The organism is Microbacterium sp. Z6_144 (assembly GCF_057197625.1).
The window spans coordinates 569,197-682,562 of the sequence record NZ_JBXVPT010000002.1; the positions used below are offsets into that span (position 1 = coordinate 569,197).

At 71.3% G+C, this 113,366-nt stretch carries 105 protein-coding genes, 1 tRNA gene, 1 pseudogene and 1 riboswitch (2 of these 108 only partly in view); of the genes and pseudogenes, 65 read left to right on the plus strand and 42 right to left on the minus strand.

Annotated elements, in window-relative coordinates:
- The 4 genes in view from AC2DGY_RS14740 to AC2DGY_RS14755 are tightly spaced (at most 9 nt apart) and all read right to left on the minus strand, a layout consistent with a single transcriptional unit that may run on beyond the window.
- Positions 1-200: the start of an ABC transporter ATP-binding protein gene (locus AC2DGY_RS14740; protein WP_484510505.1), read on the minus strand. 523 nt of this gene lie to the left of the window's left edge; only the first 200 of its 723 coding nucleotides appear in the window; its start codon is at positions 198-200; the stop codon falls past the left edge of the window.
- Entirely contained in the window at positions 197-1,195 is a 999-nt protein-coding gene (locus tag AC2DGY_RS14745; protein WP_484510506.1) for an ABC transporter ATP-binding protein, read from the minus strand. The genes AC2DGY_RS14740 and AC2DGY_RS14745 overlap by 4 nt, the downstream gene beginning before the upstream one ends.
- Positions 1,185-2,165 (minus strand): branched-chain amino acid ABC transporter permease, encoded by a 981-nt coding sequence (locus AC2DGY_RS14750; RefSeq protein WP_484510507.1) that lies wholly within the window; start codon positions 2,163-2,165, stop codon positions 1,185-1,187. Before AC2DGY_RS14750 ends, AC2DGY_RS14745 begins: the two co-directional genes overlap by 11 nt.
- Positions 2,166-2,174: 9 nt before the next feature.
- Positions 2,175-3,407 carry a branched-chain amino acid ABC transporter permease gene (locus tag AC2DGY_RS14755; protein ID WP_484510620.1) on the minus strand — a complete coding sequence of 411 codons (1,233 nt, stop codon included), beginning with the start codon at positions 3,405-3,407 and terminating at the stop codon, positions 2,175-2,177.
- 340 nt (positions 3,408-3,747) lie between these two features.
- Between AC2DGY_RS14755 and guaB the strand changes: the two genes are divergently transcribed.
- From guaB to AC2DGY_RS14785, 6 genes are all read left to right on the plus strand, one after another.
- Positions 3,748-5,250, plus strand: coding sequence for an IMP dehydrogenase (gene guaB, locus AC2DGY_RS14760; RefSeq protein WP_484510508.1), 1,503 nt, complete (start codon positions 3,748-3,750; stop codon positions 5,248-5,250).
- A 155-nt stretch (positions 5,251-5,405) separates the two neighbouring features.
- On the plus strand, positions 5,406-6,521 hold the full coding sequence (locus tag AC2DGY_RS14765; protein ID WP_484510621.1) for a GuaB3 family IMP dehydrogenase-related protein: 1,116 nt from the start codon (positions 5,406-5,408) through the stop codon (positions 6,519-6,521).
- Positions 6,522-6,691: 170 nt separating this feature from the next.
- On the plus strand, positions 6,692-7,483 hold the full coding sequence (locus AC2DGY_RS14770; RefSeq protein ID WP_484510622.1) for an SURF1 family cytochrome oxidase biogenesis protein: 792 nt from the start codon (positions 6,692-6,694) through the stop codon (positions 7,481-7,483).
- A gap of 9 nt (positions 7,484-7,492) precedes the next feature.
- Positions 7,493-8,032 (plus strand): DUF3817 domain-containing protein, encoded by a 540-nt coding sequence (locus AC2DGY_RS14775; RefSeq protein ID WP_484510509.1) that lies wholly within the window; start codon positions 7,493-7,495, stop codon positions 8,030-8,032.
- Positions 8,029-9,609, plus strand: a complete 1,581-nt coding sequence (gene guaA / locus AC2DGY_RS14780; protein ID WP_484510510.1) for a glutamine-hydrolyzing GMP synthase — start codon at positions 8,029-8,031, stop codon at positions 9,607-9,609. The genes AC2DGY_RS14775 and guaA overlap by 4 nt, the downstream gene beginning before the upstream one ends.
- 355 nt (positions 9,610-9,964) lie before the next feature.
- Positions 9,965-11,356 carry a glycosyltransferase gene (locus tag AC2DGY_RS14785; protein ID WP_484510511.1) on the plus strand — a complete coding sequence of 464 codons (1,392 nt, stop codon included), beginning with the start codon at positions 9,965-9,967 and terminating at the stop codon, positions 11,354-11,356.
- 190 nt (positions 11,357-11,546) lie between these two features.
- On the opposite strand, the gene AC2DGY_RS14790 is transcribed toward AC2DGY_RS14785, so the two are convergent.
- Positions 11,547-12,269, minus strand: a complete 723-nt coding sequence (locus tag AC2DGY_RS14790; protein WP_484510512.1) for an MBL fold metallo-hydrolase — start codon at positions 12,267-12,269, stop codon at positions 11,547-11,549.
- A gap of 78 nt (positions 12,270-12,347) precedes the next feature.
- Between AC2DGY_RS14790 and AC2DGY_RS14795 the strand changes: the two genes are divergently transcribed.
- On the plus strand, positions 12,348-12,866 hold the full coding sequence (locus AC2DGY_RS14795) for a TetR/AcrR family transcriptional regulator (RefSeq protein ID WP_484510513.1): 519 nt from the start codon (positions 12,348-12,350) through the stop codon (positions 12,864-12,866).
- Here the strand turns inward: AC2DGY_RS14795 and ligD (AC2DGY_RS14800) are convergent.
- Both ligD (AC2DGY_RS14800) and AC2DGY_RS14805 read right to left on the minus strand, forming a co-directional pair.
- Positions 12,863-14,077 carry a non-homologous end-joining DNA ligase gene (ligD, locus tag AC2DGY_RS14800; RefSeq protein ID WP_484510514.1) on the minus strand — a complete coding sequence of 405 codons (1,215 nt, stop codon included), beginning with the start codon at positions 14,075-14,077 and terminating at the stop codon, positions 12,863-12,865. The genes AC2DGY_RS14795 and ligD (AC2DGY_RS14800) overlap by 4 nt on opposite strands.
- Before the next feature lie 259 nt (positions 14,078-14,336).
- Positions 14,337-15,215 (minus strand): Bax inhibitor-1/YccA family protein, encoded by an 879-nt coding sequence (locus AC2DGY_RS14805; RefSeq protein WP_484510515.1) that lies wholly within the window; start codon positions 15,213-15,215, stop codon positions 14,337-14,339.
- Positions 15,216-15,370: 155 nt separating this feature from the next.
- Here AC2DGY_RS14805 and AC2DGY_RS14810 point away from each other — a divergent pair, with 155 nt between their 5' ends.
- From AC2DGY_RS14810 to AC2DGY_RS14820, 3 genes are read left to right on the plus strand one after another with little or no spacing between them, the layout of a single operon-like run.
- Entirely contained in the window at positions 15,371-16,381 is a 1,011-nt protein-coding gene (locus tag AC2DGY_RS14810) for a glycerophosphodiester phosphodiesterase family protein (protein ID WP_484510516.1), read from the plus strand.
- 45 nt (positions 16,382-16,426) lie between these two features.
- The gene (locus tag AC2DGY_RS14815) at positions 16,427-17,401 is read left to right on the plus strand and encodes an ABC transporter ATP-binding protein (protein ID WP_484510517.1); all 975 of its coding nucleotides are present in this window, start codon (positions 16,427-16,429) and stop codon (positions 17,399-17,401) included.
- Positions 17,398-18,486: an ABC transporter permease gene (locus AC2DGY_RS14820; RefSeq protein WP_484510518.1), complete on the plus strand. Its 1,089-nt coding sequence runs from the start codon at positions 17,398-17,400 to the stop codon at positions 18,484-18,486. Before AC2DGY_RS14815 ends, AC2DGY_RS14820 begins: the two co-directional genes overlap by 4 nt.
- Before the next feature lie 12 nt (positions 18,487-18,498).
- Here the strand turns inward: AC2DGY_RS14820 and AC2DGY_RS14825 are convergent, their stop codons facing one another.
- From AC2DGY_RS14825 to AC2DGY_RS14855, 7 genes are all read right to left on the minus strand, one after another.
- Positions 18,499-18,810, minus strand: coding sequence for a hypothetical protein (locus AC2DGY_RS14825; protein ID WP_484510519.1), 312 nt, complete (start codon positions 18,808-18,810; stop codon positions 18,499-18,501).
- A gap of 78 nt (positions 18,811-18,888) precedes the next feature.
- Positions 18,889-19,839 carry a carbohydrate ABC transporter permease gene (locus tag AC2DGY_RS14830; protein ID WP_484510520.1) on the minus strand — a complete coding sequence of 317 codons (951 nt, stop codon included), beginning with the start codon at positions 19,837-19,839 and terminating at the stop codon, positions 18,889-18,891.
- Entirely contained in the window at positions 19,836-20,789 is a 954-nt protein-coding gene (locus AC2DGY_RS14835) for a carbohydrate ABC transporter permease (RefSeq protein WP_484510521.1), read from the minus strand. Before AC2DGY_RS14835 ends, AC2DGY_RS14830 begins: the two co-directional genes overlap by 4 nt.
- Before the next feature lies 1 nt (position 20,790).
- Positions 20,791-22,176 (minus strand): ABC transporter substrate-binding protein, encoded by a 1,386-nt coding sequence (locus AC2DGY_RS14840; RefSeq protein ID WP_484510522.1) that lies wholly within the window; start codon positions 22,174-22,176, stop codon positions 20,791-20,793.
- Between the two features lie 142 nt (positions 22,177-22,318).
- A complete protein-coding gene (locus AC2DGY_RS14845) occupies positions 22,319-23,770 on the minus strand; it encodes a phytoene desaturase family protein (protein ID WP_484510523.1) in 1,452 nt (483 codons plus the stop codon).
- The gene (locus AC2DGY_RS14850; protein WP_484510524.1) at positions 23,767-24,267 is read right to left on the minus strand and encodes an SRPBCC family protein; all 501 of its coding nucleotides are present in this window, start codon (positions 24,265-24,267) and stop codon (positions 23,767-23,769) included. Before AC2DGY_RS14850 ends, AC2DGY_RS14845 begins: the two co-directional genes overlap by 4 nt.
- Positions 24,268-24,347: 80 nt before the next feature.
- Entirely contained in the window at positions 24,348-24,668 is a 321-nt protein-coding gene (locus AC2DGY_RS14855) for a DUF7882 family protein (RefSeq protein ID WP_484510525.1), read from the minus strand.
- 101 nt (positions 24,669-24,769) lie between these two features.
- Between AC2DGY_RS14855 and AC2DGY_RS14860 the strand changes: the two genes are divergently transcribed.
- The 5 genes and pseudogenes from AC2DGY_RS14860 (at position 24,770) to AC2DGY_RS14880 (ending at position 27,791) form a co-directional block, all read left to right on the plus strand.
- Positions 24,770-25,243, plus strand: a complete 474-nt coding sequence (locus AC2DGY_RS14860) for a MarR family transcriptional regulator (protein ID WP_484510526.1) — start codon at positions 24,770-24,772, stop codon at positions 25,241-25,243.
- Positions 25,244-25,389: 146 nt separating this feature from the next.
- Complete coding sequence (locus AC2DGY_RS14865) at positions 25,390-25,524, plus strand: hypothetical protein (RefSeq protein ID WP_484510527.1); 135 nt, start codon at positions 25,390-25,392, stop codon at positions 25,522-25,524.
- Positions 25,525-25,554: 30 nt separating this feature from the next.
- Positions 25,555-26,704, plus strand: a pseudogene (locus tag AC2DGY_RS14870) (zinc-dependent alcohol dehydrogenase).
- Positions 26,705-26,721: 17 nt separating this feature from the next.
- Positions 26,722-27,288, plus strand: coding sequence for a hypothetical protein (locus AC2DGY_RS14875; protein WP_484510528.1), 567 nt, complete (start codon positions 26,722-26,724; stop codon positions 27,286-27,288).
- Positions 27,289-27,443: 155 nt separating this feature from the next.
- Positions 27,444-27,791, plus strand: coding sequence for a hypothetical protein (locus AC2DGY_RS14880; protein WP_484510529.1), 348 nt, complete (start codon positions 27,444-27,446; stop codon positions 27,789-27,791).
- Positions 27,792-27,816: 25 nt separating this feature from the next.
- On the opposite strand, the gene AC2DGY_RS14885 is transcribed toward AC2DGY_RS14880, so the two are convergent.
- From AC2DGY_RS14885 to AC2DGY_RS14895, 3 genes are all read right to left on the minus strand, one after another.
- On the minus strand, positions 27,817-29,169 hold the full coding sequence (locus AC2DGY_RS14885; RefSeq protein ID WP_484510530.1) for a MalT transcriptional regulator family protein: 1,353 nt from the start codon (positions 29,167-29,169) through the stop codon (positions 27,817-27,819).
- An 81-nt stretch (positions 29,170-29,250) separates the two neighbouring features.
- Entirely contained in the window at positions 29,251-29,931 is a 681-nt protein-coding gene (locus tag AC2DGY_RS14890; RefSeq protein WP_484510531.1) for an esterase/lipase family protein, read from the minus strand.
- A complete protein-coding gene (locus AC2DGY_RS14895) occupies positions 29,928-30,722 on the minus strand; it encodes an alpha/beta fold hydrolase (protein ID WP_484510532.1) in 795 nt (264 codons plus the stop codon). Before AC2DGY_RS14895 ends, AC2DGY_RS14890 begins: the two co-directional genes overlap by 4 nt.
- 195 nt (positions 30,723-30,917) lie before the next feature.
- On the opposite strand from AC2DGY_RS14895, the gene AC2DGY_RS14900 reads away from it, so the two are divergent.
- From AC2DGY_RS14900 to AC2DGY_RS14945, 10 genes are all read left to right on the plus strand, one after another.
- Complete coding sequence (locus AC2DGY_RS14900; RefSeq protein ID WP_484510533.1) at positions 30,918-31,967, plus strand: LacI family DNA-binding transcriptional regulator; 1,050 nt, start codon at positions 30,918-30,920, stop codon at positions 31,965-31,967.
- The gene (locus AC2DGY_RS14905) at positions 31,964-32,908 is read left to right on the plus strand and encodes a carbohydrate ABC transporter permease (RefSeq protein ID WP_484510534.1); all 945 of its coding nucleotides are present in this window, start codon (positions 31,964-31,966) and stop codon (positions 32,906-32,908) included. The genes AC2DGY_RS14900 and AC2DGY_RS14905 overlap by 4 nt, the downstream gene beginning before the upstream one ends.
- Positions 32,905-33,744 (plus strand): carbohydrate ABC transporter permease, encoded by an 840-nt coding sequence (locus AC2DGY_RS14910; RefSeq protein WP_484510535.1) that lies wholly within the window; start codon positions 32,905-32,907, stop codon positions 33,742-33,744. The genes AC2DGY_RS14905 and AC2DGY_RS14910 overlap by 4 nt, the downstream gene beginning before the upstream one ends.
- 44 nt (positions 33,745-33,788) lie before the next feature.
- Positions 33,789-35,081, plus strand: coding sequence for an ABC transporter substrate-binding protein (locus tag AC2DGY_RS14915; protein ID WP_484510536.1), 1,293 nt, complete (start codon positions 33,789-33,791; stop codon positions 35,079-35,081).
- 70 nt (positions 35,082-35,151) lie between these two features.
- On the plus strand, positions 35,152-36,321 hold the full coding sequence (locus AC2DGY_RS14920; RefSeq protein ID WP_484510537.1) for an ADP-ribosylglycohydrolase family protein: 1,170 nt from the start codon (positions 35,152-35,154) through the stop codon (positions 36,319-36,321).
- On the plus strand, positions 36,318-37,685 hold the full coding sequence (locus tag AC2DGY_RS14925; RefSeq protein ID WP_484510538.1) for an ADP-ribosylglycohydrolase family protein: 1,368 nt from the start codon (positions 36,318-36,320) through the stop codon (positions 37,683-37,685). The genes AC2DGY_RS14920 and AC2DGY_RS14925 overlap by 4 nt, the downstream gene beginning before the upstream one ends.
- Positions 37,682-38,614, plus strand: a complete 933-nt coding sequence (locus AC2DGY_RS14930; RefSeq protein WP_484510539.1) for a ribokinase — start codon at positions 37,682-37,684, stop codon at positions 38,612-38,614. Before AC2DGY_RS14925 ends, AC2DGY_RS14930 begins: the two co-directional genes overlap by 4 nt.
- Complete coding sequence (locus AC2DGY_RS14935) at positions 38,611-40,551, plus strand: SUMF1/EgtB/PvdO family nonheme iron enzyme (RefSeq protein WP_484510540.1); 1,941 nt, start codon at positions 38,611-38,613, stop codon at positions 40,549-40,551. Before AC2DGY_RS14930 ends, AC2DGY_RS14935 begins: the two co-directional genes overlap by 4 nt.
- Entirely contained in the window at positions 40,548-41,735 is a 1,188-nt protein-coding gene (locus tag AC2DGY_RS14940; RefSeq protein ID WP_484510541.1) for a CaiB/BaiF CoA transferase family protein, read from the plus strand. Before AC2DGY_RS14935 ends, AC2DGY_RS14940 begins: the two co-directional genes overlap by 4 nt.
- Positions 41,732-42,586, plus strand: a complete 855-nt coding sequence (locus AC2DGY_RS14945) for an HpcH/HpaI aldolase/citrate lyase family protein (RefSeq protein WP_484510542.1) — start codon at positions 41,732-41,734, stop codon at positions 42,584-42,586. The genes AC2DGY_RS14940 and AC2DGY_RS14945 overlap by 4 nt, the downstream gene beginning before the upstream one ends.
- Before the next feature lie 158 nt (positions 42,587-42,744).
- Here the strand turns inward: AC2DGY_RS14945 and AC2DGY_RS14950 are convergent.
- Positions 42,745-42,817: transfer RNA gene (locus AC2DGY_RS14950), tRNA-Met, on the minus strand.
- Between the two features lie 52 nt (positions 42,818-42,869).
- On the opposite strand from AC2DGY_RS14950, the gene AC2DGY_RS14955 reads away from it, so the two are divergent.
- The 6 genes from AC2DGY_RS14955 (at position 42,870) to ligD (AC2DGY_RS14980) (ending at position 49,500) form a co-directional block, all read left to right on the plus strand.
- On the plus strand, positions 42,870-43,094 hold the full coding sequence (locus AC2DGY_RS14955) for a hypothetical protein (RefSeq protein ID WP_484510543.1): 225 nt from the start codon (positions 42,870-42,872) through the stop codon (positions 43,092-43,094).
- Positions 43,095-43,133: 39 nt separating this feature from the next.
- Positions 43,134-44,066 carry a hypothetical protein gene (locus AC2DGY_RS14960; protein ID WP_484510544.1) on the plus strand — a complete coding sequence of 311 codons (933 nt, stop codon included), beginning with the start codon at positions 43,134-43,136 and terminating at the stop codon, positions 44,064-44,066.
- A 77-nt stretch (positions 44,067-44,143) separates the two neighbouring features.
- Positions 44,144-44,698: a general stress protein gene (locus AC2DGY_RS14965; protein WP_484510545.1), complete on the plus strand. Its 555-nt coding sequence runs from the start codon at positions 44,144-44,146 to the stop codon at positions 44,696-44,698.
- Between the two features lie 59 nt (positions 44,699-44,757).
- Positions 44,758-47,292, plus strand: coding sequence for an ATP-dependent helicase (locus tag AC2DGY_RS14970; RefSeq protein WP_484510546.1), 2,535 nt, complete (start codon positions 44,758-44,760; stop codon positions 47,290-47,292).
- Positions 47,293-47,325: 33 nt separating this feature from the next.
- Positions 47,326-48,432, plus strand: coding sequence for an SseB family protein (locus AC2DGY_RS14975; protein ID WP_484510547.1), 1,107 nt, complete (start codon positions 47,326-47,328; stop codon positions 48,430-48,432).
- A 39-nt stretch (positions 48,433-48,471) separates the two neighbouring features.
- Positions 48,472-49,500, plus strand: coding sequence for a non-homologous end-joining DNA ligase (gene ligD / locus AC2DGY_RS14980; protein WP_484510548.1), 1,029 nt, complete (start codon positions 48,472-48,474; stop codon positions 49,498-49,500).
- An 85-nt stretch (positions 49,501-49,585) separates the two neighbouring features.
- Here the strand turns inward: ligD (AC2DGY_RS14980) and AC2DGY_RS14985 are convergent, their stop codons facing one another.
- From AC2DGY_RS14985 to AC2DGY_RS15005, 5 genes are all read right to left on the minus strand, one after another.
- Positions 49,586-50,629 carry an ATP-dependent DNA ligase gene (locus tag AC2DGY_RS14985; protein WP_484510549.1) on the minus strand — a complete coding sequence of 348 codons (1,044 nt, stop codon included), beginning with the start codon at positions 50,627-50,629 and terminating at the stop codon, positions 49,586-49,588.
- Positions 50,630-50,786: 157 nt separating this feature from the next.
- Positions 50,787-51,938, minus strand: a complete 1,152-nt coding sequence (locus tag AC2DGY_RS14990; protein ID WP_484510550.1) for an AI-2E family transporter — start codon at positions 51,936-51,938, stop codon at positions 50,787-50,789.
- 94 nt (positions 51,939-52,032) lie between these two features.
- Positions 52,033-53,313: an acyl-CoA dehydrogenase family protein gene (locus tag AC2DGY_RS14995; protein ID WP_484510551.1), complete on the minus strand. Its 1,281-nt coding sequence runs from the start codon at positions 53,311-53,313 to the stop codon at positions 52,033-52,035.
- Between the two features lie 49 nt (positions 53,314-53,362).
- Positions 53,363-54,496: a carboxylate-amine ligase gene (locus tag AC2DGY_RS15000; RefSeq protein ID WP_484510552.1), complete on the minus strand. Its 1,134-nt coding sequence runs from the start codon at positions 54,494-54,496 to the stop codon at positions 53,363-53,365.
- A gap of 83 nt (positions 54,497-54,579) precedes the next feature.
- Positions 54,580-55,248: a TetR family transcriptional regulator gene (locus AC2DGY_RS15005; RefSeq protein WP_484510553.1), complete on the minus strand. Its 669-nt coding sequence runs from the start codon at positions 55,246-55,248 to the stop codon at positions 54,580-54,582.
- 90 nt (positions 55,249-55,338) lie between these two features.
- On the opposite strand from AC2DGY_RS15005, the gene AC2DGY_RS15010 reads away from it, so the two are divergent.
- Positions 55,339-56,847 (plus strand): FAD-dependent oxidoreductase, encoded by a 1,509-nt coding sequence (locus AC2DGY_RS15010; RefSeq protein WP_484510554.1) that lies wholly within the window; start codon positions 55,339-55,341, stop codon positions 56,845-56,847.
- Positions 56,848-56,907: 60 nt separating this feature from the next.
- On the opposite strand, the gene AC2DGY_RS15015 is transcribed toward AC2DGY_RS15010, so the two are convergent.
- On the minus strand, positions 56,908-57,408 hold the full coding sequence (locus AC2DGY_RS15015; RefSeq protein WP_484510555.1) for a small multidrug efflux protein: 501 nt from the start codon (positions 57,406-57,408) through the stop codon (positions 56,908-56,910).
- A gap of 149 nt (positions 57,409-57,557) precedes the next feature.
- Here AC2DGY_RS15015 and AC2DGY_RS15020 point away from each other — a divergent pair, with 149 nt between their 5' ends.
- From AC2DGY_RS15020 to sucD, 4 genes are all read left to right on the plus strand, one after another.
- A complete protein-coding gene (locus AC2DGY_RS15020; protein ID WP_484510556.1) occupies positions 57,558-58,790 on the plus strand; it encodes a sensor histidine kinase in 1,233 nt (410 codons plus the stop codon).
- Entirely contained in the window at positions 58,787-59,389 is a 603-nt protein-coding gene (locus AC2DGY_RS15025; protein WP_484510557.1) for a response regulator transcription factor, read from the plus strand. The genes AC2DGY_RS15020 and AC2DGY_RS15025 overlap by 4 nt, the downstream gene beginning before the upstream one ends.
- 112 nt (positions 59,390-59,501) lie before the next feature.
- Positions 59,502-60,665 (plus strand): ADP-forming succinate--CoA ligase subunit beta, encoded by a 1,164-nt coding sequence (gene sucC, locus AC2DGY_RS15030; RefSeq protein WP_484510558.1) that lies wholly within the window; start codon positions 59,502-59,504, stop codon positions 60,663-60,665.
- A gap of 25 nt (positions 60,666-60,690) precedes the next feature.
- Positions 60,691-61,593, plus strand: a complete 903-nt coding sequence (gene sucD, locus AC2DGY_RS15035; RefSeq protein WP_484510559.1) for a succinate--CoA ligase subunit alpha — start codon at positions 60,691-60,693, stop codon at positions 61,591-61,593.
- 199 nt (positions 61,594-61,792) lie between these two features.
- On the opposite strand, the gene AC2DGY_RS15040 is transcribed toward sucD, so the two are convergent.
- A complete protein-coding gene (locus tag AC2DGY_RS15040) occupies positions 61,793-63,247 on the minus strand; it encodes an NCS2 family permease (RefSeq protein WP_484510560.1) in 1,455 nt (484 codons plus the stop codon).
- A gap of 57 nt (positions 63,248-63,304) precedes the next feature.
- On the opposite strand from AC2DGY_RS15040, the gene AC2DGY_RS15045 reads away from it, so the two are divergent.
- The 5 genes from AC2DGY_RS15045 (at position 63,305) to AC2DGY_RS15065 (ending at position 67,800) form a co-directional block, all read left to right on the plus strand.
- Positions 63,305-63,742 carry a nitroreductase family deazaflavin-dependent oxidoreductase gene (locus tag AC2DGY_RS15045; protein ID WP_484510561.1) on the plus strand — a complete coding sequence of 146 codons (438 nt, stop codon included), beginning with the start codon at positions 63,305-63,307 and terminating at the stop codon, positions 63,740-63,742.
- A gap of 85 nt (positions 63,743-63,827) precedes the next feature.
- Positions 63,828-65,183 carry a cell division protein PerM gene (locus tag AC2DGY_RS15050; protein WP_484510562.1) on the plus strand — a complete coding sequence of 452 codons (1,356 nt, stop codon included), beginning with the start codon at positions 63,828-63,830 and terminating at the stop codon, positions 65,181-65,183.
- A 4-nt stretch (positions 65,184-65,187) separates the two neighbouring features.
- Positions 65,188-65,805, plus strand: coding sequence for a phosphoribosylglycinamide formyltransferase (gene purN, locus AC2DGY_RS15055; RefSeq protein ID WP_484510563.1), 618 nt, complete (start codon positions 65,188-65,190; stop codon positions 65,803-65,805).
- 29 nt (positions 65,806-65,834) lie between these two features.
- Positions 65,835-67,439, plus strand: coding sequence for a bifunctional phosphoribosylaminoimidazolecarboxamide formyltransferase/IMP cyclohydrolase (purH, locus tag AC2DGY_RS15060; protein WP_484510564.1), 1,605 nt, complete (start codon positions 65,835-65,837; stop codon positions 67,437-67,439).
- Between the two features lie 28 nt (positions 67,440-67,467).
- Positions 67,468-67,800, plus strand: a complete 333-nt coding sequence (locus AC2DGY_RS15065; RefSeq protein WP_484510565.1) for a hypothetical protein — start codon at positions 67,468-67,470, stop codon at positions 67,798-67,800.
- 42 nt (positions 67,801-67,842) lie between these two features.
- Here the strand turns inward: AC2DGY_RS15065 and AC2DGY_RS15070 are convergent, their stop codons facing one another.
- The gene (locus tag AC2DGY_RS15070; protein ID WP_484510566.1) at positions 67,843-68,541 is read right to left on the minus strand and encodes a hypothetical protein; all 699 of its coding nucleotides are present in this window, start codon (positions 68,539-68,541) and stop codon (positions 67,843-67,845) included.
- Positions 68,534-69,298: a hypothetical protein gene (locus tag AC2DGY_RS15075; RefSeq protein ID WP_484510567.1), complete on the minus strand. Its 765-nt coding sequence runs from the start codon at positions 69,296-69,298 to the stop codon at positions 68,534-68,536. The genes AC2DGY_RS15070 and AC2DGY_RS15075 overlap by 8 nt, the downstream gene beginning before the upstream one ends.
- 78 nt (positions 69,299-69,376) lie before the next feature.
- On the opposite strand from AC2DGY_RS15075, the gene AC2DGY_RS15080 reads away from it, so the two are divergent.
- The 11 genes from AC2DGY_RS15080 to AC2DGY_RS15130 all read left to right on the plus strand — a co-directional run bounded on the left by AC2DGY_RS15080 (position 69,377) and on the right by AC2DGY_RS15130 (position 81,263).
- Positions 69,377-70,384 carry a hypothetical protein gene (locus AC2DGY_RS15080; RefSeq protein WP_484510568.1) on the plus strand — a complete coding sequence of 336 codons (1,008 nt, stop codon included), beginning with the start codon at positions 69,377-69,379 and terminating at the stop codon, positions 70,382-70,384.
- Positions 70,381-74,721, plus strand: coding sequence for a type VII secretion EssC family protein (locus AC2DGY_RS15085; RefSeq protein ID WP_484510569.1), 4,341 nt, complete (start codon positions 70,381-70,383; stop codon positions 74,719-74,721). The genes AC2DGY_RS15080 and AC2DGY_RS15085 overlap by 4 nt, the downstream gene beginning before the upstream one ends.
- A 90-nt stretch (positions 74,722-74,811) precedes the next feature.
- The gene (locus tag AC2DGY_RS15090; protein WP_484510570.1) at positions 74,812-75,423 is read left to right on the plus strand and encodes an FHA domain-containing protein; all 612 of its coding nucleotides are present in this window, start codon (positions 74,812-74,814) and stop codon (positions 75,421-75,423) included.
- Between the two features lie 10 nt (positions 75,424-75,433).
- The gene (locus AC2DGY_RS15095) at positions 75,434-76,162 is read left to right on the plus strand and encodes a hypothetical protein (protein ID WP_484510571.1); all 729 of its coding nucleotides are present in this window, start codon (positions 75,434-75,436) and stop codon (positions 76,160-76,162) included.
- Positions 76,163-76,287: 125 nt separating this feature from the next.
- Positions 76,288-76,581 carry a WXG100 family type VII secretion target gene (locus tag AC2DGY_RS15100; protein WP_135063853.1) on the plus strand — a complete coding sequence of 98 codons (294 nt, stop codon included), beginning with the start codon at positions 76,288-76,290 and terminating at the stop codon, positions 76,579-76,581.
- Positions 76,582-76,662: 81 nt separating this feature from the next.
- On the plus strand, positions 76,663-76,995 hold the full coding sequence (locus AC2DGY_RS15105; RefSeq protein WP_484510572.1) for a WXG100 family type VII secretion target: 333 nt from the start codon (positions 76,663-76,665) through the stop codon (positions 76,993-76,995).
- Positions 76,992-77,285, plus strand: coding sequence for a hypothetical protein (locus AC2DGY_RS15110; RefSeq protein WP_484510573.1), 294 nt, complete (start codon positions 76,992-76,994; stop codon positions 77,283-77,285). Before AC2DGY_RS15105 ends, AC2DGY_RS15110 begins: the two co-directional genes overlap by 4 nt.
- Complete coding sequence (locus AC2DGY_RS15115; RefSeq protein WP_484510574.1) at positions 77,282-80,185, plus strand: TNT domain-containing protein; 2,904 nt, start codon at positions 77,282-77,284, stop codon at positions 80,183-80,185. The genes AC2DGY_RS15110 and AC2DGY_RS15115 overlap by 4 nt, the downstream gene beginning before the upstream one ends.
- A gap of 1 nt (position 80,186) precedes the next feature.
- On the plus strand, positions 80,187-80,453 hold the full coding sequence (locus AC2DGY_RS15120) for a hypothetical protein (RefSeq protein WP_484510575.1): 267 nt from the start codon (positions 80,187-80,189) through the stop codon (positions 80,451-80,453).
- Between the two features lie 23 nt (positions 80,454-80,476).
- On the plus strand, positions 80,477-80,758 hold the full coding sequence (locus AC2DGY_RS15125; RefSeq protein ID WP_484510576.1) for a hypothetical protein: 282 nt from the start codon (positions 80,477-80,479) through the stop codon (positions 80,756-80,758).
- 13 nt (positions 80,759-80,771) lie between these two features.
- Entirely contained in the window at positions 80,772-81,263 is a 492-nt protein-coding gene (locus tag AC2DGY_RS15130; RefSeq protein ID WP_484510577.1) for a hypothetical protein, read from the plus strand.
- 25 nt (positions 81,264-81,288) lie between these two features.
- Here AC2DGY_RS15130 and AC2DGY_RS15135 read toward each other — a convergent pair whose 3' ends face one another.
- Entirely contained in the window at positions 81,289-82,722 is a 1,434-nt protein-coding gene (locus AC2DGY_RS15135) for a dihydrolipoyl dehydrogenase family protein (RefSeq protein ID WP_484510578.1), read from the minus strand.
- A 159-nt stretch (positions 82,723-82,881) separates the two neighbouring features.
- Here AC2DGY_RS15135 and AC2DGY_RS15140 point away from each other — a divergent pair, with 159 nt between their 5' ends.
- The 4 genes from AC2DGY_RS15140 to AC2DGY_RS15155 all read left to right on the plus strand — a co-directional run bounded on the left by AC2DGY_RS15140 (position 82,882) and on the right by AC2DGY_RS15155 (position 88,995).
- On the plus strand, positions 82,882-84,474 hold the full coding sequence (locus tag AC2DGY_RS15140; protein ID WP_484510579.1) for a DNA-3-methyladenine glycosylase 2 family protein: 1,593 nt from the start codon (positions 82,882-82,884) through the stop codon (positions 84,472-84,474).
- Entirely contained in the window at positions 84,471-84,971 is a 501-nt protein-coding gene (locus tag AC2DGY_RS15145) for a methylated-DNA--[protein]-cysteine S-methyltransferase (RefSeq protein WP_484510580.1), read from the plus strand. The genes AC2DGY_RS15140 and AC2DGY_RS15145 overlap by 4 nt, the downstream gene beginning before the upstream one ends.
- Before the next feature lie 332 nt (positions 84,972-85,303).
- Positions 85,304-87,181, plus strand: a complete 1,878-nt coding sequence (locus AC2DGY_RS15150) for an ABC transporter ATP-binding protein (protein ID WP_484510581.1) — start codon at positions 85,304-85,306, stop codon at positions 87,179-87,181.
- On the plus strand, positions 87,178-88,995 hold the full coding sequence (locus AC2DGY_RS15155; protein ID WP_484510582.1) for an ABC transporter ATP-binding protein: 1,818 nt from the start codon (positions 87,178-87,180) through the stop codon (positions 88,993-88,995). The genes AC2DGY_RS15150 and AC2DGY_RS15155 overlap by 4 nt, the downstream gene beginning before the upstream one ends.
- Before the next feature lie 262 nt (positions 88,996-89,257).
- On the opposite strand, the gene AC2DGY_RS15160 is transcribed toward AC2DGY_RS15155, so the two are convergent.
- Both AC2DGY_RS15160 and AC2DGY_RS15165 read right to left on the minus strand, forming a co-directional pair.
- A complete protein-coding gene (locus AC2DGY_RS15160; RefSeq protein WP_484510583.1) occupies positions 89,258-90,112 on the minus strand; it encodes an endonuclease domain-containing protein in 855 nt (284 codons plus the stop codon).
- A 278-nt stretch (positions 90,113-90,390) separates the two neighbouring features.
- Positions 90,391-90,843: a GNAT family N-acetyltransferase gene (locus AC2DGY_RS15165; RefSeq protein WP_484510584.1), complete on the minus strand. Its 453-nt coding sequence runs from the start codon at positions 90,841-90,843 to the stop codon at positions 90,391-90,393.
- A gap of 138 nt (positions 90,844-90,981) precedes the next feature.
- Between AC2DGY_RS15165 and AC2DGY_RS15170 the strand changes: the two genes are divergently transcribed.
- Complete coding sequence (locus AC2DGY_RS15170) at positions 90,982-93,201, plus strand: NADP-dependent isocitrate dehydrogenase (protein ID WP_484510585.1); 2,220 nt, start codon at positions 90,982-90,984, stop codon at positions 93,199-93,201.
- A gap of 51 nt (positions 93,202-93,252) precedes the next feature.
- Here the strand turns inward: AC2DGY_RS15170 and AC2DGY_RS15175 are convergent, their stop codons facing one another.
- The 3 genes from AC2DGY_RS15175 to AC2DGY_RS15185 form a co-directional block, all read right to left on the minus strand.
- Entirely contained in the window at positions 93,253-94,221 is a 969-nt protein-coding gene (locus AC2DGY_RS15175) for an acetylxylan esterase (protein ID WP_484510586.1), read from the minus strand.
- Between the two features lie 27 nt (positions 94,222-94,248).
- Positions 94,249-95,694: a L,D-transpeptidase family protein gene (locus AC2DGY_RS15180; RefSeq protein ID WP_484510587.1), complete on the minus strand. Its 1,446-nt coding sequence runs from the start codon at positions 95,692-95,694 to the stop codon at positions 94,249-94,251.
- Between the two features lie 66 nt (positions 95,695-95,760).
- Positions 95,761-96,228, minus strand: a complete 468-nt coding sequence (locus AC2DGY_RS15185; protein WP_484510588.1) for a hypothetical protein — start codon at positions 96,226-96,228, stop codon at positions 95,761-95,763.
- A gap of 187 nt (positions 96,229-96,415) precedes the next feature.
- On the opposite strand from AC2DGY_RS15185, the gene AC2DGY_RS15190 reads away from it, so the two are divergent.
- From AC2DGY_RS15190 to nagB, 6 genes are all read left to right on the plus strand, one after another.
- The gene (locus tag AC2DGY_RS15190; protein WP_484510589.1) at positions 96,416-97,570 is read left to right on the plus strand and encodes an ROK family transcriptional regulator; all 1,155 of its coding nucleotides are present in this window, start codon (positions 96,416-96,418) and stop codon (positions 97,568-97,570) included.
- Between the two features lie 64 nt (positions 97,571-97,634).
- Positions 97,635-98,873 (plus strand): extracellular solute-binding protein, encoded by a 1,239-nt coding sequence (locus AC2DGY_RS15195; RefSeq protein WP_484510590.1) that lies wholly within the window; start codon positions 97,635-97,637, stop codon positions 98,871-98,873.
- 72 nt (positions 98,874-98,945) lie between these two features.
- Positions 98,946-99,938, plus strand: a complete 993-nt coding sequence (locus tag AC2DGY_RS15200) for a carbohydrate ABC transporter permease (protein ID WP_484510591.1) — start codon at positions 98,946-98,948, stop codon at positions 99,936-99,938.
- Positions 99,935-100,786: a carbohydrate ABC transporter permease gene (locus AC2DGY_RS15205; protein ID WP_484510592.1), complete on the plus strand. Its 852-nt coding sequence runs from the start codon at positions 99,935-99,937 to the stop codon at positions 100,784-100,786. The genes AC2DGY_RS15200 and AC2DGY_RS15205 overlap by 4 nt, the downstream gene beginning before the upstream one ends.
- Positions 100,787-100,821: 35 nt before the next feature.
- Entirely contained in the window at positions 100,822-101,742 is a 921-nt protein-coding gene (locus tag AC2DGY_RS15210; protein ID WP_484510623.1) for an ROK family protein, read from the plus strand.
- Positions 101,735-102,514 carry a glucosamine-6-phosphate deaminase gene (gene nagB, locus AC2DGY_RS15215; protein WP_484510593.1) on the plus strand — a complete coding sequence of 260 codons (780 nt, stop codon included), beginning with the start codon at positions 101,735-101,737 and terminating at the stop codon, positions 102,512-102,514. Before AC2DGY_RS15210 ends, nagB begins: the two co-directional genes overlap by 8 nt.
- A gap of 16 nt (positions 102,515-102,530) precedes the next feature.
- On the opposite strand, the gene AC2DGY_RS15220 is transcribed toward nagB, so the two are convergent.
- The 4 genes from AC2DGY_RS15220 to AC2DGY_RS15235 are packed head-to-tail and all read right to left on the minus strand — an operon-like array spanning position 102,531 to position 106,948.
- A complete protein-coding gene (locus tag AC2DGY_RS15220) occupies positions 102,531-103,895 on the minus strand; it encodes an FAD-binding oxidoreductase (RefSeq protein WP_484510594.1) in 1,365 nt (454 codons plus the stop codon).
- Positions 103,892-104,278: a YrdB family protein gene (locus AC2DGY_RS15225; protein WP_484510595.1), complete on the minus strand. Its 387-nt coding sequence runs from the start codon at positions 104,276-104,278 to the stop codon at positions 103,892-103,894. The genes AC2DGY_RS15220 and AC2DGY_RS15225 overlap by 4 nt, the downstream gene beginning before the upstream one ends.
- Positions 104,279-104,303: 25 nt before the next feature.
- A complete protein-coding gene (gene nagA / locus AC2DGY_RS15230) occupies positions 104,304-105,455 on the minus strand; it encodes an N-acetylglucosamine-6-phosphate deacetylase (RefSeq protein ID WP_484510596.1) in 1,152 nt (383 codons plus the stop codon).
- Positions 105,452-106,948, minus strand: a complete 1,497-nt coding sequence (locus AC2DGY_RS15235; RefSeq protein ID WP_484510597.1) for a family 20 glycosylhydrolase — start codon at positions 106,946-106,948, stop codon at positions 105,452-105,454. The genes nagA and AC2DGY_RS15235 overlap by 4 nt, the downstream gene beginning before the upstream one ends.
- A 49-nt stretch (positions 106,949-106,997) precedes the next feature.
- Positions 106,998-107,083: riboswitch (ZMP/ZTP riboswitch) on the plus strand.
- 73 nt (positions 107,084-107,156) lie between these two features.
- Here AC2DGY_RS15235 and glyA point away from each other — a divergent pair.
- Both glyA and AC2DGY_RS15245 read left to right on the plus strand, forming a co-directional pair.
- Positions 107,157-108,431 carry a serine hydroxymethyltransferase gene (glyA, locus tag AC2DGY_RS15240; protein WP_484510598.1) on the plus strand — a complete coding sequence of 425 codons (1,275 nt, stop codon included), beginning with the start codon at positions 107,157-107,159 and terminating at the stop codon, positions 108,429-108,431.
- A gap of 142 nt (positions 108,432-108,573) precedes the next feature.
- Positions 108,574-109,455, plus strand: coding sequence for a bifunctional methylenetetrahydrofolate dehydrogenase/methenyltetrahydrofolate cyclohydrolase (locus AC2DGY_RS15245; RefSeq protein WP_484510599.1), 882 nt, complete (start codon positions 108,574-108,576; stop codon positions 109,453-109,455).
- Between the two features lie 102 nt (positions 109,456-109,557).
- On the opposite strand, the gene AC2DGY_RS15250 is transcribed toward AC2DGY_RS15245, so the two are convergent.
- The 5 genes from AC2DGY_RS15250 to hpaD form a co-directional block, all read right to left on the minus strand.
- The gene (locus AC2DGY_RS15250; protein ID WP_484510600.1) at positions 109,558-110,142 is read right to left on the minus strand and encodes a hypothetical protein; all 585 of its coding nucleotides are present in this window, start codon (positions 110,140-110,142) and stop codon (positions 109,558-109,560) included.
- A 38-nt stretch (positions 110,143-110,180) separates the two neighbouring features.
- Positions 110,181-110,978 carry a transglutaminase-like domain-containing protein gene (locus AC2DGY_RS15255; RefSeq protein ID WP_484510601.1) on the minus strand — a complete coding sequence of 266 codons (798 nt, stop codon included), beginning with the start codon at positions 110,976-110,978 and terminating at the stop codon, positions 110,181-110,183.
- Between the two features lie 62 nt (positions 110,979-111,040).
- Positions 111,041-111,844, minus strand: a complete 804-nt coding sequence (locus tag AC2DGY_RS15260) for an HpcH/HpaI aldolase family protein (protein WP_484510602.1) — start codon at positions 111,842-111,844, stop codon at positions 111,041-111,043.
- On the minus strand, positions 111,829-112,614 hold the full coding sequence (locus AC2DGY_RS15265; protein WP_484510603.1) for a fumarylacetoacetate hydrolase family protein: 786 nt from the start codon (positions 112,612-112,614) through the stop codon (positions 111,829-111,831). The genes AC2DGY_RS15260 and AC2DGY_RS15265 overlap by 16 nt, the downstream gene beginning before the upstream one ends.
- Before the next feature lie 120 nt (positions 112,615-112,734).
- On the minus strand, positions 112,735-113,366 hold the 3' portion of the coding sequence (gene hpaD / locus AC2DGY_RS15270) for a 3,4-dihydroxyphenylacetate 2,3-dioxygenase (protein ID WP_484510604.1). 535 nt of this gene lie beyond the right edge of the window; 632 of the gene's 1,167 nt are visible here — the last part of the coding sequence; the start codon falls outside the window, past its right edge; it ends in the stop codon at positions 112,735-112,737.

A 113,366-nucleotide genomic window follows, 5' to 3' on the forward strand; every position in this document is an offset into this window, starting at 1 on the left:
CCGTTGAGGGTCACCGTGCCCTCGCGCACCTTCACCTGGCCGAAGATGGCCTTGAGCATCGTGGACTTGCCGGCGCCGTTGGGGCCGATGATGCCGATCAGCTCGCCCTTCGCGGCGGTGAGGCTGGCCCCGTTGAGGATGTTGACCCCCGGGATGTAGCCCGCCACGACGGACGTGACCTCGATGACGTTGTCGCTCACTTGCTGTCCTCCGTGCCCGCGGCGCGCTGCGAGTGGCCGTGCGCCTCCGCCTCGATGGCCTGGTCGAGCTCCTGCTTGGTCTCGAGCAGTTCGGCGGCCTCGGCGCTGAGCGTTCCGGCGTGGCGGCCCGTGACGACACCGAGGTCGACGTCCTGATGCGCGCCGAGATAGGCGTCGATCACCGCCGGGTTGTTCATGACGGCGTCCGGCGGACCCTCGGCGACCACCTTGCCCTCCGCCATCACGACCACCCAGTCGGCGATGTGACGCACCATGTGCATGTCGTGCTCGACGAAGACCACCGTCATCCCGAGGTCCTTGAGGTCGAGGATGTGGTCCAGCAGCGACTGCGTCAGCGCGGGGTTCACACCCGCCATCGGCTCGTCGAGCATCACCAGTACCGGGTCGCTCATGAGGGCGCGGGCCATCTCGAGGAGCTTGCGCTGCCCGCCCGACAGGCTCGCCGCGTAGTCCTTCTCCTTGGCGTCGAGCTTGAAGCGCTGCAGGAGCCCGCGGGCCTTCTCTTCGATCTCCGTCTCCTGCTTGCGCCACAGGAACGGCAGGATGCCCGTGAAGATCCGCTCGCCGGCCTGCTTGGGCGCGCCGAGCTTCATGTTCTCCAGCACGGTGAGCAGTCCGAGCGACTTCGTCAGCTGGAACGTGCGCACCTGACCCATGCGCGCGGTCTTGAAGGCGGGAATGCCCGCGAGGTTCTTGCCGTCGAACGACCAGTTGCCCGCGTTGGGCTTGTCGAATCCGGTGAGGAGGTTGAACAGCGTGGTCTTGCCGGCACCGTTGGGCCCGATGAGCGCGGTGATGGCTCCGCGGGGGATCTCCAGGTGCCCGACATCCACGGCGGTGAGGCCGCCGAAGACGCGCGTGACGCCGTCGATGACGATGATCGGGTCGACCTTCTCCACGCCCGGGCGGATCTCGCCCTTATGCAGGCCGGTGCTCTTCGGGCGCGGGGTCGGGGGTACGACGTCAGCGGACAAAGGTCAGCTCCTTCTTGCTTCCGAGGATGCCCTGCGGGCGGAAGATGACGATCAGCATGAGCGCGACGCCGACGAGGACGAAGACCAGCATCTGGCTCTGCTCGGTCGTCAGGAACGGCAGCCACCCGATGTTCACGAGAGCGGGCAGGAGGTTGGACAGGAAGGCGCGCACCACCCAGAACAGCACTGCGCCGAGCACCGGGCCGAAGATCGTGGCCGCGCCGCCCAGAAGCAACGCCGTCCACACGAAGAAGCTCTGCGACGTCACGTAGACGTTCGGGTTGACGTTCGTTCCCATCGCCGTGACGATGCCGCCCGCGGCGATGATCACGCCGCCGACGATGAGCGCCTGCATCTTGAACGCGAAGACGTTCTTACCCAGCGCGCGCACGGCGTCCTCGTCCTCGCGGATGCCGCGGATGACGCGCCCCCAGGGGCTCCGCATCAGCAGCCAGACGAACAGCACGACGACCGCGGTCGTGATCGTCCCGACGAGGATGACCCACCACTGGTCGGACTGGTACGTCCATGGACCGATGCCCCATCGGCCAGGAGGGAGCGGGCTGCTCGCGCGGAAGCCCGCCTGGAAGCCCGACAGCCCGTCGGCCGACCCGGTGTAGGCGCGCCAGGTCGAGGTGAGGAACAGCAGGCGCAGCACCTCGGCGGCCGCGATGGTGACGATCGCGAGGTAGTCGCCGCGCAGTCGCAGGGTCGGGATGCCGAGGATGAGAGCGAACACCACCGCGGCGAGGAGGCCGATGAGCGCGGCCACCGGCCAGGGCAGGCCGAAGCTGAGGATCGAGATCGCGAAGCCGTACGCGCCGATCGCCATGAACCCCGCGACGCCGAAGTTGAGCAGTCCGGCGAAGCCGAAGTGCACGGAGAGCCCGATGGCGGCGAGGACGTAGCCGAGCGTGGCGGGCGCGAGGATCTGCGCCGCGGTGTTCGACAGGATCTGAAGGAAGTTCACGGTGCCCACCTATCCGATTCGCTCGCGTCGCCCGAGGATGCCCTGGGGACGGAACAGGAGGATGACGATCAGGACGACCAAGGCGCCCACGTACTTGAGATCCGACGGGATCCACAGGGTCGAGACCTCGACGAGCATGCCGACGATGAGCGATCCGACGAGTGCCCCGAGGGCGGTGCCGAGTCCTCCGAGTGTCACCGCGGCGAAGATCAGCAGCAGGATGCTGGTACCCATGTCCCACCGGATGCCCGGACGGAAGTAGGCCCACAGCACGCCGGAGAGGCCGGCCAGCGCTGCGGCGATGACCCAGACGATCCGGACGACGCCGTCGACGTCGATTCCGCTGGCCGCGGCGAGGGAGGGGTTGTCGGACACGGCCCGGGTGGCGCGACCGATGCGCGTGCGCATGAGCCACCACGCGAAGGCGGCGATGACCACGACCGACACCGCCATGCTGACAACGTCGGTGATCGAGAGGCGCACCGGCCCGAGCCCCGCGATCGATGAGGTGACGCGACCGGGAAGCTGCACCGTGCCTCCGCCGACGAACATCTGGTAGACGTAGCGCAGCGCCAGCGAGAGACCGATCGAGACGATCATCAACTGGACGGTGCCGAGCCCCTTGCGTCGGAGGGGCCGCCACAGCCCCGCATCCATCCCCAGCCCGAAACCGGCGGAGACGACGACGGCGAGCGGGATGGCGAGCCAGATCGGCATCGAGAAACCCGCGGAGAACAACAGGGCGGCCAGCGCGCCGAAGGTCACCAGCTCGCCGTGGGCGAAGTTGGACAGGCCGGTCGTTCCGAACACCAGCGAGACGCCGATCGCCGCCAGCGCGAGCATGAGGCCGAAGTTCAGGCCGTTGACCGACCGCGACAGCAGCTGGTCCCAGAAGCCCACCGTCACCCGCTCGGCCGCTTCGAGGGTGAAGTTGCGCGTGATCGTATTGGATGCGCCGAACGTCACCTCGACCGTGGTCTCGAACCCTTCGGGCACGTCGGCGCCGGAGGGAAGGCTGTCGGCGTCGAGTTCGACGGTGTAGGTGTCGTCCTTCGTAGGGACACCCACACGCCAGCCGCCGTTCTCGGCGGTTTCCGTCTCGGCCTCGAAGTCCTGACCGGTCACGGTGATGGTGGCGCCCTCGACGGGCTCACCGCCGGTGCGGACGTTGCCCCCGATGGCGAACGGGAACTCCTCTTCGGCGGCCGCGACGGCGGGAGCGGCTCCGGCGAACACGCCCATCAGCGTCAGAAGGAGCGCGAACAGGGCGGGCAGGGTTCTCGCGCGGGTTCGACGCGCCGCAGTGCTCGTGGGACTCACAAATCCTCCAGTCGGCGGCAGCCGCCGAGATCGGTCGCATCGGCGGCGATCAACGACGCTACGAGCGTAATGTGTCGGTCGTGTTTCACCTACCGAACGGCAAGCGCGTGTGACCGGATCGGAATACTACGCACACCGGGCCCGATTGCAAGCATCGCGGGAACAACCCGTGCTCCCGGCGACTTAGAATTGAGTACGGCGTGAGTGTCGCGCCCCGGCCGTCGTCGTCCCTCGAGCAACGCGCGGTGCGCGCAGGAGAACCATGGAGAACCACGACCCCTTCGGCTTCGTCGGCCTTACGTACGACGACGTCCTCCTCCTTCCGGGCCACACGGACGTCATCCCGAGCGAGGCCGATACGTCCTCGCGCGTGACGCGGCGGATCACCGTGGCGACGCCCCTGCTGTCGGCGGCCATGGACACCGTCACCGAGGCGCGTCTGGCGATCGCGATCGCCCGCGAGGGGGGCCTGGGCATCCTGCACCGCAACGCCTCCATCCAGGAGCAGGCCGCGATGGTCGACCGCGTGAAGCGCAGCGAGTCGGGCATGATCACCGATCCGATCACGACGACTCCCGACGCATCCATCGAAGAGGTCGACGGGCTGTGCGCGAAGTACCGCATCTCGGGTCTGCCGGTCATCGACGACGACGGGCGCCTCGTCGGCATCATCACCAACCGCGACATGCGGTTCGTCTCGAGCTTCGAGCGCCAGTCCACCAAGGTGCGCGACGTCATGACCACCGAGGGCCTCATCACGGGCCGCGTCGGCATCGGCGCGAACGAGGTCATCGCGCTGTTCGCGCAGCACCGCGTGGAGAAGCTGCCGCTTCTGGACGACGACGGCAAGCTCGCCGGCCTCATCACCATCAAGGACTTCGACAAGAGCGAGAAGTACCCGCTCGCCACGAAGGACGAGCACGGCCGGCTGCGCGTGGGCGCGGCCATCGGGTTCTTCGGCGACGCGTGGGAGCGGGCCGAGGCCCTCCGCGATGCGGGCGCGGACGTGCTCGTCGTCGACACGGCGAACGGCCAGTCCGCGGGCGTCATCGACATGGTCCGCCGGCTGAAGGCCGATCCGACCTTTGCGCACATCGACGTCATCGGCGGCAATGTCGCCACCCGGGAGGGCGCGCAGGCGCTCATCGACGCCGGGGCGGACGCGGTCAAGGTCGGCGTCGGGCCGGGCTCGATCTGCACCACGCGCATCGTCGCGGGCGTGGGTGTACCGCAGGTGACCGCGATCTGGGAGGCCTACCAGGCGGCTCGGGAGGCCGGCATCCCGGTCATCGCCGACGGGGGCCTGCAGTACTCCGGCGACATCGCCAAGGCGCTCGTGGCCGGGGCCGACACCGTCATGCTGGGGTCGCTCCTGGCCGGCACGGACGAGTCCCCGGGCGAGATCGTGTTCCAGGGCGGCAAGCAGTTCAAGCAGTACCGCGGGATGGGATCCCTCGGTGCCCTGCAGACGCGCGGCAAGAAGACGTCCTACTCCAAGGACCGCTACTTCCAGTCCGACGTCCCCAACGACGACAAGCTCATCCCCGAGGGGATCGAGGGGCAGGTCGCGTACCGCGGTCCGCTCTCGGCGGTGGCGTACCAGCTCGTCGGCGGACTCCGGCAGTCGATGTTCTACGTCGGCGCCCGCACGATCGACGAGCTCAAGGCCAAGGGCAAATTCGTGCGGATCACCTCCGCCGGGCTGAAGGAGTCGCACCCGCACGACGTGCAGATCGTCGTCGAGGCGCCCAACTACAAGAGGTAAGCGGTCGACTCGCCACAAAGCGTCCGATTTCTGCGGGGATTGCGACGTTTGGTGGCGAGTCGACGGCGTTTTGGGGGAGGGACGATGCTGCTCCCCGATAGCGCTCCTTCGCCGCCGGAGCCGCCGGAACCCGCGAGTAGGCTGGAGGGGTGACCATGGAGATCGACCTCGGCCGCGCCAAGCGCGCACGCCGCGCCTATACCTTCGACGACATCGCCGTCGTTCCGTCCCGGCGCACCCGCAACCCCGAGGACGTCTCGACCGGGTGGACCATCGACGCGTTCCCGTTCGCGATCCCGGTCCTGGGCGCCCCGATGGACTCGGTCGTGAGCCCGCGCACGGCCATCATGCTCGGCCAGCTCGGGGGACTCGGCGTCCTCGACCTCGAAGGTCTGTGGACCAGATACGACGACCCGGAGCCGCTGCTCGACGAGATCGCCGGCCTCGAGGACGCGGATGCCACGCGGCGGATGCAGGAGCTGTACTCGGAGCCGATCAAGCCCGAGCTCGTCCGCGACCGCCTCGCGGAGATCCGCGCGGCTGGCGTGACCGTCGCCGGGGCACTGACGCCCCAGCGCACGCAGGAGCTCTACGAGACCGTGGTCGCTGCGGGCGTCGACCTGTTCGTCATCCGTGGAACGACCGTCTCGGCCGAGCACGTGTCCAGCGTCAGCGCGCCGCTGAACCTCAAGAAGTTCATCTACGACCTCGACGTGCCCGTCATCGTGGGTGGCGCCGGCTCGTACACCGCCGCCCTGCACCTCATGCGCACGGGAGCGGCGGGCGTGCTCGTCGGATTCGGCGGGGGAGCAGCATCCACGACGCGTGCGACGCTCGGCATCCACGCGCCGATGGCTACAGCCGTGGCCGATGTCGCCGGCGCCCGCCGCGACTACCTCGACGAATCGGGCGGCCGCTACGTCCACGTGATCGCCGACGGCGGCGTGGGCACGTCGGGTGACATCGTCAAGGCGCTCGCGATGGGAGCGGATGCGGTCATGCTCGGTGTGGCCCTGGCGCGGGCGACGGATGCCCCCGGCCGCGGGTTCCACTGGGGCCCCGAGGCCCACCATCCGCAGCTCCCGCGCGGACGGCGCGTGCGCGTTCCCCAGGTGGGCACGCTCGAGGAGGTCCTCTACGGCCCGGCACCCGTCTCGGACGGCACGGCCAATCTCATCGGTGCGCTCCGGAAGTCTCTGGCCACCACGGGGTACTCCGACCTCAAGGAGTTCCAGCGCGTCGAGGTGGTCGTCGCGCCCTACGGCTCCTGATGCCCGACGTCCCGCCCCGCGACCCCGCATCGGAACCCGCCGACCCGCAGCCGGTCGCGGAGCCTGTCGAAGAGCCGCGCACTGCGCCTGTCGAAGAGCGTCGCACTGAGCCTGTCGAGGAGCGTCGCACTGAGCTTGTCGAAGAGTTCCCCCCGACGCTGCGCGAGGTGATGCTGCGGCCGCAGTGGCTGGCCATGCTGGCGCTGTGCCTCGCGGCGGCAGGGGTGTTCGCGTGGCTCGGCCAGTGGCAGCTGGGAAGCGCCATCGACAGCGACCCGCCCCCGCCGGGGATGACCGAGGAGATCCGGCCGCTGGCGGAGGTCGCCCAACCCGGCGAATACCTGCCCGAGCCGCTGGTGGGTCAGCGCGTGGAGACCCGCGGCACCTGGGTGCCGGGCGACTTCCTCGTCGTGGCCGACCGGTACAACGACGGCGTCGCGGGGTTCTGGGTGACGGGCCAGCTCCGCCTCGCCGACACCGCGCAGCCCACGTCCCTGGCCGTCGCGGTCGGGTGGACCGACGACCGCGCGGAGGCCGAGGCCGCCGCATCCGCACTCTCGGCGGCGGCCGCGGAGAACCCCGGCGAGATCGTCGAGGTGACCGGGCGGATCATCTCCGATGAGGGCCCTGCCCTGCCCCCCGCCGGTGCCCACCCGTACGAGATCACGCGGATGTCGCCCCCGGCGCTCCTCTCCCGCTGGCACGACATCGACGGGCTCGATGTGTACCGGCCGTACCTGACCTCCTGGGAGCCGCTGGGGGGCCTCGACCCGATCTCCTCGCCCGCGCCCGAGGAGGGTGGCACGGTGAACTGGCTGAACCTGTTCTACGCCGCCGAGTGGGCGGTGTTCGCCGGGTTCGCGTTCTACCTCTGGTACCGGCTCTCCCGGGATGCCTGGGAGAAGGAGCTCGAGGATCTCGAGGATGCTGCCGCGGACGGGGCCGGCGAACCGCGCGGGTAGAATGGAGCCATGCCCGCAGCCCCGAAACTCGCCACTTTTCCGGCGATCCGTGGAGCGCTGAAGTTCTACCAGATCTGCTCGATCATCACCGGCATCGGCCTGCTCCTGCTGCTGGCGGAGATGATCCTCAAGTACACCCCGCTGCACCTCGAGCTGTTCGCCGGGGGGTCCGGCGGTGCGCTGTGGCTCGCGACGGTGATCCCCGGCCCCGGGTGCGAGTGGTGGTCGCTGTTCCTCCCGCAGACGAACTCGTGCGAGATGATCTCGGCCGGCGACGGCTTCAACATCTCGCTGTTCATCCTCGTGGCGCACGGCTGGTTCTACGTCGTCTACCTCGTCTCGTGCTTCCGTTTGTGGAGCCTCATGCGCTGGCCGCTGCCGCGTCTGGTGCTCCTCGCCCTCGGTGGCGTCGTGCCGCTGCTGTCCTTCTTCCTCGAAGCGGCCACCGCCACGCAGGTGCGCACCTACCTCGCCGAGCGCGAGGCGGCCGTGGCATCCGCCGCCGTTCCCGCATCCTCCGTGGAATCCGCCCCGAAAGGCACCCGATGACCGAACAGACCGAGACATCCCAGCGTCCCGTCCTCGTCGTCGACTTCGGCGCGCAGTACGCGCAGCTGATCGCCCGCCGCGTGCGCGAGGCGGGGGTGTACAGCGAGATCGTTCCGCACACCGCCACCGCGGCGGAGATCGCCGCCAAGAGCCCGGTCGGCATCATCCTCTCGGGCGGTCCGTCATCGGTGTACGAGGAGGGTGCCCCCTCGGTCGACGTGGGCGTGTTCGACCTCGGCGTCCCCACCCTGGGCATCTGCTACGGCTTCCAGGTCATGGCTCAGGCGCTCGGCGGCGAGGTCGCGCACACGGGCCTTCGTGAATACGGGGCGACGGATGCGACGGTCGTGACCGAGGGCACCCTGCTGCAGGGGCAGCCCCCGGAGCAGAACGTCTGGATGAGCCACGGCGACCAGGTGTCGAGGGCCCCCGAGGGCTTCGACGTGCTCGCCCGCACCGCCGCGACGCCGGTCGCCGCGTTCGGCAATGACGCGCGGCGCATGTACGGGGTGCAATGGCACCCCGAGGTCAAGCACACCGACCACGGCCAGGCCGTGCTGGAGAACTTCCTGCACCGCGCCGCGGGTGTTCCCGCCGACTGGAACAGCGGCAACGTCATCGCTGAGCAGGTGGAGAAGATCCGCGCCCAGGTGGGCGATGCGCGCGTGATCTGCGGCCTATCGGGCGGTGTCGATTCCGCCGTCGCCGCGGCCCTCGTGCACAAAGCCGTCGGCGACCAGCTCGTGTGCGTGTTCGTCGACCACGGGCTCCTCCGAAAGGGCGAGCGGGAGCAGGTCGAGAACGACTACGTCGCCTCCACGGGCGTGCGCCTGGTCACCGTCGACGCGCGCCAGCAGTTCCTCGACGCCCTGGCCGGAGTGAGCGACCCCGAGCAGAAGCGCAAGATCATCGGGCGCGAGTTCATCCGTGTCTTCGAGGCGGCAGAGGCCGACCTCGTCGCCGAGGCGGCTGCCGACGGGGAGCCCATCCGCTTCCTCGTCCAGGGGACGCTGTACCCCGACGTCGTCGAATCCGGGGGCGGCAGCGGAACGGCCAACATCAAGAGCCACCACAACGTCGGCGGGCTCCCCGAAGATCTGCAGTTCGAACTCGTCGAGCCGCTGCGCACGCTGTTCAAGGACGAGGTGCGGGCGATCGGCCGCGAACTGGGGCTTCCCGAGGTGATCGTCGGCCGCCAGCCGTTTCCGGGCCCCGGCCTCGGCATCCGGATCGTCGGTGAGGTCACCGCTGACCGCCTCGAGATTCTGCGTGACGCCGACGCGATCGTCCGCGCCGAGCTGACCAAGGCCGGCCTGGACGCGGCGATCTGGCAGTGCCCCGTCGTGCTCCTCGCCGATGTCCGCTCGGTCGGCGTGCAGGGCGACGGCCGCACCTACGGGCACCCCATCGTGCTGCGCCCGGTCTCCAGCGAAGACGCGATGACCGCGGACTGGACCCGCCTGCCCTACGACGTGCTCTCGCGCATCTCGAACCGCATCACCAACGAGGTGCGCGAGGTGAACCGGGTGGTGCTCGACGTCACGTCCAAGCCCCCGGGGACCATCGAATGGGAGTGAGCCCCAGGTGCGGCGTCGCTCGGTGACGCCCCGCGGTTCGCTCCGGGCTCCGCGATGTGCCCCTCAGGCAAGAGCGGGGACCCCTGCACCCCGATTGTCTGAGGGAGCACATCGCTGCGCCCTGCGCGCCCCTCGCCGCTCCCGGACTGCGTGACATCCCCCTCCGGTCAAGAGCGGGGACCCCTGCGCCCCGATTGACCGGAGGGGGATGTCACTCCGTCCTCGGCGGTACCTGGGATGCGGCTCGGTCATGCCGCCCGCGCGTGGGGAGGGGAAGGCCGTCGTGGCCTGCCCGTCGGGCAGAGGTGCGCGACGAAGGGCAGCATCGGGGGCGGGGCCGGGGGAGGATGGACGCGTGAGCGACTTCCCGGACGCGTGGTACCTCGTGCTGTCGAGCAGGCTCGTGCCCGACCGGGACGGCGGGTACACGATCGCCGCGCTCGCGCGCGCCCGGCAGATGGCCGAGGCCGGCGTGGCGGGCGGGGAGGGGCCGCTCCTCCTCACCGTCGACCCGGGGAGCCCGGCCGACCATGCCGCGCACCGGGCGGAATTCGTCCGGCGGGGAGCAGTCGCCGATCCCGGCCGCATGCGGAACCTCTTCGACGAAGCCGCCGACCCGCACGGCGGCGCGGCGGCGTGGCTGCGGTCAGCCGGGCACCCGGGTGAGCCCGACCCGGCGCTGGCCTACCGCACGATCGACGACGCCCTCGGCAGGCCCGTGGTCGACGTTCCGGTGATCGCCGGTGATCCCGACTGGCACATCAGCACGGCGCCCGTGGTGATCCGCGGGCGCGACGGGTCGGTCGCCGGGATCGTGGACGGGTTCGGGGCGCTGTACCGCGCGTGGCTCGCCGCTGTCGTGGCGGAGCTCCGCGCCGCAGCGGACAAGCCCGTGGTCGTCCTGTGCGAATCGCGTCAGCTCGGCGAGCTCCTGGCCGGGTGGGATGACCCGGACATCCGGCTCGTGCACGCGATCCATACGATCCACCTCGAGCCGCCATACGAGACGGATGCCGCGCTGAACCCGCTGTGGTCGCGGTGGTTCACCCTGGCCGAACGGTTCGATGCCGTGCTGTGGCCCACCGCATCGCAGCGCGCCGACGTGCAGGACCGGTTCGGGGCATCCGACGTGCATGTCCTGGCGCCGCACGGCATCGCCGCGGCCGAGTCGGTGGTGCCGCCGGGCGATCGAGACCCGGGGCGCGTGGTCATGCTCGGCCGGCTCGCGCCCGGGAAGCGCGTGGACGTCGCGATCCGCGCCTTCGCCCGCGTGGTCGAGGCGGTTCCCGCCGCGCGGTTGGACATCTACGGCGAGGGGGCGGAGCGGTCGCGCCTCCAGGCCCTGATCGACGAGCGTGGCCTCGCGGCACACGTGGTGCTGCGCGGGGCGACGGGTGATCCCGGCCGCGTGCTCGATGACGCGTCGGTGTACCTGCAGACCTCGGCGTTCGAGGGGCAGGGGCTCGCCCTCGGCGAGGCCCTCGTGCACGGCTGTCCGGCGGTGGTCTTCGACATCCGTTACGGGCCGCGCGACCTGCTCGCCTCCGGCGGCGGCATCCTCGTGCCCGACGGCGACGAGGAGGCGCTCGTCGCAGCGCTCGCGGAGGTGCTGTCGGATGCGGCCCTCCGCGAGCGGCTCGCGACCGAGGCGGTTGCCGCCTCCCGGGCGGTCGACCCGGCGCGCGCCATGTCGGCGCTGTCGGCCGCCGTGCGCGATGTGCTTGCCCGGCCCTCCCGGCGGATCTGACCCGCCGCCCCCTCCCGATAGGCCCGACCGGGCACCGGCACCCGGTGGGCCCGTGCACGTAATCAGTCTGAACGGACGCCGTAGCGGTGAGAGCCCGCGCAAATTCGGGCGTCGCAACCGGGACGGCGAGTGTTCAGGCTGAGTACGGCTCGCTCAGGCTTTGCTCCGCCCCACGGGTGTTCCGGGAGACTCAGCCGGCGACGGAAGCCGCCGCGCGGACTGCGGCGGCGGCATCCGCGGGCGATCCGCGGTAGGGCGCGCCGTGGCCAGGCACGACCCACGACGCCTCGAGCCCGGCGAGGCGGTCGAGCGAGGCGAGGGCCTGCGCGGGCTCGTCGGTGAAGGGCGCCGGCTGGAGGCCCGTACGTCCGGTGAGCACGTTGCGCGTCGTGAGGGCGTCTCCCACGAAGAGGGCTCCGGCCACCGCGGAGTACACCGCGATGCTGCCGGGGGAGTGCCCGGGCAGCGCGATGACCCGCGGGGCCCCGGGAAGATCCAGCACCTCACCGTCGGCGACCTCGGTGACCTCGGTGAGATGCTGCGGCCGCATCCCGCCCTTGCGCAGGGTGTAGGCGGCGAACCCGAGCGTCGGGCCCAGGCGCATGGCGCCCATCGCCGTCTTCGGCTTGTCGCCGCCGCGGGCGCGGTCCGCGTCCGCGGAGTGGACGAACACGGGGACGCCGTGCTCCCGGCGCAGACGCTCGGCGAAACCGATGTGATCGCTGTCGCCATGGGTCAGCACGACGCCGCGGATGTCGCCCAGCGAGCGTCCGAGCGCGCCGAGCTCGGTCTGCAGGTCGCGCCAGTGGCCGGGGAGGCCCGCGTCGATCACGGTGATCCCCTCGGGGGTGTCGATGAGGTGGGCGGCGACGATGTCGTTCCCGATGCGGGAGAGATGGGGTGCGAGTCGCATGATGCGTGTCCTTGTCTACCAGTGATGGCTATGCTACGTAGCTATGATAGCTTATGTCAATAGCCATGAGGGGATCCGATGCCGACACCGGAACGCACGAGTCTCGACGACATCGTCGGGGCGGCCCGCCACCTGCTCGAGGCGGGGGGCCCCGCTCGCGTGACCATGCAGGCCGTCGCCGAACGCGTGGGCGTGCGCGCGCCGTCGCTGTACAAACGTGTCCGCGACCGCGAGGCGCTCCTCGTCCTCGTCGGTGCCGCCATCGCGGAGGATCTGCAAGTGCGCCTGGAGACCTCCGCCGACAGCATCGAGGGGCTCGCGCGCGCGTACCGCGCCTTCGCGCACGATCAGCCCGAGGGCTTCCGCTTCCTGCTCGCGGGACCGACCGACCCCGAGCTCCTCGCCCGGGCGAGCGCACCGGTGCTGCGGGTCGCCCGCGCCGCCGTGGGAGACGAGCACGCCCTGGATGCGGCGCGGCTCCTCACGGCCTGGGTGGCCGGCTTCCTCACCATGGAACTGGCGGGTGCCTTCCGGCTGGGCGGAGACATCGACGCGGCCTTCGAGTACGGGCTGTCGCGCCTGGGCGCTGCGCTCTAGGCCCAGGGGTCGTACGTCGCGAGCAGTTCGCCCTGCTCCGGTCGCTCGGCCTCGGGAACGTGCTGCAGGTTCACCCGCACGCGGTACCACAGCGAGCTCGACCCGCGCATCCCGTCCACGAGCACGTCGGCCGGATGCAGCATCCCGGAGACCTCCGGATGCTCCGCCTTCCACCGGTCGAGGAGTTCGAGCGCCTCGGGCTTGGTCTTCGTGCGCGCGATCTCGATGAGCGGCATGGTCGATGCGCGCCGGCCCGAGCCGTCGGAGTCGCGGGGCGGCTTCTCGGCCGGTCCGAGCCGCTCCGCCAGTTCGAGCAGACCATCCAGCGAGCCGACCGCCTCGTCGATGCCCCGATGCGGGTCGCCGAGGGCGGCGAAGCGCTCGAGCACCGTCGCGACCGTGAGCTCCTCCGGCCGACGTGTTCGCACCTCGTCCCACGTGAGCGGGGTGGACACCCGCGCATCCGGGAGCGGGCGGATCGAGTACGCCGACGCGACGGTGCGGTCCTTGGCGTTCTGGTTGAAGTCGACGAAGACGCTCTCGCCCCGCTCCTCCTTCCACCACCGCGCGGTGGCGAGCCCCGGGGCGCGGTTCTCCACCTCGCGCGCGAGGGTCTCGGCAGCCAGGCGCACGTGCGTGAAGTCCCACTGGGGCGCGATGCGCACGAGGATGTGCAGCCCGCGCGACCCGCTCGTCTTGGGCCAGCCGACCAGGCCGTAGTCGCTCAGCACGTCGCGGGCGATGAAGGCGACGTCGACGATCTGCGTCCAGTCCACGCCGGGCATGGGGTCCAGGTCCACGCGCAGCTCGTCGGGATGATCGAGGTCCTCGGCACGCACGGGATGCGGGTTGAGGTCGAGGCATCCGAGGTTCGCGATCCAGGCCAGGCCCGCCGCATCCCGCACCACCGTCTCCTCCGCCGACGTTCCGCGGGCGTAGTGCAGCGTCGCCGTGTCGATGAAGTCGGGGTGGTTCTCCGGCACGCGCTTCTGGAAGAACGCCTCTTGGTCGATGCCCTTCACGAAACGCTTGAGCACCATCGGGCGCCCGCCGGCCCCGCGGAGGGCGCCCTCGGCGACGGCCACGTAGTAGCGCACGATGTCGAGCTTCGTGATGCCGGGTGCGGGGAAGACCACCCGGTCGGGGCTCGTGACGCGCACCTCGTGCCCGCCGATGTCGAGGATTTCCGCGGGCGTCTTCGACGGGCTCATGCCGCGAGGTTAGCTGTGCGACGGGCGCGGCGGCGAGGGGTTGCGAGCCGACGCCGTTCAAAACTCAGGAGATTCCGCACTCCGGAGCCCGGTTGGGGGTGGTTCGGCCGCGGATCTCCTGAGTTTTGAACGCAGGCCGGCGTCCGGGTCCGGCGGGCGTGGCAGGTCCGGCGGGCGTGGCGGATACGGCGGTGCGCGGTGCAGCGGGAACGACGAAGGGGGCCGCCCGGATGGGCGACCCCCTTCGGGAAGCGGTGGGTCAGTTGTTGCCGCGCAGGATGGCGAGAATGCGGAGGATCTCGACGTACAGCCACACGACGGTGACCATGATGCCGAAGGCTCCGACCCACGCGTACTTGCGGGGGGCGCCGGCGCGGACGCCGCGCTGGATCTGGTCGAAGTCGAGCACCAGCGAGTAGGCGGCCATGACGACCACGAGGAGGCCGATGATGACGCCCAGCGGGATGCCGAAGATCTCGATCGAACGGAGACCGAAGGCGCCGCCGGCGATCGGGACGTTGAAGAGCATCAGACCGACGTTGATGAGGCTGAAGACGAGGTAGCCCACCATGGCGATGAGGAAGATCTTCGTCGCCTTCGCCGAGGCGCGGATCTTGCCGCTGGCGAACAGCGCGAGGGTCACGCCCACGACCGAGAGGGTCGCGAGGGTCGCCTGGAAGACGATGCCGGGGTAGATGAACTCGAAGAAGGCCGAGATGCCACCGACGAACAGACCCTCGAACGCCGCGTACGCGACGATGAGCGGCACCGACGGCTGCTTCTTGAAGATGTTGACCATCGCCAGCACGAAGCCGCCGATGGCTCCGATGAGCATCGGCGCGACCGACGGGTTGGGATTCTGCGCCGTGACGCCGGCCATCGTCCACATCCAGCCGGCCACGGCGGTGACCACGAGAACGCCGAACAGCGCGAGGGTCTTGTGGACGGTGTCCTCCACCGTCATGCGACCGGTCTCGCGGGCGCCGGCGGGCGGGGCGGCGTACATGCCGTCCAGCTGTGCGGCTTCGGCGGCCGGCGGCGGCGCGTACTGCGTCGCGGCAGGACCGCCCGGGTACGTCGAAGCGGCGCGGGAGTCCTGGAACGCCGGGTTGTTGAAGGCCGGGTTGTTGAGGGCCACTTGCTCTCACACTCCAAAGAATGTCTGGGATCACAGCACTGTGCTGTGCATCAACGATAGCCGACCGCGTGCGCACCCCGGCAGAACGGCGCTGAAGGTTCGCTATGAGCGCTACCCGCCCGATCGGGTGCCGTTCGCGCGGGTAGCGTGGGGCCGTGAGTCGCCCCCATCCGCTCGTCATCGGCCATCGCGGTGCGCCCGGATACCGTCCCGAGCACAGCCGCTCGTCGTACGAGCTGGCGCTGGCCCTCGGCGTGGATGCTGTCGAGCCCGACATCGTCGTCTCCCGGGACGGCGTGCTGGTGGTGCGCCACGAGAACGAGATCGGCTCCACGACCGATGTCGGCCGGCATCCCGGGTTCGCCGACCGGCGCACGACCAAGACGGTCGACGGCGCAGAACTGACCGGCTGGTTCACCGAGGACTTCACGTGGGACGAACTGAGCACCCTCCGCTGTCGCGAGCGACTGCCGAAGATCCGGCCGTCGAGCGCCTCGTTCGACGGCACGCAACCCGTCCTGCGCCTGCGTGACGTCCTGGATCTCGTCCGCGAGGCGTCGCTCGAACAGGGCCGCGAGATCGGCGTGGTGCTCGAGATCAAGCACGCCACCTACTTCGGCGAGCTGGGCTTCGACGTGGCCGCACTCATCGCGGCGGAGCTCCACGCGGCGGGGTGGGCGCGCGGCGAGCTGCCGGTGGTGTTCGAGTCGTTCGAGTCCACCGTCATCGAAGACCTCCGCGCCCGTGGTCTCCCCGGCACCTACATCTACCTGCTGGAGGCGGCGGGGAGTCCGTACGACCTTGTCGCCCGCCACGGATCATCGGCCCCGACCTACGCCGCGACGGCCGCGCCCGCCGGGCTGGACGCACTGGCCGGACGCGTCGACGGGATCAGCGTCGACAAGCGCATGATCCTCGCCCCCGACGGCCGCGGGCGCACCGCGGGGCCGAGTCGTGTGGTCGGCGACGCGCACGACCGCGGCCTGCAGGTCTATACGTGGACCTGCAGGCCCGAGAACACGTTCCTCCTCCCGCAGTTCCGCGGTCGCGGGGGTGCCGGGGCGTTCGGCGACTTCGCCGGCGAGTGGGCGGTGATCCGCGACTCCGGCGTCGACGGGGTGTTCGTCGACCACCCCGACCTCGGGTTGAGCTTCTTCCGGGAGTGAGCACGGCGCTGGTGCCCTCACTCGCACCGCCCCTAGGCTGACCGCATGCCTGCGCCCGGAATCGCCGCCGACGGTGTCCGGCGGTCGTTCGGCCGGGTCGAGGCGGTGCGCGATGTCACCCTCCGGGCCGAGGCGGGACGCGTCACCGGGCTCGTCGGCCCGAACGGCTCCGGAAAGACCACCCTGCTGCTCATGCTGGCGTCGCTGCTGCGACCGGATGCGGGGGAGATCCGACTCAACGGCGTCGACCCGGTGACCGATCCCGCCGCCGTACGGGCGCAGCTCGGCTGGATGCCCGACACGCTCGGCGCCTGGCCGACGCTCACCTCTCGCGAGACGCTCGTGACCACCGGGCGGCTGTACAGCCTGTCGCGGGCCGACGCGGAGTACCGCGCCGACGTCCTGCTGGCGGAGGTGGGGCTCAGCGACCTCGCCGGCTCTCCGGCGCGGGTGCTCTCACGCGGGCAGAAGCAGCGCCTGGCCCTCGCCCGCGCTCTCGTGCACGACCCGCGGATCCTGCTGCTGGACGAGCCCGCGTCGGGCCTCGACCCGCAGGCCCGCATCGACCTGCGGTTGCTGCTGCGCCGCCTCGCGAGCGACGGCCGCACCATCCTGGTGTCCAGCCACGTGCTGAGCGAGCTCGAAGAGCTCGTCGATGACGCCGTGTTCCTCGTCGCCGGCGAGACGGTCCCGCCCGACCGCGTGGCACAGGCGGCGGGGCGCTCGCGGGCGTGGCGCATCCGGGTGCTCGCGGGGGCACCCGGATTCACAGGGTCGGAGACGGATGCCGCGCCCGACGGTCCGCCCGACGCCCTGGCCCGCGTGGCCGCGGCCCTGGGCCGGCGACCCGGCGACCTCTCGGTCGACCGGCGCGACGTGCTCGTGCCCTTCGCCTCCGACGCCGACGCCGCCGACGCCCTCCGCGCGCTCGTGACCGCGGGGGTCGCGGTGGCCGAGTTCGCCCCGGCCACGGGCGACCTGGAGCACACCTTCCTCGACCTGCGGAGGGGCGACGCATGAGCGGGTCGCGGCTGGGCACCGTCATCCGCCTCGAACTGACCCAGCGGCTGCGCTCGGTCGCGTGGTACGTGCTCCTGGGGATCTTCGCCCTCGTGCTGCTGGTCGTCACCGCCCTTGCCATCACCGCGTCCGCACTGAACGACGACAGCGGCGGATGGTTGTTCTCGCTGCTGATCTTCCTCGTGCTGCTGCTCGCCCTCCTGGTCTCCCCGACGCTCAGCGGCAACAGCATCAACGGCGATCGCGACGCCGCGACACTGGCCCCCATGCAGGTGACCCTGGCGACCACCGGAGAGATCCTGCTCGGCAAGTTCCTGGCGGCGTGGATCGCGGGCCTCGCCTTCCTCGTCGTCGCCCTGCCGTTCCTCGTCGTCGCCACCCTCGCCGGCGAGCTGCAGCCGGCCACGATCCTCACGTCCCTGGCGATCCTGGTCGTCGAGGTCGGTGTCGTGGCCGGGATCGGCGTGGGGCTGAGCGCGATCATCGCGCGACCGCTGTTCTCGGTGGCGGCGACGTACCTCGTCGTGGCGGCTCTCGCCGTCGGGACGCTCATCGCCTTCGGCCTGGGAACGGCGACCGCGCGGGTCGAGGTGACCGCGTACGAGCGCAGCTTCGACCAGGAGGGCGTGTACGTGTGTGGGCCGGGGGAGGACCCCGACGACACCGGGTGCGTGGAGGACGTGCCGCCGAGCACGTGTTCACCGTGGCGCGAGTACACGTACGAGTCCACGAGGTCCGACCACGTGTGGTGGCTCCTGGCGGCCAACCCGTTCGTCATCCTCGCCGACGCGACGCCGACGACCTACACGCAGGAGGGCTACCCGGAAGACCTGTTCGGCCAGGTGGCATGGGGGGTGCGGGCCGCGCAGATCCCGCCGGAGACCGAGGTGCGCTACGACTACTGCGACACTGCCACGTGGCAGAACCCCGGACCCGTGCCGCGGGATCAGATCGGCGACACCGCCCCCAGCTGGTTCGTCGGACTGTTCGTGCAGTTGCTGCTGACGGCGGGACTCCTCGTCTGGGGATGGCAGCGCACGCGCACGCCGGCCCGGCGGCTTCCTCCCGGCACGCGTATCGCGTGAGGAGAGCCGCGTTCAGCCGCGCCACCGCCGGGGCCGGGCAGGAGTGGATGCGCTGCCGGTGGCGACAGCCCGGGCGGCAGCATCCACCGCTTCCTGCACGCGCGCGAAGCGCGCCGGGAGCCCCCTGCCTCGCAGCCAGATGACGTCGACGTGATCGGGTCCGCGCGGCCGAACGCACGCGACGAGGCGGCGTGCGTCATCGGCGGGGAACCGGGTGTCGTGGATCAGCCATTCTTCGGTCCCCACCGGCACGAGGACGAGGCGGCTGCCGGGGGCCGACGCGGCGTCCCCGCCACAAGCCGGGATGTTGTCTGCGATCGTCATCGTCGTCCTTTCATCCGCGAACCAGGGGACCGTACGACGGCCCTGTGGCACCTGCTCAGGGGCTTGACTTCGGGCGGATCACCCCTTCAGCCCGGAGGTACTGATCCCCTGGATGATCTGCTTCTGGCCGATGAAGAAGACGATGATCATCGGGACAGTGGCGATGACGCTCGCCGTCACGATCAGCTCCCAGTGCCACTCGCCGCCGAAGCCGAAGGCGTCCACGAGCGACTTCAGGCCGCGGGGGATCGTGAACGTCGACGAGTCGCGCAGGTAGATCAGCGCCCGCATCAGATCGGTCCAGACCGCCTGCACTTCGAAGACCAGTGTCACCGCGAGAGCCGGACGCAGGAGCGGCAGGGCGATGCGCCAGAACACGCCCCACTGCGTCGCCCCGTCCACGCGCGCCGCGTCGAAGAGCTCGCGGGGGAGCCCGAGCATGAACTGCCGGAGCAGGAAGACGTAGAAGGCGCTCGCGAACAGGTTCCCGGCCCACAGCGGAACGAGGGTGCCGACGAAACCGAGCGAGTTCCAGATGAGGAACGTCGGGATCATGGTCACCGCCCCCGGAAGCATCATCGACGCCAGGACGAAACCGAAGAGGACGTTGCGCCCGCGGAAGCGGAAGTGCGCGAAGCCCCATGCGACCATCGCGCTGGAGATGGTGACCGTCACGGCGGCGAGCACGGTCACGAGCACCGTATTGAACAGCCACAGCGCCAGGGGGGCCTCCTGCCACACCTGCACGTAGTTGTCGAGGGTGAACGTCTCGGGGATGAGGCGGTTGTCGAAGACCTCTCCCCGTGGCTTGAACGACGCGGAGACGAGCCAGATGAACGGGTAGGCGAAGGCGACCGTCACGAGCGTCAGCAGCACGATGACGATGGCGCGGGTCAGCGGCACGCGCTTCCTGCGGGCCCGCGGCGTCGGGTCGGAGGCGACCGACAGCGCCGCGGGACCCCGCGGGTGAGCGGGGTTCTGACCGGCGGCCCCCGCCGCGCCCGTTCCGGGGGAGAGGATGCCGGTCATTTCGGGGCCTCGCCCTCGTAGTACACGACCCGTCGCGACACGATCAGCTGCACGGCCGTGACGGCCATGATCAGGAAGAAGAGGATCCACGCCATCGCGGAGGCGTACCCCATGTTCAGGAACTGGAACGCCTGCTGGAAGAGGTAGATGACGTAGAACAGGGCCGCATCGTTGCTGTAGGTCGTGTTGCCGGCGCCGAAGAACGCCGTGTAGGCCTCGTCGAAGGTCTGCAGGCCGGCGATCGTGTTGACCACCACGATGAAGAACAGGGCGGGGCTGATGAGGGGAAGCGTGACGTTGGTGAACTGCCGCCAGCGCCCGGCGCCGTCGATGCGCGCCGACTCGTACAGCTCCTCGGGCACGCTCTGCAGTGCCGCGAGCAGGATGATCACGGTGGACCCCACGGTCCACACGCTCATGATGATCAGCCCCGGCTTCACCCACGACGGATCGGTCGTCCACGCCGGACCGCTGATGCCGACCGAACCCAGCATCGCGTTGATGAGCCCGTTCTGGCCGTTGAACAGCAGCAGGAAGAGGATGCCGATGGCCACCGGCGGCGTCATCTTGGGCAGGAACACCATCGTCCGGAAGAATCCGGACGCGCGGCCCGCGCGGTGCAGGAGCACCGCGAGGGCGAGGGCGACGATCACGTACACCGGCACCTGCACCAGCGTGTAGAAGAACGTGTTCCCCAGGGCCAGGCCGATCTTGGGGTCGTCGAACAGTCGGGTGTAGTTCTCCCACCCGACGAAGGACGGGTCGTTGATGACGTCGTAGTCGGTGAAGGACAGGTAGGCGCTGTACAGCAACGGCCATGCCGTGAAGACGGCGAAGCCGATGAGCCAGGGCGAGAGGAACAGCAATGCCGACCGGGCATTGCGACGGGCCGCGCGGCGCCGAGACCGCTGGCGGGCCGGGTCGACGGTCGCGGCGGAGACGGCGGTCACCTCAGTCCCCGTCGTCGATCTTCGCCCACGCGGCGTCGAGCGCTTCCTGCGCGGTCTCCTGCGCGGAGGCGAGCGCCTCGGCCGCCTCCGCCTGGCCGTTGAGCACGCTGTTGACCGCGTCCTGCATCGCCTGGGTGAACTCCGCGTCGGCGGGATTGGCGGGGAGGGTGAAGCTGGCGTCGTTCGCTTCGTACATCGCCGTCACGGCGGAGTCCCACGGCTCTCCGCCGGCGGTGACCATGCCGCGGAGCAACTCATCCGCCTCGGTGTTGGCAGTGAGTAGGCCGAGGAAGGGCTTCCCCTCCTCCGAGCGGGTTTCCACGCGGGCGGTTCCGGCCGCCTCCCAGGCGTCGACGGAGGTCATCACGCGGGCCCAGCGGCACGCGGCCTCGGGATTCGGGCTTCCGGAGGGGATGGCCCACGCCGAGCCGGAGGCGTACGCCAGCGGTGCGCCGTCGCGTGCGCGCACCGTGTCGAAGGCCATCGGGGCGTCGGGCGACACGTCGCTCAGGACATTGACGTACCACTGCTCCATCGGCATCGCCCCGAGCACGCCGGTGGCGAACTGGTTGTCCTCGCCGAAGAAGTCCGCCGAATCCCGGTACGCCTTCACGGCGCTGAAGCCGCCCTGCTGGTCGTAGATCGACACGGCCCATTCGAGGGCCTCCACGACCGCGGGGTCGTCGAGCTGCGCCGTACGACCGTCCTCCGAGATCAGGTCGGCGCCGTTGGCCTTCGCCCACAGGGGGAGGAATTCGGGCAGCTTGCTGTCGTACCCGATGACGGTGAGCCTCCCGTCCTCGGTCCTGGTGAGAGCGGCGTTCGCGGCGCTCACTGCCTCCCAGCTCGAGCCGTTGACGTCGTCGATCGTGAGGCCGGCGCCGGCGAGGAGGTCGGCGTTGGCCATGGTCATCTGGATCGAGTTGAACTCGGGGATGCCGTACACCGAACCGTCGAAGGTCACCTGCTCCAGCGCCTCCGGTACGTACATCGCGGTGTCGATGCCTTCGCCCTCGATGCATCGGTCCAGTGGCAGGATCGCCCCCCGTGCGGCGAGCGACCCGATCTGGTTGCGGTTGGCGTAGACGACGGCGGGCGGTTCGCCCGACGCGACGGCCGAGAGGAACTGCTGAAGGTCGAGTTCGCCCTCGATGAGGCTCACCTCGACGTCGCCGAGCTCCTCCTCGGCCAGATCCATGCGGGCTGTCGCGATCTCATCGACACCGGAGAATCCCATCACCGACAGGTCGCCGCTGAGCTCGGTGGCCGAGTCGTACTCCGCGTCCGCGTCGTCGGCGCCGCCCGTGCCGACGGCGCATCCGGCCAAGCCCATGCTCGCGATCCCCGCGACTGCTGTTGCGGCCACCCAGCGACGAATCCCGTGCATCTCGCATCCTCCCGTACCACCGCCGCCGGAGAAGTGGGCGGTGGGGAGAACGTAAGAAGTGCTCGCCCGGCGCGCTAGGGGGCTTGACGGGAGAGACGGAACCGTTCTCTTTCCCGCGCCCGTGTTCCGATGCCTCGCGCGGCTAGCGCGGAGACAGATCAGGCATCGCGCGAGTGCCGAACTCGTGCGTCAGAGCGCTCAGCGCGGCGCGCCATCCCGCGAGCCCGTGCACGCCCGGCCCCGGGCTCGTCGACGCAGAGCAGAGGTACACCCCCGGCGCCGGCGTCCGCCATGGGTCGGGGGACAGGGTCGGGCGGCGTACGAGCTGGAGCATGGTGGCCGCTCCGGCTGCGATGTCGCCGCCGGGGTAGTTGGGATTCTCCTCCGCGATTTCCACGGCCGTGCGTGACCGGGACGCGAGGATCGTGTCGCGGAATCCGGGGGCGAACCGCTCGATCTGTGCGGTGATGACCTCTTCCCGGTCGGCGTCGCTCCCGGCGGGCACGTGCGTATAGGTCCACAGCGTGTGCGCTCCTGAGGGGGCGCGGGTCTCGTCGAACACCGACGGCTGAGCTACGAGGACGTAGGGCCGGTCGGGGAGTTCCCCCCGGCCGATGAGGTTCTCGGATGCGGCGATCTCGGCGCGCGTCCCTCCCACGTGCACCGTGCCCGCCTCACGAACACCCGGGTCGGCCCACGGGACGGGTTCGGACAGGGCGAAATCGACCTTCGCGACGCCCGCGCCGTAGCGGAAGGCGGCGAGGGCTGCCCGGTAGCGCGCGGGAAGCGCGTCGCCCGCGATCCGGAGGAGGGCGTCGGGGGTGACATCCAGCAGTACCGCCCGCGCGGACGGCAGCTCCGCCAGCGAGCGCACGTCGGTGTCGAGGACGATCTCGCCCCCGAAGGCGCGGAGGTCATCGGCCATCGCATCCACGATCGCCTGGCTGCCGCCCACCGGGATCGGCCAGCCGAGAGCGTGCGCGTACGTGCCGAGGGCCAGTCCTGCACCGGCCGCGGCAAGGCTCGGTTGCGACAGGATGGTGTGGGCTGCGACGCCGGTGATCAGGGCGGGCGCGGCCTCCTCGGAGAATCGGGCATTCCACGCCGGCGTCCCCTGCTCGAGGGCGCGCAGGCCGAAGGCTATCGCGGTCGCGGGATGCCGCGGGATCCGCAGCAGGGTGTCGCCGGTGAACTCGGCGACGTCGCTCGCGTGCTCGACCAGCGGCCGCATCAGGCGTCGATAAGCGTCGCCATCGGCGCCCAGAGTGTCGGCCGTACGGTCGAGATCCCGGTAGGCGACGGCCGCGGGGCGCCCGTCCAGGGGGTGGGCGTAGGAGGCTTCGGGCACGACGAAGTCCACCCGGCGGGAGAGCCCGAACTCCCGGAAGAAGCGCGACTCGAAGGCCAGCGGATGCACCGCCGAGCACACGTCGTGGCGGAAGCCGGGCAGGGTCAGTTCAGCAGTCCCGGCACCGCCGCCGATGCGTGATGACCGTTCGTAGAGGCGCACGGACAGACCCGCACGCGCGAGGGTCACCGCCGCGGCCAGGCCGTTCGGGCCGGAGCCGACGACGACCGCGTCGAACTCGGTCATCGCGTGTCGTCGGACTCGCGAGTGGACGCGTCCTCGTCTTCGGCGGTGGTGCGCACCGGGACATCGGCCATCCCCTCGGCCAGGTAGGCCAGTCGATGAAGCGTCTCCGTGTTGCGCAGCTGCAGCGGGATGTCGAGGACCGGCGCCGGAATCAGGGCCCCCGGCCCCGCCACCGCCTCCTCCTGGATGCGGACGATCGATCCGTCGGGGTGTGGCTTGACGTGGATGGTGACCCGGGCTTCGCCGATCGGCCAGCCGCGGGCCTTCAGGACGAACCGGCGGGGCGGGTCGTACTCGAGGACCTCGGTGGCGTCATCGATCAGGATCGGCCAGGTGCCGAAGGAGTGATGCAGCTGGCTGCCGGCGCGCGGCCAGTCCTCCCCGACATCCCTCATCCGCGACGCGCCGACGACCCACGAAGGGAAGAGCCAGCCGTTCTCCAGCACCCGGAATACGTCCTCCGGGGTGCACCGCAGCACTCGTGTGTTTCGCGACATCCGTCAGCCTCCTCGTTTCCGCCACGCTAGCGGCGGGAGAGGGTCAGGACCCAAGGGGTTGCGCGACCAGGCCGGCGGTGTCAGCCGCGCGAACGCTCAGGAGCGGTCGAGTCCGACGGGGAAGGGGTGAGATCGACGGACATGCCCGCGGCGGTCGCCGCCTCGTTCGCGAGCTGCTGGAGCAACTCCGGGTCGAGCATCTCGGGTTCGGGGGAGGCGAAGACGAAGCGCAACTCGATCGAGGGGTGCAGCCAGATGGTCGAGCGCCCCTGGTCGCGCCACGACAACGTGAAGCTCTCGCTGCGGCGGAGCTTCGTCGCGATGACCACCTTGAGGTGCGCGAGCAGGCGGTCGGGGATCTCGATGGGATTCGTGGTGCCACCGTAGTACAGATGACCCATGGCGAGCTCCTTCGGTTGACCCCAGCGTTTCAACCTATCAGTTGGTACACATTTTTAGATAAGTATGTGTGACAGCGTGCCCCGCCGGGTACTGTTCCGGGATGGCCGGAGACGAGCAGGGGCACGCGGTGCGACGTTTCTCCCTTGCAGACCCGTCGCCACTGCTTCAGGCGCTGCAGCGCTACGTCGACGCCCGGCAGGCCTCCCTCATCGAGGCGCGCCACAAACTGGGAGTCAACGAACTGGATGCGCGCGCCCTCCTGTTCGTCGCCGCCCACCCGGGTGCCCGGCCGACCTCGCTGCGCGACTACCTGGGGATCACCTCGGCCGGAGTGACGGCGCTGGTCGATCGGCTCGAGCAGCGGGGCGCTGTGCGCCGCGACGTCGACGACGAGGATCGACGGGTCTACCGCCTGGGGGTCACGGTCGACCTCACCGTCGAACCATGGTCGGCCCTCACCCGCTTCGACACCGAGTTCGAGAGTGCGCTGGCCGCCTCCGGCTCCGGCGACGCGGAGCGGCTCGCCGCCACGCTCGACGCGATCACGTCCGCCGTCGTCGACACCCCGCGCTGACACGCGGACGGCGCTGCCGGGAAATCGGTGAGTCATCCTGTGCATTCGGGCGGCTCGGGTCAACCCCCTACGTCGATCACCGCCGACCCGATGAGGTAGAGCCGGAGGACGCCGCACCCGCGGCGCCGCGACGTGAGGAGACCGACATGAGCGATTCCCTTCCCGACAAGCCGAGCCAGGCCGAGGGCGACGTGGGCGACGACGACGTGACCGAGGCGCAGGAGTCCGGCCAGCTCGACGCCGACCCCACCGGCGATAAGAGCTCCGACGACGACGCCTGACCGGCAGCGGCCAGGCGAGGGAGAGAGCCCATGAAGGCGATGGTTTACCGCGGTCCGTACAAGATGCGCGTCGAGGAGAAGCCCGATCCGAAGATCGTGCATCCCAACGACGCCATCGTGCGGGTCGAACTGGCCGCGATCTGCGGCTCGGATCTGCATCTGTACCACGGCATGATGCCCGACACCCGCATCGGCCACACGTTCGGCCACGAGTTCATCGGGCGCGTGGAGCAGGTCGGTCCGTCGGTGCAGAACCTCAAGCGCGGCGACCGCGTGATGGTGCCGTTCAACATCTTCTGCGGCACGTGCTTCTTCTGCGCCCGTGGGCTCTACTCCAACTGTCACAACGTCAACCCCAATGCCACGGCGGGTGGGGGGCATTTACGGCTACTCGCACACCACCGGCGGCTACGACGGCGGGCAGGCGGAGATGGTCCGCGTGCCCTTCGCCGATGTCGGGCCGACCATCATCCCGGAGTGGATGGACGACGACGATGCGCTGATGCTCACCGACGCGTTCACCACCGGATACTTCGGCGCGCAGCTGGGCGACATCGCCGAGGGTGACACGGTCGTCGTGTTCGGCGCCGGTCCCGTGGGTCTGGCAGCGGCGCGCTCGTCGTGGCTCATGGGCGCGGGGCGTGTCATCGTCATCGACCACCTCGACTACCGCCTGGAGAAAGCGCGCGAGTTCGCCTTCGCCGAGACGCACAACTTCACCCACCACCGCGACATCGTGGTGCTGCTGAAGAAGCTCACCGGGTACCTCGGGGCCGACGTCGTGATCGACGCGGTGGGCGCCGAGGCCGACGGCAACCTCACCCAGCACATCACGTCCGTCAAGTTCAAGCTCCAGGGCGGATCCCCGATCGCGCTGAACTGGGCGATCGATGCCGTGCGCAAGGGCGGCAACGTCTCCGTCGTCGGCGCCTACGGACCGCTGTTCAGTGCCGTGAAGTTCGGCGACGCCCTGAACAAGGGACTCACGCTGCGGATGAACCAGGCCCCCGTCAAGCGGCAGTGGCCGCGGCTGTTCGAGCACATCCAGGCGGGCTTCATCAAGCCCGGCGACATGATCAGCCACCGCGTGCCGCTCGAGCACATCGCCGAGGCGTACCACATGTTCTCGTCCAAGCTCGATGACTGCATCAAGCCGGTCATCGTCCCCTCGGCCGCGTAGCCCGCAACGGAGAAGCCATGCCTTACACGCCGAAGAAGCCCGTGACGCCCCCCAGCGCCGACGAGCTGCGCGCCCGCATCCCCGGATGGGGTGCCGACCTCGATCCGGCCGACCGGCCGTCCTTCCCGAAGGAGCGCTTCGATCCGGAGGCGACCGGGGCGCACTGGGAGGTGCCGGACCGACAGCCCGACGACCCCCGGCGCGAGCGCTCCATCGAGCACGCGCACCTCACCGCGGCATACGGAACCGCCCAGCCCCTGCACGGGGTTTCCGGCGCCATCCGCCGCCTCGCGTACGCGCGGTTCAGCGAAGGACGCGCCGCGCACTGGTTGCTGCTGATCCTCGGCGACCGCGTCGACGCGACGGGCGCCCACGTGCGCTCGCTGTTCACGCTGCGGCCGGACAACCCCATCACCGAGACCGGCATTCTCGCCGAGCCGCGCTTGCGGCCGATCGCGTCGCGTCGCGGCCGGGTCGACATCCGCCACGCGTGGATGGATCCGATCATCGTCGCGGGGCCGTGGCTGCTCGGCGGATGGGCCGTGCTGCGGGTCGGGCGCCGTCTGCTCACGCGGCGCAGCTAGCGCCCGGGTGGCCCAGGGTCGCGCGCTCGAATGCGCGGGCTCACGGCGTGGCAGCCCGCCAGCTCTCGGTGTCAGCGGAGGGCGCGGCTGCATGCCAAAATGATTCTTGGGACTCGCCTGACGGGGTAGGCGAGCCGTTGAGAAAGGCACATCTCATGCCGTACCGCACGCAGGCCGTGCTGCAGGACTGGCTGGACGAGTTCCGCAGCGAAGGGCACGAGGTCCGCGGGCATGTGGCCCTTCAGGATGGCAGCGACGGCCGCGACACCGGGTTGGTGATCCTGCGGCTCGTGAATGCGACGACAGAGATGTTCATGCAGCCCGTCGCGCCGGGCGAACAGCACTGGGAGATCACCCTGCAGGCCCGTGCCAACGATCTGGTGATGAGCCCCGAGAAGCTCGAAGACCTCAGTGGCGAGCTTCAGCGGGCCGCCGCTCTGTGCCGGTTCCTGCAGGAGAAATCCGCCCAGCACGACAGGGAAGCCGAAGAGGCGCGCGCCTGACCCGCGCCTCGAGAGGCCTGCCGCTTCAGCCGGATACCCGGTGGGAGGCCGAGCGGATGGCGGCCAGCAGCGCGCGGTCGGCCGGTGGGGCGATGCTGCGCTGGGCGCGGGCACCGTATGCGGCGAGCCCCCGATACGCCGCGGCGCGCAGCGGGTCGGTGCCGCCCGCGGCCCAGAGGATCGCCAGCAGCATGCACGGCAACGGTTGCGTGCGGAGGGTCAGGGGCGACACTGTCCGGAAGAGTTCCCGCACCTCGCCGGCGTTGCGGAACAGGTCATCCCAGTGCGCACGGACGACGTCGCTGACGAGATCACCGTCGCGAGACCGCACGGCCGACTGAAGAGCGGGAAACGCGCGTGCACGGTTGAGGTTCCATCGCGCTACCCGCGCGTCCAGCTCCCGTGTCACGCGACCGGGCACGCGTCGACGAAGGGCTGCGCCGAGGATGGGGCGGAAAACGGGCGCGGGGATGAAGAGCGTGCCCGTGCGATCAGCCGACGGCGGGTAACGCCAGTACCCGAATCCTTCCGCCTCCGCCCGCTCCAGCAGCGTGCCGGGGGAGGGGTCGCCGGTCAGCTGGTGGGCCAGCTCCGCGTCGACCGCCTCGGAGAGCGCGATGCGCTCCAGGAAGGAGCGGAAGCGCTCGTCGCGCGACGAGGAGCGCAGCCGGAACAGCGACGCGACCGCCGCCTCGACCGCATCCTCGGCCGCCTCGGACGGCGTGCACCGGGCGAGTCCGACGATGCGGGCGAGGGCGGGGCTCCCGCCATGCTCGAGCACGTGCATCACGGTGTCGGGAGAAGCGTCGGAGCCGAGAACGTCGACCGCTTCGGTCTCCGTCAGAGCCAGGTCGTCGGGGCCGACGCGCTCGACATCCACGCCGAGCTCGACGCCGGGTTCGGTGAATCGGCTGGGCGTGCCGGTGGCGACACGCAACGACAGGCCGGGGTGCTCCTCGGCGAGGCGGGAAATCGCGGCGATCGTGGCGTCGTCCAGGTGCTCGGCCTCGTCCAGGACGAGCGTGAACGCGCCGGGGATGAGTCGCAGGGCGCGGTGGAGCAGACTCCACGCGTCGCCCCTGGGCGCGAGGCCTTCGTCGGACATGTCCCGCGCGTCCGCCTCATCCAGCAGGCCGGCATCCGCGAACGCGGCCGACACGTCGTGGACGAAGGCGTCGGGTTCGCTCATGCCCTCGCCCACGCGGAACCAGAGTCCCGACCGCGCGGTGCTGGTCGCCCACTGCGTCAGGGCGGTGGTCTTTCCGTAGCCGGAGGGTGCGTGCAGGACCACGACCGCGGCGTCTGCCTCGAGCCGCTGCATGAGACGAGGGCGCGCGGCGAGGCCGCGAGGGAGGCGGGGAACGGCGTGGATGCTCATCGGCGAGGAAGGCGGGGACGGCAGATTCGGATTCTGACCTGTTCCCGCGACTTACACTAGGCCGTCGCCGCGGCAGAGCGCTCACGACGATCTGTCCTCTGATGACATCCGCTCGACCTCGGCGAGCACGCGCGGGTGGGCCAGGATGCGGAAGTGGCCGCCCGTCTCCAGCAGCACGTTGCGCCCCCCGGGCAGGGTGCTGCTTTCGGGGATGTGGGGATCGAACAGGCCGTACACCGATGTGATGCGCCCGTTCACCTCCCGCTGCGCGGCGAGGGCGAGGATCGTTCTGTCGCGCGGCGAGAAGCTGCGGAGCGTCGGTGTGAGCATCATCCGGGCGTACCGCGAGCCGCCGAACGGCGCCGCGACGGCGACCATCCCCCTCACCCTCGTTCCCGCCGGTCCGATCATCACCTGTTTGCCGATGAGCCCGCCCTTGCTGTGAGCGACCAGGATCACATCTCGCAGGTCCTGTGTCTCGAGGTACCCGCTGACATGCGCCGCCATCTCGACGACAGGACGCTGATTGCGGTGCAGCAGGTCGATGACGTGGATCGGGTGACCGCGCGCGTGCAGGTGCTCGATGAGGGGCTGCAGGAATTTCCAGGTCTCGTACACGCCCGGGAGGATGATCAGTGGCACCCCCGGTCCGGTCCGGAACGTCTCCGGGCGTGTGCGGTTCGCAACCGCGCGCACTTGCCACGTCGTCGCGTAGGCGTAATCCGCCACCCACCACGCCGCGACCTGGAGCGCGTTCCTCATGTGCGCTCGTGCGCGGGTGCGGCGGTGGTGGTGGTAGTGGTGTGGAAGACGATGGCGTCCGCCACGGCGCGCGGTGACGAGAACTGGGCGACGTGGTACCGACCGGGAATCGTCACGAGCGTCGCCGCCGGCGCTCGGCCGCGGAGTCGCCGGCACCACTCCACGCCGGCGACGGGATCGCGCTCGCCGCGGATCACGAGAAGCGGCATCCTGAGACCGGCGACGCGATCTTCGATCGGGTAGGCGATCATGTGACGCACCTGGGTGAGGTACCACGGGAGGCCGCAGCGGATGTAGTCGGTGAAGACGATCGCGTTGATCCGAGGGGTCTCGCCGAGGGTGTCTTTCCCCAGCGCGATGGCTTGCGCGACCACGCTGCGGTGCTCATCGTCGGTGACCGGCCCCACGGCGACCACGTGAGCGACGAGGTCCGGACGTTGCGCGGCGACCTCCACCACCCACTGGGCTCCCATCGAGTGCCCGACGAGGATGACGGGGCCGACGTCGAGGGATTCGATCACCTCGCCGAGGGCTTCCGCCATGGCGGCGACGTCCACGTCGAAACCGGGCTTGGGGAGCCCCGCGAATCCCGGAAGGTCGATCGAGAACACGGTGTGGTCTTCGGTGAGCACATCCTGCAGGCGCGACAGGTAGCGGTGCGACATGCCGATGCCGTGCACGAGCACGACCGGGGGCCGACCCGAGTCCTGTTGCGCCGTCGTCGCGAACACCTGGAACGCGAGCGGACCGCGATCGTGCCGCTGCACCGTGCGGGGCGGGGGCGGCGTCATGCGGCGTCGGGGGAGAAGTCGGTCATGGCGCAACGCTAACCCGCCGGGGATGCGGTGCCCCAACCCTGGACGGAAGCGGTGCTTCCCGCTAGATCTCACGCGCCGGCGGAACGGTGGAGTCTTGACAACGGCATCGAAACAGTGAGAACGTTTACACCACCTAGTGGAATCGTTTACACCGCTCGAAGGGGAGTCATGGCTCGCGTCACGATCACGCAGGTCGCCGCCCGCGCGGGTGTCTCCGTCGCGAGCGCGTCACGGGCCTTGAACGGGTTGATCGCGAGCGCCGAGACGGTGTCGAAGGTGCGGGACGCCGCGCGTGAGCTAGGCTACGTCGCCGACGCGACCGCGCAGTCGCTCAAGCGGGGACGCACCCTGCAGCTCGGCTACGCCGTCGCCGACATCGGCAACCCGGTCTACGTCGAGATGATGGCCGCCATCGAACGGGTCGTCTCGACATCCGGCTACCGCCTGCTGCTGTCGTCCACCGGCACCGCGTCCTCGTCGGTCGACGTCGTGCGCGATCTCGGCCGCGGCTACGTCGACGGCCTGATCCTGTCGCCCCTCCGCGTGACCGAGGAACTCCTCGCCGCGCTCGCGGCCGCTCCCATTCCGCTCGTGGTGCTCGGGCGCCTCCCCGACTCCGCCGCATTCGACACCGTGCGTGCCGACTCCCGCACGGCGATGCGCCTGGTCGTCGACCACCTCGTCGCCGAAGGACGGCGCACGATCGCGTTCGTCAACGGCCCGGCCGACACGACGCCCGGTGGGATGCGCCGGGAGGGATTCATCGCGGCGGCGGAGAACCACCGCGGCCTGCGCACCCAGCACATCGACGCATCCGACTTCACCATCGCGGCGGGGTACGAGGCGGCGTTTCCGCTCCTGGACCGCTACGACCGGCCGACGGCGGTGGTCGCCGCGAACGACCTCATCGGCGTCGGCGTCCTGCGCGCCGCCGAAGATCTCGGCCTGAGCGTCCCGACCGACCTCGCCGTGACCGGTGTGGACGACACCGAACTCGCCGAGGTCGTGCGCCCGGGACTCACGAGCGTCGACCTGGGCGCGAAAGAGCGCGGGCGGGCCGCCGCAGAGATGCTCCTGGCGCGCATCGCCGAACCGGCCCGGGCGACGCACACCGTCACCGTGCCCCCCTCGTTGGTCGTCCGCGGCTCGTCGTCGGCGTCCGCACCCTCCGCCCTACGCCGACCTGAGCTCATCGATGAAGAGAAGGCCCACGGATGACCACGCTCGAGAAGACGAAGAAGTCCTCGCCGCCGCCGCGCGTCCGACAGATCGGACCACGCGCCCGCGCCCAGCGCAGAGAGGCCATCGCCCTGGTCGGGCCGGCGCTCCTGCCGATCATCATCTTCTCGGTGGTCCCGCTCATCAGCGGTGTCGCCCTCGGATTCACGGATGCGACGCTCGCGCGCAACGCCGAGATCACGTTCATCGGCCTGGGCAACTTCATCGACCTGGCGGGCAACCGGCGCTTCTGGGAGTCGTTCGGCATCGGCATCGTGTGGGCAGGGTCCGTCGCGCTCTTGACCCTGGTCAGCGCCATGGGGCTCGCCCTGCTGCTCAACAGCGACCTGCGGCTGAAGGGCCTCACCCGGGTGCTCGCCCTGATCCCCTGGGCGATGCCGCCGGTGGTCATCGCGATCGTCTGGCGCATGATCTACAACCCCAACTCCGGCCCCCTCAACGGCACGCTCAGCTGGCTCGGCATCCCCGGGGTCAACTGGCTCGGCGACTTCTCGACCGCACTGCCGGCGGTCATCGTCGTGGGCGTCTGGGCCGGCATCCCGCAGACCACCGTGCTGCTCCTGGCCGGGATGCAATCCATCGCGCCCGAGCAGCACGAAGCGGCCGCCGTCGACGGCGCCGGTGCGGTGCGCCGGTTCTGGCACGTGACCCTGCCGGCCCTGCGGCCCGTGATCATCGCGGTCACGGCGCTCGATTTCATCTGGCAGTTCAATTCGTTCGGCCTCATCTACGTGCTCACCGAGGGTGGTCCGGGAGGCCGCACGATGATCCCGCCGCTGTTCACCTACCTCGAGGCGTTCCGCAACCGCGAGATCGGGTACGCCTCGGCGATGGGCAACGTCCTGGTCGTGGCGATCCTGCTGATCCTCTCGCTGTACCTGATCAATCAGTTCCGGCAGAACAAGGCGGTCAGCAAATGACCACGAAACGGCCCCTCTACGCCACTGTGCTGATGTACCTCGCGCTGGCGGGGTACCTGATCTTCCTCGGCTTCCCGCTGCTGTGGCTGCTGTCGGCATCGTTCAAGTCGACGCAGGAGCTCAACTCCCTCGCGGTGAACCTCATCCCGCAGCAGTGGGACTTCAGCAACTACGCCTCGGCGCTGGAGCGGCAGAACCTGCTCACCGCCGCGGGCAACTCCATCGTCGTCGCGGTCGTGACGATGATCATCTCGGTGCTGCTGTCGATGCCGATGGCCTACGCCCTCGCGCGGCTGAAGGGAAAGCTGCGCGCCGCGGGCACGGTGTGGATCCTCGTCAGCCAGGTGTTCCCGACGATCCTCATCATCATCCCGCTCTTCCTGGTGCTCCGGAGCCTGCAGCTGAACGACACCCTGTTCGGCCTCATCCTCGTCTACGTCACGTTCACGATGCCGTTCACGCTGTGGATGCTGCAGGGCTATGTCGCCGCGATCCCGCCCGACCTCGAGGAAGCCGCCGAGATGGATGGCGCGGGGCGATTCACGATCCTCCGCACCGTCATCCTGCCGCTGCTTGCCCCGGGCCTCGTAGCCACCGCGATGTTCACGTTCGTGTCGGCCTGGAACGAGTTCTTCCTCGCGCTCGTGCTCATCCAGAGCCCGGAGCTGTACACGCTGCCGATCGCGCTGCGCTCGTTCCTCGGCGCCGAGGGGCAGACGCAGCTGGGGCCCCTGGCCGCCGGCGCGATCCTCGCGACGATCCCGTCGCTCATCATCTTCGGGATCCTGCAGAAGAAACTCACCGGCGGCATGCTCGCCGGTGCCGTCAAGGGCTGACCCTCCCGAGACGGAGAACCAAGAGAAAGAGAAAGGCGATCATCATGAGAAGAATCCGGGGCATCGGCGCCGTCGCATTCGCGGGCGTCGCAGCCATCGCGCTGGCGGGCTGCCAGCAGGGCAGCGCCAACAACGACGGCGGGGGAGACGGCGACGCCGTCACGCTGCAGTTCCAGTCGCTGTCGGACCAGCCGGCGACCCAGGCGGCGATCGAGGAGATCGTCGACGCCTGGAACGCCGAGAACGACGACGTTCAGGTCGAGATCGTCCAGGCCGGGTGGGACGGTATCTACGACAAGCTCATCACCCAGTTCACCGGCGGCACGGCCCCCGACATCATCCACTTCGACGCGAGCTCGATCGTCTCGTTCGCGGCGGACGGATACCTGGCGGACCTGACCGACCTCATCGACCCGGAGTTGACGTCCGATGTCTCCGAGAGCATCTGGGATTCCGTGACCCACGACGACCAGATCGTCGCGTACCCCTCGACGCTGCAGTCGTACATGGCGTTCGCGAACACCGACCTGCTCACGGCGGCGGGCGTGGAGGTCCCGACCGGCGACACGATGACGTGGGATGAGCTGCAGGAGATCGCCCAGGCGACCACCACCGGCGACCAGTACGGTCTCGGCTGGGGCCTCGGTTCCCCGACCGCCACGATCATGAGCCTGTCGCTCGGTTTCGACGGCGGGTACTTCGAGGGCGAAGGCGACGAGGCCACGATCGAGGTGGGCGATGATGAGCTCGCGGTGGCCGAACGCATCCACGAGATGGCATACACCGACAAGTCGATAGAGCCCACCTCGCTGACCCAGTCCGGCTCGGACGTGCTGCCGTCGTTCTACGGCGGCAAGGTTGCGATGACCGTGCAGGGTTCCTTCCAGGCGACGAACATCGCCAACGACGCCCCCGAGGGCTTCAACTGGGTCGCCCTGCCGCCGCTGGAGGGCTCGGCCGGTGCGCTCCAGGCCGGACCCCCGCAGACGTATTCGGTGAACGTCGACTCGGAGTACGTGGAGGAGTCGGCAGACTTCCTCAACTACTTCATGAGCGGTGAGAACCTGGGGAAGATCGCCTTCGCCGACGCGCTGATCCCGTCGTCGGGTGCGGCGCGCGCCGAGGTCGAGACGCTCGCCGGTGACGACCAGGCGTGGAAGCAGGTGCTCGCCTCCGGTGAGGGCCTGGTCGGTCCGCCGTTTCTGAAGGTGTCGAAGTACGCCGAATGGAAGGACACGATCGCGACGCCCGCCTTCCAGCAGTACCTGGCCGACCAGATCAGCAGCGAGGAGCTCGCGACGCAGCTCACCGACGGCTGGGCCGACGTCGCCGGCTGATGACATCGCGGGGGGCGGGTCGATCGACCCGCCCCCGTGACACACACGCGTGAACGAAATGAGGGAATGCATGGACGTGTTGCAGGATCGGGTGGCGGCAGTACTGGCGGGTGCCGCCGTGGGCGATGCGCTCGGCGGGGCGACCGAGGGCTGGACGCCCGAACAGATCGAGGAGCGGCACGGCGGACGTGTCGAGGGGATCGTCGGTCCGTTCCTGCCCGACTGGCGTACGGCGCGGCCCATCGCGCCGTACCACAAGGGCGATGGGCACGTGACGGATGACACCCTCATGACGCACGCGCTCATCGAGGTGTACACGAAGCAGCGGCGCCACCTCGACGCCTACGACGTCGCGAGCGACCTCGTCCCCCTCATGATCGGCGAACGCCGCTGGATCCCCGAGCTGGAGGACGAGGCGCTCATCCTGCAGCGCGTCTTCCTGGCCGAGAAGTGGCTCGTCATGAAGCTGCACTACGGCCACGCCGACCCGCGCGAAGCGGGCGTCGGCAACGTCGTGAACTGCGGCGCCACGATGTACATGGCCCCCGTCGGGCTCGTCCACATCGGCGACCCGCGTGGCGCTTACGCCGAGGCGATCGACATCACCGGCGCGCACCAGTGGTCGTACGGTCGCGAGGCGGCCGGCGTGTTCGCCGCCGCGGTCGCCGCGTCCGCCGCCCCCGGCGCCACCGTCGCCGACGTGCGCCGCGCGGTGCTCGATGTCGCCCACGACGGCACTGCCGCCGCCATCCGCGCTGTCTTCGACGCCGTCGACGCTTTCCTCGCAGCCGGCGGGTCGGACGACCCGCGCGAGCTCGGCCGCATCATCCGGCGGGCGGTCGCACCCTTCGACACGGTGGGGGAGCAGTACCGGTCGCCGGCGATGGACGCTCGGCTTCCGTCACGTACGAAGGCGATCGAGGAGCTTCCCGTCGCCCTCGGCTTCGTGGTGGCGCACGACGGCGACTTCCGCGCCGCGGTGCTGGATGCGGTCAACTACGGCCGCGACGCCGACTCGATCGCGACGATGGCCGGCGCCATCTGCGGTGGCCTGCGCGGCAGCGCCGATGTCCCGAGCGAGTGGGTGAGCGGGGTCACCACCGCGAGCCGCCTCGACCTCGACGGCGTCGTGACGGCGATGGTCGAGGTGGTCCGTGACGTCGCACGGGCCGACGCGGAGCGCGCGGCCGCGCGTGCCACGGCACTGTCGACGCTGCTGGCCCCGGAGGCCGTGGAGTGAGACTGACGTGGGCCCAGCCGGAAGACCTCGTCCCCGCCGAGTTCGCGGCGCTGCGGGAACAGGGTGTGGGCGAGGACGAGCTCCTGCCGATCGAACGCCGATGGGCCGAGGCCGGTGGCGCCACGCGGCTGGCACCGTCGGGCGCGAGTGCCACGCCGGCGCCCGCGGCGCTGCGCGCACTGGCGCGGACCATCCTGGACGAACTGGAGGGGCTGCAGCGCCCGAGCGCGGACGAACCCGACGAGTGGGACGCGATCGTTGCGCTCCTGCCGCCCGCGCCGGGCGCGGCCGCCGGCGGTGCCACCTTCGAGCGCGTCCACGGGGCATGGCTCGGGCGGGCGGCGGGGTGCCTGCTCGGCAAACCCGTCGAGAAGATCCCGCGCGAGGGGATCGAGGAGATCGCCCGCGCGACCGGTAACTGGCCGATCCACGGCTACTTCACCGCCCGGGGTCTGCCCGCCGAGGTCGCCGAGCGGTGGCCCTGGAACCGGCGCTCCGCGCCGACCTCCCTCGTCGAGAACATCGCGGGGATGCCCGAGGACGACGACCTGAACTTCCCGATCCTGGCCCTCGACCTGCTCGAGCAGCACGGCGCGGGCCTGCAGACCGACCACGTCGCCGAGGCGTGGCTCGCTGCCCTCCCCGCGGGCCGGGTCTTCACGGCCGAGCGCGCCGCGTACCGCAACATCCTCGACGCGCGCCCCGTGCCCGAGACCGCGACCCACCACAACCCCTTCCGGGAGTGGATCGGCGCGGTCATCCGCGCCGACGTGCACGGGTGGGCCCACCCCGGCGATGTGCGGGCCGCTGCCCGCTCGGCGTGGATCGACGCACGGCTGAGTCACACGCGAAACGGCCTCTACGGCGAGATGTGGGCGGCCGCCCTGTGCGCGGCATCCCTCGTCGAAGACACCGCCGACGCCGTCCTGGATGCCGCGGACGCGGTCGTCCCGCCCGCCTCGCGCCTTGCGCACGCCGTGCGGTTCGGGCGCGAGACCGGTCGTGCGCTCGCCGACGGCCGTCTGAGCACGGCGGATGCGCTCGACGCCCTGCACGCCGAATATGCCGGCTTGCACTGGGTGCACACCCTCAACAACGCCGCCCTCGTCGCGTGCGCGCTGCAGGCCCACGGCCGCGACTTCGGCGCCGCCGTCGCGTTCGCCGTTGCCGGCGGCTGGGACACCGACTCGGGCGGCGCGACCGTCGGCTCGGTCGTCGGCGGCCTCGTCGGCGCGGACGGCATCGGCACCGAGTGGACGTCGCCCCTGCAGGACCGGATCGCCACCTCCCTGCCCGGCGGTGCACACCGCTCCATCCGCGAGCTCGCCGAGCGCACGCGCGGGCTGTGGGAGGCGGCGTCGTGAGCGTCGTCGTCGTCGGCAGCATCAACCAGGACGTCGTCGCCCGCGTCGACCGCATCCCCGCCCCGGGCGAGACGCTGCTGGCCTCCTCCCTCGCGCGCACCGGCGGCGGCAAGGGCGCGAACCAGGCCGTCGGCGCCCGTCGCGCCGGTGGCGCCGCGGTCGCGTTCGTCGGAGCGGTGGGCGCGGATGCCGAGGGCGAGACGCTGCGCGCAGCGCTCGCCGCCGACGGCATCGACGTCTCCGGTCTCGTACGGATCGAGGGAGTGACCGGCACCGCGCTCATCTCCGTCGACGCCTCCGGCGAGAACGCGATCGTCGTGGCCGCCGGCGCCAACGCGGCCCGCGAGACGCTGACCGACGTGCAGCGCGAGGTCGTCGCGGGGGCGACGGTCCTCCTGACCCAGCTGGAGATCCCGGTGCCGCTCGTCCAGGATGCGGCGGCATCCCGCGCCGCCGGTGCGTGGCACGTCCTGAACGCGGCTCCTTCGGCGCCCTTCGCGTCGGCGCGCGACGCGCTGCTGGCCGCGACCGACGTGCTCGTGGTGAACGAGCATGAAGCCCTCGAGGTGGCGGGAACCCACGAGCTGGACGCGGCCATCGCCGCACTCGCACCGGCCGTGCGCGCGCTCGTGGTCACCCTCGGCCGCCGCGGGTGCCTCGTCGTCTGCGGCGCCGAGCGGGCGGAGGTTCCCGCGCACGTGGTGACGGCTGTGGACACCACCGGCGCCGGTGACACCTTCTGCGGAGTCTTGGCCGCGGCCCTCGCTGCGTCCGGACGGCGACCCGACACCGTCGACGTCGCTCTGCTCGTCGACGCCGCGCGGGCCGGGGCCGCCGCATCCGCCCTCGCCGTCACGCGCCCCGGTGCGCAGGACGCGGTGCCCACCACCGGCGAGGTCGCTGCCCTCATGAAGGAGAACCCGACGTGAGCGGTGGATTCGACCCCCTCGTCCCCCGCGAGATCGACCGGCCGACGCCGGTGCCGCTCGACGTCGACGTCGCCGTGGGTGATGCGGCGACCACGCTCGACGACGCGAAGATCTTCGTCGCCCCGACCGATCCCGCCGAGCTCGACGCGTGGCGCGCGCAGCTGGGCGCGTGGCGCGAGGGCGCCCGTGCCCGGCACGGCGCGCCGACCCGGTACGACGACCCCGCATCCGCATGGGCGAGCCGCTGCTTCACGGTGGCGCAGGTGTGGCTGTGGGACGAACTCTTCTTCGACTTCGAGGCGCAGCGGTTCACACCCGAACGCTTCCTCGACGACGCGCAGCGCCGGTTCGGCGGCTTGGACGGCATCGTGCTGTGGCACGCCTATCCCGTCATCGGCATCGATGACCGCAACCAGTGGGACTTCTACGCCGTGCCGGGGCTGGCCGAAGCCGCCGACGCGCTGCACGCCGCGGGAGTCGCGGTGTTCGTGGACTACAACCCGTGGGACGTCGGCACGCGCCGGGACGGCGACGACGCCACCGAGCTCGCCGCGACGGTCCGCCGCCTCCGCGCGGACGGCGTCTTCCTCGACACGCTGCGGAAAGCCGACCCCGACCTCGTCGCCGCGCTCGACATCGCGCGCCCGGGCATCGGGCTCGAGGGGGAATCGAAGCTCGCCACCGAGCGGATCGCCGACCATACGCTGTCGTGGGCGCAGTGGTTCGCCGATTCCGAGGTGCCGGGCGTCCTCCGGGCCCGCTGGTTCGAGCGGCGCCACATGCAGCACCACATCCGCCGCTGGCACCGCGACCACGCCGAGGAGCTGCGCTCGGCGTGGCTGAACGGCGTCGGCATCATGGTGTGGGAGGTCGTCTTCGGCGTGTGGGTGGGGTGGAACGACCGCGACGCGGCGACGCTCCGCCGCATGCTGCGCGTGCAACGGGGCCTGCACCGCTGGCTCGTCGCGGGGGAGTGGGCGCCGCTCGCGGTGCACGACGCCCCCGTCTTCGGCTCGGCCTTCGAGCTCGACGGCGTGACCCTGCTGTGCCTGGTCAACACGTCCGACGCCGACGTCGTGCACGAGCTTCCCGGCGACGGGCGGTACGTCCCGCTGCACGAACCCGGTGACGGGGTCTCGACGGTGACGGTGCCGGCCGGCGGCATCGCGGCCGTCGTGAGGCTGCCGGCGGATGCGGCCGTCCCGGCGCTCGTCGACGGGGTGCGCGCCGCGCTCCTCGCCGAGCCCCCGGTGGCGGACGCGTCCTTCCCGCACCGGCGGGCTCGGCGCCTTCCCGCGCCGGAGTGGACGGGACCCGTCCGGGGCGAGGCCGAGGAGGCCCCCACCGTGACGGTCGCCGCCGGCACACACGTGCTGACGGTGCGGTTCCGCGCCCGGGAGACCGGCATGTACGAGGGTGCGCCGTACGTGGACGAGTGGAAGCCGCTGCCCCCGCGCCTGCACGATCAGCGCACGCTCGAGCGCGTCGCCGAGGTGCCGCAGCCGGTGCGGGTCGCTGGCGCCGAAGTGAGCGAGGCGGAGTACGCCCGCTTCCTCGACGCGATCGAGGAACACACCGATGCCCGCGACCCCGAGCTCCCCGCGACCGGCATGACCTTCGCCCGCGCCCGCGAGTATGCGGCGTGGGTGGGCGGGCGGCTTCCGACGGAGGACGAGTGGCAGCTCGCCGCATCCGACCCGTCCTTCCGGCGGCGGGAACCGGAGGTGTGGAACTGGACCGAGTCGGAGCACTCCGACGGGCGCTCGCGGTTCGTCATGCTCAAGGGCGGCAGCGCGCACCGCAGCGACGGATCCGACTGGTACTTCGACGGCGGAGTCCAGGCGCCGGAGTTCGCCGCGAAGCTGCTGCTGCCGGGGCTGGGACAGGACGCGTCGCCGTCGATCGGGTTCCGGGTGTGCTGGGAGGAGCGCGCATGACCCCCCTCGACGGGCTCCGCGTGATCGACGCATCCACCCTGTTCGCCGGCCCCATGGCGGCCATGCACCTCGGCGACATGGGCGCCGAGGTCATCAAGGTGGAGCATCCCACCCGGCCCGACCCGGCCCGCGGGCACGGCCCGAGCAAGGACGGTCAGAACCTCTGGTGGAAGACGCTGGGGCGCAACAAGCGCACCGTCGCGATCGACCTGCACGCCGCGGACGGGCGTGACGCGTTCCTCCGCCTCGCCCGCAGCTCCGACGTCGTCATCGAGAACTTCCGCCCCGGCACGCTGGAGCGGTGGGGTCTCGGGTACGAGGAGCTGTCGGTCGACAACCCCGGTCTGGTGCTGGCCCGCGTGACCGGCTTCGGACAGATCGGGCCGTACCGCAGCCGGCCGGGCTTCGGCACGCTCGCCGAGGCGATGAGCGGGTTCGCCGCCGCCACGGGCGAGCCCGACGGGCCGCCGACCCTCCCGCCGTTCGGACTCGCCGACGGCATCGCGTCGCTGGCGACCGCCTACGCGATCATGACGGCATTGCACGCCCGCGGGCGCGACGGCCGCGGGCAGGTCGTCGACGTGGCGATCATCGAGCCGATCCTCGCGATGCTCGGCCCGCAGATCACGCGGTGGGATCAACTCGGCTCTGTTCAGCCGCGCACCGGCAACCGCTCCACCAACAACGCGCCCCGCAACACCTACCGCACGGCCGACGGCTCCTGGGTGGCCGTCTCTACCAGTGCGCAGTCGATCGCCGAGCGCGTGATGGCCCTCGTGGGCCGCCCCGACCTTGCGGCCGAGCCGTGGTTCGCGAGCGGGTCGAGCCGGGCCGAGCACGCGGACGAGCTCGACGACGCGGTCGGCGGCTGGATCGCGCAGCACACGCGCGAGGAGGTGGTGGCCGCGTTCGAACAGGCGCAGGCCGCCGTCGCGCCGGTGTACGACCCGTCCGACATCGTCGCCGATCCGCAGTTCCAGGCGCTCGGGACGATCCACCGCATCCATGACCCCGACCTCGGCGACATGGCCATGCAGGGACCGCTGTTCCGCCTGTCGCGCGATGAGGCGACGATCGCGTTCGCGGGACGCGCGCACGCCGCCGACAGCGACGAGGTGCTCGAGTCGCTCGGCTACACCGCGGAGGACATCGCCCGCATGCGTGCGGAAGGATCGATCGCATGACCCGCCGCATCCTCGTCGCCCTCTATGCGCCCGCCGACCGTCCGGAGCGCTTCGGCAAGGCGCTGGATGCGGGGGCGGATGCGGTCATCGTCGACCTCGAGGACGCGGTGACGCTCTCGCGCAAGGCGCAGGCGCGAGCCGCGCTCGCCGACTTCGCCGCCGCCTGGACCGACCGAGGGGAGCACGCTCCCGCCGTGCAGGTGCGCATCAATGCACGAGGCGCTGCCGCCCACGAGGAGGATCTCGCCGCCGTCGCGGACCTGCCCGCATCCTTCGGCATCCGGCTCCCGAAGACCGAGTCGGCCGACGACGTCGCCGCGATCCGCTGCGCGCTGCCCGGCCGCGAGGTGCACGCGCTGCTCGAATCCGCGCTATCCATCGAGCGGGCGTTCGAGATCGCGGGAGCCGGGGTGTCTTCCATCGCGGCGGGAGAGGCCGACTTGCGCGCCGAGCTCGGCGTTCCCGCCGGGCCGGCCGGCGAACCGGGCCTCGCCTGGTCGCGGGGGCGCATCGTCAACGCCGCCGCGGCAGCGGGCCTGCCGCTGCCCCTCATGGCCGTGTGGGCAGACGTCGCCGACCTCGACGGCCTCGAGCAGAGCTGCCGCGCCGGGCGCGCGCTCGGGTACGCCGGCCGCACCGCCATCCACCCGCGTCAGATCGAGGTGATCCGTCGGGTCTTCACCCCGGATGCCGACGAGGTCGCCCGCGCGCAGCGCATCGTCGACCGCGTGGCCGCCGCCGCCGCCGACGGCACCGGCGCGTTCGTGCTCGAGGACGGCACCTTCATCGACGTCGCGATGGTGAAGGCGGCCGAACGCGTGCTCGCCGCATCCGATCGCCCCCGCGCCTGAGCCCCTTCGCGGGGTCGGCTGAGGGCACCCCGATGTTCGAGAGCGCCGGCTTCGCGCGCCCGAACGTCGTCGACGTGCGGGTCGACGGATCGTCGCTGCCTCAGCGGGTACGGCCACGTTGCGCGTCGGCGGGAGCGACGTTCGCGTGGAGACGGTCGACGCGGCGGCGGGAGTCGAACCCGCAACGCACTCGGGTATGAACCGATGCCCGGGACCGCCCGGACCGCCGCGATGTCCTCCACGGTAGCCACCCCGGCGGGTGCGGTCGAGCGTGTGACGCCGCATGTCGAGGCCGAGAATCCAGTGCTCCGGCGAGGAAGCGGCACTCCGCGGGATTCTCGCCGTGCAGGTGGATTCTCGCGCGCGCGTCTGGGTCGTGCAGGCGGAGCGCGCGGTCTTCGCCGGCCATCTGCGTGACCCCGCTGAGCTGTGGGGGCGGGTCTCCGCGATCGCGCTGGCCGCGGTGCGGCTGCTGGTGGGTATCTCGGCGCTGCGCTGGTCCCACTGAGCGGTGAGGATGACGGGCGCGGCGCGCTACCGTAAGGGGATGGCGACAACGGTGCGGAATTGGGCACTGGCCCTCCTCACCGCCGGTGCGCTCCTGGTGGTCGGAGCGGCCGTCGCGATCATCGGCGGGGGCGCGGTCGATGCCGGTGAGGGTGCGGCCCGCGCCGCCGAGCAGAGCGACCCGGCGCTGACGTGGATCGCACGGGCACTGCTCGTCCTGTCGGTCGCGTGGCTGATCATCGGGATGCTCTCCGCCCGCACGCGCATGGTGCGCCGCCCCGGCGCCGCAGGGGCACGGGCGGCCTGGCTGGCCTCGACCCGGCCGTGGCGTGCCGACGAATCCACCCTGGGGATGCTGCCACTGGACCGCTGGCTCATGGTCCTCGTCCCCGGCGCTCTGCTGGTGGCGACGCGGGCGGTGCAGACCGCGCTGCTCGGGTGGGTCGATCTGGTCGTCGTGCTCAGCGGCTGGCTCGTGTTCATCCTCGTCGTCCGAGCCCTCGTCGGCCGTCGCTCGCCGTGGCCGGTCATCGCCGCGGTCGGCGGTGTGATCGTGCTCCGCTGCGCGCTCGCACTGGCGGCGGTGTCGGTTGCGGGTCCGGCCGCGTTCTGGGTGTCTTTCTGGACGGATCCGGCCGTGCGTTCGGCGTACGTGATCCCCGCCGTGGCGCTCGCGCTCTGGGTGTTCATCGCCGCCGCGTGGGCGCTGGTGGCGCAATTCGGCCGCCGGGGCGCGTGGGGTACCGTCATCGCGGGCGTCGGTGCCGGACTGGCTCTCCCGGGGGCGGGGGTCGCCCTGGCCGGGATCGGTGTGGTCACCGAAGCGTGGAGCGCTCAGCTGCCGGGCTTCCGGCTGGAGGTGGATGCGCTCCTGGGCGCGGAGGGAGGGGCGTGGGTGGTCGTCGCCGCGGGTGCCGCTCTCGTGGCGGCCGGTCTGGCGCTGCGGTTCGCGCCGGCCCGTCGGGTGCCATAAGTCCCTGGCGCGGAGGGTCGGGAGCGGGCATACACTGACCCCGAGTGCGAGCTGCCTCGATCCCGGAAGGGGATGCCATGAGCGATGCCACGAGTGCGGTGCCCGAGCGGCGCCTGCTGTCCAGCTTCTCCGACTATCTTGGTGCCCAGTCCGCGGTCGACCGGCTTTCGGACGCAGGATTCCCCGTCGAGCGCGTCGCGATCGTGGGGCACAACGTGCGGATCGTGGAGCAGGTGACGGGCCGCATGACGAACGCCCGCGCCGCCGGGTACGGCGCGGCCAGCGGCGCGTGGTTCGGGCTCCTCATCGGCCTGCTGTTCGGTCTGCTCGCCCCCGCCGAGGTGTGGCTGTGGCTCCTGCTCTGGGGGCTCGTCCTCGGCGCCGTGTGGGGGGCTGTCTTCGGGTTCGTCGGCCACTGGATCACGCGCGGGCGCCGCGACTTCAACTCGGTGCAGAAGCTGGAAGCCGAGCGCTGGGACGTCATGGTCGACGCGAACGAGCTTCTCCGCGCACAGTCCGTCCTGCAGACCACCGCGGCACCGTCCGCGACGCCGCCTGCTGCGCCGCCGTCGGCCGCGCCTTCCTCGTCCCCGCCGGCACCGCCGACCGCCGGTACGCCCGCCGGATCCTGACGGGCACCGAGCGCCGACCGCGGCTCGATGTCGGAGCCCCCGCCTAGACTGGAGGGGATATGACCGACGCATCCACGCCTGGGCCCACGCGCTCGGAGGCTCCACGCAGCGCGTCGGCGATCGGCGGCGGGAGCGTGGGGATCATCGTCGGCGGCGATCGCGGTCCGCAGATCCATGGGGGCGCCACCCGGCCCGACGACGATCTCCTCGAGGGCCTGAATCCGCCGCAGCGCGAGGCCGTCACCTATCGCGGGCCGGCGCTGCTCATCGTCGCCGGTGCCGGCTCGGGCAAGACCCGCGTGCTCACGCACCGCATCGCCTCGCTGCTGCGCAGCGGGGAGGCGTGGCCGAGCCAGATCCTCGCCATCACCTTCACGAACAAGGCCGCCGGCGAGATGCGCGAGCGCGTCCGGCAGCTCATCGGCGACCGCGCCGAGAGCATGTGGATCTCCACGTTCCACTCCGCCTGCGTACGCATCCTCCGGCGCGAGGCCCAGCAGTTCGGGTTCACCAAAGCCTTCACGATCTACGACTCGGGCGACTCGCGCGCCCTCATCAAGCGCCTGGTCAAGGAGCACGAGGGGGATGCGTTCGGCCTCACCCCGGCCGGCACGCAGAGCCGCATCTCCAAGCTGAAGAACGAACTCGCCGATGCGGAGTCGTACGCGCGTCAGGCCAACATGAGCGACCCGGTCGAACGGGTCTTCGTCGAGATCTTCGGCGCGTACCAGCGCGCTCTGCAGCGCGCGAACGCCTTCGACTTCGACGACCTCATCGCCCAGACGGTGTACCTCTTCCGGGCGTTCCCGCACGTGGCCGACGTGTACCGCCGGCGGTTCCGCCACATCCTCGTCGACGAGTACCAGGACACCAACCACGCCCAGTACGCCCTCATCCACGAGCTCACGCGGCCCCCTTCGACAGGCGCAGGGACCGGTACGGCAGGGAGCGGGTTGGAGTCGGGCGGGATGATGATCTTCGACGCCCCGTTGACAGGCTCGGGGACCGGGTCGGCGGACGATCCCGGCACAGCACCCGCCTCGCTCACCGTCGTCGGCGACTCCGATCAGTCGATCTATGCGTTCCGCGGGGCCGACATCCGCAACATCACCGAGTTCGAGCGGGATTACCCCGGCGCCAAGGTCGTGATGCTGGAACAGAACTACCGCTCCACCCAGAACATCCTGTCGGCGGCGAACGCGGTCATCAGCAACAACTTCGACCGCAAGGACAAGCGCCTGTGGACGGATGTCGGAGCGGGTGAGCCCATCGTCGGCTTCACCGGCTACTCGCAGCACGACGAGGCGCAGTTCGTCGCCGACGAGATCGAGGCGCTGCGCAAGGGCGGTATCGGCTACAACCAGATGGCCGTCTTCTACCGCACCAACTCCCAGTCCCGCGCGCTGGAGGAGATCTTCATCCGCTCGGCGATCCCGTACAAGATCATGGGCGGCACGAAGTTCTACGAACGCGCCGAGATCAAGGACGCGATGGCCTATCTCATCGCCGTGGCCAACCCCGCCGACGAGCAGTCGGTGCGTCGCATCCTCAACCGGCCTCGGCGCGGCATCGGCGACGTGACGGAGACGGCGATCGCGCGCTACGCCGCTGACCAGCAGATCACCTTCCGCGACGCCCTCGCCAACGCCTCGGCGCTGGGGGTCGGGCCGAAGCTGCAGCAGGCCATCTCCCACCTCGACGCGGTGCTCGCCGAGGCGACCGAGATCATGTTGCCCGCCTCGGGAGAGCTTCCGCCGCCCACCGCGGTGGCCGAGGGGCTGACGCTCCTGCTGAACAAGAGCGGGTACTTCGATGCGCTCCGGGCCAGCCGCGATCCGCAGGACGAGGCCCGTCTGGAGAACCTCGACGAGCTGGTGGCCGTCGCGCGCGAGTTCGCCCGCAACAACCCCGAGGGAACGGTGATCGACTTCCTCACCGAGGTCGCGCTCGTCTCCGACGCCGACGACCTCGTCGATGCCACGGGGTCGGTCTCGCTGATGACGCTGCACACGGCGAAGGGCCTCGAGTACGACGCGGTGTTCGTCACCGGCGTCGAGGAAGACCTCATCCCGCACCGGATATCGGCGGGGGAGCCCGGCGGGCCGCAGGAGGAGCGCCGCCTGTTCTACGTGGGCATCACGCGCGCGCGCAAGCGCCTTCACCTCTCGCTCGCGATGACCCGCGCGCAGTTCGGGGAGGTGACGGTGGCGATGCCGAGCCGTTTCCTGCAGGAGATCCCCCCCGACCTCATCGACTGGCGGCAGTCGCCCGGCGATGTCAATTCGCGCGGCGGGTCCCAGTCGCGGGCTCTCAATGCGCGCCCCCGCCGGCCCGGCTCCGGGGGACGGTACGGCGACGACCTCGTCCCCAAGTCGTCGGCGATCGACAAGTTCCCCAACCGGATTCCGGCCAAGGTCCGCGACAACGGCGACCTCGAGCTCGCGGCGGGTGACCGCATCCGCCACGACGACTTCGGCGAGGGGCTCGTCGACGCCATCACGGGGGAGGGCGCCAAGCGCGTCGCCCACGTCCGCTTCGATTCGGTGGGAGCCAAGAAGCTCCTCGTGAAGATCGCTCCCATCGCCAAGCTCTGATGCCGTCGCGCGGAGGTGGTTAGGCTGGCCGGGATGGCTCTGTTCTCCCGACGCAAGACCACACCGCCCGCCGATACGCCCGCGCAGGGCGTCGAGCCGGGCGAGCAGCCGATCGAACCCCCGCGCGAGAGCGAGGACTCTCCGGCGGCGGAGGGATCCGCCGGCGAGTCCGTGGACCCGTCACCCCAGGTCTCCATCTCGCTGTCGGACTTCCGGGGCGTGGGCGCGGCACAGCCGCCCGCCGCCTCACCGGCAGACACCGCTCGGCCCGGCGGAGCCGCATCCCCCTCCTCGCCGGATGCGGCGATGCCGCTGCCCCCGCGACGCGCGGTGCCGGCCGAGGCGCCCGCACCCACCTCGACGCTGCCGGGGCTGCGCGACAACGTGCTGCTGGTGCAGGCTCTGGCCGCCCTTCCCGCCCGGCCGGGCGGGGCGGAACTGATGAATGTGGCCCGGCAGCTGCTGCAGGGCCATCTCTTCCTGCGCGTGCAGGGTGATGCCCGCGCCCTGCTGTCGGCCGGGAAGCCGCTGCCGCTGTCGATTGCGACGCTCGGCGACAAGCGGTACGTGCTCGCCTACAGCGGCGGTGCCGCGATCCAGGCGAGCGTGCGCACCGACGGCGACACGAAGACGTCCGCCATGGGTCAGCCGGTGCTGGCCGTGGTGGGGCACGTCCTCGCCGGCGACTACGAAGGCCTCATCCTCGACAACAACTCCGCTCCCGCCCGAGCGGTGCTGCCCCGCGAGATCCTCCAGCGGGCGGTGGAGCAGGCGGACAAGACGCTGCGGATCAAGACGCTGCTCGCCGAGCCCCGTACCGCGGTCACCGCGACGGAGATCGCCCTGGCGCTGGCCGAGGCTCCGCTGTGGATCGCCGTCAAGCGCCCCACCGACGGCGGCCCCGTCGGCGTGGCCGAGACCCGCACCGCCGAGGGGGAGCGGTTCCTCGAGGTGTTCTCCCATCCGCTGGAATCGGTGGCGCTGGCGCGGGGGGATGCCACGGCCCCCATCACCGCAGCGCAGCTGGCGACCGCCCTGAGCCGTGACGAGGCGCTCACCGGCCTCCTCGTGGATCCGGCGGGCCCGTGGATCCGCCTCACCCGCGACGACCTCGCCCCGCTGCTCGCCCTCGCACCCTAGAGGGATGACGCGAGAGTCGACCGCCGATAGCGTCGGTGCATGGCCTCCCCTCGCATCACCCTGACCGTCCCCGGCCCGCACGGCGATCGGGAGGTCGGCATCTCCAACCCCGACCGCGTGCTGTGGCCCGAGGCGGGCATCACCAAGCGAGAGCTCGCGGAGTACTTCGTCGCCGTCGCCGACCCCTTCCTCGCCGCCAACGGCAACCGGCCCGTGTCGCTCGAGCGGTTCCCCGACGGCGTGGACGGCGAGAGCTTCTTCTCCAAGAACCCGCCCAAGGGTGCGCCCGACTACGTCGAGGCCGTGACGGTGACGTACAACAGCGGGCGGAAGCATCCGCAGCTCGTGCTCACCGAGATCGCTTCGGCGGTGTGGGCGGCGCAGATGAACACGGTCGTCTTCCACCCGTGGGCATCCCTCGCCTCGAACCCCGACAACCCCGTGGAGCTGCGCATCGACCTCGACCCGCAGCCGGGGACGGGCTTCGCCGAGGCGGTCGTCGCGGCGCACGCACTCCGCGAGGTGCTGCGTGAGGGCGGCCTCGAGCCGTGGATCAAGACGAGCGGCAACCGGGGCCTCCACGTGTTCTGCCCCATCGAGCCGACGCACGAGTTCCTCGACGTGCGCCACGCCGTGATCGCCGCCGCCCGCGAACTGGAGCGGCGGATGCCCGAGCAGGTGACGACGGCGTGGTGGAAGGAAGAGCGAGGCGAGCGGATCTTCGTCGACTTCAACCAGGCCAACCGCGATCGCACGATGGCCGGTGCGTACTCGCCGCGGCAGCTGGCGGCGGCGACCGTGTCGACCCCGGTGTCGTGGGACGAGCTCGACGAGGTGGATCCGCTGGCCTTCACGGTGCGCAGCATCCCGCAGCGCCTCGCCGACGTGGGCGACCCGTGGGCCGGGCTCCTCGATCGGCCGGGGCGCATCGACACGCTCCTCGGCTGGTGGGAGCGGGACCTGGAGAACGGGCTCGGCGAACTGCCCTTCCCCCCGGACTTCCCCAAGATGCCGGGTGAGCCCCCGCGCGTGCAGCCCAGCCGCCGCAACCCCGACAATTGGTCCTGACCCCCGGTCGACTCGCCACGACCTGTCGTGTCTCGCGCGAAAACCCGACGTTTTGTGGCGAGTCGACGGGGGAGGGGAGGGGGGGTCAGTCGAGGACGGCGGCGAGGTCGTAGGCGGTCACCGACTCGAGCTGGTCGAACGTGCACGAGGAGGCGTCCCGGTCGGGGCGCCACCGCTCGAACTGCACGGTGTGGCGGAAACGCCGGCCCTCGAGCTGGTCGTAGCGCACCTCCAGCACGCGCTCGGGGCGCAGCCGCACGAAGGACACGTCCTTCGACCCTGAGAAGCGGGAGCGGTCGGTCTCGCCCGTGACGGCGCTCCCTTCGGCGTCGCGCTCCACCAGCGGCGCGAGCTCCTCGACGAGCTCGAGGCGGCGCTTGTCGCTCCACGCGGCGACCCCGCCGACGTTGAGCAGCCGGCCTTCGTCGTCGTACAGGCCGACCAGGAGCGACCCCACACCGCTCCCCGACTTGTGGATGCGGTAGCCCAGCGCCACGACATCCGCGGTGCGCGCGTGCTTGATCTTGAACATCGTGCGCTTGTTCGGCGCGTACGGCTGCGCGAGGGGCTTCGCCACCACGCCGTCGAGGCCCGCGCCTTCGAACTCCGTCAGCCACCGTCGGGCCACCTCGGGGTCGTGGGAGGTGCGGGTGACGTGCACCGGATGCGGGACGCCCGACAGCAGGTCGGCCAGTTGCGCACGGCGCTCGCCGAACGGCTCGGCCTGCAGGTCGCGGTCGCCGCGTGCGAGTAGGTCGAACGCGATGAACATCGCCGGGGTCTGCTCGGCCAGGAGGTTGACGCGGGATGCGGCGGGGTGGATGCGCTGGGACAGCGCCTCCCAGTCCAGACGCTGGGCGCCAGGGTCCCCCGTGGCAACGACGACCTCGCCGTCAAGGAGACACGGTTCGGGGAGGAGGCGCGCGAATGCCTCGACGAGCTCGGGGAAGTAGCGGGTCAGCGGCTTCGCGCCGCGACTGCCGATCTCCACATCGGTGCCGTCCCACGACACCAGGGCGCGGAAGCCGTCCCACTTGGGCTCGTAGCTCAGCCCGCCGGCAACGCGGTCGGGTGCGGGAATCTCCGGAACGGACTTCGCGAGCATGGGCGCGGGGATCTCGTGCGGCATGCTCTCATCCTGCCCTTCGGCTCGGGCGGACTCTCCACCCTTCATGTCTCGCCTCCGGCACTTCATGTCTCACTTTCTGCAGTTTTGGGGTCTGTTTTCTGCGGAAACTGAGACATGGCCGGGGACAGCGCGTGGGTGGGCGGGTGGCTGCGCGCGCTCAGGCCTCGAGGGTCTTCGGGCGCGCCCAGCGGGCGGGAAGATTCGGACCGTCCCACACCTGAACGACGCCCCATGCTGCGGCCGCGATCGGGACGGCGAGCACGGCTCCCACGATGCCGCCGACGACGGTGCCGACGACCAAGGCGACCAGGATGACGAAGGCGTGCAGCTTCATCGATCGGCCCATGAGCACCGGCTGCAGGAAGTTGCCCTCCAGTTGGTTGACGAGCACCACGATTCCCACGACGATGAGGGCGACGAACGGCCCGTTGGCCACGAGCGCGACCAGGGCGGCGAGGATGCCGGCCACGGTCGCGCCGACGATCGGGATGAAGGCGAGCAGGAACACCAGCACCGCCAGCGGGATCGCGAGGGGCACCCGCAGGATCAGCAGGCCGATCAGGATGCCGATGGCATCCACTGCGGCCACCGTCGCCGTGCCGCGCACGTACGCCCCGAGCACCGTGACCGTCTTGTCGCCGATGCGGCGGGCGCGAACGTAGTTCTCGCCGCGGAAGGGACGCAGCAGGAACTCCCACATCTGCGGTCCGTCCTTCAGGAAGAAGAACAGGATCGTGACGAGGAGGACGAACCCGGTGACGAAGTTCGCCACGGCGCCGACGCCGGCCAGTGCGCCCGATCCGAACTGCGCGCTCGTGACGAAGTCGGTGACGGTGTTGACCAGTTCGTCGAGCTGGTCGGGCTGCACGAAGTCGAAGGGGAGGGTCTGCACCCACGCCACGAGCTTGCGGAAACCGTCCTCGGCCTGGGCGTAGAGCTCGTTCCACTGATCCCGCACCGCCCAGACGATCAGCCAGCCGAGCGCCGACAGGATGATCACGATCGCCAGCAGCGTCAGGATGGTCGCGAGGAGCGAGGGGACGCCGCGACGCCGCATCCAGCTCATCACCGGGTTGAAGGCGCACGCGATGATCAGTGCGATCACGAGCGGGATCGTCACCAGAGTCAGCGACTGGATCGCGAAGATGATCGCTGCGGCCACGATCACCACGACAATGATCTGGATGGCGCGGATGCCGAGCTTGCCGAAGGCGTCGGACCACAGACTCCACGGAGCCGTGGTGGCCTTCAGCTGGACGTCCTGCGACTCGAGTTGCACCCGTTGCGGGTCGTTACGGAACCATCCCATGGGGCGAGGCTAACGCCGATGCGCCGACGGCGGGGGAGCTTGCCGAGGCACCCCCGTCGGGGTATGCGGCCCGGTCGACGTGCGCCGACGCCGGTTACGCGAAGGCGCTCACGCCGGTGATGTCGCGGCCGAGCAGCAGTGCCTGCACGCTCTCGGTGCCCTCGTACGTGTGGATCGCCTCGATGTCGGCCATGTGCTGCATGACGCCGTTCTCCAGCAGGATGCCGTTGCCGCCCAGGAGGTCGCGGGCCGACGCAGCGACCCGCCGGGCCGCGCGCGTGTTGTGGTACTTCGCCAGCGACGCCTGCGTGGGACGGAGCCCACCGGATGCTTCCAGATCGGCCAGGCGCCGGCAGTACAGCTGCATCGCGGTCAGCTCGTCGAGCATCTGGGCGAGCCGCTCCTGCACCATCTGGAACTTCGCCAGCGGTTTGCCGAACTGCACGCGTTCGGTCGCGTAGCTCAGCGCCGCCTCGTAGCAGGCGGTGGCGTGACCCAGCGCCGACCAGGCGACGCCCGAGCGCGTGGAGAAGAGCACGGTGGAGGCGTCCTTGAAGCTGCGCGTGCCGGGAAGCACCGCATCCGGGGGCACACGGACGTCGTCGAGGGCGATATGGGCCTGATGGATGCCGCGCAGCGACGCCTTACCGGTGATGACCGTGCCGGTGTAACCGGGGGTGTCCTGCTCGACGAGGAAGCACCGCACGGCGCCGTGGTCGGGCGCTTCCTCATCGTCGACGCGCGCCCATACGAAGGTGACGCCGCCGGAGGCGCCGTTCCCGATCCACTTCTTGGTGCCGCGGAGCACCCATTCCCCGGTCCCTGAGCCCGTCTCCCCGGTCCCTGAGCCTGTCGAAGGGACCCGGCGCGCGACGGTCTCCAGCGACACCGAGTCCGACCCGTGGTCGGGCTCGGTGAGCGCGAAGGATCCGAGCACCTCGCCGCGCGCGATCGGCCCGAGCCAGCGCGCCTGCTGCTCGGGGCTGCCGAAGAGCGCCAGCGTCCGCAGGGCGAGGCCGCCCTGCACCGCGACGACCGTGCCGAGGGAACCGTCCCCGCGGGAGATCTCCATGTTGACCAGGCCGGCGGCCAGGGGAGAGGAGGTGGGGAGATCGGGGTGGTCGATGCCGTCGGTGTACAGCTCGAGTTCGCCCATCCGGCGTACGAGGTCCAGCGGATAGGAGGCGGCATCCCACTCGGCCTGCATGCGCGGACCGACCTCGTCGACGAAGGTCTTCGCGCGTTCCCACGCGGCGCGGTCCGCCTCCGGGATGTCATCGAACACGGCGTAATAGTCCGTTCCGCGGCGTGCGGTGACGTCGTAGCGGGCGACGCGTTCGCCGGGCAGAGCAGCGGATGCGGAGTGGGAAGTCATGTACTCAGTATCACGCATCGCGAAACTGAGTGCCACCGGCGACGGGTGCTCAGGCGGAGCCGGAGAGCGCAGGCACCGACGTACCGCCGGCCGCCGACCAATCCAGGTCGGCCGCGGCCAGGACGAGCCCGCGGAGGTCGCGGCCGCCCGGGGCGGTGCGGCGCTGCCACGACGCCCCGTTCCCGGCGGTCAGCAGACGCTCGACACCGTCGTGGACGACCGCCGCGTCGCCGTGAGCGTGCAGTCCCGGCTCGGCGAACCGCACCATCGCCCGGACGACCTCGCCCGCCGGGGCGGGTCGCCCGGTGCGCGGGTCCAGGAGGGTGCCGCCCAGTCCGCGGAGCGCAGCGTCCCACGCGGCCAGCCGCAGGGCGTTGGCGGAGATCCGCGCGGGGGGTTCTCCCCGGTCGGCGGCGTCGGCGGCCGACGCGACCAGTCCGCGGACGAGGCCGGCCAGGACCGCGGTGGCCTCGGTGGTGAGCGGCACGTCGCACACCCGCACCTCGACCGTGGGGAAGCGGACCGAGAGCCGCGCGTCGGCGTACAGCATCCCTTCATCGAGGACCGCACCGGTGGCCAGCAGCTCGGCCGTGGCCCGGCGGTAGGAGGAGAGGTCACCGAACACGTCGGTCGGTCCACTGGAGGGCCAGAGGCTCCACAGCTGGAACCGGTAGCTGTCGTATCCGGTGTCGGCACCGCCGCTGAAGGGCGAATTCGCCGCGAGTGCGCGCAACGCCGGCAGCCACACGCGGATGCGGTCGAGGACCGCCACCCCCTCGGCGGGGGAGGCGACCGAGACGTGCGTGTGCAGGCCGCACGTCATGCACTGCAGCGGCGTGATGCCGTAGCGTGCGGCGATGCGTCGGTACCGGCTTCCGGGGGAGGGGTGCGGCACCGTCGGCAACGGAGAGGCGGCGAGAGGAACCGCGCGGGCTCCCACCCCGCGCGCCAGGCGATCAACGGCCGCACGCGCGTCGCGGGCCTCGCCGCGCAACTCGTCGAGCAACCGGTGCGGCCTGCCGACCACTTCGATCATCTCCTGATGCATCTCGGGGACGACGGCCGAAGCGAGATCCTCGTAGGCGGCTGCAGCGATCACGCTGGGCGCCTTGGGCACCGGCACGCCGGTGGCAGCATCCACGAGCAGGAGTTCTTCCTCCACGCCGAACGTGCGGAGAGCCATCCGCGAACCCTGACGCATGCGCAGCCTCCTTGCCTCCCAGAAGAGGTTCTGCCGCTGCGTCGCGCACCCCTAGGGGCTTGACATCAGCGGGGCAGTGAAGCCCGCAGGCGCCGGGCGACTTCGGCCGCCGGCATCCGCCGCGGGAAGATCGCGACGGCCACGTCGTCGTCGGCGGGGTCGTCGCCGTCGGGGTGCACGCCGAACCGCCGAAGGACGTCGTTCAGGGCCCGGCGCAGGGTCGCCTGCCGCACGTGCTCGCCGCGCAGCAGCCGGCGCAGGACGTGGTTGTGCACGGCCGTCACGAGGGCGGCGAATCCGACGGCGTCGACGGGGTCGAGCCCCGGCAGGGCGCGCCGCAGGTACTCGTCGAAGAGCCGTTCGTAGCGGAACACGGTCACGATCTCGCGGTCGCGCAGCACCGGCACCTCGCGCACGACGGTGTACCGGCGTCTGGCCAGCTCCGGGTCGGCGGCGAAGTGGCGGAACACCTGCAGGGAGGCGTCGCACACCGCCGCCCAGGGATTGTCGTGGGGTCGTTGCAGATAGGCCTCGAGCGAGCGGAGCAGCTCCTCGTGGTCGGCGAAGACGACGTCTTCCTTGCCGCCGAACTGCCGGAAGAAGGTGGAGCGCGACACCCCCGCGGCCTGCGCGATCTGCTCGACCGAGGTGGCGTCGAATCCCCGCGCGGCGAACAGCTCGATCGCGGCGGCGACCACGGTCGTCGGGGTGCTCCGCGGGGCGGCGTCGGTCATGGCCGGAAGCCTACCGGCCGGCGTCTGCACCGGTCGGCGGTGGATGTCAACCGCTGGGCGGTGCACCGCTGCGGGGGATTGACTGCGGGGATGACCTCCCTCTGGAAGCAGGATGCGACCCCCGTTCCCGGCACGCCGTTCGAGCCAGGCCGGTCGTACGACGTCGTGGTGGTGGGCGCCGGCATCACGGGCCTCGCCACCGCGTACACCCTCGCCCGAGCGGGTGTCGGCGTCGCCATAGTGGAAGCCGGGGAGGTCGGGAACCTCGCCACCGGGGGCAACACCGGGAAGGCATCCCTCCTGCAGGGGACCGTGCTCTCCACCCTCCGGGGCGGGCACCCCGCGGGGCTCGTCCGGGCTTACGTCGAGGCGAACCGGGCCGGCCAGGACTGGGTGGTGGACACCGCCGACCGGCTGGGCGTGCCGTACCTGCGGCGGACGGCGTTCACCTATGCGCAGACGGACGAGGGGCTCTCTTCCGTCGAGGCCGAGAAGGACGCCGCCCGTGAGGCGGGGCTGGAGGTGCGTCGCGCCACCAAGGACGAGATGCTCGCGACGCCGTTCCCCGCCGCCTCGGCGATCGCCCTCGACGATCAGATCTCGATCGACCCCCAGGCGTTTGCGACGGCGCTGGCGCGCGCGGCGGTCGATGCCGGTGCGGTGCTGCACACGGGCGTGACCGTCCGTGGCGCGAAGGTGCTCCCCCGGGCGCTCGTCCGCACCGACGCCGGCCCGCTCTACGGAGACAGCATCGTCCTGGCCACCGGCGTGCCGGTCCTCGATCGCGGCGCGTACTTCGCCAAGACGCACGGAACCCGGTCGTACTGCGTCGCCTTCCGCACCGACGGCGACGTGCCGGAGGGGATGTACCTGTCCGCCGATTCGCCGTCGCGGTCGGTCCGCGCCGTCTCCGCGGGAGATGGCCCCGCCGGATACGCCGGCATCATCGTGGGCGGCGCCGGGCACCCCGTCGGTCGCGGCGGCTCCGAACGCGAGCGCGTGGACGAACTGGTCGCGTGGGCGCAACGGTATCTGCCGGTGACGCAGGAGTCGCACCGGTGGAGCGCTCAGGATTACCAGTCGCACAACCTCATCCCGTTCATCGGCGCGCTGCCTCGCTCGCTCGGCCGCATCCGCTTCGCCACCGGGTACGGCAAGTGGGGGCTCACGAACGGCCCCGCCGCCGCCCAGCGCATCACCGCCGAGATCCTCGGCGATCGCGACAAGCCGCGGTGGATGACGGCGCTCGGAACGCGCATGACGATGCCCGCCGACCTGGCCCGCGGTGCCAAGGAGAACGCCAAGGTCGGCCGGGCCGCCGTCCAGGGGTGGGTCGAGGCGGAGCGCACGCCGGTGCCGGTGCCCCAGCCCGCCGAGGGGGAGGGCGTCGTCGCCCAGCGCGGCGGGCATCCGGTGGGGATCTCCACGGTGGACGGCGTCACGCGGGCCGTGGATGCGGTGTGCCCGCACCTGGGCGGCGTGCTGTCGTGGAACGACGAGGAGTGCACGTGGGACTGCCCCCTGCACGCCAGCCGGTTCGAAGCCAACGGCGCGCGCATCGAGGGGCCGGCGCTGGGGGACCTCAAGCGGCTGCCCTGATGTCCCATCTCTGCAGGTTCCGGGCGCCTGTTTCCTGCAGAGATGGGACACGAGTGGGGCTCAGGCCACCGCGGCGATGACGCCCGTGACGATCAGCGTCAGGACGGTCGTCCACAGCACGATCGCTGCGGCCTGCCACGCGAGCACGCGGGCCGTCGAGACGCCCGTGGCCGACAGCGCGGCAGCCGTGAACTGCGTCGGCAGAAGCAGCGGGCCGAGCAGGCTCACGCCCGGCGTGCCGTAGCGCTCGTATGCGCGCTGGAACTTCTCCCGGCGCGGCGCCTCCGCCGTCACGACCCCCCCGCGACGGGTGGTGACCGCGCTGCGCACACGAGCGCTCAGGAGCACGACGACGGCCACGCACACGAAGTTTCCGATCACCCCCGCGACGGCAGCCGCGACCGGGTTGATGCCCCCCACGATGCCGATCGTGGCGGCGCCTTCGCCCTCGATGAACGGGACGGCGCCGGCCAGGGCGACAACGGCGGGCTGAACGAAGACCGGAACCTGCGCGACGAGATCTTGGAATCCGAGGACGAGGTCGGAGATGGGCGTGGACATGAGTGCTCCCTGGGTGATGGTCGCGGAAATCCGCGGTGATCCCATCCCATCGCCGCGGCCACCGTTGCGGCAGTGTCGCGCCGTCACCGGAAGCCGGGAGCTTATGCTGCCGCAGGCATGACATTCGTCATGGTCGTACTGTGGCCCGTGTGACCGCATCCGCCCCCGCCCCGACGTCCACGCGTGCGGCCCGAACCCTTGCGCGCAACGTCTCGGCGACGTGGTGGTACACCGCATCGTCCGTGGTCTTCTTCCACTTCGTGGTGCTCGGGATCTGGGCGGCGCCCGCGATCCTCCTCCCCGTCTTCCTTCCGACGCCCGCCGTCGCCGTGCTCGTCCTCATCGGCGCCCCGCTCTCCCTCGCCGGCGCCATCGGGCTGCTGGGGGCCTACCGGCGCGGCAGCGCGGATGAGGAGGAGGGGCCGTGGCCGCCGACGCGAGTGACGGCATGGTCGTTCGCCGGCTCCCTCGTCGCGGCGGTGCTCCTCGGCCTCGCAGCGGCGTCGTGGCTGCTCGGGGCTTCGCTGATCGCGTACGCCCTGTGTTTGCTGCGCTGGCCGCCGGGAGTCCGCCGGCGGCTGCTGGGGCTGTCTGTGCTCGTGCTGGTGGCGCTGTGGATGCTGGACGTCACCGTGGCGCAGACCGACGTCACCAGCGACGTGGTGCCGCAGCGGGGTTTCGCGCTGCTGCTGCCGGTGGTGACGGTGCTGTCGCTGTGGTGGTGGGACATCGTGGTCGAACTGGATCGGGCCCGGGCGGCAGAGAGCCGGCTCGCCGCGGCCCAGGAACGACTGCGATTCGCCAGCGACCTGCACGACCTGCAGGGCCACCATCTGCAGGTGATCGCGCTCCAGCTCGAACTGGCCGAGCGCATGATGGCGCACGATGCCGACGCGGCTGTCGAGCAGGTGCGCTCCGCCCGCAGGAGCGTGGACGACGCGCGTCGGGGCACGCGGGAGCTCGCCGAGCGGTTCCGCGGCGTGCCGCTCCCCGATGAACTCGCCAATGCGGCCGACCTTCTCCGGGCAGCGGGGTTGCGGGTGGACCTGGTGGTCGACCCGGGAGCCGCCGACGCCCCGTCCGATGTCCTCGGTCCCGTGGTGCGGGAGTGCACGACGAATGTGCTCAAGCACGGCGGCGGCTCCTGGGCGCGGGTGAGCCTGCGCCGTGACGGGGCCGCGTGGCGCCTGGCCTTCGCCAACGATCCGGCACCGGGCCGATCGGCGGTCGGCGGGGGCGCGGGCCTGGCCGGTATCGCCGAGCGCGTCGGCGCCGTCGGCGGGGAGCTGCGCACGGTCAGCGACGAGGATCGCTTCGAGGTGGCCGTGACCGTTCCGGTCCCGGCGATCGCACACCGTTCACACGAGGGGGGCCGGGGATGATCCGGGTGCTGATCGCCGACGACGAGGACATGATCCGTTCCGCACTGGCGGCGCTCCTGCGTCTGGAGGAGGATCTCGAGGTCGTCGCGGAATGCGCCGACGGGGAGAGCGCTCTCGCGGAGGCCCTGCGGCTCCGACCCGACGTGTGCCTGCTGGACCTGGAGATGCCGGGCCTCGACGGAGTCGAAACGGCTGCGCGCATCATCCGCCAGGTACGGTCACGGTGCGTCGTGGTGACGCGCCATGCGCGGCCGGGGGTGCTGCGCCGTGCCCTGAGCGCCGGCGTGGACGGCTTCCTCCCCAAGTCGCGTCGCGCCGATGATGTGGCCGCGGTCATCCGCGAAGTGGCTGCCGGCCGCCGCTACGTCGATCCGGAGATCGCCGCCGACGCGCTGAGTGACCAGCGGAGCCCCCTGACCGATCGCGAGCTCGACGTCCTGCGCGCCGGCGAACGCGGCGAGACGATCGCGCAGATCGCCGCGTCGCTCCATCTGTCCCCGGGCACCGTGCGCAACCACGTGTCGTCCGTGCTGGGGAAACTCGCCCTGTCCACCCGCCAGCAGGCGGTGATCCTCGCCCGGGAGCGCGGGTGGATCTGAGGGGCGCCCGTCCGGCGCGCCCGGCCGTCAGTAGTAGGGTGGGGCATTGGTCGATCTCTTGATATCAAGACAATCGGCCCCCACCCACTGACCGTCCAGCGGAGGATTCCCTGTGGATCTGTACGAGTACCAGGCACGCGATCTGTTCGAGAAGTACGAGGTGCCGGTGCTCGCCGGCATCATCGCCGACACCCCCGAGGAGGCGAAGGCCGCAGCGGAGAAGCTCGGCGGCGTCGTCGTCGTGAAGGCCCAGGTGAAGACCGGCGGCCGGGGCAAGGCCGGCGGCGTCAAGGTCGCCAAGAACCCGGATGAGGCGTACGAGGCCGCACAGGCGATCCTGGGCCTGGACATCAAGGGTCACGTCGTCCAGCGCGTCATGGTCGCCGCCGGCGCCCGCATCGCCAAGGAGTTCTACTTCTCCGTGCTGCTGGACCGCGCCAACCGCTCCTACCTCAGCCTCGCCAGCGTCGAGGGCGGCATGGAGATCGAGCAGCTCGCGGTGGAGAAGCCCGAGGCGCTCGCCCGGGTCGAGGTCGACCCGCTCGAGGGCATCACTCCGGAGAAGGCGCTCGAGATCGCCCGGGCCGGCGGCTTCGACGACGAGCTGGCACCCAAGGTCGCCGACGTGTTCGTCAAGCTCTACAACGTCTACAAGGGCGAGGACGCCACGCTCGTCGAGGTGAACCCCCTCATCCAGTCCGAAGACGGCGACATCATCGCCCTCGACGGCAAGGTCTCGCTCGATGAGAACGCCGCGTTCCGCCACCCCGAGCACGAAGCGCTCGAAGACACCGCAGCCGCCGACCCGCTCGAGGCGCAGGCCAAGGCGCACGACCTCAACTACGTCAAGCTCGACGGCCAGGTCGGCATCATCGGCAACGGCGCCGGGCTCGTCATGTCGACGCTGGACGTCGTCGCGTACGCCGGTGAGAACCACGGCGGCGTGAAGCCCGCCAACTTCCTCGACATCGGCGGCGGAGCATCCGCCACCGTCATGGCCGCAGGCCTGGACGTCATCCTCGGTGACGAGCAGGTCAAGAGCGTGTTCGTCAACGTCTTCGGCGGCATCACGTCGTGCGTCGCCGTCGCGGAGGGCATCGTGAAGGCGCTGGAGATCCTGGGTGACACGGCCTCGAAGCCGCTCGTCGTCCGTCTCGACGGCAACCAGGTCGAGGAGGGCCGCGCCATCCTCGCCGGCGCCAACCACCCGCTGGTGACCCTGGCCGCCAGCATGGATGACGGCGCCGACAAGGCCGCCGAACTGGCCAACGCCTGATCTTCGGGACGAAAAGGACTGAGCAATGTCGATCTATCTCAACAAGGACTCCAAGGTCATCGTCCAGGGCATCACGGGCGGCGAGGGCACCAAGCACACCGCACTGATGCTGAAGGCGGGCACGCAGGTCGTGGGCGGCGTCAACGCCCGCAAGGCCGGCACCACCGTGTCGCACCAGGATGCTGACGGCAACGCCGTCGAGCTCCCCGTGTACGCATCGGTGGCCGAGGCCATCGAGAAGACCGGCGCCGACGTGTCGATCGCGTTCGTGCCGCCGGCGTTCACGAAGGACGCGATGATCGAGGCCATCGACGCCGAGATCCCGCTGCTGGTCGTCATCACCGAGGGCGTGCCGGTCGGCGACACCGCCGAGGCGTGGGCGTACGCGCAGTCCAAGGGCAACACGACCCGCATCATCGGACCGAACTGCCCCGGCATCATCACCCCCGGCGAGTCGCTCGTGGGCATCACCCCCGCGAACATCACCGGCAAGGGACCCATCGGGCTCGTGTCGAAGTCGGGCACCCTGACCTACCAGATGATGTTCGAGCTGCGCGACCTGGGCTTCTCCACGGCCATCGGCATCGGCGGAGACCCGGTGATCGGCACGACGCACATCGATGCGCTCGCCGCGTTCGAGGTCGACCCCGAGACGAAGGCGATCGTCATGATCGGCGAGATCGGCGGCGACGCCGAAGAGCGCGCGGCCGACTTCATCCGCGCCAACGTCACCAAGCCCGTCGTCGGCTACGTCGCGGGCTTCACCGCCCCCGAGGGCAAGACCATGGGTCACGCCGGCGCCATCGTGTCGGGCTCGGCCGGCACCGCCCAGGCGAAGAAGGAGGCCCTCGAGGCCGCAGGCGTCAAGGTCGGCAAGACGCCGTCCGAGGCCGCCGCCCTGATGCGCGAGATCATCGAGTCCCTGTAACCGGGATTCTCCCGAAGGGCCCGGATGCGTCGCGTCCGGGCCCTTCGTCCGTCCCCGCGGCACCCGCTCGCGCGAACCGAATCCGCGAGACCGCACGCTGCCGACGAGACCGCGACATTATGCGGCGGTCTCGACGGCAGCGTGCAGTCTCGCGGACTCGTGACGCCTCGCGGGCCCGGGCCCGGGGCCCAGGCCGGGGTCAGGCGAGGAGCTGCTCGAGGGGGCCGCGGGCGAAGTAGACGACGAAGCCTGCGGCCACGATCCACAGGAGCGGGCTGATCTCCCGCGCGCGGCCGGAGAGCGACCGGATGAGCACCCAGCTGATGAAGCCGGCGCCGATCCCGTTGGCGATCGAGTAGGTCAGCGGCATCACGGTGATCGTCAGGAACACCGGGATGAGGGCGGACAGGTCGCCGAGGTCCACATGGCGGATCTGCGCCATCATCAGCGCACCCACGATCACGAGGGCGGCGCCGGCGATCTCGGTCGGCACGATCGTCGTCAGCGGCGTGAAGAACATCGCCAGCAGGAACAGCACGCCTGTCACGACGTTCGCGAGGCCCGTCCGGGCACCCTCGCCGATGCCCGATCCGGACTCGATGAACACCGTATTCGACGAGGAGGAGGTCGCTCCTCCCGCGACCGCGCCGATGCCCTCCACGATCAGCGCCGAGCGCAGGCGCGGGAAGTTGCCCTTGTCATCGGCGAGGCCCGCCTCCCGCGACAACCCCGTCATCGTGCCCATGGCATCGAAGAAGTTGGTGAAGACCAGCGTGAACACGAGCATGGTCGCGGCGAGCCCGCCGATCCGTCCGAAGGCTCCGAGGAGGTCGACCTCTCCGACGAGGGCGAGGTCGGGGAGGCTCACCAGCTGGGCGGGCAGCTCCGGCACCGACAGGCTCCATCCGCCCGGGTTGTCGTCGGAGCGGCCGCCGAGGTTCCAGATCGCCTCGACGATCAGGGCGACGACGGTGCCGGTAAGCAGTCCGATGAGCAGGCCCGCCTTCACCTTGCGGGCCATGAGGATTGCGGTGACCACGAGCGTGAAGACGAACAGGAGCGTGGGTACGGTCGTGATCGACCCGGCCTCGCCCAGGCCCACGGGCGGTGAGCCGAGACCCGTCGAGGTGACGAACCCGCTGTCGACGAACCCGATGAAGGCGATGAACAGGCCGATGCCGACGGTGATCGCGGTCTTGAGGGCCATCGGCACGGCGTCGAAGATCAGGCGGCGGAGGCCCGTGGCCGCCAGGAGCACGATGATCAGGCCGTTGAGCACGACGAGCCCCATCGCCTCGGGCCAGGTGACCTGGCCCACGACGCTCACGGCGAGGAAGGAGTTGATGCCGAGGCCTGCCGCGAAGGCGAACGGCAGGCGTGTCACGAGGCCGAACAGGATCGTCATGACGCCGGCGGTGAGGGCCGTCACCGCCGCGACGGGGCCGAACCCGAGATTGTTCCCGGCGACGTCGGTGCCGCCCGAGAGGATGATCGGGTTCAGGATGACGATGTAGGCCATCGTCACGAAGGTCACCACACCGCCGCGCACCTCTGTGCCGACGGTGGAGCCGCGGGCGGAGATCTCGAAGAAGCGGTCGAAACCGTTCTTGGGGGCGGGCGTGGGTGTGGACCTCTCGGTCGCGTTGGTGCTCATGAGACCTCAGGGGTGGGGGGGGCTTGAACCTGATCGGATGCGCCGTAGGCTGTGCACATGCCGCTCCCAGGAGAATATCTGCCCGGGACCGACGACGGGGCACGCACGCAGGCCGAGACCTTCGAAGCCTCCTCCGGCGCCGAGGCGAACGAGCTGCGCGGAAAGCCGATCATCGTGCTCACCACCGTCGGTGCCAAGAGCGGCGGGCTCCGCAAGACCGCGCTCATGCGCGTCGAGCACGACGGACGCTACGCGGTCGTCGCGTCCGACGGCGGGGCCCCGCGCCCGCCGGCGTGGTACTTCAACATCGTGAAGAATCCGCAGGTCCAGCTGCAGGACGGTGATCGGCTCGGCGACTACGTCGCCCACCTCGCCGAGGGGCCCGAGCGGGACGAGTGGTGGGCGAGGGCGGTCGAAGCCTGGCCCGAGTACGCCGAGTATCAGACGAAGACCGACCGGGTGATCGCGTTGTTCGTCCTCGATCCTCTCGACTGAGCCGCCGCTTCCACCGCGGTCGCCGTGGGGGAGCCCGGGGCGCCGTGCCGTTCCCGCCGCCTCCCGCAGGTAGGGTCGTTGGCGCATGAATCGCCTCCTCGTCGCCCTCCTCGCCGCCTTCGACGCCCTCGTGGCGGCCGCGGGCGGCCTCGCCATCGCTCTGGCCCCGCTCACCCTCCTGTGGGTGCTCGCCCTCGGCGGCGGCGCCGACTGGGCGGCCCTCTGGCCCGCCGGCGCGGCCGTATGGCAGTTCGGGCATCTGGTGCCCCTCAGCATCCACCTGCCGGGCACCTACGTCGCCGCGGCGGGTATCGACCCGGCGGCAGCCGACTTCGTCCTCTCCCTCGCCCCGCTCGGATTCGCCGTCTTCACCGCGCTGTTCGCTGCGCGGTCGGGCGGTCGGGCGGCCCGCGCCGGGGAGCCGCTCACGGGGGCCCTGTCCGGATCGCTCGTCTTCGCCGCCGTCACCGCCGCGGTGGCGTTCACCGGAGCCACCCCGTTCGCGTCGGTGGAGCTGTGGCAGGCTCTGCTGTTCCCCACGCTGGTGTTCGCCGTGCCGTGCGCCCTCGGTGCCGCCGTGGGTGCCTGGGTCGTCGCCGAGGGGCCGGCGGGGCGCCTGCGCGACCGCGTCGAGGCTCTGCCGGGTGGATGGGGCGGGGTGCCGGGGCTGCTCGTGCGCGGCACGGCGATCGCGGTGACGGCTCTCCTCGGGGTCGGCGCCCTCGTCTTCGGCGTCGCCGTCCTCGCCCGCGGCGGGCAGGTGGTCGCCCTCTTCGAGGCCGGCAACGTCGACGCGATCGGGGCCACGGTCCTGGCCCTGGGGCAGCTCGCGTACCTGCCGACGCTGATCGTGTGGGGCGCGGCCTTCGCCGCGGGGCCCGGATTCGCGCTCGGCACCGACAGCGCCGTCTCGCCCTCCGGTACGCAGCTCGGGGTGATCCCGGGCATCCCCGTCCTCGGGGCGATCCCCGAGTCGACGTCGCCCTGGCTGCTGCTGCTCGCCCTCCTGCCGATCGGTGTCGGGGTGCTCATGGGCTGGATGCTGCGCTCCCAGCTGGTCGCGGAGCATCCCGGCGCAGAACCCTACGGGCCGCGCCTCGTCCTCGTCGCGGGCACCAGCGTTCTCACCGGTGCGGTCTTCGCGCTCCTCGCCCTCTGCGCGCGCGGTGCGATCGGCCCCGGACGGCTGGCCGACACCGGCCCCGAGCCGGGCCCGGTGGCCCTGGCCGTCGCACTCGAAGTGGCCGTGGGCGCGGCCATCCTGCTCCTCTCTCCCCGCCGGGGCTCCGACACCCGGGATCCGGCACCGGCAGACCCGATCCCCGAGCGGCCCCCTTTCCCGACGCTGCCGGTGACGTTCCCCATCGACCCGGTCCTGCCGCCTCACCGCGACCGGGAGGACGGATCGTCCGGACCGCGCCCGGGCGCCTCGCTAGACTGACCGGGTGCTCACGGTCGCCGTTCTCATCTCAGGCACCGGCTCCAACCTCCGCGCCCTCCTGGATGCGGCGTCAGCGCCCGAGTTCCCCGCGCGCGTCGTCGTGGTGGGTGCCGACCGCGAGGCCGACGGATTCGCGCATGCCGAGGCCTACGGCATCCCGACCTTCCTCGTCCCCTGGAGCGGGTTCGATTCACGTGAGGCGTGGGGGGCGGAACTCGACGCCCAGCTCGACGTATGGCGGCCCGACCTGGTGGTGCTGAGCGGGATGATGCGCCTCCTCCCGGCGGCGGTGGTGGAGAAGTGGATGCCCCGCATCATCAACACCCACCCGGCGTATCTGCCCGAGTTCCCCGGCGCCCATGCCGTCCGCGACGCGATCGCCGCCGGAGTCTCGGAGACGGGGGCCAGCGTCATCATCGTCGACACGGGGGTGGACACGGGGCCGCTCCTCGCTCGGGAGCGGGTGGCCGTGCGCGTCGGCGACGACGAGGCCACCCTGCACGAGCGCATCAAGCCCGTCGAGCGGCGCCTGCTGATCGACGTCGTTCGTCGCGTGGCCGCCGGCGAGCTCGACCTTGCCGCGGTCGCCTTCCCCTCTGCCGGTACCACCCCCGCCCCCTGAACCCGCTTCCGCCTCGAAGGAGCTTTCCCATGGCCGGTCCTCGCCACGATCCGACGCTCTACCGCGAACGCGACATCGTCCCCATCCGCCGTGCGCTGGTGTCGGTGAGCGACAAGACCCACCTGCTGCGCCTCGCCGAGGCCCTCGCGGGCGCCGGCGTGGAGATCGTGTCCACCGGATCGACAGCGTCGACCATCCGCGAGGCGGGGTACGACGTCACCGATGTGTCGGCGGTCACCGGGTTCCCCGAGTCGCTGGATGGCCGCGTGAAGACGCTCCACCCCGGCGTGCACGCGGGGCTGCTCGCCGACCTCCGCCTGCAGGACCACGAACGCCAGCTCGACGAGCTGGAGATCGCGCCGTTCGAGCTCGTCGTGGTCAACCTGTACCCCTTCGTCGAGACCGTCGCATCCGGAGCCGCCGGCGACGACGTCGTCGAGCAGATCGACATCGGCGGCCCGGCGATGGTGCGCGCTTCGGCGAAGAACTACGCCAACGTCGCGATCGTCGTCTCGCCGGAGTCGTACCCGGCGATCATCGAGGCGATCGGGGAGGGCGGCACGACGCTGACGCAGCGCAAGCAGCTCGCCGCCCGCGCCTTTGCGCACACGGCCGCCTACGACGCGGCCGTCGCCGCGTGGTTCGCCGAAGGCACACTCGTGGAGGACGACCTGCCCGGGCACCTCACGATCAAGGCCGAGCGCATGAGCACGCTGCGGTACGGCGAGAACGCGCACCAGCGCGCCGCGATCTACACGCGCTCGGGCGGGCACGGGATCGCCCAGGCCACGCAATTGCAGGGCAAGGAGATGTCGTACAACAACTACGTCGACGCGGACGCTGCCCTGCGCGCCGCGTTCGACATGGTCAAGCCCGCGGTCGCCATCATCAAACATGCCAACCCGTGCGGCATCGCCGTGGCTGCGCCCAACGCACTCGACGAGATCGCCAGCGCCCATCTGCGTGCGCACGAGTGCGACCCGGTGTCAGCGTTCGGCGGGGTGATCGCCGCCAATCGCACCGTCACCCTCAAGATGGCCGAGAACCTCCGCGACATCTTCACCGAGGTGATCGTCGCCCCCGACTTCGAGCCCGAAGCGCTCGAGGTGTTCCGGCTGAAGCAGAACCTGCGTCTGCTGCGTCTTCCGGAGGACTGGCAGCAGGAACGGATGGACGTGCGGCTGGTCTCCGGCGGGCTCCTCCTCCAGGACGCCGACCGCTTCCCCGCCGACATCGAGTCGGTCGCGGCAGGGTGGGAGCTCGTGTCGGGCGAGCGCCCCGCCCCCGAGGAGATGACCAACCTGGTGTTCGCGTGGAAGGCCTGCCGCGCGGTGAAGTCGAACGCGATCGTGCTGGCGAAGGGCTCGGCCACCGTCGGGATCGGCATGGGGCAGGTCAACCGAGTGGACTCGTGCCGGCTCGCCGTCGAGCGGGCGGGGGATCGGGCGGCCGGTTCGGTCGCCGCATCCGACGCGTTCTTCCCCTTCGCCGATGGTCCGCAGGTGCTCATCGACGCGGGCGTGAAGACGATCGTCCAGCCTGGCGGATCGGTGCGCGACCAGGAGGTCGTGGATGCGGCACGCGCGGCAGGTGTCACGATGTTCTTTACGGGAGAGCGTCATTTCTTCCATTGATCAACGCGAAAACGAAAGGCGGTAACGGATGTCGGATGTCCTCGCGCAGCGGTGCGCTGTTCTTGCCCAGCCCGTGGTGGATCTCATGGCGGCCTCGATCGAGTGCCAGACCAAGAGCCCAGAGTCGTTCGCGAAGGTGATCGCGCTGGCCGGCGAGGTGCGTGCCATCGCCGAGCAGGGAGCGGACGGCATCTCCCAGCCCGACTACATCACGTGGGCCACGGGCGCTCCGGCGGTGCTGACCGCGATGGAGCAGGCGGCGGAGCGCCGCGACCCCGAGGGCGTCTGGGCGGCGTTCGCCGACCCCCAGGTGGGGCTCAACCGCCTCGGTTCGGCGTGCCAGGGCCAGCCTCGCTGGTGACCTGACCGCATTCAGCCGAGCGGTCAGCGGCCGGGGCAGCGGTCAGCAGGGGATGGGCGGGGTGATCTCGGCCTCGCTGCCCCACGCCGTGAAGCTCAGGTCCACGGCACCGGTCTCGTCCGCGCGCACCAGCCGGGCGGGAAGCGGCGCGCCCGACGTTGCGACCGTGAGCACGCCGGCGGCGCCCTCGTCGCCGAGCAGGAGATCGACGGCGCCGTCGGCCGGGGCGCTGAGCCCCGACGCGTCCGCGGTGAGCTGCGCGACGAGGTCGACGGGCTGGACGAGCGGCATCCAGCGCTGCACGGCCGGGTCGTCCGGGGACACGCAGGACCACTGGCCGGCGGTGAGGGCCAGGAGCCCGGCCGCAGCCGGGGAGGGGTTCACCCACGCGGTGCCGGCATCCACGACGATCGCCGTGGCAGCCCCATCCAGCGTGATCTCCGCCGTCCAGCTCTGCTCGCTCCCGGTCCGGCGCACCTGCATCTCCCGCCCGGTGGCGGCGTCGCGGTAGGTGCCGGCGACCTCGCCGCCCCCGGCCGCGCGCATCGCGGTCAGCACGCTGTCACGCGCGGCCTCCGGCGGCAGGAGCGCGAGTCCGTTGCCGTCGCCCTCGGGTTCGTACGTCGACAAGTCGGCGGTGGTCGGTGTGGGGATCGGCTCCGGCGCAGGCCCCGAGCAGCCCGCGAGCAGGACGGCCGCCGTCGCGAGGACGGCGAAGGCGCGGATGCGGCGCTCAGTCATCCGCCACGCACGCGGACGCGCCGCCCTGCGCGGAGACGGTGGCGGCATCCAGGGCCACCGGGGCGGTCTCGTTCCCGGCGGCGGGACGAACGAGCACGCACGAGCGCTCGTCGATGAAACCCATCCCGACAGGAATCCACGCCTCGGTACCGCTGACGACCTGCGACATATCCATCGCATCCCCGGCGGGTCCGCCCACGACGATCAGCTGATAGGGGACATCCGGACCCGACCACGACACGCGGACGTTGTCGTCGCCGGCGGCGAGGGTCAGGCCGGTCGCGGCCGGTCGCGGGTTGAGCAGCCCCAGGACGATGAACACCACCAACGCGATGAGCGCCAGGAGCGTCGTGATGGCGGAGACCAGGAAAGCGGGATGCCGCCACATCGGCCGGGGCGCGACCTGGGCATCCTCCAGCTCGGGGAGGACGTCGGCGGCGCTTTCGAGACGGCGGATGTCGCCGGCCGTGGCCGACAGGCTCGCGCGGGCCGTGTCCCAACCGATGCGTGCCGGTTCGACGTCGGCGGGCGGCTGCTCCACGCGGGAGGGCGCGAAGATCGGTGCGGCCGTGATCGGGGCGCCGGAGCGCCGCGGGGCGGCAGCGACCGTGGCGGCGGGGATGCCCTCGGCGGGGCGCCACTGCGTGGCGGCGACCTCCGGGTCAGGGGGGTCGGCGAGCGCCGCGGACGAGCGCAACGGACCAGGGCCGTCGGCGGCCTCGCGGTGCGCGCGGCGCGTCGGGGTGCTGTCGCTCATACCACGCTCCGGAAGCCCGGGCCGGCGCCCGGGACCCGCCTATCATAGTGGGGAATCGACCCCTGTCCTGGAGGCGCCATGCCCCGCTCGTCCGTGCGCGCCGCCGGTGCCCTCGCGGCGCTCGTCGCGTGCGTGGCGTGGGGCGCTGCGCCGGCCGCCGCATCCGCCCCCAGCGACGCGCGCGCCGACAGCGGCGTGATCGAGATCCCGTACGGGGAGCCGATCGACGTGCGTCCCAGCGGCGGGTGGAGCATCGACTGCGCCGGCGTCGGGACGCTCGAGGGTGTCGACATCGCGTGCACGGAGGAGGGCCTCAGCCTCGCCGCCCCGTTCGACGCCGACCGGGAAGAGCAGATCCTGCCGGTCGCGTTGCGGGCGGGGGCGGCGAGCGCCGACGTGCGCTACCGCGTGCGGCTCGAACCGCCCGCCGCGCCGGAGATCGGCGCACCCGCCATCGATGTGCCGCTGCCGGTGGGGCGGCAGAGTCTCGTGCCGCTGTCGCTGCTGGATCTCACGTGCGTCCTGTGCGCCGAAGCGGAGATCGAGGTCGTCGAGGTCATGCCCGCATCCGCGATCGTGGGCGTCGGGCCGGCGCACCTCGCTGTCCGGCCGGCCGAGCCCGGCGAGATCACGGTGAAGCTCACCGTCACCGACGATGCCGGACAGGCCGTCGACGGGGAGCTGGTCCTCCACGCCACGTCGGCTCTTCCCGGCGCCCCCCGCGCGCTGCACCTGAGCGGACCGGAGCCGGTGCTCCTGGCCGACCTCGTGGACGCCGGCGACGTCACCATCTCCTGCCTGGCGGTGGACCCCGCGCTCACGTGCGGTGCCGGCGGGGAACTCGCCCGCGCGGCCGAGACCGAGAGTCCCGTGCAGGTGGCCTACCGGGTCGTGGATGCTGCCGGCCGCCAGTCGCTCGGCAGCTTCACCGTCGACCCCGCCTCCGCGCTCGCCCCGATCGCCCCGTCGTGGTCGCGCACCGCCGATCTCCGCCTCGCCGTGGCAGCTCCGTCCGAGGACGACAGCGAAGCGCCGTCGCTTCTTGCCCCCCTTACCCGCATCCTGCAGGAGGTACCCGCGTCATGACGCTCCGGCTCACGATCGACCGCCCGAACGAGGCCGCCCCCGCCGAGTCGTGGGTGGTGAAGGTGGATGCAGCCACCACGGTGTCGGAGCTTGCCGAGTCGCTCAAAGTCGACCCGACCGTGCTCGCTCCCGGCGCCGACGCCGGCGAGAGCTTCGCCGAGTCGGGCGTGCGCAGCGGCGTGCGGGTGCCGGCCTCTTCCCCCGTCGTCATCTCCCCGGGAAGGCTCCGCCTGGAATTCGTCGCCGGGCCGTTCGCCGGCGAGGTGGTCGCACTCGAGCCCGGACGCGAGATCGTGATCGGCCGGAGCAACGACGCCAGCGTCTGCGTCGCCGACCCGCACCTGGAGGGCCGTCACGCCACGCTCACCGCGGTCGGAGGGCAGGCGCCGGACGGTTCGGTCGCGCCGCTGACGGCGACCGTGGCACTGACCGATCCCAGCGGCAGCCTCGTCGTCAACGGCGTCGAGACGGCCGCCGCCGTGCAGATCGTGCCGGCAGACCTCGTGCAGCTGGGCAGCAGCATCGTCCGCATCGGCATGTCGCCGGCACCGGACGCCGACCTCACCATCGACGAGGTCGGGACGCGCGCGTTCAACCGCCCATCGCGCATCCGTCCCGCCCGGCAGACGCCCGTGGTGGCCCTTCCCGGCGACAAGCCCGACGAGGCCGACGGATCGCCGCTGCCGTGGCTGTCGGCGATCATCCCCATCGTGCTCGGCGTCACCCTCGCCGTGGTCTTCCAGCGACCGATCATGCTCATGATGGCCGCGGCGTCACCGGTCATGGTCGTGGGGTCGTTCCTCATGAACAAGCGCCTGGCCGAGCGCAAGGGCCAGCGCACCGAAGCCGAGTGGGTGCAGGACATCCATGACGCCCGCGCGCGCCTGGCCGACCTGACGCGCGAGCAGCGTCTGGACGCGTGGTACCGCCACCTGGACCCGGTGGTCATCCGCGACATCGCCACGCGCCCGCTCGCCCGTCTGTGGGAGCGCCGACGCTCGGACCAGGACGCCCTGCGGGTGCGGGTCGGCGTCGCCGAGATCCCCCTCGAGGTGCGCTTCGAGGGCGGACCGCAGAAGGAACGCACGCTCGAGCGCCGCGTCGGCGTGTCTCCCGCGCCCGTGTCGGTCGACCTGGCCTCCGGGCCCGTCGGCATCAGCGGCCCCGCCGACGTCACCGCGGGGCTGGCCAGGGCCGTCATCACCGAACTCGCCACGCTGCGCTCGCCCCGCGACCTGCAGTTCGTCGTGCTGTGCGACCGCGAGCAGGAGGCGACGTGGTCGTGGGTGCAGTGGCTTCCGCACGTCAACGTCGGTGCCGGACCGGTGGCCCTCATCGGCAACACCGACCACACGCGCCGGGAGCGCCTGCGCGAGGTCGGGGCGCTGCTGGAGGCGCGGATGCGAGCGGGCGCCGAGCGTCGCGGTGGCTCGGCGGATGCGCATCTCGTCCTCGTCATCGACGGCGCCCGGCGCTACCGCATGCTCCCGGGCATGGTGACGATCCTGGAGAAGGGTGCGCAGTTCGGCATCCACGTCGTCGCGCTCGACAGCGACCGCTCGCGCCTGCCCGAGGAGGCCGCATCCGTCGTCACCGTGGACGGCGTCGATCCGCTCCTGGGCCGGGTCGAATCCGCGGAGGAGTACTACGCGCCGGTGCTGCTGGACCAGGTGAGCCTCGCGTACGCCGAAGACATCGCCCGGGCGCTCTGCCCCATCGAGCACGTCCGCGGTGTGGGCGACGACGCCACGCTTCCCTCCAGCGTCCGCTACAGCGAACTCATGGGCATCGACCTCGACGATCCGCGTCCGATCGCCGAGCAGTGGCAGCTCGTTCCGCGCCAGTCGTACGTGGTGGTCGGTGCCGGCACCGAGGGGGAGTTCGCGATCGACATCGCCTCCGACGGTCCGCATGCCCTGGTGGCCGGCACGACCGGGTCGGGCAAGTCGGAGTTCCTGCAGACCCTCGTCATCTCCCTCGCCCTGGCGAACCGGCCCGACGCCCTGAACTTCGTGCTCATCGACTACAAAGGCGGATCGGCCTTCGCCGACTGCAGCCGCCTGCCGCACACCGTCGGAATGGTTACCAACCTCGACGCGCGGGAGACCGAGCGCGCGCTGGCCTCCCTGGACGCCGAGCTGAAGCGGCGCGAGCGGGTGCTCCGCGACGACATCGGGGCGAAGGACGTCGACGCCGCGTGGGAGAAAGACCCGGATGCCGCGGCGCGGCTGGGCCTGGCGCGCCTCATGATCGTCGTCGACGAGTTCGCCGAACTCAAAACCGAACTGCCCGACTTCATCAACGGCCTCGTGCGCATCGCCCGCGTCGGGCGCTCGCTCGGGGTGAACCTCGTGCTGGCGACGCAGCGGCCCTCGGGCGTGATCACGCCCGAGATGCAGTCGAACATCAACCTGCGCGTCGCCCTCCGCGTCACCGATCGTGCCGACTCCGGCGATGTCATCGGAACCCCCGACGCCGCTCTCATCCCGGCCGGCTCCCCTGGGCGCGGGTACGTGCGAGCGGGGCTGGATGCGGCCCCCGCGCCGTTCCAGACCGCGCGCGTCGCCGCTCTGCGGCTCGGCCACCAGCGCGCCGCGCGGGTGCTGCCGCCCGCGGCCCGCGTGGAATGGCAGACCCTGGGCCTTCCGCCGCGGTACCCCAGCGCCCCGCAGCAGACCGCGCACCGCCCCGACCAGGACGACACCGACCTGCGGGCGCTCGTGCAGCTGGCCGGCCAGGCCGCGCAGCTTCTCGGGGTTCCCAAGAGTCCGTCGCCGTGGCTCATGCCGCTGCCCGATGTCCTGCCGCTGGACCGGTTCGACGACGACGCCGTCCCGGACGGTGCCGCCATCCTCGGGCTGGAAGACGTTCCCAGCGAGCAGACCCAGCGACCGCTGGTGTGGAGCATCCTCGACGACTCGCACCTGCTGATGTTCGGGGGCAGCCGATCGGGTCGGACCACGGCGCTGCGCACGATCCTGTCGCAGGTGGTGCTGCGCTTCACGCCCGCCGACCTGCACCTGTACATCGTCGACTGGGGCAACGGCGCACTGCTGCCGCTGGCCGGGGCGCCCCACACCGGCGCGGTCATCACCCCGCAGGACGCCGAGCGCCTCCCACGGCTGCTCGCGCGCCTCGCCGGCGAACTCTCGCGGCGGCAGGGCGTGCTCGCCCAGGCCGCGGTGGGCAGCATCGCCGAGCAGCGACGCACGGCCGACCCGCGCGAGGCCCTGCCGTACGCCATCGTCGTCTTCGACGGCTGGGAGCGGCTGTCGGCCTCGCTCAGCCCGGACGAGATGGTCTCCCTCCGCGACCAGATGCTGCGGCTGCTGCGCGAAGGGCCGGCCGTCGGCATCCGCGTGGTCGTGACCGCCGACCGCAGCATCCCCTCCGACCGCATCGCGAGCTTCATCGACGCGCAGTACGCGCTGCCGATGCGCGACGTGAACGACTACCGCGGAGCGGGCATCATGGTGCGGGAGATTCCGCAGGACATGCCCGCCGGTCGTGTCCTGTTCGGGCCCAGCGGCACCGAGGGGCAGATCGCGGTGGTCAACGCCGACACCTCGGGGGAGGCCCAGGGCGCCACCCTGCGCGGTACCGTCGAGCACGCCGCCGCGCACTTCGCGCGGTTCCCGCAGTTGTCGGAGCTGCCCGCTGCCCTGCGCGTCGATCCGCTGCCCTCGCACATCGGGCTGTCGGATGCGGCGCTCCTGCCGCTCGCGGAGCCCGATGCCGCAGAGACCCCGATGGTCGGCGTGGGCGGCGACACGCTCTCGCGCTTCACGATCGACTGGCCGGAGGTGGGCGGCTTCGTGGTCGTCGGTGACCGCCGAAGCGGAAAGACCGACGCCCTCGCGCTGATCACCCACCAGCTGGGCTGGGCCGGCACCCGCATGGCGGTGGTCGCCGCTGCCGGCTCCGTCCTGGCCGAAGTGGCCGCCGCGCACAGCATCCCCGTCCTGACCTCTGCGTCCACCGCAGAGCAGGTGGAGGAGGCGATCGCCGCGGAAGACCTCGTCACCGTCGTCGTCGACGACGCCGAGGCCATCCGCGATTCCGTGCTCGAGCGGGCGCTGGTGGCGGCGCGGACCCGGCTGCGCTTCATCATCTCGCTGGGGGCGGATTCGGCCGGAACGGCCATCAGCGGCGTCGTCACGGACGCCAAGCGCGGCCGCACCGGACTCGTGCTGTCGCCGACCTCCACGATCCTCGGCACGCAGCTGTTCAGCACGCAGATCCCGCGCCCGTTCGTGGGTCGCGGTGCACCCGGATCGGGCGTGCTGTTCGTGTCGGGCGGCTATACGGCGGTCCAGGTGCCCGACCTGCGGGCCTGAGGACGACACGCGCGGGCCTCGGTCACGCGTAAGCTGACAGGGTTGGGTGCGGACGGGGGTCCGCACGTTCACGATGCGAGGGGCCACCCCATGAGCACGCAGTGCCGCTTCTGTGGTGCGGCCGTCCGGCCGAATACGATGTTCTGCCCGTCCTGCGGGCAGATCGTCGTCGCCGATGCGCCGGTCGCCGGCGGGGGGAACCCCCTGCCACCGCCCTTCCGTACCACCGGAGGCGGTAGTCGTGAGCCGGAGGCCGTGGCGGCTCCCGTCAGCGCGCCCGAGCCGGTCGCTCCGGTGCCCCTGCCCGATCTCACCCCTCGTCCCGCCGGGCGGCCGACGTCGGTGGCGCCCCCCGCGCCCGTCGCCCCCGCCGCCCTCGCGCTGCGGCTCCCGCAGGGCACCGAGATCGCCATCGACCAGACGCTCGTCCTCGGGCGCAACCCTGCCGGGCGGGCCGCCGACCACGACGGCGTCCCGGTGGAGGTCGCCGACCCCACCCGGTCGGTCTCGCGCGTGCACCTGATCATCCGCCCGAGCGCGCCGGGGGAGGCGACCGCCGAAGACGCGGGTTCGGGCAACGGCACCCATGTGGAGCGCGCCGGGGTGCGTCATCCCCTCGGCCCGCGTGAGCCGTTCCCGATCTCCGCCGGTGACCGCCTGCTCCTCGGGGATGTCGTCGTCGAGGTCGGCACGGCGCGATGACCGCGCGGCGATGACCGCACTGACGCCGGGCGGCGGGCGCCCGATCGATGCCGTCGCGCTGAACGCCGACCGCGGGCACCTCCGAGCGACCCTGCGCCGCAATACCGCCTACGTCGGCACCTACCTCCTGCTGTCGGCCATCGTGGGAGCCGGCATCGTGGCGCTCGCCGTCAGCGACATCGGGCGCCTCGCGACCTACTTCCTCCTGAGCCTCCTCCTGGTCATCCTCCTCGCGAGCCTGGTGCTCGGACTGTGGCTGCGGCGCCGCGTGCGCGGTTTCCTCCGCGCGGAGGACCCGCTGCTCATCCTCACCCCGGAGGCACTGCTCTTCTCCGGCATCCCTCCGGTCCCGTGGCCGGACGTCCTCGGGGTCGTCTACTGCGACGAACGGGCAGGTCTCGCCCGTGGCGGGGGGCTCAGCCGCTGGATGAGACGCCTCACCTACCGCGCGGGGGGCTCTCAGGTGACCCTGCATGTGGGGATCGCCCGTCCCAAGCGCTTCCGCGCCGGAGCCAGCGGCGGTCTCACGCGCTACCTCAGCACGGCCCTGGACCTCGGGGGGATCACGCTGCCGCTGGACGCGGCGCTGGGCGACCCGCAGCTGCACGCCCTGACCGGGGCGCTGCGAGAACTGAGCGCGGCCGGGGTGGTGCGCTACCTCGAAACGGATGACCCGCGCCGGGTCGGGCGCGCTGCGTCGAGCATGGCCACCGGGCGGCCCATGCGTCGCGACGCATGAGGACTTTTCTGTCATAGGTGGTTCCCGGAGCGCAAGGCCCAAATTCCTCGACGCGCATATGTGGTACAACCATTTTGGAACCTATGACCCGGGCGGCTTCCACGCCCTGAACCACGGAGGATCACATGGCGGACATCAAAGTCACCTCGGAGTCGCTCTCCGGCGTCGCGAACCAGCTCTCGTCTGGCGCGGCATCGATCGAGTCGCAGCTCAGCAACCTCAAGTCGCTCGTACAGGGGCTCATCGCCGGCGACTGGGGCGGCGCCGCCTCGCAGTCGTTCAACGAGCTGTACGAGCAGTGGGATGCCGCGGGCCTGCAGCTGAAGGAGTCCCTCACCGGCATCAGCGACCAGCTCTCGAAGGCCGCGCTGGCCTACGAAGAGTCGGAGAACAACATCAGCAACAGCTTCCGCGCCTGAGCGTGAGCATCGGGGGCGCCGGGAGACGGCGCCCCCTGTCGTCCGTGGGTGAGCGGCAGCAACCAGCGTAGGGAGCAGCAGATGGGGCAATTCTCGGTATCGACACCGGCCCTGGGGTATTCGGCGTCGGCGATGGTCGGAGCCGTCGCCCAGTTCGACGGGCACGTGTCTCAGATCTCCGGGGTGGTGACATCCATCGTGGGTGCGTCGTGGAGCGGCGACGCTGCGGACGCGTTCGCGGAGAGCTGGGCGGAGTGGCAGACCAACGCCGGCCTCCTCCGTGATGCCCTCACCGACATCGCCACACGGGTTCAGGGCGCGGAGACGGGATACACCGTGACCGAGATGCAGGTGACCGCCGCATCCCGTTCGTCCACCGTCGGCGCACGCCGTCAGGGCGGGGGCACCGCGTGAGCCAGCACACCTTCGACCTCGCCCAGCTGCGGGAGCTGGAAACGGCGCTCGGCAACCTCATCACCTACTGCACCGACCTCGAGACCCACGCCGCCGGTGCCACCGCGGCGGCCAACGCCCAGTGGGCGGGCGTGGCCAGCGTGGAGTTCCTCGGGCTCGTGGGCACGTGGCAGGTCGGCGCGACGGCGATCAAGACGCACGCCGAAGATCTGAAGAAATGGGTCGGCGAGGCCGCATCGGTCTACGAAGCCGCCCAGAACGACAACCGTACGATGTGGGCCAGCGCATGACGACGAGACGAATCGACCCGACCCTGTACGTCCAGGCCGCCGACGCCTTCGAGGCGATCGCGACCTCGGCCGACGGCGTGGGATCCAGCGCCAGCTCTTCGGCGAGCGGATACTCGTCGATGGCGGGAAGCGACCCGGGCGGCGAGCAGTTCGCCAGCGCCTACGACGACTCCGCCCGCGCCGCGCTGCAGAACATCTCCGACATCGGCATGCGCGCCAACACCCTGGACCGCCTCTTCATGGCGAGCGGCGCCAACGCCGCGTCGGCCGAGGCCGTCGCATCCGGGCAGCCCTTCGACGCCGGTGCTTTCACGCTGCGCCCTGCACGGTCGCCCGAGAACGTCTCGGCACCGCCGTCCGCGTTCGGCGGCAAGGGCGACGAGCCCAAGGGCTGGGATCTGGTGGTGGACTTCGTCGGGATGATGTGGCCCGATGCCGACACCGACCAGCTCGACGAGGCCGCACAGATGTGGAAGGACATCGCCCGCGACGTCCGCCGCGTCGCCACCGATGTGCGCCAGGCAGACAACGCCGTCTCCTCCCTCGACAGCGTGGAGCTGCCGAAGGCCCGAACCGAGGTGACCGACTTCGCCAGCGACATCACCGAGGTAGCCGATCTCATCGAGGAGATCGGCACGCAGTGCGGCGAGTATTCTGACGACGTGCGCGAAGCGCACAAGGAAGTCATCGAGATGCTCGTGCAGCTGGCGGTGGAGATCGCCGCCACGGTCGCGATCAGTGCCGCCCTCAGCGTCTTCACGCTGGGTGCGGGGGGCGCTGCCGGCGCCGCCGCGATTGCGGCACGCGTCGCTGTCATCGGTGGTCGCATCCTGACGATCCTCACGAAGGTGGGGGGCACCGCGGCGCGCGTGGCCGTGCGGATCCGGGCCATCCGGGCCAGCCTCATCCCTTACGCGCGAAGCCACGAACGGATGGCACGGGCGATCATCAGTGTGGCGTCGGGCACCGCGGCCGCGGTGACCTCCGAGGTCATCGTCAAGCGCGGCGACGCGAATCTGCTCGCGGCCTTCGGTTCGGGGCTCGTGGGCGGCGCCGTCAGTGAGGCGATCACAGCGCCCTTCGGCCGCTACGGTCAGCGCGTCGCCGTCCAGGCACTCGCCGGCGGTGGCGGGGGTGCGGCCGGTGCCGCCACCGATGGCCTCATCAGCGACGGCAGCGTCGACGTCCGTAACGTCGTCATCGGCGGCGTCGGTGGCGCCGGCTTCGGCGGTGGCATGGCCCGCCGAGGTTCCGGCCGCGGCTCGTCGTCTGCGGCAGACCCGGGCTCGGGCAACGTGCGGGTGAACGAGAACACGCCCGTCATCAGCGGTGGCGGAAATGCGGGCGCCGGCGGCCCCGACGGTGGTCGTACGGGCACCAACGACTACGAGGGTCCCGTCGTCAGCGGCGGCAACGACGTCAGCGGTGGCGGTGGCGACGGCGGTCCCGCGGGCAACACGGACTACGACGGCCCGAATGTGACCGGCGGCAACGACGTCAGCGGAAGTGGTGGCGACGGCGGCGGCGCACCGCAGGTTCCGCAGGGCGAGGCGCCCAACGCGACCGGCGGTAACGATGTCGGGCCTGGTTCGGGGAGCGGCAATGGCAGCGCCCCGCAGGTTCCTGAGGTTCACGCGCCCGGCGCGACCGGCGGCAATGGCGGCGGGGCTGGTTCGGGGTCCGGTTCGGGCACCAGCGCGCCCGACCCGGTGGACATCCCCACGCCTCCGGTACACACCGGCGGAGGCGGCGACGGCCTGCCGCCGTCCACGGGCTCGGGCGACAGCACGCCGAACCCGGGCAGCGGCCACGACCCCGAGACGCCCATCTTCCACGACGTCGAGAACGACCTGGGCGTCGACGCAGACGGCGACGGGTTCCCGATCTCCTCCGGGACCGGCGGCGCCGATGCGCCCGGCACCGGTGGGGGTGCTCCGACGAACGGTGGGGGTGCTCCGACGAACGGTGCCGATGCTCCGACGAACGGTGCCGATGCTCCGACGAACGGTGCGGATGCCCCCACCAACGGTGCGGATGCGCCGACCGACGGTGCGGATGCCCCCGGGAACGGTGCGGACGCCCGGGACGGCGCGCTCTCGGACGCCGACGCCGGCGATGCGGGCCCGCACGGCGGTCAGGCCGTGCCCCCGGTGGGCGGGGACGCGGCACCGCCGTCGGGAGCCGATGCCGATGCGACCACCCCCGCAGACGGTGCACCGCCGCGCGACGGCGACCTGCCGGCGGACCGCGTGGCACAGCTCGACGGTTCCTCGCCGCTGGTCGACACGACCGGACGCGACATCTCGCACGTCCTCGAGCAGAGTTCGCTGTCACCACGGGAACTGGCCGACTATCTGCAGGCCACGGACCGGCGCGCGTACAACGAGTTCATCCGAACGGGCCAGTGGCCCGACGACGTGCAGATCCCGCGCGATGCGAGCGTACTGGCCGATGGGGCCATCGATTGGGGACAGGTGCCTGGTCACGGTTTCGAGCTCGACGCCAGCGGAAATCCGATCATGCACGACGAGATCCCGGCTCCCGGCTCGTACATCGACCGGTACGGTCCCGGGAACGGGCGGTACACGTCGCCTCTCCCGGACGGCTCGCCCTACGCGTACGACGAGCGGTCCCTTCCCTACGTCCAGGATCCCGGGCAGTACCACCGGTACGAGGTGGTCGGCGATTTCAACGACCTCCGTTCCGCATACGACTCGGCTCCGGCGGATGTGCGTCGGGCCGTGGACAACCTTCGCGAGCTGGGCTACTTCTCCTTCGACAACGTGCCCCAGGCGGGTAACGCGGCGCCCGGCTTCGGCCAGCGCGGAGGCGCAGTACAGTACGAACTGCCGCTGAGCGTGGACATCCTCGTCGGCCTCGGCGTGCTCAAGGAGGTGTGACGTGAATTCCTCGGAACTCAAGTCGGTACTGGCGGACGAAGGGCTGGAGCGCTACTTCCACTTCGGTCCGCCGACGGGAACGACGGCGAACCGCGTATGCCTGTATGAGCGAGACGGTGAGTGGGAACTCATCATCACCGACGAGCGCGCGGTGCCCCAGGAGGGGACCCGTCGGACGTTCCCCGACGAGGAAGTGGCCGTGGCCGCAGCCTTGCGCGCCGTGCGTCTGTACGCGGAGGCCCTCAACTACCGCGCACCCGCACGGTAGGACCCCTCCGCGAGAGGCCCCCCGTGGTCGACGACGCCCTGAGCTCCGCGGTCGTGACCTTCGTCGGCTACGACGGTGATGGCGCGGTACCCGGGCGGTTTCCGTCCCGCATCGGCGACCCGGATCTTCGACAGGGCGTTCTGGAGATCCTGACGGAAATCGACCACGACGCTGAGCTGCTGGCTGTGGCGAACCTCTCTGCATGGGGGAACGCTCTGGTGGCGCGCGTGAGCGGGCGCCATCCGGAGTTGTCCGGTGAGGCGCTGGCGGCGCTCACCGCGCTCCTGACCTTCGAGTGGCGCTGAGAAAGGGGTTCCCGTGAGCGATGCGACGTCGGATGACCTGGTGCGCTGGCTGGCCGGCGAGGGTCTGGAGATGCTCGCGTCCACGGATGCCGTGCTCCTCGTCGATGACGGGGAGGCACGCGTGCGCGTGGATCGTTCGGACGACGGATGGATCGTGAGCAAGAGCCTGCGCTCGGAACCCTTCTCCGCCCGGATGTCCTCTGCCGACTGGGAGGACGTGGATCGTTTCGTCGTGATGCTCTACCTGGGGTCGGCGCGCGAGTCCCGCGGGTTGAGCCGCCTGAAGCGCCTCGGGGAGCTCGGCGCCGACGGGATCGCGGTCGCCGCGGAGGGGTGGAGCGTGCAGCGCGGTGCCGATGGCGGGTGGCTGCTCGACGGCCCCCACGCCCGCAGGCGGTGGTTCGCGAGCGACCTCGACGCCGCGGCGTTCTCGCGGTACGCCGTGTACTCCGCGGATGAGCTGCGCCGGCACGCCACCCTCGCCGAGGCGCCGCTGGCGCGGTGAACCTGCCCCGTTCGCCGGGGCGGGCTCAGCTCGAGGCGCTGTCGCGCCCGTAGGTCTCCAGGAACCGCAGCCACACCTCGCTCGTCGTGGGATACGAGGGCACCGCGTGCCACAGACGGTGCAGCGAGACCTCCCCGACGATCGCGATGGTCGCCGAGTGCAGCAGCTCCGTCACATCCGGGCCCACGAACGTGACGCCCGCCAGCACACCCCGGTCTTCGTCCACGACGGCGCGCGCCCGACCCCGGTAACCGTCGGCGTATTCGCTGGCACCGGCCACCCACGACAGGTCGTAGTCCACGACGCGCGCGCGGATGCCGGCCTTCTCCGCGGCGGCGGCGGTGAGCCCGACGGAGGCGACGACCGGGTCGGTGAAGGTCACCTGCGGCACGGCGGAGTGGTCGGCGGTGGCGACGTGGGCACCCCACGGAGCATCCTGCACGGGCGCCCCCTTCGCCCGCGCCGCGATGACGTCGCCGGCGGCGCGCGCCTGGTACTTCCCCTGGTGGGTGAGGAGCGCGCGGTGGTTGACGTCGCCGGCGGCGTAGAGCCAGTCCGTCCCCGTCACCAGCATCGTGTCGTCCACGTCGAGCCAGGTACCCGGCTCGAGCCCGACGGTCTCCACACCCAGGTCGCCGGTGCGCGGCACGCGGCCGGTGGCGACGAGCACCTCCTCGGCCTCCAACGTCGTGCCATCGGACAGCGAGAGCACAGCCGGGCCATCCCCCTCGCGCGCTGCGGAGACCAGCTCCACCCCGATGCGCACGTCGGCGCCCAGTGCGCGCAGGGATGCGGTCACCAGCTCGCCGGCGAACGGCTCCTCGGCGGTGAGGATCCCGGAGCGGGCGAGCATCGTCACCCGGGTGCCGAAGCTCGCGTACGCGGTGGCCATCTCCGCGGCGACCACACCGCCTCCGAGAATGGCGAGGGATGCCGGGGCCGACTGTGCCGCGGAGGCCTCCCGGCTCGTCCACGGGCGGATGCCCTGCAGCCCGGGGATGTCGGGGAGGAGGGCCGCCGTCCCGGTGCAGAGCGCCACCGCATGGCGGGCGAGGAGGTCGGTCGTTGACCCGTCGTCCGCCGTGACCCGTACCCGCCTCTCACCGGTGAGCGCGCCGTGGCCGCGGACGAGGTCGATGCCCGCTCCGTCCAGCCACGCGACCTGCGAGTCATCCGTCCAGTCGTGGACGATGCGATTCCTCCGTCGGAGCACCGCGGCCACGTCGAGGTCACCGGTGACGGCCTGCTTCGCGCCGTCGACGGCCCGCGCTGCCCGCAGCGCAGCGCCGCTGCGAAGGAGCGCCTTCGACGGCATGCAGGCCCAGTACGAGCACTCGCCGCCGACCAGCTCTGCCTCCACGATGACGGCGGTCAGGCCGCCCTTCACGGCCCGGTCGGCCACGTTCTCGCCCACCGGCCCGGCCCCGATCACGATCACGTCGTACTCGCGCGCGCTCATGTCGCCACGCTACTCGCGCTGGCGACCGCGGGCGCCGAACTCGCGCACACCGGCGCGCGTCCGTGGATTCGGAGGCCGGGTGCTCCCGCGCGGGCGGGCCGGCAGGGCCGTGTCCGATTTCCGCCAGGCCGTGGGAGAGGGGCGTGACAGGCTGGGGGTATGACCACCCAGGGGATGACGTTCGACGAGCGATACCGCGTCATCCAGTCTCGCGACCGCCGCTTCGACGGGCAGTTCGTCACCGCCGTGCGCACCACCGGGATCTACTGCCGCCCCAGCTGCCCGGCACGCACGCCCCGGCCGGCGAACGTGACGTTCTACGCGACCTCCGCGGCCGCGCACGAGGCCGGATACCGCGCCTGCCGGCGGTGCCTGCCGGAGGCGGCGCCCGGCTCGCCGGAGTGGAACGTCCGCGGCGACATCACCGCCCGCGCGATGCGCCTGATCGCCGACGGAGTCGTCGACCGCGACGGCGTCCCCGGTCTCGCGCGGCGCCTCGGATACTCGCCGCGCCACCTCACGCGGCTCCTCACCGCCGAGCTGGGTGCCGGCCCGCTCGCCCTCAGCCGCGCCCACCGGGCCCATACGGCGCGCATGCTCCTGGTGGGCACCGACCTCCCGGCAGCGGACGTCGCGTTCTCCGCCGGCTTCTCCAGCGTCCGGCAGTTCAACGAGACCGTCGGCGAGGTGTTCGGGATGCCGCCGCTGCAGCTGCGCGCGCGCCGGCGCGCCGCCGATCTCACCGGCGGTGCGATCGACCTGGCCCTTCCGCACCGCGGCGCGCTCGATTCCGCGGGCCTGTTCGCCTGGATGACGGCGCGCGCCCTCCCCGGCGTGGAGACGGCGGATGCCCGGCACTTCGCCCGGGCGATCCGGCTCCCCGGCGGGCCGGGCTGGTTCGAGCTGCGCGTCGATGACGCCGGGCGGGTGCGCCTGCGGGCGCGTCTCGCGCGGCTCTCCGACCTGTCGACGCTCGTCACGCGCGCCCGGCGTCTGTTCGACCTCGATGCCGATCCGGTGGCGATCGACGATGCGCTCTCGGAGCATCCGGAACTCCGCCCGCTCGTGGCGGGGGTGCCGGGTATCCGCGTTCCCGGCGCCGCCGACCCGCACGAGATGCTCATCCGGGCGATGGTCGGCCAGCAGATCACGGTGGCGGCGGCCCGGACGGCTCTGGCCGCCCTGGCCGATGCGCTGGGGGAGCGGGTGCCGGACGTGGAGGGCACGTCCGTCCTGTTCCCGACGATGGCCGCCATCGCCGAGCGCGGCCATGAGGTGCTCCGTGGTCCGGCCGCCCGCATCCGCGCGATCACCGGCGCCGCGGCGGCTCTGGCCTCCGGCGACCTCGTCCTCACCACCGGTGACGACCGCGCCGAGCAGCGCGCGGCGCTCCTCGCGCTGCCCGGGATCGGGCCCTGGACCGCCGACTACGTGCGGATGCGCGTCCTCGCCGACCCCGACGTGCTCCTCCCCGGCGATGTCGCCGCGCGCGCGGGAGCCGCCGCCGCCGGGATTCCCGCCGACCCGGCCGGGCTCACCGCGTGGTCGACGCGCGCGGCGCCGTGGCGCAGCTATCTCACGGCGCACCTGTGGCGTGCAGCGCCCCTCCGCCCGTCCCGCGCGCAAAACTCAGGAAGAATCGCCGCACAGCGGCTCCGGGAGGCGCCGGAGGTGCCGGATCTCCTGAATTCTGAACAACCGTCCCGTCAGCCCGCCCCCGCCGGAGCCCGCACCGAGGAGGTTCCCGCATGACCGCGTCCGCCACCATCCAGACCCTTCCCACCCCCGACGGCGCGTTCACGATCGTCGCCGACGAGGAGGGGCGCGTCCTCGTCTCGGGCTGGACCGACGACGCCCGCACGATCCTCCAGCGACTGCCAGAGCGGCATCGCCCGCGCCTGGTCACCGCGGGCGAGACGGATGCCGCGGCCGCGGTCCGCGCGTACTACGCCGGCGATGTCGCCGCGATCAACGGCGTGGAGGTGCGGCAGTTTGGGACGGAGCTGCAGCGCGCCGGATGGGACGCCCTCCGCCGCATCCCGCCGGGGCAGCCGCTGACCTACACGGCCTTCGCGACCATGTTCGGGCGACCCGCGGCCGTTCGGGCCGCCGCATCCATCTGCGCCCGCAACGTCCCGGCGCTGTTCGTGCCGTGTCATCGCGTGCTCCGGACCGACGGCACCCTCGGCGGATTCGCGTGGGGACTCGACGTGAAGCGGAGCCTCCTGGGGCGCGAAGCGGCCGCGTGAACGCGCCCCGGACGATGTTGCGTCCAGGAAATGCCCAGGTTAGGCTGGAGGGCTGTCGCACCTTCGCAGTGCGGCGGTGCTCGGCCCGCACCTGAGGAGGATGTCATGGACACGATCGTTCCCGCTGCACAGCCGGTGATCGTGCGCATCCCCTCCGCCGGCCGGCGTACGGGTCGCCGGGCGGGATCGACGCCATCCGCAACCCCTGCGGCATAACGCCGCCCGTTTTTCCGTTTCCCCCGCTGAGCGGCTGACGGCAGAGCCGTCATTCGCCGCTCCGGCACCCTTCGTTCGCGCCCGATCCGGCGCGCAGCTCCGACCCTCTGAGGATCATGACCCGCGACACCGCTCCCCCCTCGTCCATGCTCCGCTCCCTGGCGAGACTCCTGCCGTTCGCCAAGCCGGTGGCCGGTCGGCTCATCCTGGGTGCGGTCACCGCGCTCATCGCGAGCCTTCTCGCGCTCGGCATCCCACTCATCCTCGAAGTGATCGTCGGCGAAGGCGGCCCCATCACCGCCGGTGAGCCCTGGCTCGTCGCCGTCGGCGCGGGCGCCATCCTGGTGCTCGGCCTTCTCGAAGCGCTCATGGTGTGGGCGCGCCGCTGGTTCGTCCTGGGCCCCGCGACCAAGGTCGAGTACGACCTGCGCACCGACTTCTACGCGCGCCTGCAGCGCCTTCCCGTCGCCTTCCACGACCGCTGGCAGTCGGGGCAGCTCCTCAGCCGGATGATGCAGGACATCAGCCTCATCCGCCGCTGGCTCGCCTTCGGCCTCATCCTGCTGGTCGTGAACCTGCTGACGATCGTGGCGGGTTCGGCGATCCTGTTCACGTGGCACTGGGCGCTCGGGGCCATCTTCGTCATCTGCGCGCTGCCGCTGTGGATCTCCGGGTACCTCTTCGAGAAGCGGTACGGGATGCTGTCGCGCCAGAGCCAGGATCAGGCCGGTGACCTGGCGACCTCGGTCGAGGAGAGCGTGCACGGCATCCGCGTCCTCAAGGCGTTCGGTCGCGGCAAGCACGCCCTGCAGAAGTTCGCCCGTCAGGCCGAGACCCTCCGCGGGACCGAGCTGGCCAAGGCGCGCGCCGTCGGCTGGATCTGGTTCTGGCTCGTGCTGCTGCCCGACATCGCGTTCGCGCTGTGTCTGGGCGCGGGCATCGTGCTGGTCCAGATGGGCGAGCTGCAGGTGGGGCAGCTGATCGCGTTCTTCGCGATGGCGACGATCCTGCGGTGGCCCGTGGAGTCGATCGGGTTCCTCTTCTCGTTCCTCGTCGACGCCCGCACGGCCACCGACCGCATCTTCGAGGTCTTCGACGAGCAGAACACCATCACCGACCCCGCCGAGCCCCGCACCATCGCCGACGTGCGGGGCGAGCTGGCGTTCGAGGGCACCCACTTCCGGTACCAGGATGCTCCGGCCTCCACCCGGGATCTCCTCGACGGCATCGACCTCGTGCTGCGGCCGGGGGAGACCATGGCGCTCGTCGGACTGACCGGTTCGGGCAAGACCACGCTCACCACCCTCCCGGGCCGGTTGTACGACGTGACCGGCGGCCGCGTGACGCTCGACGGCGTCGACGTGCGCGACCTCGAGTTGCGTGAACTCCGCCGGCACGTCGGCATGGCCTTCGAGGACGCCACGCTCTTCTCCGCATCCGTGCGCGACAACGTCCTGCTCGGCCGGGAGGATCTCATCCCCGGGTCGCCGGAGGCGGAGGAGGTGCTGCGCGAAGCGCTCGACGTGGCGCAGGCTGCCTTCGTCTACGAGCTTCCGAAGGGCCTCGACACCGTGATCGGCGAAGAGGGGCTCAGCCTCTCGGGCGGTCAGCGTCAGCGCCTGGCGCTGGCCCGCGCCGTCGCCGCGCGGCCCGCGGTGCTGGTGCTGGATGACCCCCTGTCGGCGCTCGACGTCGACACCGAGGCGCTCGTGGAGGAGGCGCTGCGAAGGGTGCTCGCCGACACCACGGCGCTCATCGTGGCCCACCGCCCCTCGACCGTCATGCTCGCCGACCGGGTCGCGCTGCTGGAGGCCGGTCGCGTCACGGCCGTCGGCACGCATTCCGAGCTGCTGCGCGACAGCCAGCACTACCGGTACGTGATCTCCAGTCTCGAGGCCGAGGCCCTTCGACGGGCTCAGGCACCGGGGGAGGGCCGGCGGCGCTCCGCCGAGCGCGAAGAACTCTCAGAGACCGAGAAGGAGGTGACCCGATGAGCACCACGACGGTGACCGGAACCAGCGGCGAAGACCGCTCCGACTACTCGCGCGACGAAAGCCGCACCATCCGGCGCCGCTCGCTGCGGCTGCTGGGGTCGCTCGTGGCGCCCCTCCGCTGGCAGCTGGTGCTGGCCGCGGTCGTGCTGATCGTGTCGACGGCGCTCCGGGTGGCGGGCCCCGCCCTCGTCGGCTACGGCATCACGACGGCTCTTCCGGCGGTCGTGGACGACATGAACTGGATGCCCGCCATCCTCGTGGTCGTCGTCTACCTCCTCACCGGCGTCGCCGGGGCGGCGCTGATCGGCTGGTACGCCGTGGTCGCTGCGCGCCTCACGCAAGCGATCATGTTCGACCTGCGCAAGCGCATCTTCCTGCACACGCAGCGCCTGAGCCTGGAGTTCCACGAGTCCTACACATCTGGGCGGATCATCTCGCGCCAGACCAGCGACCTCGACACCATCCGCGAGCTGCTGGACGGCGGGCTGAACGAGCTCGTCTCCGGGCTCCTCTACGGCGGCTTCACGCTGATCGCCCTGCTGCTGCTGGACTGGCAGTCCGGCATCATCCTCTTCGTCATGGGTGTGCCGCTGTTCTTCCTCATGCGGTGGTTCTACCTCCGCTCGCAAGTGGTGTACCGCGAATCCCGCGTGATCAGCGCACAGGTGATCGTGAAGTTCGTCGAGACGATGACGGGCATCCGCGCCGTGAAGGCGTTCCGCAAGGAGCCGCGCAACGATGAGGAGTTCGGCAAGCTCGCCAGCGACTACCGCGACATCAACATGCGCTCGATCCGGCTGTTCGGCACGTTCGAGCCCGGCCTCATGGCCGTCGCGGCCGTGACCCTGGGCGTCGTGGTGCTGTGGGGCGGGCTGCGCGTGCTGGACGGCACGTTCGAACTCGGACTGCTGCTGGCCGCGGTGCTCTACGTGCGCAACTTCTTCGCCCCGATGCAGGAGGTGGCGTTCTTCCTGAACTCCTACCAGTCGGCCACGGCGGCGCTCGAGAAGGTCTCCGGCGTGCTCGAGGAGCAGCCGACGGTGCCCGACCCGACCTCTCCGGTCGATCTGTGGAAGGCCCGCGGACACGTCCGGTTCGAGGACGTCGTCTTCGGCTACTCCGGGGACCGCGTCATCCTGCCCGACTTCTCCCTCGACATCCCGGCGGGCCAGACGATCGCGCTGGTGGGGACCACGGGGGCGGGTAAGTCGACGCTCGCGAAGCTCGTCGCGCGGTTCTACGACCCCACCTCGGGGCGGGTCACCCTGGACGGCGTCGACCTCCGCTCGCTGCATCCGAAGGACCTGCGTCGCGCGATCGTCATGGTGACGCAGGAGGCGTACCTGTTCTCGGGGACCGTCGCCGACAACATCGCCCTCGGAAAGCCCGACGCGACGCTGGACGAGATCAAGGCGGCGGCGCGCGCCGTGGGTGCCGACGAGTTCATTCAGGCGCTTCCGGACGGATACGGCACCGATGTCAACAAGCGTGGCGGGCGCGTGTCGGCCGGGCAGCGGCAGCTGATCTCGTTCGCGCGGGCGTTCCTCGCCGACCCCGCGGTGCTCATCCTCGACGAGGCCACCGCGTCGCTCGACATCCCGAGCGAGCGGCTCATCCAGGAGGCGCTGCAGACGTTGCTCGCCGACCGCACCGCGATCATCATCGCCCACCGCCTCTCGACGGTGGCGATCGCCGACCGCGTGCTGGTCATGGAGCACGGGCGCATCATCGAGGACGACCTGCCGGAGACGCTCATCGCCGGCACGGGCCGCTTCGCGCAGATGCACGCCGCCTGGCAGGACTCCCTCGTCTGACGCGGCCGGTCGCGGGTCCCTCGTCTGACGCGGCCGGTCGCGGGTCCCTCGTCTACCCGCGCCGGCCGCGCCCCGGTCGGAGGATCGCACGAAGGTCGGGGGATCCGCGTGAAATCCTCCGACGGGGATGCGGTGCTCCGACACGAGCGCTTGCGCGGGGGAGCGCGGCCGGCGGGCGGGCGTCGTCGTCCGGTCGGGGGATCGCATGAGGGTCGGAGGATGTGGCTGGGATCCTCCGACGGAGGTGCGATTCTCCGACCCGTTAGCGGACGAGGTGTGCGCCGGCCGCGATCGCGCGGGAGATCGTGCGAGCGACCGCCGGCCAGTCGTGTCGGACTTGCGCGTAGCTGAAACGCAGCACCGTGTACCCGCGGAGGCGCAACTCCGCATCGTGGATGAGGTCGCGCGTGCGATCGGCCGAACTCGAGTGATACGCGAACCCGTCGACCTGGATGACGAGCCGTTCACCGATCAGCACGTCCACCGGGCGCCCGGCCAGGACCACCTGCTGCCGAAACGGCACGCCCCACGCGCTGAGCCGGTAGGCGAAGTGCGTCTCCAGCCCTGAGTCCGACAGTTCGTTCACATGATCGGCGCACCATCTGGCATCCACACTCGTCCACTTCACCGCGCGGAGCGCCAGCGCGTTCAGTCCCTCACGCCGCATCGCCGATTCCCACACGGCGAGGGCATCCTCCCGGGGAAGACACGACGCGATGTGTGCCAGCGCATCCTCGGTCGATTCCTCCAGGGACCGGCGGGACGTCGGTGCGATCGCCTTCGTCCAATGCACGACGCCGCGGAAGCCCTCGTCGCCCCCGACCGCTCGGCCGTGCGGGTTCAGCGACAGATGCAGGCGCCCGTCGTCACCCTCGGGCACCCACCACTCCCGCCGGCGTGCGACCGAGAGGCACGCGATCCGGCCGCCCGCCTGAGCGGCCGCGATCTCCGCGCGGGGCGCGTCGGGCAGAGCCAGCCACACCCGGCGATGGCGGCGGATGTCCCCGCCCGAGCTCACTGCGCTGCGCAGACCGGCGGCGGAGAAGCCGGCATCCAGCGCATCATCCCGGTGCGCGATGCTGCCTCTCGCGCGGAGCCATCCCTCGAGGTCGAGCATGCTCCGAGCCTCGCGCGTCCGGCGCCGCCCGCATCCGCCCCGCCGCCACTCGGGGAGAACCCGTGCAGCTCGGCGTCTGGGGAGGAGGGATGCCGCGTCACCTAGGTCGGAGAATCCCACCCCGGTCGGAGGATGAGGGCTGGATGCTCCGACCTTCAGGCGAATCTCCGACCCGGGTATCGAGCCTCAGCGCGCACCGCGCGCACGACGCGCGCGAGCGACGCGCGCACGACGCGCAGCAGCGGCGACGCGCGCGCCTGCCGCGGGCTCCGGTCGGACTAGAGGCGGATCTCGGCGATGACCTCGCCGTACTCCGTCTCGCCCGTGGGCGTGAAGCCGACGGCCTGGAAGAAGGCCTCGGGGCCCTCCTCGCCGGGCTCGTAGATGACGTCGACGTGGTCCATGCCGCGCCCGCGCGCCTCGGCGAGCAGGCTCTCCAGGGCGAAGCGGCCGATACCGCGCCCCTGGTCGTCGGCGTCGACGTTGATGCGCCACAGGACCGAGCGGAAGTGCTCCTGCGGGGCCTCGGGGTCGAAGTTCGCGCTGACGTATCCGACGACCTCGTTGTCATCGAGGATGACGCGCTGCCAGGTGGTCTGCGGGTTGAGCACGGTCGCGGCGATGCCATAGCTCAGCGGCGCGAGGAATTGCTCCTGCCCCGGTTTGAGCGAAAGCGTGTTCACGGCGACGATCGTCGCGGCGGACAGTTCTTCGAGGCGGAGGGCGGCCATAGCCACAGGCTAGCCGGGATGCGGCGGGTTCGGAACGCGCGTTCCCCAGTGCTACGGAGATATCTCGACATCAAGATATCTCCGGCGCGTGCGATAGGCTGGAGGCCGACCCCGCGACGGCCTTTTGGAGAGACACACGTGCCCGACTCCACCATCATCTACACCCACACCGACGAGGCTCCGGCCCTGGCGACCGCATCCTTCCTCCCCATCGTGCAGGCGGTCACCCGCCAGGCAGGGGTGGAGGTGGAAACCCGCGACATCTCGCTCGCGGGGCGCGTCCTGGCTGCCTTCCCGCAGCGACTGACGCCGGAGCAGCAGGTGGGCGACGCGCTCGCCGAGCTGGGGGGCCTGGCGACCCTGCCCGAGGCCAACATCATCAAGCTGCCGAACATCTCGGCCTCGATCCCGCAGCTGAAGGCGACGATCGCCGAACTGCAGGGGCAGGGATACGACATCCCCGACTACCCCGACGAGCCCGGCTCGCCCGAGGAGAAGGACATCCGGGCACGGTACGACCGCATCAAGGGGTCGGCCGTGAACCCGGTGCTGCGCGAGGGCAACAGCGACCGCCGTGCGCCGCTGTCGGTGAAGAACTACGCCCGCAAGCACCCGCACCGCAACAAGGCGTTCCCGGAGGGCTCGAAGACCCGCGTCGCGACCCTCGGACACGATGACTTCCGCGCCAACGAGGCCTCGGTCGTGATCCCCGACGACGACGTGCTCACCATCCAGCACGTCGCCGCCGACGGCACCGTGACGACCCTCAAGGACGGACTCACGGTGCTCCCCGGGGAGATCGTGGATGCCACGTTCCTCTCCGCGAAGGCCCTCGACGCGTTCCTCGCCGAGACCCTGGAGACGGCCAAGGCCGACGACGTGCTGTACTCCGTGCACCTGAAGGCCACGATGATGAAGGTCAGCGACCCGATCATCTTCGGCCACGTCGTGAAGGCGTACTTCGCCGACGTGTTCGACCGGTACGGCGACGCGATCGCCGCGGCCGGCCTCACCGCGAACGACGGCCTGGGCGCGATCCTCGCGGGCCTCCCGGCGGTCGACGGCGGGGACGAGATCGCCGCAGCGATCGCCGCCGACATCGAACGCGGACCGCGGCTGTCGTACACGAACTCCGACAAGGGCATCACCAACCTCCACGTCCCCTCCGACGTCATCGTCGATGCATCCATGCCCGCCCTCATCCGCAATGGCGGCAAGCTGTGGGGTGCCGACGGTGGCGAGGACGACACGCTCGCGGTCATCCCGGACTCGTCCTACGCGGGGATCTACCAGGCGGTCTTCGACGACGTCAAAGCGCACGGACCCCTCGACCCCGCCGTCATCGGCACCGTCCCCAACGTGGGGCTCATGGCCCAGGCGGCGGAGGAGTACGGCAGCCACGACAAGACGTTCGAGATCGCCGACCCCGGTGTCGTGCAGGTCGTGAACTCCGCCGGCGACGTGCTGCTCGAGCACACCGTCGAACCGGGCGACATCTGGCGCGCGACCCAGACCAAGGACGTGCCGGTGCGCGACTGGGTCAAGCTCGCCGTGTCGCGCGCCCGTGCCACCGGGGCGCCCGCGGTCTTCTGGCTGGACGCCACGCGCGCCCACGACGCGCAGCTGATCCAGAAGGTGAACACCTACCTCGGCGATCACGACACCGAGGGCCTCACGATCGAGATCCTCCCGCCGGTGGAGGCCACGCGCTACTCGCTGGAGCGCATCCGCCGTGGGGAGGACACGATCTCGGTCACCGGGAACGTGCTCCGCGACTACCTCACCGACCTGTTCCCCATCCTCGAGGTGGGCACGAGCGCCAAGATGCTCTCGATCGTGCCGCTCCTGGCCGGCGGCGGACTGTTCGAAACCGGCGCGGGAGGGTCCGCTCCGAAGCACGTCCAGCAGCTGCTCTCCGAGAACTACCTCCGCTGGGACTCGCTCGGCGAGTTCTTCGCCCTCGCCGCCTCGCTCGAGCACCTCGCGCAGACGACGGGGAATGCACGGGCTCAGGTCCTCGCCGACACGCTGGATGCGGCGACCGGCACCTTCCTCGAGAACGACAAGTCGCCCGGGCGGACGCTGGGCAGCATCGACAACCGCGGGAGCCACTTCTACCTGACGCTGTACTGGGTGCAGGAGCTGGCCAAGCAGACGTCGGACGCCGACCTCGCCGAGGTGTTCGGCCCGATCGCCGAGACGCTCGCTGCCAAGGAGCAGGAGATCGTCGACGAACTCCTCGCCGTGCAGGGGTCCCCGGTCGACATCGGCGGGTACTACCACCCCGACGAGGAGAAGGTGCGCGAGATCATGCGCCCCTCGGCCACCCTCAACGCGATCGTCGACGCGATCGGCTGAGCGGCCTTCCCACACGAAGAGCGGATGCCTCGGCATCCGCTTTTCGTCGTCTCAGGCCAGCTGCTCCGCCAGCCACGCGACCTGTCGCGTGAGCTGGTACGACTGGCCGCCCTCGTGGTCGTTGTGCCGGAACACGTCGATGTCTCGTGGGCCCGCGTAGGCGTTGTAGGCGGCGAACACCGTCGACGGCGGGCAGGTGAGGTCCATCAGCGCGGTGGAGAAGAGCGCCGGGGCATCCGCGCGCTTGGCGAAGTTCACGCCGTCGATATACGACAGCGTGCGGAACACCCGCTCCTCCGCGCCGCGGTGAACGGAGAGGTACCGCACGATCTCGTGGTACGGATCGCGGTCGGTCAGGCCCACCGCGCGCTCGAAGTGGCAGAGGAAGGGCACGTCGGGTATGACCCCGACCAGGCCCGAGCACAGCCCGGCGGCTGCCAGCGCGATGCCGCCGCCCTGGCTGGCGCCGGCGACCGCGATCCGGTCGGGGTCGGCACCGGGGAGGACGCGCGCCGCGTCCACCGCGCGGACGGCATCGGTGAACACACGGCGGTAGTAGTAGTCGACCGGGTCGTCGATGCCGCGCGTCATGAAGCCGGGGGAGGCGGGGCCGGCGCCGTGCGGATCGGCGGTGTCACCGCCCGATCCCCACCCGGAGCCCTGGCCGCGGGTGTCGACGATGAGGTGCCCGTAGCCGCAGGCCGACCACCCGAGCCGGTCCACGGGGAGGCCTCGCCCGCCGCCGTAGCCCAGGTACTCCACGACCACCGGGAGCAGTTCGTCGCGCCCCGCAGGGCGCAGGTACCACGCCTTGATGGGGTCTCCGGCGAATCCGGGGAAGGTCACATCCCACACGTCCACGGTGCGGAGCATGGTGGGCGCGCGCGTGATGACGGGTTCCCCGCCGACCGCCCGCGACTGGGCGAGCGTGCGCCCCCAGAAGGCATCGAAGTCGTCGGGCTCGGCCACCTCCGGGCCGTATTGCTCGAGTTCGGTCAGCGGAAGGTCGAAACGCGGCACCCCGTCACCATAGCGTGGGGGCGACGCTCAGTAGTGCACCGAGACCTGCGTGCCCTTGGGTGCCCAGTCGTAGAGGAACTTCGCCGCGTTCACGGGGAGGTTGACGCATCCGTGGCTCATCGGGTTGCCGAAGTTGTTGTGCCAGTACGCGCCGTGGAACGCCTGGTCGCCGTTGAAGTACGCCACCCACGGCACGTTCTCGGTGCAGTAGGGGGCACCGTCGAAGCAACCCATGTCCTGCATCGGGGTCTTCCATCCGATGCGGAAGTTGCCCGGCTGGGTGGCCGACCCGGGGAGCCCCGACGAGGCCGCCCAGGACTGCACGATCTGGTCGTTCTCGTACAGGGTGACGCGCTGCGTGCTGAGGTTCGCGTCGATCCGGCGGACCAGGTTCGTCGTCGTGAAGGGCGTCTCCGTGACGGTCAGCGGGAAGGCCGCCTGTCCGTCGCTGAGCATCGTGGCGAACTGGTTGGCGATCCCGTCGGTGCTCTCCAGTGCGCGGCCGGTGACGCCTGCGGTCTGCTCGCGCAGCACCGCTCCGGCCGAGTCCGCGATGACGGTGGCGTTGACCGGATCGCGCAGGACGGCGGCGGGCAGGCCGTCGACGACGGGCTGGATGGCGGACGGGTCGGCGTCGACGACGAAGCCGCCGTCCTCCACGCCCACGGTCAGCCAGGATGCGGCGACGGCGCGGTCGACGGGAACGGTCCGCTCCTCACCCACGTAGAACCCGACCGTGTCGAGCATGCCGTTCAGGCCGCCGGCGGCGGCCGCGGCCTCCTCCGTCGTCGCGGTGGGTTCGACGGGGACGACGGCCACCTCGAACGAACCCGTCGTGGTGCCGGAGTCGAACGTGCGCTCGAGGGCGGCGCGCACCGTCTCGAGGTCGATGCCCTGACCGGGTACCGCGTCGGTGACCGCGTAGCTGGCGGATGCGGCGTCGAAGGAGACGGCGGCGTCGACGGGATCGACGAACAGCGCTCCCGCGACGCTGCGCAGCGTCTCAGTGGCACGCGCCTCGTCGAGGGCGACGGGCGCGTCGATCTCGCCGGGGAACCACCCGGACGGATTCCACATCGGATGGGCCGCGAACGCCGCCTCGGCGGCGGCATCGGCGTCCACCGTGGCGCCCAGCTCGGCGCCGGTGACGGTGAATTCGCCTTCGTCGGTCTCGAGCACGAGCGTGGTGTCGGCCAGACGCGTCGCGATGGCGTCCGCGGCCGCGCCTGCGGTCATCCCGCCCACCGGCACTCCGGCAACGGCCGTGCCGGGGGCGATCAGCACGAGCGACGCGGCGACGAGCGCGATGACGGTGGCTCCGGCGGGGATGCCGATCCACAGCGCCGCGCGGCGTTTGCGCGTGCCGCCATCGGTCGGTGCCCAGGCGTACGCGGGACCGTCGCCGTCACCTGCGGGGGTCGCGTCGTGCGCGCCCTCCTCACCGGCATCCGGTCGTGTTGCCAGATCCGTCATGTCGTGGCACCCCTTCTCGTTCATTCATGGTAAGGGAGGACACGCACCCCGGGGGCAACGTTCCTATCACGGTCGATCGCCCAGGCACAGGTCCTCGTACGTGGAGGCGGCCTGTTGGAAGGAGGTGCCGAGCTCGGTGACCTCGCCCATCCGTGACGGGTCGCCGGCGGCGGCGGCGGCCACCGCTTCGGCGGCCAGGCCGAACGTCGCCCGGAGCGCCGGCAGGAACGCGGCGATGTCGTCGTTGGTCACCTGCTCCGAGAGGCTGACCAGTTCACCGGATGCGGACTCCAGCGCCGATACGACGGCGTCCGGGTCGTCCGGGGACGCGGCGGAGAACGCCGCCGTCGCCTCGTCGATCGACTGGGCGACGATGGCGCACGCGTCGGCGGTGGACTGACCGCCGTCCCCCGGAGCGTCCGTCGACGCACCGGATACTCCGGCGGTCGCGGTGAAGGTGGGGGTGCCTGCGCACCCGCTCAGGGCGAGACCGGCGGCCAGCACGACCGCACCGAGAGCGTGGCGTGTCTTCATCAGGTGCTCCTTCAGCGAGATTTCTACGCTAGGCGGCATCGAGCTGCCGCTGTCATCCTTCCGGGATAGCGTTCGTCATCCTTCGGTATGACCTTTCGCGCAGGTCCGTGAGGGCGAGCGGGGAGAGCCCGCGGCGCGGACAGACGGGGTCTTGCGCTCGGTTAGTTCGTAAGGTCTACTAACAAACGTGAGCAGTTCTCGTCAGACCGCCTCCCGCGCCTTCGGGGTGAACCGCGCGCTCCGCCCGAACGGGAAGGTGCTCCCCGAGCAGGCTCGCACGCACAACCGGTCGCTGGTGCTGCAGACGCTCTTCTCCCGCGGGGCGATGAGCCGGGCCGACCTCGCACGGGAGACGGGGCTCACGCGCGTCACGATCTCCGACCTGGTTGCCGCCTTGATCGCCGAGGGCTACGTCGCGGAGCAGGGGATGCGGGAGTCCTCGCGCCCCGGCAAGCCCGCCATGCTCGTCGACGTCGACCGCGCCGGACACCGCATCGTCGGCATCGACCTGTCCGGCAGCGACGCGATCCTCGGTGCGGTGCTGACCGTGGACGGGGAGATCGTGGCGCGGCGCTCCGTCCCCGTTCCCCCCGCCGGTGCCGACGTCGTCGGCATCGTGGCCGACCTGGCCCGCGACCTGGTCGCCGACTCGCACGCCCCGGTTCTGGGTATCGGAGTGGGTTCGCCCGGTGTCGTGGACGATGCCGGGGTCGTGCTGACCGCCCCGACCTTCGGGTGGGAACGGCTGGACCTGCAATCCGCGCTGTCGGATGCACTCGGTCTGCCGGTCCTCGTGGCCAACGACGCCAACGCCGCCGTCCTCGCCGAGTACACCTTCGGCGGTTCGCGCGACGACGTGCTGCTGGTCAAAGTCGGGCGCGGCGTCGGGTCGGGCCTCCTCGCCGGCGGACGGCCGATGCGCGGCGGACGCTTCGCCGCGGGCGAGATCGGGCACGTGACCGTCGGCACCGACGGCGGCCCGCGCTGCGTGTGCGGCAAGGTCGGATGCCTCGAGGCGTGGCTGTCGGTCCCGGCTCTGTCGGCGCGCCTGGAGGGCGCATCGGCGGCGGACCGCGACGGCGTGCTCCGCGATGCGGGGGAGAGGCTCGGCATCGCGCTGGCTCCCGTCGTGGGCGCGCTGGACCTGTCGGAGATCGTCCTCTCCGGTCCTCCCGAACTCCTCGGCGGCGCCCTCGCGGACTCCACCGCCGAGACCCTTCGTGCCCGCACGCTCGCCCAGTTCCACGACGGCGTCCGGGTGCGGATGACGGAGCACGGGCGGGACATCGTCCTGCGCGGTGCGGCCGTCATGGTCCTGTCCGGACGTCTGGGGGTGTCCTGAACATCCGGCCATCCGAGAGCTTCGGCTCGATCCCTGCCCCACAGAAACCATGAAGGAAGGCACCATGAACAGAAAGCTCGCTTCCCTCGCGCTCGTCGGCGCGTCGGCAGTGGCACTCGCCGGCTGCGCCGGTGGTGGCAGTGCCGGCGGAGACGGCGACGGCGCCGAGATCCGCGTATGGCTGAACGGAACGGACACGCCCGAAGAAGCCAGGGACTACCTCATCGAGACCTTCGAAGAGGAGAACCCCGACGCCACCCTCGTGATCGAGGAGCAGACCTGGGACGGTCTCGTCGACAAACTGACCACCAGCCTGTCCAGCTCCGACAGCCCGGACATCGTCGAGTTCGGCAACACGCAGGCCCCCGCGTTCACCTCGGTGGGGGCGCTGCTGGACATCACCGACATGTACGACGACCTCGGTGGCGACGACCTGCTCCCCGGGTTCGTCGAGGCCGGCTCGTACGAGGGGGCGTTCTACGCCCCGCCGCTGTACTCCGGAGCGCGCGTGGTCTTCGCCGACCCGGCGTTCATGTCGGCGGCTCCGGCGACGCTGGCGGACTACGTCGCGCAGTCGACGGAGCTGGCCGCGGCCAACCCGGGCACGTCCGGCATCTACTTCGCCGGTCAGGACTGGTACAACGCCCTCCCGTTCATCTGGGAGAACGGCGGCGAGATCGCCGTGCAGGACGGCGACGAGTGGGACGCGCAGTTCTCCTCGCCGGAGTCGCTCGCCGGTCTCGAGCAGGTGCAGGCCCTCATGATGAACGCGTCGGTGGCCCCCGAGGACGGCGACAACGCGGAGCCGTGGACGCCCTACTGCGAGGGCGCCGCGATCCAGTTCTCGGCGCCGAACTGGGCGCTGGGTCTGGCGAGCGAGTGCGAGACCGACAACCCGCCGGCGGCGCCCTTCGTCTACGCCCTGCCCGGTGCGGACGGCGGGGTGGCGCAGGCCTTCGCGGGCGGGTCGAACATCGGCATCTCCGCGCGGTCGGCGAACCCCGAGCTCGCCATGAGCGCTCTGGAGATCATGCTCAGCGACGAGTTCCAGACGATCTACGGCGAGAACGGTCTCATCCCGGCCAAGCAGTCCCTCGCCTCGACGCTGGGCGACAGCGCGGAGGCGGAGGCGTTCACCACCGCCGCCGCGAACGCGAAGCTGACCCCGCCCTCGCCGAACTGGGCGGAGGTCGAGGCGTCGCGGGTGCTGGAGGACTTCTTCGTCCAGGTCGCCCAGGGCGGTGATCTGCCGGTGCTCGCCGCCGAGGTGGACACCAGGATCGAAGACATCCTCAACGGATGACGCCCCTCCTGCCGGCGGAACCGCCGGCTCTCCGTTCTCGCGCAGGAGAGCGACCGACACACGGGAGATGCCATGACACCCCTGCGGAGCGATCTCGCGCCCGCCGTGAGCGGCGTGGACGGAGAACGGCTGGTCGCGCCTGCACCATCGCGGGGGCGGCCGGGGCGCGGGCGCAGACGCCGCGGGGGGTTCACCCCGTACGCGCTGCTGCTGCCGGCACTCGTCGCCCTGGCCCTCCTGTCGGCCTGGCCGCTCGTGCAGCTCGTGGTGATGTCGTTCCAGGAGTTCGGACGAGCGCAGGTGTTCGGCCGGCCGCCGGAATTCATCGGCGTCGGCAACTACGTCGCCGTGCTGACCGACCCGGAGTTCTGGCAGGTGCTCTCGCGCTCGCTGGCCTTCGCGGCCGTCTGCGTCGTGCTGACGATGCTCCTCGGCATCCTCATCGCCCTGCTCATGCGACGGCTCGGCGCGGTGCTCCGCACGCTCGTGTCGATCGGGCTCCTCCTGGCCTGGGCGATGCCCCCGCTGTCGGCGACCATCGTGTGGGGCTGGATCTTCGACACGCAGTACGGGGTGCTCAACCACATCTTGAGCAACGGGTTCGGCCTGCCCTTCGACGAACACTCGTGGCTGCTCGCACCGGAGAGCTTCTTCCTCGTGGCGACGGTGATCATCGTGTGGGGCGCGGTGCCGTTCGTCGCCTTCACCGTCTACGCCGGCCTCACCCAGGTGCCCGAGGAGGTGATGGAGGCGGCCCAGCTGGATGGCGCGGGCGCGGCCAAGCGGTTCTTCCTCGTCGTGGTGCCCTACCTGCGCCCGATCCTCACGGTCGTGATGATCCTGCAGGTGATCTGGGATCTCCGCGTCTTCACGCAGATCTACTCCCTCCAGTCGATCGGCGGCATCGCGGAGCAGACCAACACCCTCGGCGTCTACATCTACCGCGTCTCACTCGGATCGGGCGACTTCGGTGCCGGCGGGGCGATCTCCGTGCTCGTCGTGCTGCTGCTGGTGGCGCTCTCGGCGTTCTACGTGCGCCGCACCGTGAAGGAGGAGACGCTGTGACCGCGCGGACGCGTCACCGCGCCGGGTCGCTGCTGGCCGGTGCCGCCGCCATCGTCGTCTTCGCCTTCTCCGCCTTCCCCGTCTACTGGATGGTGAACACCTCGCTGCAGCCGAACGCGCAGGTGCGTGGCAGCGACCTGCACTTCTGGCCCGAGAACGCCACGCTGGAGAACTACGCCGGGGTCATCTTCCGCGCCGACCGCGCCCCGTTCCTGCCGGCCCTGGGCAACTCCCTCGCCGTGGCGCTGCTGACCGTCTTCGTCGCGCTGGTGTTCGCGTTCCTCGCAGCCCTCGCCGTGTCGCGGTTCCGGTTCCGCTCCCGCGGGGCGTTCCTCGTGACGATCCTCGTGGTCCAGATGATCCCGGCCGAGGCGATGATCATCTCGATCTTCCGGCTCGTGGACGGATGGCAGCTGCTGAACACCGTCGTGGGGCTGACGGCGGTCTACGTCGCCACCGTTCTGCCCTTCACCATCTGGACTCTGCGCGGGTTCGTCCAGGGCATCCCGGTCGAACTCGAAGAGGCGGCGATGATCGACGGCCTCAGCCGCGCGCAGGCGTTCTGGCGCGTCACGTTCCCGCTGCTGGCGCCCGGGCTGGTCGCCACCGGGGTGTTCGGGTTCATCCAGGCATGGAACGAGTTCGTGTTCGCGCTGGTGCTCAACCCCCGCCCAGAGGCCATGACACTGCCCGTCTGGCTGCGGACGTTCCTCGATCCCAACGGCGGCATCAACTGGGCAGAACTCATGGCCGGCTCCACCCTCGTCGCCCTCCCGGTCGTCGGATTCTTCCTCATCGTCCAGCACCGCATGACCAGCGGCCTCGTCTCCGGGGCGGTCAAGGGGTGATGGGGGCGCTCCCGTCCGCGGATGCGTCGCCCGGCATCCGCGTCGGACTGGACGTGGGCGGAACCAAGACCGACGCGGTCGCGCTGGACGCGGCGGGTGTCGTCGTCGCGCGGGTGCGGCACGCGACGAGGTGGGGCGCCGATGCCGTGATGCGGGGCATCCTCGCAGTCGTGGAAGACCTCGCCGCGCAGCCGTCGATGGCGCGGCAGCGGGTGACGTCGGTCGGCGTGGGCATGCCGGGGCAGGTGGAGCGCGGCGGATCGCGCATCGTGCACGCCGTGAACCTCGGCATCGAGCGGCTCGATGTGGCGGCGACCCTCGCTCGCGCTCTCGGGGTGCCCGTCCGCGTGGAGAACGATGTGAAGGCCGCCGCGGCCGGCGCCTACGCGCTCCACGGCGCGGAGGGGGCCATGGCCTACCTCAACCTCGGCACCGGCATCGCCGCGGGCTTCGTCGTCGATGGGGAGCTCTGGCGTGGCGCCCGCGGAACGGCGGGGGAGGTGGGCCACATCTCCGTCGACCCCGCCGGCCCCCCGTGCCGGTGCGGGCAGCGCGGATGCATCGAGGCGCTCGCCGGGGGCGCCTCCGTCGCCGAGCGGTGGGGACGGGCAGCTCCGCTGCCGGTCCGCGCGGTGTTCGATGCGGCCGACGCGGGTGATCCGCAGGCGCGGATGCTGCGCGCCGATCTCGCGCGCGGGGTTGCTGCAGCCCTCCGCATCCTGGTGCTGACCGCCGACGCCGACGTCGTCGTCCTCGGTGGCGGGCTCACCGCGCTCGCGCCGCGCCTGACGGCCGACGTGCGGGCAGCGCTGGCGGACAGCGCGGCCGCGTCCCCGTTCCTGCAATCGCTAGGGTTGGAGCACCGGGTCGAACTGTTGCCGGCGGGCTCGCCCGCCGCCGCGCTGGGTGCCGCGCTCATCGGAGCCGCACCGGAGGAGGTGCTCAGTCGTGGCTGAAGTCGTGATCGTGTCCGACCGTGCCGAGGCCGGAACGCTCGTCGCCGACGAGATCGCGCGTCTCGTGCGTGGGCGCCCCGATGCCGTGCTGGGACTTGCCACCGGCTCCACCCCGCTTCCGGTCTACCAGGCGCTCCGGGAGCGATTCGCCGGGGTGGACGTGTCGCACGTGCGCGGGTTCGCCCTCGACGAGTACGTGGGCCTGGATCCGCAGCATCCGGAGAGCTACCGATCCGTCATCCAGCGGGAGGTCGTGGAACCGCTCGGGCTCGACCCGCGCCGGGTGCACGTGCCGGACGGCTCTCTGGACGGCATCGAGCACGCCGGGGAGGACTACGAGCGCGCGATCTCCGAGGCCGGCGGCGTCGACCTGCAGATCCTGGGCATCGGCACGGACGGCCACATCGGCTTCAACGAGCCGGGGTCATCGTTCGCCTCCCGCACCCGCGTGAAGACGCTGACGCGGCAGACCCGCCTCGACAACGCCCGGTTCTTCGACTCGGTCGACGACGTGCCGCAGCACTGCATCACGCAGGGCCTCGGCACGATCCTGCAGGCGCGCCATCTCGTGCTCCTCGCGTTCGGCACGGGCAAGGCCGAGGCGGTCGCCGCGGCCCTCGAGGGGCCGCTGACCGCCTCGCTTCCGGCGTCGGCGGTGCAACTGCATCCGCATGTCACGGTCGTCGTCGACGAGGATGCCGCGGCGGCGCTGCGCTTCGCCGACTATTACCGCGACACGTTCGCCCGCAAGCCCGAGTGGCAGGGACTCTAGCCACCCGAGCGCGGGGTCAGGGCGCGAAGACCTTGCCGGGGTTCAGGATGCCGGCGGGGTCGAACACGCGCGCGATCTGCCGCTGCAGCTGCCACTGATCCTCGCCCAGCTCGTCCACCAGCCACCGACGCTTGAGCACGCCGACTCCGTGCTCTCCGGTGAGCGTGCCGCCCAGGGCCAGTGCGGCCTGGAAGAGTTCGCCGGCGGCCTCCCAGATCGCCTCGGGAACGTCCGGTCCGGGAAAGACGAAGTTCGGATGCAGGTTGCCGTCGCCGGCGTGCGCGACGGTGGGGATCGCGACGCCGTGACGGCGCTCGATGTCAGCGATCGCGTCGAACATCGCCGGGAGGGCGCTGCGCGGCACCGAGACGTCCTCGATGAGCGTCGTGCCGGCCTGCTCCCACGCGGGATGCATCGAACGGCGGACGAGCAGCAGCTCCTCGGCCCGGGCGGTGTCGGCAGCGATGACGACGGCGCCTCCGGCGGCAGCGAGCACGGCGGCGATCGCGTCGGCCTCGACCGTCGCGGCGGGTCCGTCGGTCTGGATGAGCAGCTGGGCGGCGCCGGCGGCCGGGGCCGGCAGACCCAGGTAGGCGTGGGTGCGGGCGAGGGTCGCCGCATCCATCAGTTCCATGATCGCCGGCTGCACGCCCGAGGCGGTGACGGCGGCGGATGCGACGGCGGCGGCGCGCACGTCGGGGAAGGTGGCCGACAGCGTCCGCACCTCGCCCGGCACGAGACGCCGGAGTTTCAGCGTCGCCGCCACCACGATGCCGAGGACCCCCTCGGAGCCGATCACGAGGGAGGTGAGGTCGAGCCCGGTGACCCCCTTGACGCTGCGGTGTCCGAGGCGAAGGAGGCGTCCGTCGGCCAGCACGAGGTCGACGCCGAGGACCGCGTCGCGCACGACGCCGTACTTGGCGCACAGGAGGCCGCCCGCGCCGGTGGCGATGTTGCCGCCGACCGTCGAGATCGCGCGGCTGGCGGGGTCGGGTGCCCACCACAGGCCCTGCTCGGCCAGCACTGCGTTGAGGTCGGCGTTGAGGATGCCCGGTTCCACGACGGCGAGGAGGTCGTCGCGGCGCACCTCGAGGATGCGGTCCATCCGGCGCAGCGACAGCGAGATCTCGCCGGTACCGGTGTTGGCGGCGCCGGCGAGGCCCGTTCCCGCGCCGCGGGGGACGACCGGTGTGCCCGTCTCGGTCGCGATCCGCATCACGGCCTGCACGTCGGCGACCGAGGCGGCGTGCACGACGGCCAGCGGCATCCCTGCGGCGGCGTGGCCGGACTTGTCCGCGCGCGCGGCGGTTCGGGCTTCGTCGGAGATGTCGACGCGCTCGCCGAGGGCGGCGACGAGGCGTGCGACGACGTCGGCGGTCACCCGAGACGCCGCAGGCCGACGACGAGGCCGAAGGCCACGGCCACCACGCCGAAGCCGAGCCCGATCCAGGGCTGACCCATGCTCCACCAGGCGATCGTCGCCGACAGATAGACCAGCAGTTCCACGACGGCGCGCACGAAGGGGTGCACGGCCAGCACGGCGCGCGGGGAGACGAACAGGGCCCACACGAGGAGGGCGAGGACGGGAGCGCCGATGCCGAAGACGAGGTTCCACGGGAACGCCCACGCGGTGAAGCCCCACAGTGCGAGCGTGCCGAACGCGAGAACGCCGCAGAGGACGGACACGACGTCGACGACCGACAGGGCGGGGCGCGTGCCGGGTTCTGGCGGGGTCTCGGCGCGCACGCGAGGGGTGTCGGTCATGGCTGCCATTCTACGGCGGGGCCGCTCAGAGCACAGGCGCGCCGCCGGACCAGACCTGCCGCACGATCAGCCCGGCGTCCAGGAGCACGGCGTCGGCGCGGTTGCCCGGGCGCAGATGCCCCACGTCGCCGTCCACGCCGATCGCCCGCGCCGGCGTCGCGGTGACCGCGCGGAGGGCCTCGGCCGCGTCGACTCCCGCGGCCACCGCCACCCGCACCGCGACGTCTTGCGTGAGTGTCGACCCCGCGATCGAGCCGCCGTCCACGAGCCGTGCCACCCCGCCGGTGACCACGACGTCGAGGCCGCCCAGGGCGTACCGCCCGTCCCCGGCCCCGGTGGCCGCCATCGCGTCGGTGACCAGCGCGATGCGCCCCGGAGCGGCCGCGAACGCGATCCGCACCATGTCGGGGTGCACGTGCACCCCGTCGGCGATCACCTCGAGGGTCACGCGGGCATCCGACACCGCCGCCCCGACGGGCCCGGGGGATCGGTGATGCAACCCCGGCATGCCGTTGAAGGCATGGGTGAGGAGGCGGGCGCCCGCGTCGAACGCCGCTGCCGCGAGCGTCGCGTCCGCCCCGGTGTGCCCGACCGCGGCGACGGCGCCGGAGTCGGTGAGCACGCGGATCGCCTCGAAGGCACCCGGCAGCTCGGGGGCGAGCGTCATCTGCCGGATGGTGCCCGCGCCGGCGGCCAGCAGGGCGTCCACCGCCACGGGGGAGGCGAGCGCGGCCGGGTCGTGCGCGCCGCGATGCGCCGGGTCGAGGAACGGCCCCTCGAGGTGGGAGCCGAGGACGTCGGCGTCGGTGCGGGTGACCTCCGCCACCACCGCGGCACGGCGGGCGAGCTCGCCCAGTGGTGCGCTGACGAGGGACGCCACGGCGCTCGTGGTGCCGTGTCGCCGGTGCAGGGTGCGGGCCGCGCGGATCGCGTCGCCGCCGTCGTCGAACGCGTATCCGCCACCGCCGTGACCATGGATGTCCACGAAGCCGGGGGAGAGGATGGCGCCGACACCGGCGACCGCGCGGGCATCCACGACCTCATCGCCGGCGGGCAGGTCGCGCCAGGTGTCGCCGACACCGGAGGCGGCGACCCGGCCGTCGGCGAAGCGCACCCACGCCGCATCCGTCGCCGCGCCGTCGTCCACGAGCCGGGCCGAATGCACGACGACACTCATGCCGCGCGCCACGGGATCTCCGGCGACCGGGTGAAGCCGATGCCCGCGGCCGTCCACAGCGGCGCGAGCCCCGCCACCCGATCGCGGAACGAGGCCCACGTCCGCTCCGAGGAGGCGGCCGGGGCGGGGGACCACGCGATCTCGGCGGCGGCGGCCAGGCGCGGGAAGACGAGCGCGTCGATGTCGGCGAGCGTGCGCACCGTTTCGGTCCACAGCGGCGCCTCGACGCCCAGGATGTCTTCGGCATCCACGCCGGGCAGCAGACCGTCGGGCTCCCACGCGTAGGCCCGCTCGACGCTCGTGGGGCCGTTCGCCCAGGCCAGGCCGAGCGGGAAGTCCGCCTCCGGCTTCATGTCGAGGTACACCGCGTCTGCGGGGGAGAGGATGACCGACTCCGCGCGTCCGATGGGGGAGAGGCCGCCCTCGGCACGCACGAACCCCCAGTACTGCGCGACGAGGTCGGACGGCAGGTCGGCGACCGCGGCGGCCTCGTGCCACACGATGGGGATCTTGCCCGTGGCGGCGACGATGCCCACCGCGCGCGAGACGATGGCGGCGTACTCATCCGCGCGGGTGCCGAGGGCCTCGTCGCCGCCGAGGTGCAGGTAGGGGCCGGGCGTCAGCGCCGCGAGCTCGCCGAAGACGTCGGCGAGGAACTCGTACGTGCGCTCGTCGTCGATTCGCAGCGACGAGAACCCGACCGCCATGCCGGTGTAGGCGCGGCCGGCTTCGGGGAGCCCGCCGCCGAACTCCGCCGCGGTCGCGCGGACGGCGTCGGTGATCACGGGCTCGGCGGCGATCTCGGGATACGCCAGCCCCACCGCGTGCGTGTGCCCGGGGATGTCGACCTCGGGAACGACCGTGATGTGGCGGGACGCCGCGTACGCCACGATCCGGGCGTAGTCGGCGCGCGTGTAGAAGCCGCCGCCGTCTCCGCCCACGCCGCCGCTGGAGGCCCGCGCGGTCAGCTCGGGGCGCGAGCGCAACTGGAGCCGCCAGCCCTGGTCGTCGGTGAGGTGGAGATGGAGGTGGTTGCACTTCAGCGACGCGACACGGTCGATCAGCGCCACGACGTCGTCGACGCCGAAGAAGTGGCGGGCCACGTCGAGCATCATTCCCCGGTAGCCGAACCGCGGAGCATCCTCGATCTCGGCCGCCCGGATCACCCACCCCGCCTCGTCGCGGCGCACCAGCTGCGCGAGGGTCTGCACGCCGTAGAACAGGCCCGCAGCGTCGGCTGCCGTGACGGCGACGGATGCCGCATCCACGGCGATGCGGTACGACTCCGCCGCGCCGCCGGGCGCGATGACGAGCCGGATGACGCCGTCGGGCGCTGCCGCGAGGTCGATTCCCGTGCGGGCGCTGACGAGCCGGGTCACCTCCGCGACTGCGTCGGTCTCGCCGGCCACCGTGGCGCCGGCCAGCGGAAACGGCTCCGCCCGGGGGCTTTCGCGCAGCGACAGCGGATAGGGCACCAGGGGCGGTGTCGGCACGGCGCTCCTTCGAATGGCGTTGCCCCACTTTATCGGCGACGCGCTAGGCTGACACTGTCGCGACTGGCGTTGAGGTGGGCCACCACCGGGGAGCGACCGTACGACGGCATTCGACCGCACGCCTGGGCCGATGTAGGTGTTCCGTCAGCCCGCGTCGCGGGTCGACCCAGCAACCGCAGATATTCTGCCGACGTCCGAGGAGACCACCGTGTCCGACCCGTCCTTCAACGCCCCGCTCTCCGAGGTCGACCCCGAGATCGCCCAGGTGCTCGAGCGCGAGCTCGACCGCCAGCGCGGATACCTCGAGATGATCGCGTCGGAGAACTTCGTTCCCGTCTCGGTGCTGCAGTCGCAGGGCTCGGTGCTGACCAACAAGTACGCCGAGGGCTACCCCGGGCGCCGCTACTACGGCGGCTGCGAAGAGGTGGACGTGGCCGAAGAGCTGGCGATCGCGCGCGCCAAGGCGCTCTTCGGCGCCGAGTTCGCCAACGTCCAGCCGCACTCCGGCGCGACGGCGAACGCCGCGGTGCTGCACGCCATCGCGCGCCCCGGTGACACGCTCCTCGGTCTGTCGCTCGACCAGGGCGGGCACCTCACGCACGGCATGAAGATCAACTTCTCCGGCCGCCTCTACAACATCGTGGCGTACGGGGTCGACCCCGACACATCCATCATCGACATGGACGAGGTGCACCGCCTCGCGGTCGAGCACAAGCCGAAGGTCATCATCGCCGGCTGGTCGGCCTACCCCCGTCAGCTCGACTTCGCGCGGTTCCGCGAGATCGCCGACGAGGTCGGCGCGCTCCTGTGGGTCGACATGGCCCACTTCGCCGGCCTCGTCGCCGCGGGGCTGCACCCGAACCCCGTGCCGCACGCGCACGTCGTGTCATCCACCGTGCACAAGACCATCGGCGGACCCCGGTCGGGCTTCATCCTCACCAACGACCCCGACCTCGCGAAGAAGCTCAACACCGCCGTCTTCCCCGGTCAGCAGGGCGGTCCGCTCATGCACGTCATCGCCGCCAAGGCGACCGCGTTCAAGCTGGCGGCGACCCCGGAGTTCCGTGAGCGGCAGGAGCGCACCAGCCGCGGAGCCGCGATCATCGCCGAGCGCCTGACGCAGGCGGACGTCGCCGCTGCCGGCATCTCGGTGCGCTCGGGCGGAACGGATGTGCACCTCGTGCTCGTCGACCTCCGCGACGCAGCGATCGACGGCAAGCAGGCCGAGGATCTTCTCCACGAGATCCACATCACGGTCAACAGAAACGCGGTGCCGAACGACCCGCGCCCGCCGATGGTGACCTCGGGTCTGCGCATCGGCACGCCGGCGCTGGCGACCCGCGGGTTCGGCGACGCGGAGTTCACCGAGGTGGCCGACGTCATCGCGCTGGCGCTCCTGCCCGGCGCCGATGTCGAGGCGCTGCGCACGCGCGTGGCGGCCCTGACGGCCGCCTTCCCCCTCTACCCCGGCCTGCACCAGTAACCCCCCCGGCCCCCGCGGGCGTCCCCCCGATCCGCGAGAATCGATGTGTGCGGCGAACATCCCGCGCACTGCCGGATTCTCGCCGGGTAGCTGGATTCTCGCGGGGAGAAGGACCGGGGAGAAGGACACAGAGGAGACACGGATGACCGCGATCAGGCTCGATGGGAAGGCCGCGGCAGCGGAGATCAAGGCGGAGCTCGCCGAGCGCGTCCTGGCGCTGAAGGAACGCGGCATCACCCCGGGCATCGCGACGGTGCTCGTGGGGGCGGACCCCGCCTCGCAGCTGTACGTCGGGATGAAGCACCGCGACTCCGAGGCGATCGGCATGAATTCGATCCAGGTCGAGCTCCCCGCCGAGTCGACGCAGGCCGACGTGGAGGCGGCGATCGACGCCCTCAACGCCGACCCGGCGTGCCACGGGTACATCGTGCAGCTCCCGCTGCCCACGCACCTCGACACCGACGCGATCCTCGAGCGCATCGACCCCGCGAAGGACGCCGACGGACTGCATCCGACGAACCTCGGCCGCCTCGTGCTGAACGTCAACGCGCCCATCACGACGCCGCTGCCGTGCACGCCCCGCGGCGTCATCGAGCTGCTGCAGCGCAACGGCTACGACCTCGCCGGCAAGGACGTCGTCGTCGTCGGGCGCGGGGTCACGATCGGCCGCTCGATCGGGCTCCTCCTCACCCGCCGCGAGATCAACGCGACGGTGACCCTCACCCACACCGGCACCACCGACCTGTCGCACCACCTCCGCCAGGCCGATGTCATCGTGGCCGCGGCCGGCGTCAAGCACATCGTCCGGGCCGCGGACGTCAAGCCGGGCGCGGCCGTCCTCGACGTCGGCGTCACGCGCGAGACCGACCCGGAGACGGGCAAGAGCCGCGTCTACGGCGACGTCGCCCCCGACGTCGCCGAGGTCGCCGGGTGGCTCTCGCCCAACCCGGGCGGGGTGGGCCCGATGACCGTGGCGCTGCTCATGACCAACGTCGTCGAGGCCGCCGAGCGCGCCGCATCCTGACGCCCGCGCCATCCGGGAACCGTGAGACTGCACGCTGCCCACGAGACCGCCGCAGAATGTCACGGTCTGGACGGCAGCGTGAACTCTCGCGAGGGCCGGGCGTCAGAGCCCGTCGAGCATGCGGCGCTGCTCGTCGGTGAGGCCGTCATCGGCACGCGGGCGGGGTGAGGATGCGGAGGGCCGGCCGGGCGTCGAGGCCGCCGAGCCTCCGGAGGACGGGATGGGCGCTGCCGAACCGTCGGCGGAAGCACGTGAGCGGCGTCCGCCGACGGCGCGGTCGTACAGCGCCCCCGTGCGGGCTTCGATCCGGTCGTCGACGAGGTCGTAGATCGCCCACGCGATAAGGAGGAACATCGGCGGCACGAACCATCCGAAGACGAAGCCGCGCACGTTCACGCCCGTGAACAGCACGAGCATCACCCAGATCGTCGCCGCCACGGCCAGCACCACCAGGTACTGCACGAGCTTCTCCGCGATCCACGAGCGCCGCGCGGCCGATCGCGCGGCCACCGACCGGAAGATCCGGTGGATCAGGGGCTTCAGCCAGATCGTGGCCGCGGCCAGCACGACGCCGGCCCACAGCGCCGACCACCCCACGCGGACGCCCGGCACCAGCGCGCCGATGAGCAGCAGCACGATGACATCGAAGATGTACAACGACACGAAGCGGATGATCCAGGCCCTCATATGTCAAGCGTGACACAGGATGCCCGCGGCGTGACCCCTCAGGCCAGCTGCACGAGTTCGGTCACGTCGTCATCGGGCAGGCGGTCGACGACCGCCGTCACCGTCATGCTCTCCAGCGTCGCGCGCCCTGCGGCGACCGTGAGGAAGGCCGTGTCGGCGGCATCCCGTCCGGTGGCGATGCGCACGAGTGACGCGCGGGGCGCGAGGGTCGTCGCATCCACCGCTCGCCACGCACCGTCCACCCACGCCTCGGCCACGGCGTGGAAGTCCATCGGCGCCAAGCCGGGGGCGTAGACCGACACCATCCGTGCGGGGATGTTGCGCGCCCGCAGCAGCGCGACGCACAGGTGCGCGTAGTCGCGGCACACTCCGCGCCGGTTGAGGAGTGTCTGCACCGCGCCGTCGGTGACCTGACTCGACCCGGAGACGTAGGCCAGTTCGGTTCCCACCCACGACGACACCGCCGCGAGCAGATCGCCCGTGTCGCGGATGCGGGAGAACTCCGCCCACGCGGTGGGTCCGAGGGCGTCGGACTCGGCGTACCGGCTCGGGCGGGTGTAGACGAGGAGGTCGGTGGGCGACGTGGGCAGGTCATCCGCCGGCTGGTCCACCCGTGCCGTGTAGGACACCTCGAGGCGTCCGGGGGCGCAGCGGATGCGGTGCAGCCGCGTGCCGTGCGCATCGGGAAGCTCTTCGACCTCGACCTCTGCGCCGTCGAGCGACGCGACGAGCCGCTCGGATACCGACGGGTACACCGCCGACACCGCGATCGCGAACACGAGATCGGCCGATTCGGTGACGGTCAGAACGATGGTGCTGGCCACATCCCGCTGCATGATGCCAGCGTGTCACATCCGCTGCGCGGCCGGGGCCGGGCGGGGCCCCGATCTCCACCCGCTCAGTAGCTGGCGCGCCCGGCGTCGTCTCCGGCCGGCACCCAGCGCTGGGCGAGCGCCTCCGAGCCGCGGGCGAGGAGCGCGACGTCGGCGCCCACGAGCACGAACGCCGCACCCGCGTCCAGGTACGCCTGCGCGGCGGTGGGATCGAACGCGTTGACGCCCACCGGCTTCCCGGCGGCGCGCACGGCCTCGAAAGCGCGTTGCACCGCCGCGACGACCTCGGGATGGGTCTGCTGCCCGAGGAGCCCCAGGGATGCGGCGAGGTCGCTGGGTCCGACGAACACCCCGTCGATGCCGTCCACGGCGGCGATGTCGCCCGCGGCTTCCACGCCCTCGACGGTCTCGACCTGCACGAACAGCGATACGTGCCCGTCGGCGCCCTCGAGGTAGCCGTCGATCCGGTTCCAGCGGGCGGATCGCGCCAGCGCCGACCCCACGCCGCGGACGCCGCGCGGGGGGTAACGCACCGCTGAGACGAGCTCCCGCGCCTGGTCGGCGGAGGACACCATGGGCACGAGGACGTTCTGTGCGCCGAGGTCGAGCACCTGCTTGAGCGTCACGACGTCGCCGATCGGCACCCGCACGACGGGCGTGGACGGGTACGCGGCCACTGCCTGCAGCTGCGCGAGCACGCTCTGGAGGCCGTTGGGGGAGTGCTCCATGTCGATGAGCAGCCAGTCCAAGCCCGCGCCGGCGCAGATCTCGGCGGCCAGGGGGCTGCCCGAGCACACCCACATTCCCGCGAGGGGGCGGGATGCGGCGGCGAGGGCGTCGCGGAACGTCCCGGTCAGATGAAGCGGCATGCGATCGTCCCCATCGGTCCGTAGTCGGCCAGCACGGTGTCGCCCGGGTGAACCCACATGGGGCGCGTGAACGAGCCGGCGAGGATGATCTCCCCCGCTTCGAGCCGGTCGCCGTGCTGGGCGAGCTTGTTCGCCAGCCATGCGACGCCGGTGCCGGGGTGGTTGAGCACGGCGGCGGCGACGCCCGATTCCTCGATCGTCTCGTTGCGGTACAGCAGCGCCGAGATCCACCTCAGGTCGACCGCATCCGGCGGTGTCGGGTTGCCGCCGAGCACGAGAGCGCCGTAGGCGGCGTTGTCCGAGATCGTGTCGACGATGGTGCGGCCCTCGAGTTCGATGTGCGAATTGAGCACCTCGAGCGCGGGCACGACGTACTCGGTGGCCCGCAGCACGTCGAACAGGGTGCAGCCGGGACCCTCGAGCGGCTCGGCCAGCACGAACGCCAGCTCGACCTCGATGCGGACGTTGGAGAATTCGGCGTGCGGGATCACGGCGCCGTTGTCCCACACGGTGTCGTCGAACATGACGCCGTAGTCGGGTTCGCTGATGCCGGTCGCGGCCTGCATGACCTTGGAGGTCAGGCCGATCTTGCGTCCGACCAGGCGGTGGCCGCTCGCGATCTTGGCGTCACGCCACACCCGCTGAATCGCGTACGCGTCCTCCACCGTGGCGTCGGGGTACCGCGCGGTGATGCGCGGGATCACGCCGTGGGTGCGGTCGGCCTCGGCCAGCTCCGCCGCGATCGCGTCGATGGTCTCTGATGGCAGCATCCGTATGGCCTCCTCGGCCTATCGTGTCTCACTTTCCGCAGAAGACAGCCTCTGAACCGGCAGATGGTGAGACATGTTGTGCGGAAAGTGAGACATGCAGCAGTGGGCGGGGGCGGGGGGTTACAGCTGGTGGCCGAGCTTGTATTCGCCCTGCTTGTACTCGGGCATGGATTCGGCGCCCTCGTCGCGGCGGGTGTACGAGAAGCCGTCGGCGCCGATGGTCACCGCCATCTCCGAGGCGTCGGTGCGCGCGACGACCGGCTTCGGATTGCCGTCCAGGTCGAGCACGAGAGATGCCTCGGTGTACCAGGTGGGGACGACCGGGTTGCCCCACCAGTCCCGGCGCTGGTTGTCATGCACGTCCCACGTCACGACGGGGTTGTCGGGGTCGCCGGTGTAGTAGTCCTGCGTGTAGATCTCCACGCGGTGCCCGTCGGGGTCGCGCAGGTACAGGTAGAACGCGTTGGAGACGCCGTGCCTGCCGGGGCCCCGCTCGATCGCATCGGAGCGGCGGAGCGCCCCGAGTTTGTCGCAGATGGCGAGGATGTTGTGCTTCTCGTGCGTGGCGAACGCGACGTGGTGCATCCGCGGGCCGTCGCCGCCGGTCATGGCGGTGTCGTGCACCGTGGGCTTCCGGCGCATCCACGCAGCGTAGACGGTGCCGGATTCGTCCTGGATGTCCTCCGTCACGCGGAAGCCGAGGTCCTGCATGAACGCCACCGCGCGCGGCACGTCGGGGGTCACCTGGTTGA

Bases quoted from the DNA above. Each gene is read 5' to 3' on its own strand.
- AC2DGY_RS14755 (WP_484510620.1), bottom strand. From the start codon at position 3,407: ATGGGCGTGTTCGCCGGAGCCGCTCCCGCCGTCGCGGCCGCCGAAGAG.
- guaB (WP_484510508.1), top strand. From the start codon at position 3,748: ATGGAGAACCACGACCCCTTCGGCTTCGTCGGCCTTACGTACGACGAC.
- AC2DGY_RS14765 (WP_484510621.1), top strand. From the start codon at position 5,406: ATGGAGATCGACCTCGGCCGCGCCAAGCGCGCACGCCGCGCCTATACC.
- AC2DGY_RS14770 (WP_484510622.1), top strand. From the start codon at position 6,692: ATGCTGCGGCCGCAGTGGCTGGCCATGCTGGCGCTGTGCCTCGCGGCG.
- AC2DGY_RS14775 (WP_484510509.1), top strand. From the start codon at position 7,493: ATGCCCGCAGCCCCGAAACTCGCCACTTTTCCGGCGATCCGTGGAGCG.
- guaA (WP_484510510.1), top strand. From the start codon at position 8,029: ATGACCGAACAGACCGAGACATCCCAGCGTCCCGTCCTCGTCGTCGAC.
- AC2DGY_RS14790 (WP_484510512.1), bottom strand. From the start codon at position 12,269: ATGCGACTCGCACCCCATCTCTCCCGCATCGGGAACGACATCGTCGCC.
- AC2DGY_RS14795 (WP_484510513.1), top strand. From the start codon at position 12,348: ATGCCGACACCGGAACGCACGAGTCTCGACGACATCGTCGGGGCGGCC.
- ligD (WP_484510514.1), bottom strand. From the start codon at position 14,077: ATGAGCCCGTCGAAGACGCCCGCGGAAATCCTCGACATCGGCGGGCAC.
- AC2DGY_RS14815 (WP_484510517.1), top strand. From the start codon at position 16,427: ATGCCTGCGCCCGGAATCGCCGCCGACGGTGTCCGGCGGTCGTTCGGC.
- AC2DGY_RS14820 (WP_484510518.1), top strand. From the start codon at position 17,398: ATGAGCGGGTCGCGGCTGGGCACCGTCATCCGCCTCGAACTGACCCAG.
- AC2DGY_RS14825 (WP_484510519.1), bottom strand. From the start codon at position 18,810: ATGACGATCGCAGACAACATCCCGGCTTGTGGCGGGGACGCCGCGTCG.
- AC2DGY_RS14830 (WP_484510520.1), bottom strand. From the start codon at position 19,839: ATGACCGGCATCCTCTCCCCCGGAACGGGCGCGGCGGGGGCCGCCGGT.
- AC2DGY_RS14840 (WP_484510522.1), bottom strand. From the start codon at position 22,176: ATGCACGGGATTCGTCGCTGGGTGGCCGCAACAGCAGTCGCGGGGATC.
- AC2DGY_RS14845 (WP_484510523.1), bottom strand. From the start codon at position 23,770: ATGACCGAGTTCGACGCGGTCGTCGTCGGCTCCGGCCCGAACGGCCTG.
- AC2DGY_RS14850 (WP_484510524.1), bottom strand. From the start codon at position 24,267: ATGTCGCGAAACACACGAGTGCTGCGGTGCACCCCGGAGGACGTATTC.
- AC2DGY_RS14855 (WP_484510525.1), bottom strand. From the start codon at position 24,668: ATGGGTCATCTGTACTACGGTGGCACCACGAATCCCATCGAGATCCCC.
- AC2DGY_RS14860 (WP_484510526.1), top strand. From the start codon at position 24,770: ATGGCCGGAGACGAGCAGGGGCACGCGGTGCGACGTTTCTCCCTTGCA.
- AC2DGY_RS14865 (WP_484510527.1), top strand. From the start codon at position 25,390: ATGAGCGATTCCCTTCCCGACAAGCCGAGCCAGGCCGAGGGCGACGTG.
- AC2DGY_RS14875 (WP_484510528.1), top strand. From the start codon at position 26,722: ATGCCTTACACGCCGAAGAAGCCCGTGACGCCCCCCAGCGCCGACGAG.
- AC2DGY_RS14880 (WP_484510529.1), top strand. From the start codon at position 27,444: ATGCCGTACCGCACGCAGGCCGTGCTGCAGGACTGGCTGGACGAGTTC.
- AC2DGY_RS14885 (WP_484510530.1), bottom strand. From the start codon at position 29,169: ATGAGCATCCACGCCGTTCCCCGCCTCCCTCGCGGCCTCGCCGCGCGC.
- AC2DGY_RS14890 (WP_484510531.1), bottom strand. From the start codon at position 29,931: ATGAGGAACGCGCTCCAGGTCGCGGCGTGGTGGGTGGCGGATTACGCC.
- AC2DGY_RS14895 (WP_484510532.1), bottom strand. From the start codon at position 30,722: ATGACGCCGCCCCCGCCCCGCACGGTGCAGCGGCACGATCGCGGTCCG.
- AC2DGY_RS14900 (WP_484510533.1), top strand. From the start codon at position 30,918: ATGGCTCGCGTCACGATCACGCAGGTCGCCGCCCGCGCGGGTGTCTCC.
- AC2DGY_RS14905 (WP_484510534.1), top strand. From the start codon at position 31,964: ATGACCACGCTCGAGAAGACGAAGAAGTCCTCGCCGCCGCCGCGCGTC.
- AC2DGY_RS14910 (WP_484510535.1), top strand. From the start codon at position 32,905: ATGACCACGAAACGGCCCCTCTACGCCACTGTGCTGATGTACCTCGCG.
- AC2DGY_RS14915 (WP_484510536.1), top strand. From the start codon at position 33,789: ATGAGAAGAATCCGGGGCATCGGCGCCGTCGCATTCGCGGGCGTCGCA.
- AC2DGY_RS14920 (WP_484510537.1), top strand. From the start codon at position 35,152: ATGGACGTGTTGCAGGATCGGGTGGCGGCAGTACTGGCGGGTGCCGCC.
- AC2DGY_RS14940 (WP_484510541.1), top strand. From the start codon at position 40,548: ATGACCCCCCTCGACGGGCTCCGCGTGATCGACGCATCCACCCTGTTC.
- AC2DGY_RS14945 (WP_484510542.1), top strand. From the start codon at position 41,732: ATGACCCGCCGCATCCTCGTCGCCCTCTATGCGCCCGCCGACCGTCCG.
- AC2DGY_RS14955 (WP_484510543.1), top strand. From the start codon at position 42,870: ATGTCGAGGCCGAGAATCCAGTGCTCCGGCGAGGAAGCGGCACTCCGC.
- AC2DGY_RS14960 (WP_484510544.1), top strand. From the start codon at position 43,134: ATGGCGACAACGGTGCGGAATTGGGCACTGGCCCTCCTCACCGCCGGT.
- AC2DGY_RS14965 (WP_484510545.1), top strand. From the start codon at position 44,144: ATGAGCGATGCCACGAGTGCGGTGCCCGAGCGGCGCCTGCTGTCCAGC.
- AC2DGY_RS14970 (WP_484510546.1), top strand. From the start codon at position 44,758: ATGACCGACGCATCCACGCCTGGGCCCACGCGCTCGGAGGCTCCACGC.
- AC2DGY_RS14975 (WP_484510547.1), top strand. From the start codon at position 47,326: ATGGCTCTGTTCTCCCGACGCAAGACCACACCGCCCGCCGATACGCCC.
- ligD (WP_484510548.1), top strand. From the start codon at position 48,472: ATGGCCTCCCCTCGCATCACCCTGACCGTCCCCGGCCCGCACGGCGAT.
- AC2DGY_RS14985 (WP_484510549.1), bottom strand. From the start codon at position 50,629: ATGCCGCACGAGATCCCCGCGCCCATGCTCGCGAAGTCCGTTCCGGAG.
- AC2DGY_RS14990 (WP_484510550.1), bottom strand. From the start codon at position 51,938: ATGGGATGGTTCCGTAACGACCCGCAACGGGTGCAACTCGAGTCGCAG.
- AC2DGY_RS14995 (WP_484510551.1), bottom strand. From the start codon at position 53,313: ATGACTTCCCACTCCGCATCCGCTGCTCTGCCCGGCGAACGCGTCGCC.
- AC2DGY_RS15000 (WP_484510552.1), bottom strand. From the start codon at position 54,496: ATGGCTCTCCGCACGTTCGGCGTGGAGGAAGAACTCCTGCTCGTGGAT.
- AC2DGY_RS15005 (WP_484510553.1), bottom strand. From the start codon at position 55,248: ATGACCGACGCCGCCCCGCGGAGCACCCCGACGACCGTGGTCGCCGCC.
- AC2DGY_RS15010 (WP_484510554.1), top strand. From the start codon at position 55,339: ATGACCTCCCTCTGGAAGCAGGATGCGACCCCCGTTCCCGGCACGCCG.
- AC2DGY_RS15015 (WP_484510555.1), bottom strand. From the start codon at position 57,408: ATGTCCACGCCCATCTCCGACCTCGTCCTCGGATTCCAAGATCTCGTC.
- AC2DGY_RS15025 (WP_484510557.1), top strand. From the start codon at position 58,787: ATGATCCGGGTGCTGATCGCCGACGACGAGGACATGATCCGTTCCGCA.
- sucD (WP_484510559.1), top strand. From the start codon at position 60,691: ATGTCGATCTATCTCAACAAGGACTCCAAGGTCATCGTCCAGGGCATC.
- AC2DGY_RS15040 (WP_484510560.1), bottom strand. From the start codon at position 63,247: ATGAGCACCAACGCGACCGAGAGGTCCACACCCACGCCCGCCCCCAAG.
- AC2DGY_RS15045 (WP_484510561.1), top strand. From the start codon at position 63,305: ATGCCGCTCCCAGGAGAATATCTGCCCGGGACCGACGACGGGGCACGC.
- AC2DGY_RS15050 (WP_484510562.1), top strand. From the start codon at position 63,828: ATGAATCGCCTCCTCGTCGCCCTCCTCGCCGCCTTCGACGCCCTCGTG.
- purH (WP_484510564.1), top strand. From the start codon at position 65,835: ATGGCCGGTCCTCGCCACGATCCGACGCTCTACCGCGAACGCGACATC.
- AC2DGY_RS15065 (WP_484510565.1), top strand. From the start codon at position 67,468: ATGTCGGATGTCCTCGCGCAGCGGTGCGCTGTTCTTGCCCAGCCCGTG.
- AC2DGY_RS15070 (WP_484510566.1), bottom strand. From the start codon at position 68,541: ATGACTGAGCGCCGCATCCGCGCCTTCGCCGTCCTCGCGACGGCGGCC.
- AC2DGY_RS15075 (WP_484510567.1), bottom strand. From the start codon at position 69,298: ATGAGCGACAGCACCCCGACGCGCCGCGCGCACCGCGAGGCCGCCGAC.
- AC2DGY_RS15080 (WP_484510568.1), top strand. From the start codon at position 69,377: ATGCCCCGCTCGTCCGTGCGCGCCGCCGGTGCCCTCGCGGCGCTCGTC.
- AC2DGY_RS15085 (WP_484510569.1), top strand. From the start codon at position 70,381: ATGACGCTCCGGCTCACGATCGACCGCCCGAACGAGGCCGCCCCCGCC.
- AC2DGY_RS15090 (WP_484510570.1), top strand. From the start codon at position 74,812: ATGAGCACGCAGTGCCGCTTCTGTGGTGCGGCCGTCCGGCCGAATACG.
- AC2DGY_RS15095 (WP_484510571.1), top strand. From the start codon at position 75,434: ATGACCGCACTGACGCCGGGCGGCGGGCGCCCGATCGATGCCGTCGCG.
- AC2DGY_RS15100 (WP_135063853.1), top strand. From the start codon at position 76,288: ATGGCGGACATCAAAGTCACCTCGGAGTCGCTCTCCGGCGTCGCGAAC.
- AC2DGY_RS15105 (WP_484510572.1), top strand. From the start codon at position 76,663: ATGGGGCAATTCTCGGTATCGACACCGGCCCTGGGGTATTCGGCGTCG.
- AC2DGY_RS15115 (WP_484510574.1), top strand. From the start codon at position 77,282: ATGACGACGAGACGAATCGACCCGACCCTGTACGTCCAGGCCGCCGAC.
- AC2DGY_RS15135 (WP_484510578.1), bottom strand. From the start codon at position 82,722: ATGAGCGCGCGCGAGTACGACGTGATCGTGATCGGGGCCGGGCCGGTG.
- AC2DGY_RS15140 (WP_484510579.1), top strand. From the start codon at position 82,882: ATGACCACCCAGGGGATGACGTTCGACGAGCGATACCGCGTCATCCAG.
- AC2DGY_RS15145 (WP_484510580.1), top strand. From the start codon at position 84,471: ATGACCGCGTCCGCCACCATCCAGACCCTTCCCACCCCCGACGGCGCG.
- AC2DGY_RS15150 (WP_484510581.1), top strand. From the start codon at position 85,304: ATGACCCGCGACACCGCTCCCCCCTCGTCCATGCTCCGCTCCCTGGCG.
- AC2DGY_RS15155 (WP_484510582.1), top strand. From the start codon at position 87,178: ATGAGCACCACGACGGTGACCGGAACCAGCGGCGAAGACCGCTCCGAC.
- AC2DGY_RS15160 (WP_484510583.1), bottom strand. From the start codon at position 90,112: ATGCTCGACCTCGAGGGATGGCTCCGCGCGAGAGGCAGCATCGCGCAC.
- AC2DGY_RS15165 (WP_484510584.1), bottom strand. From the start codon at position 90,843: ATGGCCGCCCTCCGCCTCGAAGAACTGTCCGCCGCGACGATCGTCGCC.
- AC2DGY_RS15180 (WP_484510587.1), bottom strand. From the start codon at position 95,694: ATGACGGATCTGGCAACACGACCGGATGCCGGTGAGGAGGGCGCGCAC.
- AC2DGY_RS15185 (WP_484510588.1), bottom strand. From the start codon at position 96,228: ATGAAGACACGCCACGCTCTCGGTGCGGTCGTGCTGGCCGCCGGTCTC.
- AC2DGY_RS15195 (WP_484510590.1), top strand. From the start codon at position 97,635: ATGAACAGAAAGCTCGCTTCCCTCGCGCTCGTCGGCGCGTCGGCAGTG.
- AC2DGY_RS15200 (WP_484510591.1), top strand. From the start codon at position 98,946: ATGACACCCCTGCGGAGCGATCTCGCGCCCGCCGTGAGCGGCGTGGAC.
- AC2DGY_RS15225 (WP_484510595.1), bottom strand. From the start codon at position 104,278: ATGACCGACACCCCTCGCGTGCGCGCCGAGACCCCGCCAGAACCCGGC.
- nagA (WP_484510596.1), bottom strand. From the start codon at position 105,455: ATGAGTGTCGTCGTGCATTCGGCCCGGCTCGTGGACGACGGCGCGGCG.
- AC2DGY_RS15245 (WP_484510599.1), top strand. From the start codon at position 108,574: ATGACCGCGATCAGGCTCGATGGGAAGGCCGCGGCAGCGGAGATCAAG.
- AC2DGY_RS15250 (WP_484510600.1), bottom strand. From the start codon at position 110,142: ATGAGGGCCTGGATCATCCGCTTCGTGTCGTTGTACATCTTCGATGTC.
- AC2DGY_RS15255 (WP_484510601.1), bottom strand. From the start codon at position 110,978: ATGCAGCGGGATGTGGCCAGCACCATCGTTCTGACCGTCACCGAATCG.
- AC2DGY_RS15260 (WP_484510602.1), bottom strand. From the start codon at position 111,844: ATGCCGCTTCATCTGACCGGGACGTTCCGCGACGCCCTCGCCGCCGCA.
- AC2DGY_RS15265 (WP_484510603.1), bottom strand. From the start codon at position 112,614: ATGCTGCCATCAGAGACCATCGACGCGATCGCGGCGGAGCTGGCCGAG.